The sequence below is a fragment of the Pedobacter cryotolerans genome (assembly GCF_005116475.1).
Lineage (GTDB): Bacteria > Bacteroidota > Bacteroidia > Sphingobacteriales > Sphingobacteriaceae > Pedobacter > Pedobacter cryotolerans.
This window is the reverse complement of the sequence record NZ_SWBO01000001.1, coordinates 346028-461370: the sequence shown is the minus strand read 5'-3', so window position 1 is coordinate 461370 and position 115343 is coordinate 346028. Positions and strand designations below refer to the sequence as shown.

Below are 115343 nucleotides of genomic sequence, written 5' to 3'. Positions count from 1 at the left end.
CCTTATAGTACAGGCCCGTCAATCATTTATAACGTCTTCGGAATTAATATTTCTGTATCTGGGCCATGCGGTCAAGTTGGGGGAACAATATCTACTTACGCTAAAGTTGTAACAAAACCTGAAAACAGATTTACAGGACCGCCATTAGGATGTGTTGGCCAACCAGTAACTTTCATAAATACGTCGATTGCAGGCCAAGATCCTAGCGCAAATACACCCGAATGTGCAGATAATGATGTTACTTATAATTGGTATGTAGATGGGGTTATTCAATTATCAGGAGTAAGAAAGTCAGTGAATTTTGTATTCTCTTTCCCTACAAAAGGCAATCATATTATAAAATTAGAATCAGTGACCAATGGTGTTTGTGAGGGAGCACCCGTAACTCAACAAATCTGCATCCAAGAACCTCCAAAACCAGCTTTTGATATTACCACAGCTACTACTGGTTGTGCTCCATTCTTAGTTAAAATTGCAGATAAATCAATTTTAGACAACAGTTGCACTCAAGCTCCGCCTCCAACTTACAATTGGATTGTAACTAATGCGAACAATGTTAGATTTACAAATTTCATTAATAATGTCCCAAATCCAGAAATTCAATTTACAGATCCTGGGGTATATAGCATCGTATTAGAAATATCTTCGGGAGCTTGCGGAGTGGTAAGAAGTGCTGCCGGCACTCCTATCATCATCATAAATGGGCAACCGACCATTTCTTTAGCCCCAGACACAAAACTTTGTAGATTAGGGAGTTACCTTTTCGACAATATTCCAGGTACACCAACTCAAACTATTTTCACAGGCACACAAGTAGATTTAGCCGATACCTACACTTGGACTGTTACTGACATCAATGGCAATGCCTTAACAAGTGCCGATTATACATTTGACCCTGGAAGCGATCAAAACAGCAAACATCCATCTATTAATTTTAAAAGAAATATTCCTTATCAAATAACAGTTACACATAAAAATACCTGTGCTTCGGTAACTAAATCACAAATAATAGAGTTTGTTCAAGCACCAATCATCAACTTGGGAGCAGATCAAAATATTTGTTTTACACAAGCATCAGTTAATTTGCAAGCTACTGTAACAGGAAATGTATTAAGCGGAAGATGGGAAGGCGGTTCAGGTACTTATAGCACTCCAAATAATACTACTACAACTTACACACCTACTGCAGCCGAAAGAGCGAGCGGGCTGGTAACGCTAAAATATACAGTTACAACTGATTTACAACAGCCTTGTACAACTGTTAGTGCAGAAATTAAAATCTTTATCAAACCAGAAATTAAAATCACTAGTAGTGCTACTAAAACAATTTGTACAGGAATTGCGCTTAACTATGCGCCAACAGCCAACATAGCTAGTACAAGTTTTACATGGACTGCAACCGGAACAGCTAATGCAAGTGGTTTCAATAACCAGGCTACTCCGTCAATTTTCATTACAGATATTTTAACCAATTCAGACCCTATAAACAATGCAACCGTTACCTACATCATCACTCCTATTAACGATGGTTGCAACGGCGTGCCTTTCACTTTAGTTGTTACCGTTGCGCCAAAACCAATATTAACAGCTACTTTGGCAAACTCAGTAATATGTAGCGGACAATTATCAGGTATTACTTTAACCCCTAACCTAGCTGGCACTACCTATACTTGGATAAGTACAGCAACAGGCGGAGTTACGGGCAACTCTCAAAATGGCACCGCAAGAAATGTTAATGCCATAAATGATCCGCTCATTAATAATGGAACTGGGCAAGGAATTGTAACTTACACCATTACTCCAACGTCAATTAATGGCTGCGAAGGAGCGCCAGTAACAGTAACAATTACGGTAGAACCAGCACTTACCATACCGAATGCTGGTCTTGACGATGAAATTTGTATTGTTAGCTCCTATACGCTTAAGGGAAATCCTATTTTAACGGGTTCAGGCTTATGGACTGAAGTTACCACCTTTGGGGCAACTTTTGTTGATGCAACTTCACCCACTACCCAAGTAGATAATTTAATAGCTGGCAACACATACATTTTCCGTTGGACTGTAACTGGAGCTTCTGCTTGTGACCCCATTTCAGATGAAGTATCAATTACCAGAAACCAACCTTCGGTAGGCGGTACAACCTCATCCAACATTCCCGTAGTTTGTGGCGGCACTAATAGCGGAATCATCACTTTAGTTGACTATATTGGCACTATAATTAGATGGGAAAGTTCTACCGATGGAACCAACTGGACTCCAATTAATAATACAACCACAACACTTACATTTACAAATATTAATACAGCTACGAGTTATAGAGCGGTTGTACAAAGTGGTGCTTGTGCAATCGCTAACTCGGCTGTAACAATAATTAATGTAAATTCAGCAACTGTAGTAGCAACTGCTGGCACTGATCAAACTTTATGTAATCAAACTAGCACACAATTAGAAGGCAAGAATCCTGGAACAAATTCTGGTCTGTGGACGGTAGAATCTGGACAAACTGTTAATTTTGCTGATGCCACTTTATACAACACTCAGGTTAATGGCTTAGTTGGTGGCGAAATTTATACTTTCCGCTGGACAATTACTGGATTAGCGCCTTGCCCACCAACCTCCGATGATGTTATCATATTTAATTCGGCCGAGCTACAAAATAACTCCATATCTACCCCTATAACAACAGCTTGTACTAACCAAATCATTGCCTTAACTGGCAGCACACCAACTGGTGGAAATGGTGTTTTTGCCTACGTTTGGGAAAGCAGTAGCGATGGCACAAACTGGACAGTAATTAATGGTCAAATTAACAAAGATTTAAATGTTACCGTTGCTGGAAGTTTATCTTATCGCCGTACTGTAAATTCTGGTTCTTGTACATCTGTTAGTGATATCATCGTCATCACCGCTCTTCCGCCTGTTGGCAATAACACAATAGCCGACAATCAAGTAATTTGTGCGAATGTAAATCCGGTATTAATTGTGGGTAGCCAACCTAATGGAGGTGACGGAAATAATTACAGTTACGCTTGGGAGCAAAGTACCGATGGCACAACTTGGGTTTTTGTACCAGGTGCTGATGGAAAAGATTTTCAACCACCATTACTTACGCAAACCACAAATTATAGAAGATTAGTGAGTAGTGCGGCTTGTTCGGGCAGTTTACAAAGCATCAGTAATTCAGTAAAAATTACCGTAAACCAAAATGCCAGAGCAGAATACACCTATCTGAATAACGTAGGCTGTGCGCCATTTTTAATAGATGATACCAATGTGAAAGCGGTACCGTACCCTGCTCAAAATACAACCTATACCTGGTACGCTAACGGTGTTGAAATTGGCAATACTATCACATTCCCAGGTTACACCATTGCAACAGACAACCAAACCGTTGAAATAAAATTAGTGACTACGAGTGTTTTAGGGTGTTCGAATGCTGAAGTAGCTTATATTTTTAGCACCCGCCAAAGCATTACAGCGGCCTTTACACAAGACAAAACTGAAGGTTGCGGACCGTTAGAAGTAATTTTTACCAACACCTCAACCCAATTAACAGGCGCAAGTTTTAAATGGGATTTTGGTAATGGAACAACTTCTAACCTTACACAGCCTGGTGCAATCCAATTTTTAGCAGACCCTGCCGGCGAAGATAAAATTTACACCGTAACATTAGAAGTTACTACGCCATGTGGTACAAATGCATTTCCGAGCACAGTTACTGTAAAACCAAATCCAATATCTATATTCTCTCCTAACAGAACATCAGGTTGCTCGCCTTTTGTAGTGCAGTTCAGCAACACCTCACCAGGTAACAACAATACATTTACTTACGATTTTGGAGATGGTACTCCTACAGTTACAACCAACAATAAAAATTCGGTTACACATACTTTTACCACCACAACTGTTCAAGATTTTGTTGTAAAAATGACTGCAAGCAATGCTTGCGGCACTAGCGAATCTCAATATACGATACGAGTTGCTCCAAATACAATTACTCCAGAGTTGGTTGTAAATGCAAATCAGCTTAGAGGGTGTGCGCCTTTAAGTGTCGATTTTTTTAACAACACAATCGGTGCATCCTTTTATCGATATACTTTTGGCGATGGAAGCGTAATTACTTCGAATAATAGTCAATCTGAAAAACAAACCCATATTTTTACCCGACCAGGCGTTTATACCGTTGAGCTTTTTGCCACCAACGGATGCTCTGAAGCTACAACTACCGAAACAATAACCGTATTGGCCCAACCTTTAGTGTCATTTATTGCCGAAACAACTACTGGATGTATCGGGTTAGCCGTAAAATTTAAGAATTTAAGTCAAGATGGGGTGAGCTACCTTTGGGATTTTGGCGATGGAACAACTTCTACAGCTTTTGAACCAACTCACACCTATCAAGGCCCAGCAAACACGTATACCGTGAGTTTAACAGCTGTAAATGCATTAGGTTGCCCTAAAACATTTGCAATTCCAAATTATATCAGAATTGTGCCACCTCCAAGGGCAGACTTTAACATAGACCCTGCATCAATTATAAGTATACCATTATACACCTTTAAATTTACCGATGCCAGTACAAATGGTGCGCAAACCTATAAATGGACTTTTGGTGATGGTGCTGAATCAACATTAAAAGACCCAACACACCTATACGCCGATACTGGGAAATACTTGGTAACCATGCGAACGTTTAATGAATTTGGCTGTGTAGATAGTTTGCAAAAAACAGTTCAAATCGTAGGTGTACCAGGTTATGTTTATTTGCCTAACTCTTTCATCCCGGGAGGTACAAGTTCGCCTTTACAAAAATTTACGGCTGTAGGTTCGGGTATAAAATCGTGGAGAATGCAAATTTTTAATAAATGGGCACAAGTAGTTTGGGAAACTACCCAATTAGATGATGGAAAACCAGTTGAAGGCTGGGATGGAACATATAAAGGCGTACCACAACCACAAGGCATTTATTTTTGGAAGCTAGAGGTAGAACTCATTAATGGCACCGAGTGGAAAGGAATGACTTATGATAATAAAGCACCCAAACGAACGGGAGAGATATATTTAATAAGATGATGAAAAAGATTTTAGTATTGGTGTTAGGTTTACTGTGGGGATGTTTGGATACCAAAGCTCAAGATCAGCTATTCTCACAATTTTTTAACGCCCCTATTTATTTAAACCCCTCTTTAACTGGCCAATTTGATGGCGATTTAAGAGTAGGAATGATTTACCGCAACCAATGGAGCGCTTTGGGTGGCGATTTGTCCTATGTTAATGCATCAGCAGATATTTATGTACCCAAACTTTCGGGTGGTATTGGTTTATCATTTAACCGCAGTAGCGAAGGCGTAGCCTATTTGGTAAAAAATAACATTGCCGCAACTTATTCTTATAGTGTTGGCGACGACGATTTTACAGCTAATTTTGGTTTACAAGCAGGTTTTACCAATAGAACAATCGATTGGACAAAACTTGTTTTCGGCGATCAGTTAGACCGTAGATTAGGTTATATTCCAGGTAGTATTTCATCTGCCCAATTACCAGAAATGTCTAGCAAATACTTTTTTGACCCCGCAGCGGGCGTAAATTTCATTTATCGCAATGCGATGGTTGGCGCATCACTTTACCATATCAACAGACCCGATGAATCTTTTAGCGGTGCACAAGCACGATTGCCAATGCGTATGGCAATTAATGCCAGCATGAAAATTCCACTAAGCTTTAGCTACGATTATTTAGAAGACGATGGTGCTTTTGTAATCCCATCGGTAGTTTATTACAAACAAGGCAATGTAAGCTCTATAAGTGCAGGTGCTCAATTTAAATACCGCGGCTTTAATACTGGCATTTGGTACCGCACCAATCAAAATTCAGATTCAGATGCTTTTGTAGTGTCTATTATTTTAGATGTATTTTTAAAACGCCGTGATACCGAAAAAATTCGCGTTGGTTTTAGTCACGATGCTACAACCTCTAAACTAAATTACACCAATACTGCAGGCACTAGTGAAGTAAGTGTAGGTTACGAAAAATATTGGCCAAATAGCACCCGAACCAAAACTTACAATGGTTTAAGGTGCTCTAGTTTTTATTAGCAACAGCTATTAAACAATTCTTATTTATCTAAAAAAAACGTTAATTTCATGTCTAACTAATTAGTATCATACATGATGTAAGTGTTTTATGAAAAAAAATCTTTATAAACTTTGCGTTTTATTTTTTTTAATTCCGGTAGCGGGCTCAGCTCAGTATGTTGGTGGCCAAAATCAAGCGCTAAAAGAAAAAAGAGATGCACAAAAAGAAGCAGATAAACAAGCAGATAGAAATAGGCAAGCAAACACTCCTGCAAATAGAAATACTTCTTTATCTGCTGCTGATTTAAAAGATTTCGAAACTTGGTGGAATAATAGAAATGTTAAAACAGAACCCAAGGTAATTGTAGGTGCTAGAGACACTTACGCAGAAAATGCCATTTATTATAGTGACATTGAACAAAAAAGAATAGAAGATATTGTAATTAAATACAAAAATGATTTAGATGTTTTAGTATCTAAAATTGTAAGTTTTAATATGCCATGTACAAGTGGTAATTGTAAAAATGGGCTAGGTTTTTCTGAAAATAGCACCTTTAAACTTAGTGCAAATTATATAGATGGCGTAAAAAGTGGAATAGCTACCTATTATCCTAAAACAGGAGAAATTAATAACATTAATGTAACTTATGAAAATGATTTCTTGTCGGGCATTGCTACCATAGTGTATAAAGACAAGATACAATTTGCTTTAAATTTTACAAAGAACTTGGTAACAAATGTAGCCACTATTTATTTGCCAAACCAAGAAAAACTGAATATGCATTTTAATAAGGGTGTAATATCTGGCAGAGTAACACATATAGTTAATAAAAATTATTTTTCGCAATATGTATATCGCAATAACAAAGCATTTTCTACGGTAAGATCTATATCCATAAGAGGAACTTATTTTCCAACCTCTGGAATGTACAGCAATGGCACTAGATATTTTACACATAACATAGGATACAAAATATACGATAAAAAAGGTGATGGGTCATTTTATTTTGGCGAACTAAAAGATGATGTTCGTTCTGGTATGGGTAGCTACGTTTGGGAAAACTCTAGCAGTTACCATGGCAATTGGAAAAAAGGAGAAATGACTGGTCAGGGTACTTTTTATTATGCTGATGGCGGAATTTACATAGGAAATTTTAAAGATGGAAAATTTTCTGGCATTGGTGTTTTAGAACAAGCAAATGGAAATACTTATACAGGGAATTTTGAAGAAGGTAAACAAGCAGGAAAAGGAAAATTTGTTTATGCCAATGGCGATATTTATGAAGGAGAATTTAGAAACAATAAAATTACTGGCACTGGAACAATGTTATTTATAGATGGCTCTAAATATGAAGGAGATTGGCTTAATGGACAGTATCATGAAAAAGGTACACTAACAAGAAAAGATGGATTTTACATAAAAGGTGCTTTTCTAAACGGCAATGAAAGTATAGTTAAATATTATAATCCTAATCATCAAGAGGTAACTAAACTTGTTTATTATGATTTGCCAGAAAGTGGTTTTGCAAAACGAAAATTAGAAAATGGAGATATTTACGAAGGGAATTGGCTTAATGGAAAATACCACGGTGAAGGTAAAATTAACTATACAAACGGAAACAAATTTGAAGGACAATTTTTTGAAGGAAATAGAAAATATGGCCTATTTATATGGTTAAGTGGAAGTAGCTACTTTGGCGAATTTGTGAATAACCAAGCAACCGGAAAAACCAGATTTACCTGGGCAAATGGCGACTATTACATTGGAGAATATTTAAACTGGAAATTGACAGGCTTTGGCACACTTTACTTCAAAACCTCTCAAAGTATTTATGAGGGGAATTGGCTAGACTCAAAACTAAATGGAAAAGGAAAAATCACAAAAAAAAATGGGTATTACAAAGAAGGTTTATTTAACAATTCTGTAGAGGTTAGTGTAAAATATTATGACCCAAATGGTAAAGAAGTTACACGTGCAGCGTATGATAAGTAAAAATTTTTGCACAACCATATTTGTGATTTCTATGCTAATTACTCTTTCAGGTTTGTAAGCTGGAAGCCCATAACTGTTAGAGATTTGCAATTTGGAAGCACTATCTTAGTGTTTATAATCCAAAACTGTTATTTTTAAGCATGATGCCAACATTTTTTGTAACACAAGAAGAATTTAGAGATTGGTTAGCAGAAAATCACGCTAAAGAAACCGAATTATTAGTAGGTTTTTATAAAGTGAGTAGCAAAAAACAATCTATGAGTTGGTCGCAATCTGTAGACCAAGCTTTGTGTTTCGGTTGGATAGATGGCATCAGAAAATCTATTGACGAAGAAAGTTATACTATCCGTTTTACCCCACGTAAAAGCACAAGTATTTGGAGCACAATTAACATCAACAAAGTTGAAGCACTAACAAAAGCAAATTTAATGCAACCTGCAGGTTTAGCAGCTTTTAAATTGCGTAAAGATGAAAAATCTAACATCTACTCGCACGAAAAAGAAGAAAGTGCACTCAGTTTACCTTTCGAAAACCTATTTAAAAGTAAGCCAATTGCTTGGGATTTTTTTAACGCTCAAGCACCATCTTACAAAAAGGTAATGAAACATTGGATCATGAGCGCCAAACAAGAACAAACCAGATTATCACGCTTACAAAAAACAATTGAAATAAGCGAACAATTGAAAAGGATGGCTTAAACCTAGCTGATGATGTTTGTAAAAATGATTGTTTAAGCAAGCGTACTTTAACTATTTAAGTTGGCTCTGCAATGGCGCTTTGTTTAACCGATGAAAAACTAAATGCGCATTTTTAAACCAGACAGCAGCGAAAATACTTTTACCAAAGCCGCTTTTTAGTGGCTTTATCGGTAAAAGATTGTAGCGAATGGCGGGGCTACAAAACCGATGAAAAGCATCCATTCATTTTCAAAATAAATTCACTGCATTTCTTAACACAAAATCACATTTATAAATAAACCCACAACCTATTTTTGTTTATAAAAACTAATGGGCAATCCCGTTTGTCTATAAAGAATTATCAACCCTAAAAACCTAAAAAAATGAGTGCATTAAAATTAAAAGACGGAACAGAAATTTATTATAAAGATTGGGGAACCGGACAACCTATCGTTTTTCATCATGGCTGGCCACTTTCTGGCGATGATTGGGATGCGCAAATGATTTTCTTTTTAAATGAAGGCTATAGAGTTATTGCTCATGACAGGAGGGGGCATGGTAGATCTAGCCAAACTGCAAACGGACATGATATGGATACCTATGCGGCAGATGTTGCTGAACTTACCGAAGCTTTAGATTTAAAAGACGCTATACACGTTGGCCATTCTACTGGTGGCGGTGAAGTAATAAGATATATTGCTAAATATGGCAAAGAGCGTGTTGCGAAAGCAATATTAGTAAGTTCGGTTACGCCAATTATGTTAAAAACAGAAGAAAATCCTGATGGTGTTCCTATGTCTGTTTTTGATGAAATTAGAGTAGGTGTTGCCACAAAACGACCTCAGTTTTACCATGAATTTACTGATGCATTTTATGGTTTTAACCGAGATGGCGTAAAAACATTACAAGGCGTAAAAGACAATTGGTGGCGCCAAGGCATGATGGGCGGTATTAATGCACATTACGAATGTGTTAAAGCATTTTCTGAAACTGATTTTACAGACGATTTAAAGAATGTAGCAATACCAGTTTTAGTATTGCATGGCGAAGATGATCAGATTGTTCCTTTTGAAACTACTGGTGCTTTAGCTGTAAAACTATTGCCTAACGGAAAATTGATTTCTTATCCTGGGTTTCCGCATGGTATGCCAACTACAGAAGCCGATACGATAAACAAAGATATTTTGGCTTTTATTAAAGGTTAAACTAAATAGTAGTCATCCTAAAAAAGATAAGTATTAACATATTTTTAGGATGACTTATCTACAAATAATTAAAAATTCTGCTTCAAATACATATTATTTCAATATAAATTTCGAACTTGTTAACTCGATTTTTTACCATGAACGATATTTTAGACAGCAATTATTTTTTAACGCAAAGCGAAGTAAACAAATTTTTATTTGCCACTATGTTATGTGGCTTAATTGGTTTAGAGCGTGAGTTTAGAAGCAAACAAGCAGGTTTAAAAACCATGATTATGATTGGTTTAGGCTCTACCCTATTTACCATTTTATCTGTTAAAATTGGCTTAGGCAGTGCCGATAGAATTGCATCTAACATTGTAACAGGAATTGGTTTTTTGGGTGCTGGCGTAATTTTTAAAGAAGATAATCAGGTTAAAGGTTTAACTACCGCTTGCGTAATTTGGATAGTTGCCGCTATTGGCATGGCTGTTGGCGCAGGTTATTTTGAGCAAGCTTTGGGCGTTACTTTAGTGGTATTGCTGGCATTGCTAATTTTCCCTTTTGTAGAAAATTATATAGAACGCAGATTTACTAAAAGAACTTATCGCATTGTAAAAAAGTATGAAAACGAAAGTTTAGATATTTATGAAGAATCTATCAGAACTTCTAAATTAACACTTCACCGAGGTAAACAAGAGTTGGCAAATGGCATAATCAGCGGTACTTGGGTTGCCATTGGCAGCCCCCGTAACCACAAAAAATTTGTAGATAAAATGCTTAGGGATACAAAAATTATTGCTTTTGATTTTTAAGATCATCAAAAAAAGTTTCTTTTCTATTCATCAAATCTAACTTCTTCTCGTCAACAACTAAGGTATTTGAAACACTATCATGCCATGGGTTAGGCGGATTACCCAATGCACTTAACGCATTAAACGGTACAGCTCGCATAAAATTTCTAATCAGTAAATTCTGAATGCTAATATCTTCGCCGTTTTTACTTACCGCTCTTGTTTTGGTAATAAATTTACCTAATGATTTGCCTTGAAAAGCGGTTTCAATCAAAAACATCACAACGCCATATAGAAATAGTGTCAGCAATCTGTCTTCAATTGGCCCTAAGTTCAGCTCAGATACACTCCCTGGAAATAGAATTTCGGTTACAAATCCTATAAAAAATAGAATGATGTAAAATGCAACAAAATCAATTAAGTAATTGGCAAATCTTTTCATAGAATTTGCTCTACAATATTCTAGGTTTTCGTGTGGTTCTGGTTGATATTCCATTAGCATTTAGTTTTTTAAATTCCTTAATTATCTAAGATTAAACTTAATTGGGATATTATATTTAACCCTAACCGGTAAGCCACGTTGTGTTCCTGGCGTCCATTTTGGGGAAGCCGTCATCACTCTTAAAGCTTCCTCGTCAATTGAAGGATAAACTGGCTTGTCAATCTTTACATCAGCAACTTTCCCATCTTTTTCTACTACAAAACTAACAAAAACGCTACCTCCTATTCTACTTTTATAAGCATCAGTAGGGTATTTAATTGATCTGCTTAAGTACTTATAAAACTCATTTATACCGCCTTTAAACTGAGGTGGCGATCCAAAATCTGTATACTCATAAGTTTGATCACCAACGGTATTAACACCAGATACCAATTTGCGTAAATTATACGTTTCTGTATAACTAGATTGTCCAGAGCGGTATTTCCCGATCCAAACACCATCCTTGTAACCATCTTTATAGTCGCCCTCTTCTATTAGTACATCTTTACCGAATTTTGTTTCTTCAATTAATCGTCCGTTGCCATCTTGCACAAAAACTTTCCCTAATGAATCTACTTGGTAAATGAGCCTAAATTTCGCGTCTAAACTTTTAATTCCAGCTTTCTTTTCAATCGGGTCTTCCTCAATGTATTCTAATCTCTTCTTTACTTTTCCATCTGCAAAAAAATAATCAGCTGTACCTACAATCACATTTTTTTTATAGGTTATAGCACTTTTCTTTTCTCCATTAGGATAATAACTCACAAAAAGTCCTTCGTAAATTAACCTAGGATCAAAGGAAGAAACCTTACCAATTAACTTTGGGCTTCCATCCTTGTAATATTCTTTCAAATTAAAATTCAATTCGCCAGAATCTGGTTCTTCAATTATCCTAACAAAATCTGCACTATCCCTAATTTTAACTTCCTTCCCATTATTTTTTATTAAATAAACATTTTGTTTTTTCTGTGCATTTCCTACAAAAAACAGCAGCATTACGAAGCTAAGGAGAACGATTTTTTTCATTTTATGTTTTAATAATTACTAATATAAAGCTATAAAATTAATAACAAAACTATTGTAAATTTGCACTTATGCCAAATGAACAAATTTCAGTTTTTGATATCTTTAAAATAGGGATTGGCCCTTCAAGTTCTCATACTTTGGGGCCTTGGAGAGCAGCTCAACAATTTACGAATGCTTTAAAAAAAGAAGGTTTATTAGACCATGTTGAGCAAGTAAAAATTTTATTATACGGCTCATTGGCAAAAACTGGCAAAGGCCATGGTACTGATATTGCCATTTTACTAGGTTTAGCTGGCGGCGATCCAGTTACTTTTGAAGTTAATGCAATTGATAGCACGGTTGCTGAAATTAAAGAAACCCAAAAGCTAAATCTTGGCGCAAGTAATATCATCAACTTCTCTTACAATGATGATTTGATTTTCCTTTTTATGGAAAGTTTACCTTTCCATCCAAATGCTGTTACGTTTCAAGCCTTTTTAAATACTGGTAAAGCATTTTCTGAAACTTACTATTCTATTGGTGGTGGCTTTGTGGTTAAAGAAGGAGAAAATGGCAGCGAAAAAGAACAAGTAGATTTGCCATTTCCGGTAGAAAAAGCGAGTGAGTTATTACATTGGTGCTTATCTACAGGGCTAAAAGTTAGCGAAGTGGTAATGGAAAATGAGGCCGCTTGGCGACCAGAAGCGGAAACCAAAAAAGGCATTTTACAACATTTTCAGGTAATTAAAGAATGTATTTACCGAGGTAGCCATACAGGTGGTTTTTTACCTGGCGGATTGGATGTTGCCCGAAGAGCTCAAAAATTAAATCAGCGTTTAATTAACGGACAAGATTATACCGATTATGACAGTTGGTTAATAGCCATAAGAAATGGCGGTAACGGCTTTAACTATATTTTAGATTGGGTTAGTTGTTTTGCATTAGCCGTTAATGAAGAAAACGCAGCTTTTGGAAGAGTAGTTACCGCACCAACAAATGGCGCAGCGGGCGTAATTCCGGCAGTTTTACAATATTTTATTACTTTTTGCGATGGTTATGATGAAGATAAAATCATCCAATTTATTGCTTGCGCTTCTGAGGTTGGTAGTATTTTTAAAAAAGGAGCAACTATTTCTGCTGCGATGGGTGGCTGTCAGGCAGAAATTGGCGTATCATCTGCAATGGCTGCCGCAGCTTTAACTGAAGTTTTAGGCGGCTCACAGCGACAAGTTTTAATGGCAGCAGAAATTGCAATGGAACATCATTTAGGTTTAACCTGCGACCCGATTGGGGGTTTAGTTCAAATTCCATGCATCGAACGCAATACCATGGGTGCAATAAAGGCAATTACTGCTAGTCAACTAGCACTACAAAGTAATCCTGATAAGGCAAAGGTAAGCTTAGATGCGGTAGTAAATACCATGTGGGAAACCGCTTTAGACATGAATTCTAAATACAAAGAAACTTCTGATGGAGGATTAGCTACCAACATACCTTTGAGTTTGCCAGAATGCTAACTTGATATATTGGTTTAAATGTTCATTCGGTTAAGAGGTCAAATTTCATTATTTACTTATCGGCTTTTAGGCACTAGCCGATAAGATCAATCAACAAAAAACAGTAATTTCTAATTAAAATTTTGCACCTAAAATTTGTCTCATTTTACATAAACCGCCCAAACCTTTTGCCATTGTATAAATTGCATTGGCTTTTAATTTACTATCATCCTTCTTGATAGTATATAAATCTTTACACCAATCACTAAAATTTTCTGCATTCAACTGATCAAAAATTAGAGAGATGTTTTGTCCCATTCCTACGGTGGTATGCCAAATTCCATTAGGAATAAAAATGGTTTCTCCAGGGTCTAGCACAACTTCTATAGGAGTTGCCTTTTTATATGCAGGGTATTTTTCATAATCAGGTTGGAGAATATTTATTGGAGACATAAAGCTACTATACCCAGTTTGTCCTGCATATAAATAATCTTCTTGACCATCAGGAAAAACTACAAGTTTTTTCTGCCCATATAATTGGGTTATCCAAGCATTAGTATGATAAAAATCCTTGTGTAACGTATATTGATTACCTCTTCCTCCAAAAAAAAGCTGAACGTTTTTACCGTATTTTCCATAAGGTAAAATATCAGAACTAAACCAGTTAGGCCTCGAATAATTAAGATGAACTGGGTCCAGATATTCAAGCAGTTTCGGCATATGCGTTGGTATCTCAAACAAAATAGGATATGGAGCAGGATTCTCTGGTGAACCGTTTTTTGTAACATCTAAAATCTTATCCATGGTATATTCTACTCCTTCTGGATAAGCTTTATGTTCATTAAAGTTTTTTCTAAAAAAATCAGGGGTAAATATTTTATTAGACTTCCATGCCGCTGTGGCACTTTTAAAAACTACAGGAACTCTCTTTTTTAAGTGATCTTCTATAAATTCCTGGTAAGAGATATTCTCCTTTTTTTCAACTTTAGTAAACTGAGGCATGATTTTTATTTAGGGCATGCTAAGATAAACTTTAGTACAACAAAATCAGAAATAAGATTAAGAAAATGTCTAATTGTTATATTCAAACCAACCCACTATAGCTTAAAAACAACCACCAAAAACCAGTGGTAATGAGTGATAAAACTATCCCAATTCCGATAACCAAATTGGCAACTTTTGGGTTTAGGCGCCCTGCAAACCTCAATAGGATTACAAAACTGAGTTCAATAAACGGGATAGAACGAAAATCCTTTTTGTGTCATAAACCGTCATACCGAAATGAGGAACGATTGAGGTATCTGTTAGCTAAGAGCTACTATCCTGCAGATTTCTCTCTGCGTTCGAAATGCGCTAAAACAAAAAGATTGGAGTGATAGCCCGACTAACAATCATAAAAGCTACTGTAGTTGATTTTCAAAAAATAAAATATCGCATTTTTGTCATTCTGAGTGAAGCGAAGAATCTCGTTAACCTTACTCTTGAGATTCCTCCAAAGTCGAAATGACAAAATCATCTTAGAAAAATCCTGAATAAGTTTAAAAACAACCACCAAAAACCAGTCGTAATGAATGATAAAACTATCCCAATTCCGATAACCAAATTGGCAACTTTTGGGTTTAACCCGACAAGCTAGAATATAATTACAACCTAATTGCCACAAATCCAATAACTAGTGATTAAGCGGTTTGCGATACGGCCTCAGCGAATTAGCGTTAAGAAAATCAATTTGTAGGATTGCAAGAAATGAAAGCTGTTTGAGCGCAGCGAGTTCTTTCATTTCCAATCCGAAGATTTGATTTTTAGCTAATTTCGGTGCAGCCTTGATTTTTTGTTTCTTTTTTATCAAGAAAAAAGAAAGAGCCACTCGGTGGCGGCGAACCGAGGCAAGCTTTAGTGAGGGCTAAAAACTACTGAGCAACTTAAAACAATCCCGAATAAGTTAAAAACAACCACCAAAAACCAGTGGTGATGAATGATAAAACTATCCCAATTCCGATAACCAAATTGGCAACTTTAGGGTTTAAATTATACTGATCGGCCACAATACCTGAGGTTAGTAACGTTGGCATAGCCATCTCAAATATGGTGATTTTAGCAACTGTACCCGTAATGCCCAATACAATAACAATTAACGAAATTGCCAAAGGTGCTAAAACCAATTTATAAATTAAAGCAACGCTGATGTGTTTAATTTCTGAATACCAGCCACCAAATTTTAATTGCAGCCCGATAGAAAATAAAGCCAATGGCCCAACCGTACTCGCCAATTTATCAACCAATGGATTTAAGGTAGATAAATCTAGAAACCTTGGTAAAATCAATGCCAAAACACAAGCAATAAATGGCGGGAAAGTAAACACTTTTTTAACTACCATTTTAACATCCAATTTTTGAGCTTGAGAAGATCTAATCGCTGTAATTACACCAAGCGTTGATAAAATGGTAAAAGTAATCTGATCACAAATGATGGCTATTGCTAACTCCTTTTCAGAAAAATAAGCCATAATTAACGGAAACCCGATAAAAGATGTATTGCTTAAAGAGCTGGTCAATTTTAAACCTCCGGCAGTTGCCGTACTTATTTTAGGATTTAGTTTTTTGTAAACTGTAATATAGAGCCAACCCAACAGCCAAACACAAATAGACGCTAGCGCTGGTAAAAGCAATTCTTTAGTGAATGTTATGTGCGGTAAATATTTAAAAGAAACCGCTGGCAAAGCGATGTAAATGATCCAAGCATTTATCCCTTTGTGCGCATCTTTTGGTAAGGTTTTAGTCTTTCTAAAAACAATACCCGCTAAAATACATAAAGCAATGATGAGGAAATTTGCCATGAGTGCAAACAATAGTTGTGAGAAAATTTTGATAAAAAACAAAAACCCGAGGCTTGCTCGGGTTTTAAAATAATCTTTTTTTATAGTGCAGGACTAATGCATTGTATAGCCGGGCACTTACAACAAATGTAGTACAATGTTGATAAATTGTCAAACATATTAACATTTTATTTAAAAAAATTACAATTTATAGCCAATCTCCAATTCAATAATTTTCTTAAGTGCCAGATTATTTTGATGTTTAAGAAATAGATTATTTAAACTAACACATAAATCAATTTCCCTATTTTTTGAAATCTGAAATAATAAATATCTTATAACTTTTATAGATGCATCTAATGAATGGCGATTGGTAAATTGATAGGTGCTGCCAGCACTATTTGGTATTTTGTGTACGCCTAAAGGCTGTGATAAGTCGAATAAAACTCCACCATGAGAACACATATTTCGTACGTAAACGACAGATTGAATAAAATTCTCAAAAACTTTCAGAGATCTTAACTTATAAGATTGAGCTACTTTTTCTTTTAACTTTTCATCCTTTAAGCATCTAAATAATTTTAGGCTTGCCCCAAATGTAAAAAACTCAATAGTTTTCCAAGCTGGTGCATATTTATCATTAATATATTTCTTATGATGTTTATCAATTGGCTTGTTATTCTTTTTAAAGTCTTCGGTATAAAATTTAAAAAAATTTGCTACATAATTAGCAGACATAACCTTGCTGTCTACAAACCAAGTTGGTGACGTTTTATATTCATTTGAAACTATATAAACTATTTGAGTCCTAAAATGTACTTCGATGCGATAAATATATTTCAACAATAATTCTCTCAAGTCAACATCTAAATAATATAAAGAAACGACATCCGAAAATTTTGTTTCAGGCAACAAGTTATGTATATCATCACATTCGAAACATTTCCAGTAGAATCCTAACCTATAATATCCAATATCGAGCAAAATTTCCTTTGCTTTTTCAATAGGCATATCTATAACCATACCCCTACTTTTTAGTAGAGCGATTTGTTCTTCAACACTTGTTGCTTGAGCACCCATTTATATAACAAATTAGAAAAATAATTTTTTGTTTACCTTCGATTTTAAATCTGCTGCTTGGCCTTTATGGCCAAATACCTATTTACCACATTTACCGTTAAATTTTGTGGCGTAGTTAACAAACTTAATATCCCGTGTTTGGTCAATTCCTTAATCATCAGTTTCTTTTCGAAAGCAAACTTTTCGGCAATGGTTTTAATGTAAATTCCTTCTACATCTTTTGCAGGTTCTTCACTTAAGGTTTTTAAAGTGGTGTTTTCAAAAAATACAACCAATAACAAATGAAATTTGGCAATTCGTTTTAAAAATGGCAGTTGTCTTTCTAATGCACTCATGCTTTCGAAATTGGTGAAAAACACTACTAAACTGCGTTGTTTTAATGTAGCTCTAACGCTAATGTACAAAGCTTCCATATCTGTTTCTAGATAGCGGGTTTTTTCTTTGTAGAGCACTTCCATTATTTTATTGAGTTGTGTCGGGCGTCTATCAGCTGGCACAATACTTCCTGTTTTTTGAGCAATGGTAATTAGCCCTGCTTTATCTTGCTTTACCAAAGCCACACTGCTTAAAATTAAACTGGCGTTAATGGCATAATCGAGTAAACTCAAGCCTTCAAAAGGCATTTTCATGGCCCTAGATTTATCTATAATGCAATAAATATGCTGGGCTTTTTCATCGGTATATGAGTTCACCATTAAATCGCCTTTCCGAGCGGTAGCTTTCCAGTTTACGGTTCTGTAATCATCTCCAGCAACGTAGTTTTTAACTTGGTCAAACTCCATGCTATGCCCAATTCTTCTCATTTTTTTAATCCCGATATCGGTTAAACGATTAGAAATAGCCATTAATTCATATTGCCTTAGCTTTAAGAAAGATGGATATACCGGCACCATTTTTTCGGCACCAATGTTAAATCTCCTACTTATCAGACCTAACGGAGATTGCACATACAACCTTGAAATTCCAAATTCGTACTCGCCACGTTTTGTTGGGCGTAAATTGTAAGTTATTGTTTTTTGTTCGCGGGGCGATAATTTAGTGTCAAACCAGATATCTCGTTTTTGAAATTGAAATGGAATTTCATCAATAATCCCGATGTTGATTTCAAACGGATAAAAATTTTCGAGGTAGATTTTAATTTCGTTTTCATCGCCATTGCTTAAACGATCAGGCACTTCTCTTCTTAAAAAAACAGTTTTTTGAGAGCGGTAAAGGAGCGCTAAATCAATGATAATTAAAACAAGTAAAGCACCAAAAAAGAAGTAAGGTAAATCGCCCAAAAACGAAAGAAAGAAAGAAAATAGAAACAAAGCTACGCTTAAGCCAAGGGCGATGAATAGCCTTTTGCCTAAAAATAAATCGGTGTAGAATTTTTTGAATAGTTGTTTCATCCTTTTAGTTTTCGTCATATCGATGGAGCGTAGCGACGAGATATCTGTTCTCTATTTTTTTTCATATTCTATAACGTAGCATAATATGATGGAGATTTCTCCTCGCAAAAGCTCGTTCGAAATGACGCTCTTATACTTACCTCGGTACTTCTATTTTTTTAATAATCTGTGCTACAATATCCGCAGCTGTTAATCCTTCCATTTCCTTTTCCGGACTTAGCATAATTCTGTGAGATAAAACTGGTGTTGCTACTTTTACGATGTCATCTGGAGTTACAAAATCTCTACCTGCCATTGCTGCAATTGCTTTCGCACCATTAATCATGGCTAAAGATGCTCTTGGCGAGGCCCCTAAATACAAAGATTTGTTGTTACGTGTTTCGTGTGTAATTTGCGCCACATAAGCCAACAATTTGGGCTCAACAAATAAAGATTTTATAGTTGCTCTTAATGATTTGATATCATCTACAGTTAAAACAGCGGTAATTTCTGCCAATTGATCAACCGTTTTTTGCTGATGCTGATTTTCTAAAATTGTTATCTCCTCTTCCAAGGTTGGATATTTTACTTCAATTTTAAATAGAAAACGATCCAATTGCGCTTCTGGCAAACGATATGTTCCTTCTTGCTCAATTGGATTTTGCGTTGCCAAAACCATAAATGGTTCTTCTAAAATATAAGTATTTCCATCAACGGTAATTTGGCGTTCTTCCATTGCTTCAAACAATGCAGATTGCGTTTTTGCTGGTGCACGGTTAATCTCATCAACTAAAATAATATTGCCAAAAATTGGTCCTCGTCTAAACTGAAATTCTGCAGCTTTTGGACTAAAAACCGCTGTACCCAAAACATCAGAAGGCATTAAATCTGGTGTAAATTGTATCCTCGAAAACGTAGCCGAAATACATCTAGCAACTAGCTTTGCACTTAAAGTTTTAGCTACTCCGGGTACACCTTCTAATAAAATATGTCCATCCGCCAGTAAACCAGCAATTAACAAATCAATGGTATCTTTTTGACCAACAATTACTTTACCTAGTGATTGTTTGATTTTTTCTACTGCTTCGCTTAAAGCTGTTAAATCGGTTCTTTGGTTAAACATTTCCTGTTCCATCTTCATTATTTTTTTTCACATCTATGTTTTTACCACATAGACACATAGTTTTATTAATCTGGTAATATGCTAAAATATTCATTTACAAAAGTTTTTTGACCTTCTTTAAAAATGTTAGCGCAATTAAAATTGATGAGGATGCCTTTTGGGCATCTTAGTAGTTTCATATAGGTTAAAATTTGTGCATCGAAAACCTTTGGCATTTCTTGCACCGATTTTAGTTCAAGGACCAAACTATTCTCAATAAATAGATCACATCTTAAATCTATGTCTAAAACTTTATTTCTATATACAATAGGAACTTTCATCTCTGTCAAAAAATTTATTTTTCTAAAAATTAATTCTTCAATTAAGCACCTATGATAAACACTTTCTAACAAGCCACGACCTAATACTTTATGAACTTGAATAGTAGCACCGATTACTTCATAAGTTAAATCATTTAAATACTTCTTGGTAAGCATATCTATGTGTCTATGTGGTAGATTAATTATTGGTCTTGCCTGTAAAATTCTTCTATGTTTTTATTGAGGCGAATGAGTTGATCATCTCTAACCATCTGCCCTGCTTTTATAAATTTAATCTGCTCTAAAATATCGTCAATTACATCTGCTGTTGCACCAGATTTATTGAGTAATGCCTCTCTAAATTCTTGATTAAGATCTATCGTTTTTAAGCGATATTTATTTCTAATGTACTCCAACAAATAGGTTATTTTTTTCTCGGCAATATCTCTGTTATTTCGTTGCTGGTAATAAACTCTACCTACCACATTTACAAATTCTACTGATGAATTTTTTGGTCTTTCTATAACCGGAATAATTCTTTGACGGCGCTTAATTTCATACAACACAAAAACAATTAAACTAAGCAAAGCGATATAATAAGCCCAACGCAATTGGTCATATTTAAAAAGTACTCTAAGTATAGAACTATCATTACCATTTTTTCTGGTAAAGTGTTCGTCCCACAGTAAAGTCTCTGCCTTTGGCAAATAAGAAAATACTTTGGCGGCATAATCTGCCCCATCTTCTCTAAGTAAACTGTAATTGGTTAATAGTTGCGGGTTGGGCAAAATCATTAAAGAACCCTTGCCATATTTGTATTGAATAAAGTTGGCGTTATTGTTTTGTTTCTGCCCTAAAACTATTGCCTTAACCGTATCTAATTTGCTAAAGTATTGGCCGCTTATACCCTTATCAAAATAGTAATCTAACTCTCTTTCTAAATTAGGGTTAACAAAGTTGATAGGATATTTTCTTTTGTTTTGGAAACTAAAATCTGCTGTAATTTTAAGTTTCAAAGTATCTTCTAAAATACCTCTAATTTGATACGCAGCAATTAAAATATGGTTTCCAGCTTCCATATATTTTACCATTTGCTGGTAATCTAACTTGTCTATTGTAACTACCGAGCCGATGATAAAATAATTAGATTTACCAGCTGGTCTTTCTGATAGGTTGTTATACACCGCCGCTTTTACAGTTTTTACTGTTGTGCTAGGTAAAACATCTGTTATTCGCTGTCTCAAAATGTAAGTTCCAAAAGGAATTTTATCTTCAGCTAAATAAGTTGGGGTCCAATTGGTTGGTGTTGGTTTGAAATATTGAGCAATTAGATATGCAGCAATTAAAACACTTCCGATGATGATGTATTTCTTTAATCCACTCATGCCGTTTGCTGGTTAAAATCTTTAAAAGATTGATGAATGGATTCGAAAGTAGGTTGGTCGATGTAGAATTCGCCATACCAAATGTATTCGAATTGATAAGTGAGCTCTACAAATTGCTGGTGATAAGATTGACGAGAAAGCTCCTCAACATAAGCCTGATTAGTTTTTTCTGGCTGCCAATCTATTAAACGTTTATCTGTTAATTGTTTTAAGGTTTTTAAGTATAACAAGCGCACCACCAATCTGTAATTTTTATTTTGCAGAGCGATGCCCAATTGTTCATCAAAATCAATTTCATGAATGTTTTCTAAACTCTCATCAAAAGGGATATCAACCTCTTTAGATTTACCAGTAAGCAATTTCAAATCTAAACCTATAAGTTTAATTACTAAATAAACAACCAATGCTATTGCAATTGCAATTAATACATATTTAATAATTGATCCTGATACCTTACCTCCTAATAATTCAGAAATCATGCTCCAAATCCATCGCCAAAACCTACTCCACAAAGAAGTGGTTTTCGGGGCAACATCATCGTAAATAAACTCCTTTTGTTTGCTATAATCAGCAATGGCTTCTTCGCTAAATCTGCGAGCCGATATTTTACTGCTATCTAACTTTTCTATCAATGGCTTTTTAACCACTACTTCTTTTTTGGCAGCGTTAATTTTCTGCAAAGCAGTTGCGTTGGCACAAAAAGCACCAGCAACAAGAAAAAAGAAGAGCAACAGTAAACGCATCTTAATATTCTTCTTGTATAGTTTGATCTGTTTCTGGGCTTTGGCCTAAACTATCCATCCTTTGAAAAAGGCCTAAGTTCTCTTTTCGCTCAACCAAATTAAAATAAATTAATGATGAACAAATGATAGGAATGATCATGAAGATATATGAAATTTGTTGCGAAATCGATGAAATTACCGCATAAACATTGGTAATGGTTCTTTCGCCTTGGGTAAATGCACCAACCATCATAATAATAATTGCAGGCAATTGTACCATGGTACTAAAAGCGTAGAATATGAGATTAATTACCAAAATAACCGCAGCCGTAATCCACCATTTTTCTTTTAGCAGTTTAAATGAACGATCAAACGAATGTGTAAAACTGCCATTTTCTAAAATCATTATCGGTGCGAATATCGTAAGTGCCGGGTAAACATAAATACCAGGAACAATACATAATATGAAACACAACATAAAAAAAATGACGAGTAAAACTCCACTTCCCATCATCCTAAAAAAGTAGTATTTAAAATAAGCCCAAACCTCATCAACTGTAGGTGCAATATTGCCTTTTTCTATATATAAAGCAATGAAACTTAAAATGGAAACATACATCGAAGTATAAGTTAGCAGCACAAAAACCATTGATAGAAAATAAGTGAAACCTACATTATAGATCATGTTCCGTGGGCTATCATCGTAAATTGTTCCAGCAGCTTGAGCAATACCTACCAACTGCAACTGTGCCAACATCGAACTGATAATTCCTCCAACAATAAATATTCCTGTTAGGGCAAAAAATGATTTCATTAATGGTTTAAAATTCTGTTTCATAAACAAAAATGTATCACCGATTAATTCTCCAAATTCGCGTAGCTTTCTAAATTCTACTTTGTCTTTCATGTTAAAGATTTTGAGTGCGTTTGTGTAATTGCATAGGGTAAAGTATCACATACCAAACCATAAAAATAAATGAACTGGCTAAAATGCTAATGCTTAACCAAATGGGCATGCCTGTGTGGCGTGTAATATATCCTTCGAAAAATGCGGCTAATAATAAAATGGGCACAATACCCAAAGCTATTTTGGTGGCATCTTTTGCGCTGTTTTTAAAAGCTACTAAACGGTTATAAGTTTTTGGGAATAATAATCCATGACCTAAAACCAAACCTGCTCCACCAGCAACAACGATGGTTAAAATTTCTAAAGTTCCGTGTATCCAAATTACCAAAATAGATTGAGCGCCTAAACCTTTGCTAAAAAAATAATACTCGAAGGCACCAACCATAATGCCGTTTCTTAGCAGGAAAAACACAGGGCCGATAGAAAAAAGCGCCCCACTAATAATCATTACTAACGAAACCCAAATGTTGTTAGCTGCAATTTGAAAAAACATTTGAAATTCTCCGGTTTGCTTGTAAACACCAAATGGATCGCCTTTGGCAATGTTCTCATTAGTCATATTCACATAGGCATCGCCTAAAATTAGGCGAACAAAACGATCATCGTATTTAGCAGATAATGCACCAATACTGCAAAAAATAAAGAAAAAAATGAATGAATATAAAAGCTGCCTACGGTATTTGAAGAACAATAAAGGTAACTCGAATTTCCAAAACCTCAAAAAACGACCACCTTCTTCTTTTTTATTCTTGTAAATAGCTTGATGTAAAAGTGATGCTATTCCATTTAAATATGCGGTAGTTCTAGATTTTGGATAGAAAGTTTTGGCGTAAGCCAAATCGTTGGTAATATCTATAAATCTTTTAGCTAACTCATCAGGATTGTCCGTTTGCAAAGTCTCGTAGCTTTTCCACTTATCTGAATTCTGCTTTACAAACAAGGCTTCTCTCATAAAGTTGTGTGAGGGTTTAATTTTCCGTTAAAATAAAACAAAATTTTAATTAGTCAATAAAAAATAAAAATCATATTATTGAACCAATGGAAACCGTTAAAGTAAATACAAGTCAGCATGTAGATATAGATTACCCTGTTGCAGGCTTAGGCGAGCGTGTTTCTGCTCGTTTAATAGATTTTGGCTTATTTTTAGCCGTCTTTTTTATTTTTCTAATTCTATTTTCCCTAATGGGGATTTTAAATAGCGGCGGATTGGTAATTACGGTAATGGTTTGTATTTATGCTGCTGGCTTTGTTTTTTACGATTTGCTTTGCGAGATTTTTATGAATGGACAGAGCATTGGCAAGCGATTAATGAAAATTAAAGTCATCAGCCTTGATGGCTCACAACCTACTTTAGGGCAATACTTTATACGCTGGGTTTTTAGAATAGTAGATTTTACTTTAACCCAATGGCTGGGTGCGTTAATTTGTGTGGCTGTAACCGAAAACAAACAACGTATTGGAGATATAGTTGCGGGCACAACGCTGATTAAAACGGTACCAAGAACAGAATTTCAACACATTGCTTTTCACCCTGTGGTAGAAGATTATGAACCTGTTTTTAGCAATGTTAGCATGATGACAGATAGAGATGTAGAGTTGATACATGAGGTTTTAACTACCTACCAAAAAACCTTTAACCACGATTTAATTTATAAAATGGCTGCAAGAGTTGCTAACCATTTAAGCGTTCAAGTGCCAGAAGGGATGAATGAATTAGATTTCTTGAAAACTGTAATTAAGGATTATAACCAAATTACAGCTAAAGCGGTTTAAAAAGAAGCTTTAACTGCAACCGCTACTTTTGCCGCCCATTCTGCATACATTTTACCAGAGGGATGTAAACCATCTTTGGCAACTAATGTTAAATCTGTAGCCGCATTTTTTGAAGCCAAAGTAATTTCGGTATAGCTTACTCCAGCAGCTAACGTTTCCTCTTTTTTAATAGCATTAAAAGCATCAATTTCTGAAGCAATGGTTTGTATATTTCTTCCACTATTTTTGCCAAAAGGTGTTACGCCCCAATCTGGTATTGAAACCACAAAAACACGTTTTTTATTTTTTCCAGCAAAGCTGATGGCTGTATTTAAAAGCTCCTTAAATTCTTTACAATAAGTGTCTAATGAATAACCTCTGTACTGATTATTTACACCAATTAAAAGCGTTACAATATCATAATTTTGTATGATATTTTCTGCTTTAATGGCAGTTTGTAACTCATCGGTTGTCCACCCGGTTTTGGCTATAACTTTAGGTTTAGCTACCGCAATATTATTTGTTTTTAACTGCGTAACCAATTGAAAAGGAAATGATTCTTGTTGAGGCACGGCCTCGCCAATGGTATATGAATCTCCTAAAGCTAAATAAGTTAAAGCTGTTCCGTCTTGTGGCATATCGATAATGGCTTGTTCTGTTTTTTTATTGCAGGCCAATAATAAACAAAAAGAAAATAGTACCGTTAAAAACTTCATGGTATAAGTTACGGAAAAAACCTTTTAAAAGTTTTTTTATACAATACCTCCACCCAATACTAACCTAATTAAACCAATAATGATTGCAATTGCACATAATACAACTCCAGTAATCGCAGTGCCTTTAGATTGGCCAATGGCAGTTTTATTCATGCCAACAATACCTAATATTAGTCCTAAAACTGCAAAAGGTATATTAACCCAATTTAAAGAGCCTAAACATGGAATAATACCTACAAATAGACCTATTAATGCTAAGATACCAATAACTAAACTTGCTGTTTTCATGTTGTTTTATATTTAAATTTTAGAAAAAAAACATACTTTAAAAACAACAGGGAATTGATTATTAAAAGGATGTACAATAATAAACTAATTTTATTAAATTCATAAGCATTTCTAAATTCAAAGTTAGAGATGGCTATAAAAGCTCGAGTTGAACCGCAAAGTATACACGAGCCGCCATTTATTCTAGCCGTACAAGTAGGTGTTGAATTAAGAATTAATGTTGGATTAACAATTGTGAAAATTAAAATTATTACAATACTAAAAGTCGAAATAATTATCCAACATATTTTTACTGCATTTATCAACTCTTTATTTCTATCTAGCATTACTGATTAACCTGAATAGTAGCCTTGACTAATAAATCTATATTTGCAGGCCTCATTTTTTTGCTTAAACCAATTGAAGAAGAACCTCTTTGCTTTAGCCAACCTCTAGTTCCGTTGTGTTTATAATAAGTATAGCCGAAATCTGTATCAAAATGAGCAACTATCTCTGGTCCGTAATAAGTAAAAGTTTTATTCTCCAAAGAACCATTTGGCATCTTCATTTTATAACTAGCAACTTTAGAAAATCGATCGTTTTTAATCCATTCAACAGCAATCCATAAACCATTTTCAGGCATCAAAATATGGTATTCACTAATGCTAAATGCATTCCAAGCTTTTTTCTTATTTGCTGTAAATTCAATACTTTTTTTAAGCAAATCTTTACCCGGAACACCATTATTATCATCATAAATTCTTACTCTAAACGGAGCATCAAACATATCATCGCCCATAAAAAAATGAAGCGTTTTTAAATAAGCGGAACCGTAGTTCATGTTCTTTAAATAAACAGCTTTTTGTAAACCAGGCCTTTGATCTCTTTGATTAATTAATTCCCATTTATGACCACTTTTATTCGTTACACCAATTTCCTTTTCAACATAATTCGCTTTGATAATATTTACTTCATTTAATTGAAATACAACGGGAATAAGCTCGTAAATAGCACCATTAGCTGATGATAAATTGGTAATATTCTTATCCAAATAACCTACACAAGAAACTTTGATGATGTCAGTTTCTTTTCCTTTGGGTAAATTTAATTCAAAATTTCCATCTTGATTGGTTTGCGAACCAATATTTAAGGAAAAAATTTCCAAATTGACATAGGGAATTGGCTGTTTAGATTTTACATCTAAAATTTTCCCTGTAATTTTTATTTGAGCGAATGATATTATTGGAAATATCAAAAGCAGCAAAGCGATTTTTTTCATGAAATAGAATTGATAAAATAATTATCAATAGGGAACCGCAATTAACTAAATTAATTCCATCTTAAAAAGCACTGCAATATGATTTTTAAGTTTTTCTTTCACTTCTTCCATATCTAATTGATGTCCTAATTCTCTTTGCATAGAGGTTACATCTTTATCATCTATCCCACAAGGAACAATGTTTTTGAAATAGTCTAAATTGGCATTTACATTAAAGGCAAACCCATGCATAGTTACCCAACGAGAACAACGAACGCCCATGGCGCAAATTTTTCTGGCTTTCTCGTTGTCGGCATCTAGCCACACTCCAGTAAAACCAGAATATCTTCCAGCCTCAATCCCGTAATCGCCCAAGGTTAAAATTACCGCTTCTTCTAAAGTGCGTAGGTATAAATGGATATCGGTAAAAAAATTATCTAAATCTAAAATCGGGTAGCCCACAATTTGCCCAGGCCCATGATAAGTAATATCTCCGCCTCGGTTAATTTTATAATATGTAGCCTGCTTTTCTACTAAACCCTGCTTATCTAACAATAAATTTTCTGGCTTGCCACTTTTACCTAAAGTGTAAACGTGTTGGTGTTCGTTAAAAATAAGGAAGTTTGGTGTTTCTAGCTGGGTATTTTCAGTACGATTTTTAGTTTTTAAAGCCACGGTTTGGTTAAAAATCTCCTCTTGCCTATCCCAAGCATCCTGATAATCTGTTAAACCCCAATCAATAAATTTAACAACTTTGTTCATCTTCTCTTATTAAAATTAACTATTACGTTGGCGAGGACGCCAACGATAGAATATGGAACTTTTACCTCTAAATCCCTCCGATGTAAAATCGTAGCAGACGCTGAAGCGGACTTTGAATTTTCTTCGTTCATAGCGTCTTCATGATAACATTTCAAGTTTGAACTTCGGCATTCCTCTGCCGCCGCGGATTAGGGGGAAACAACATAACCCAACATGTAACCATCTTTAGTTTTAAAATAATTAACAGTCAATTCTTTCATCCCGCTAGGCAATTCTACCAAAGCTTGCAACGAACCTTCGTCTTTTAATTTAAAAGGTTTAATATGAATGTGCTGCTTAAACTCTAATCCCTTTTTACCATGCCATTTATAAATCGCCTCTTTTGCACACCAAGCAACATATAAACCATTTGTGTTGTCGCCGATTTGTTTTTGCGCTAACTCAACATCCGATAAAAATTTATGCTTAATGCTTTTAATTTTCATCTTTATCAACTCAATATCTACCCCAACTTGTTTGCCCTTGCTAATAATCACGGCAGCATAATCATAAGAGTGACTTAACGAAATATGCATATCAGAATTTACCAAATAAGGTTTGCCATGCTCATCCATTTGGCAATCGATATAATCTGTTGTGTTGAGCATTGTTCTGAGTAAAACTCGTGTCGCCAACCAATGTAAAGCACGCTTTCCGGCACTTAACGAATGAATTACATCAAGCTCGTGTTGTTTAAGTTGCAGGCCTGCTAAAAGCTGTTCTTCAGTCTCTTCAATTTTCCATACTGATAGTACGGATTGATCATCAATTTCTTTATTAAAAACTACTGGCATCTCTTATTTCGAAAATCAGTACAAAAGTATCTTAAAATAATCATAATTTAGCCCTAAATACTTTAAAAATGATCCTCTCTGATAAACACATCCTCGAAGAAATAGAAAAAGGCACCATCATTATAGAACCATTTAATACCGAATGTTTAGGCACTAACTCTTACGATGTACATTTGGGAAAGTACTTAGCAACCTATAAAGACCGTGTTTTAGATGCAAAGGCACACAATAAAATTGAACATTTTGAAATTCCGAAAGATGGTTTTGTGCTACAACCAGGCACTTTATACCTTGGTGTTACTTTAGAATATACCGAAACCCACGCACACGTGCCATTTTTAGAAGGTAAAAGCAGTACTGGCAGATTGGGTATTGATATACATGCAACTGCCGGCAAAGGCGATGTTGGTTTTTGCAATACTTGGACATTGGAAATTTCGTGTGCACAACCTGTACGCATTTACGCTGGCATGCCTATTGGGCAATTAATTTACTTTGTGGTTGATGGCAGTATTGGTAACATGTATAATACAAAAAACGACGCAAAGTATAATAATAAAACCACAAAGCCTGTTGAGAGTATGATGTGGAAGAATAAATTCTAAAACCAACTAACTTTTTAATTGATTTATTATATTTAAGCCTTAGGTTTTTGTAACTTAAGGCTTTATTATTTTTAAGATCTATGAAAAGGTTCCTTCTTGTTTTATCTGTCGCATTATTAATCATAATTAGTTTTTCAGCCTTTATCAGTGATGATGATCCCTTTACAGCACTGTTAAAAAAGCTAGAAGAGTTTACAAAAAAATATCCTCAAGAGAAAGTATACTTACACTTAGATAAACCTTATTATGCCATAGGCGATGACATTTGGTTTAAAGCTTACATTTTAGATAGCAGAACTGCGGCTCCATCTACCATTAGCAATATTCTTTATGTTGAATTGGTAAACGAAAGAGATTCAATTAAAAAGCAGATTAAACTGCAATTGCAAAGTGGCATTACTTGGGGCGATTTTAAATTAACCGATTCATTAAGCGAAGGCAATTACAGAATAAGAGCTTACACACAGTGGATGCGTAATGCTGGCCCTGAATTTTTCTTTGATAAAACCATCAAAATTGGTAACTCATGGGCTAACAAGGTATTTATTACTACAACCAATCAGCTTAGTACCGATGATAAAGGAGAAAAAGTTACCAGCACCATTAAATTTTTAGATAAAGCGGGCAAGCCTTACATTGATAGAGAAGTGAGTTATGAAGTTCAGTTGAGCAACAGAAATGTAGCTAAAGGAAAAGCTGTGACCAATAATAATGGTGAGGTGGTAATAAATTACACCAATAACCAACCAACTATTTATAAATCTGGCAACATTACAGCAACACTTACTATGCCCGATCAGCAAAAAGTAGTTAAAATAGTTCCTATCAAAAGTACTTCTAATGCTATAGACGTTCAATTTTTCCCGGAAGGTGGAAACTTAGTTGACGGACTACCAATTAAAGTAGCCATAAAAGCGATAAACAGTAATGGGTTAGGTGAAAATGTAAGCGGTAAAGTTTTAGATAACGACAATACCGAGATCTTGAATTTTGAAACTAAATACCTGGGAATGGGTTCGATGATTTTAAACCCAATTGCTGGTAAAACCTACAGAGCAGTAGTAAAAACGAAAGATGGTACTGAACAAACCATCTCATTACCAAAGGCAGAATCAAGTGGCTATGTTTTAAGTATCAATAATACAGATACCGCTAAAATGGCCATTAAAGTTATGCTTACCGAAGATTTGATGAATAAAGGAGATTTAAACTTAGTAGCAACCCATAATGGCATGGTATACTTTTCGGCCAAAATACCCACTGTAAAACAATTAGCTTCTTTATCGTTACCCAAAAGTGATTTCCCTTCTGGCATTACGCAAATTACTTTATTCTCCCCAACCAACCAACCGGTTTGTGAACGTATAACATTTGTAAATAACACGGTTGATAAAATTAATATCGAACCCGAAAATTTAAAAACATCGTATACCAAAAAAGAAAACGTAAACTTTAACATTAAGGCTTTGGCTGGTAACAAACCCACACAAGGCAGTTTTTCTATCGCAATAACTAATGCAGATATTGTTACGCCAGATTTAGAAAATGAAAGTAATATTTTAACTAGTTTACTGCTAACTTCAGATTTAGTTGGCTATGTTGAGAAACCGAATCATTATTTCTTAAATGATGATGAAAAAACCAGAAAAGAATTAGACAACTTATTACTTACCCAAGGGTGGAGAAAAATCAATTGGAAAAATATCATTAACAATCAAAATCCTCCAATCCTGTTTCAAGCAGAAAAAAGCATGAAAATAAGTGGTCGTATTACAAAAGGCGGTAAACCTGTAGCTAAAGGTAAAGTTTCTTTATTCTCATCATCTGGTGGTTTTTTTGCAACAGATACCCTAAGCGATGCTGAGGGTCGTTTTAATTTTGATGAAATTGCTTTTGGTGATAGCACTAGATTTATTGTGCAAGCCAGAACAGATAAAGAGAATAAAAATGTGCAGATAGATTTAGATATGCCTTCAAATCAAATCATAACCACTAACAAAAACACTGGTGATATTGAGATTAATGTAAACACTACTTTAATGCCTTACCTAAATCAGAGTGATAAATATTTTGATGAGCAAATGAGAAGAGGGTTTTTGAGCAGAACGATTATGCTTAAAGAAGTTAAGATTGTTGAAAAGAAAAATCCTGCACCAAATTCGGCAAACTTAAATGGAGCTGGCAGAGCCGATCAGGTAATTACTGCGAAAGATCTAGAAATTGCCTTTTCTCTTTCTCAATTTTTATCTGGTAGAGTTGCAGGAGTTAACATTGTGAACGGCAAAGCGGTGATGATGAGGAGTATGGGTTTAGGTGGCGCAAGACCAATGGCTATAGTTTTAGACGGAATGAACATGGGTGAAGATTTTGGTTTAGATGATATTAATGTAAATGATATTGAAAGTGTAGAGGTATTAAAAAACATAGGAAACACCGCAATATATGGTAGCCAAGGCGCAAATGGAGTTATCGTTATCACTACAAAAAGGGGTGCAGGTACCGAAAATAATTATGCCAGGTATTCTCCAGGTATCGTAACTTATTCTCCAAAGGGATATCATGCTGTAAGGCAATTTTATTCGCCAAAATATAGCGCAACCCCAGATGATAGGCCAGATTTAAGAACTACGGTTTACTGGAATCCTCACCTTGTTTCAGACTCAACAGGTAAAGCCATTTTAAATTATTTTAATACCGACCAAGCTGGCAAATACAGAATAGTGATCGAAGGAATTGATGGAATGGGCAATATTGGAAGGAATGTATTTACGTATCAAGTTAACTAATATGAAAAATAAATTAACGCTCTTTCTCGGTTTACTTATAGTATTTGTTTTTTCGGCTTTTGCAAAGGATGATCCTATTACAGAATTATTAAAAAAGTTGGAGGAGTTTACTAAGAAATATCCCCAAGAAAAAATACACCTACATTTAGATAAACCCTATTATGCCATAGGCGATGACATTTGGTTTAACGCTTATGTAATTAATACGAAAACTGGAACACCAACACAGATTAGCAACATTATCTACATTGAATTGATTAATGAAAGAGATACACTTATTAAGCAATTAAAAATACCTATGAAAAGCGGAATTGCATGGGGCGATTTTAAACTTACCGACAACTTAAATGATGGCAATTATAGAATAAGAGCTTATACACAATGGATGCGCAATGCAGGTGCAGAGTTCTTTTTCGATAAGGTAATTAAAGTGGGTAGCTCGTGGGCAAATCAAGTAAATACAGAAGTTAGTGTTCAGCTCAATGACCAAAACCAAACGCATAGCATCAAATTTAGCAGTAAATCTAAAACTCCTTTAATCAACCGACCGGTAAGTTATACAATTGAGCTTACTGATCAAAAATTTATAAAAGGAAAAACTACCACAGACAATAATGGAGAAATTAAAATCACAACTCCAAATAATGCACAGGGAGGCAAAATTATAACAGAAATAGTACTAGCCGATAAAACCACAGCTGTAAAAACAATTCCAATAAAATTATTTACTTCGCAAACTGATGTACAATTTTTTGCCGAAAGTGGGAATTTGATAGAGAACTTGCCTAGCAAACTTGCAATTAAAGCTGTAAATAGAAATGGATTAGGAGAAAACATTTCTGGTACAATAACAGATAATGATGGCATAGAAATTTTAAGCTTCGAAACAACCCATTTGGGGATGGGCTCATTTGCATTAACTCCAATGGAAGGTAAAACTTACAAAGCCAATGTTAAATTTGCTGATGGTACAAGTAGAATATTTGATTTGCCAAAACCCGAAAAAAGTGGCTATGTATTAAGTGTAAATAATACAGACACTGCCAAAATCTATATCCGTGTAATGTTAAGTGTAGATAGGCTAAATCAAGGTGAATTGAGTCTAATAGCACAAAGAAATGGGAACGTTTTTTCGCTTACCAAACTACCTAGCACAAAACAAATTACAAATGTTGTATTAAACAAAAATGAAATCTCTTCTGGTTTAGTTCAAATCACATTATTTAACGCACAAAGCACACCGGTTGCAGAGCGGTTGGCATTCATCAATAACAAGTCTGATAAAATAGATGTAGGAATTCAGAACTTAAACCCAACCTACAGCAAAAAAGGTAATGTAAATTTAACCTTATCAGCAAACAATAATTCAAAAACTGTACAAGGCAGCTTTTCTGTTGCAGTAACCAATGCTGATATAGTAACACCTGATGCAGCAAGCGAAAGCAATATATTAACAGGCTTACTACTAACCTCAGATTTGATTGGCTATGTAGAAAAACCAAATCATTATTTTCTAAAAGATGACGTTCAAACTCGAATTGAGCTAGATAATCTCTTGCTTACACAGGGATGGAGAAAAATCAATTGGAAGGATATGGTTTCAGAACCTAGCTTTGAGGTAAAATATCCGGCAGAAAAAAGCTTAAAAATTAGTGGCACTGTAACTACAAATAGCAACAAACCAATTGCAAATGGCAAAATAGCTTTAATCTCATCAACCAAAGGCAATTTTGTTACTACCACAGAAACTGATGTAAATGGTCGTTTTATTTTTGATGAAATGAGCTTTGGAGATAGCCTAAAGTTTGTGGTACAAGCAAGTACTAAAGAAGACAAAAAGAATGTAAGGGTTAAGATTGACATCGTTCCAGAGCAAACTGTAACCGTAAATAAAAACACGGGAGATATTGAGGTAAATGTAAATACCAAATTAAATAAATACCTACAAGAAAGCGATAGATTTTTCGAAGAACAGTTAAAAAGTGGCTTTTTAACCCGTACCAACATTTTAAAAACAGTTACCATCACACAAAACGTAAAGAAAAAAGAAGATAGTGCCGCTGCTTATTCTGCAAATTATAATGGAAGAGGTAGAGCCGATAAAATCATTACAGCCAAAGATTTAGAAAATGCTTATTCTTTATCGCAATACATAGCGCAAGGCAGAATTATGGGTGTTGCCGACAGTGGTGGTTTTGCATGGAATACTAGAATTGGGTCTTCACCAACTCCAGATCCAGATGACCCAGGAAAACCTTCAGAAGTTCCAAAAATGGCCATTGTATTAGATGGAATGCTGCTACAAGATTTTTCATTAGAAGAAATTCAAGTAAATGAGGTTGAAAGTATTGAGGTTTTATTAAGTCCTGGTTATACAACAGCCTACGGTAGCAGTGGTAAAAATGGGCTATTGGTTATTTCTTTAAAACGAGGCTCTGGCCGTAAAATATCCGACATTAATTCTCCTGGATTAGCAATTCTTAGTCCGAAAGGATATGATGTACCTAGACAATTCTACTCTCCAAAATATGACAATACTTCAGAGAATAAAACAGATTTAAGAACAACTGTTTATTGGAATCCACAAATTGTAACAGATACCAATGGCAAAGCGAATTTTAGTTTTTACAATACAGATCAATCGGGAAATTATAGAATGGTTATTGAGGGTATTGATGCTGATGGAAATTTAGCTAGAAAAGTATTTATGTATAAAATTAATTAATTATGAAATTTAAATTACCGCTACTCTTAATAAGTATCCTATTCACATTAGGGGTTTCAGCCTTTGTAAAAAATGATGACCCGATAGCTTTACTCCTTAAAAAACTTGAAGACTTCACAAAGAAATATCCCCAAGAAAAAATACACCTACATTTAGATAAACCCTATTATGCCATAGGTGATGACATTTGGTTCAAAGTTTATGTTGTCGATACAAAAAATTCTGCGCCAACTACCATTAGTAATATAGTTTATGTTGAGCTGATAAATGGGAAGAATAAAATTGAAAGGCAACTAAAATTACCTATGCAAAGCGGTGTTACTTGGGGAGATTTCAAATTGACAGATTCTCTAAGTGAAGGCAATTATAGAATTAGAGCATATACACAATGGATGCGAAATGCTGGGCCAGAGTTTTTCTTTGACAAAACAATTAAAATTGGAAATTCTTGGGCAAATGAAGTATTTACCATAACTACAAGCAAGATAATTCTAAAAGATAATACTGAAAATGTAACCAGTACTATAAGGTTTTTAGACAAGAAGGATAATCCTTATGCTAATATTGGAGTTGTTTATGATGTGAAACTAAACGGAAAAGAGATAACTAAAGGTAAAACATCAACCCATACAGATGGCACTATAAATATTAACTACAATAATAAAGATTTGGAAGGACAAAAAACAGGTTCTATAACAGTTGCACTTACTTTACCTAATGGGAAAAAAGTGGAAAAAATCATTCCAATAAAAACTACTTCAACAGCTGTTCATGTTCAGTTCTTTCCAGAAGGGGGAAGTTTAGTGGCTGGCCTACCTAGTAAGGTAGCTGTAAAAGCCGTAAATAGTAACGGTTTAGGTGAAAATGTTAGTGGTAAAATAATTGACAATGATAACAATGAAGTGCTCAAATTCGAGACAGAATACTTGGGTATGGGTGCGTTCATTTTAAATCCTTTGTTAGGAAAAACTTACAGTGCAATTGTTAAGATGGGAGACGGAACTAAGAAAACAATATTATTACCGAAAATAGAAACTAGTGGCTATGTATTGAGTGTTAATAACATCGATAGCGCTAAGATTAATATTAAAGTTCTCTTAACAGAAGATTTAGTAAATAAAGGCGACTTAAGTTTGATAGCTCAACGCAATGGAAATGTATATTTTTCAACAAAAATACCTTCGGCTAAGCAACTAGCAACACTTACTTTACCCATAAATGAACTTCCTTCCGGCATTGTTCAATTTACGCTTTTCTCATCAGCCAACCAGCCAGTATGTGAAAGATTAGCATTTATAAATAACAGCATTGATAAAATTAAAATTACTGCAGACAACTTAAAACCATCCTTTAAGCCAAGAGAAAATGTCGATTTTAACATTCTCACCTCACTAAATAATACCGCCGTACAAGGCAGTTTTTCAATTGCAGTTACTAATGAAACTATTACAACTCCAGATTTAGAGAATGAAAGTAATATTTTCACAAGATTACTCCTTACATCAGATTTAGTTGGCTATGTAGAAAAACCTAATCATTATTTCATAAATCAGAATAGCACTACTCGAACACAGTTGGATAATCTTTTACTAACCCAAGGCTGGAGAAAAATCAATTGGTCTACTCTATTGAATCCTTTGTCGTGGTCATATAAGCCTGAGACAAAAATTCAGATAAGCGGCACCATTTCAAAAGGAGGAAAGCCTGTAGCAAACGGCAAGGTTACACTACTTTCATCAACTGCAGGTGTTTTTGCTATTGATACACCAAGTAATGAAGCTGGTCGTTTTGTATTTGATAATTTTGAGTTTGGAGATAGTACAAAATTCATCGTTCAAGCCCGTACCGATAAAAACAATCCAAATTTAAAAATAGATCTAGATACTGTAAGAAATCAGATTGTTACACTCAATAAAAACACAGGGGATATCGAAGTAAATGTAAATACAGTTTTAATGTCTTATTTAAACCAAACAGATCAATATTTTAATGAGCAAGTAAAACGTGGATTTTTAAATAAAACTATACAACTCAAAGAAGTAAAAATAATTGAAGTTAAAAAACCAATATTTACAAATTCGACTAACCTTAATGGCCCAGGTAATGCAGATAAAATTATTAGCGCAAAAGAACTGGAAACTGCCACATCCTTATCTCAGTACATTCAAGGTAGGCTTGCTGGTGTAATCGTTCGAAATGGTTTGATTTATTCGACTAGAAGCGGAAGCTTTGCTGGCACATCTGCTATGACAGTTATTTTAGATGGAATGATGATGGGCAGTGATTTTCAGACAGACAATCTTAGTGTAAGGGACATTGAAACCGTTGAAGTATTAAGAACGATTGGCTATACGTCGATATACGGTGTTAATGGAGGAAGTGGTGTACTCGTAATTACAACAAAAAGAGGCGCAGGCTTAGAAGTAGATAGTTATTATAATAGGTATTCTCCTGGCATTGTAAATTACACGCCAAAAGGTTTTTCAGCAATAAGACAATTTTATTCACCTAAATATACCGAGACACCAGATCCAAAACCAGATTTAAGAACCACGGTTTATTGGAATCCTCACCTTTCTTCAAAGCCTGATGGCACAAAAAATATCAGTTATTTTAATACCGACCAAGCTGGCAAGTACAGAATTGTTATAGAGGGAATTGATGGAATGGGAAATATTGGAAGGAATGTATTTACATACACTGTAGACTAGTATAGAAAAATTATTTAAAGAAATTAAGTATATTGACATTTATGAACACAATAGCAGTAACCATAAAAGATAAATTAGCAATAATCTCACTCAATAGACCAAAATCTAACTCCTTAAACCGCGAAATGGTTGTAGAGTTAACAGATATGTTGAGCAATATTTCTGCTGATGAAAATATCGGTGGAGCAATCATCACTGGGAAAGACCACTTTTTTTCTGCAGGCTTAGACTTAATGGAACTTTACAATTACAATGAACAAGAAGCAAAAGATTTTTGGCACTTATTTCTAAACTTTACGGCCACAATCACTGCATTCAAAAAGCCATTAATTGCAGCAATTAACGGGCACAGCCCTGCAGGTGGTTGCGTTATTGCCTTAGCTTGCGATGCTCGTGTAATGGCTGAAGGAAAATATATCATCGGTTTAAATGAGGTTCCTGTTGGTATAATTGTACCAAATAGCATTTTCGAATTATATTCATTTTGGCTAGGCAAAGCTGATGCAACACGAAGTTTATTAGAAGGAAAACTTTTTCAGCCAGAAGAAGCTTTAGCAATTGGTTTAGTAGATGAAGTGGTAAAACCAGAAAGTATATTAACCGCAGCCGAAAGAAAAGCTAGAAAATATATGGCTTACGAAAGAAATACTTGGTCGCAAAGTAAACTAAACATTCGTAAAGATTTAATTGCCATAACAAGCTCAGATCAGTCTGCCGACTTAGAAATTATGCTGAAACAATGGTGGTCGCCAAGCACAAGAGCAATTTTAAAAAACATCATAGATAGTTTACAGAAAAAAGCCTAGACGGTTTTCAGTAAACAATTTTCAGTTCTCAAAACGCAATTCGCTAATCGCAATACTCAATACCAAAAAATATGTACAATCAACCAATGTTAAAAGACGATGCTTTAAAAGGCAAAACAATAGTTGTAACTGGCGGTGGCACCGGACTAGGCAAAGCCATGGGAACTTACTTTTTAAAACTCGGGGCTAATTTGGTGATAACTAGTCGCAAGCTAGAAGTATTGCAAAAAACAGCAGATGAAATGGCCACCGAAACTGGCGGACAAGTTTTAGCGGTACAATGTGATGTTAGAGATTACGAACAAGTAGAAAATGTTTTGGCAAAAACTATCGAAAAATTTGGCAAAGTTGATGGATTATTAAACAACGCCGCTGGAAATTTTATTTCCCCAACAGAACGTTTATCGGCCAATGCTTTTTCGAGTATTATTGATATTGTATTAAAAGGAACAGTAAATTGCACACTTGCTTTTGGCAAACATTGGATTGCATCAAAACAACCTGCAACAGTTTTAAATATCGTAACAACTTATGCTTTTACCGGTTCGGCATACGTAGTTCCATCGGCATGTGCAAAAGGTGGTGTTTTGGCAATGACCAGATCTTTAGCTGTAGAATGGGGCAAATATGGTATCCGTACCAATGCAATTGCACCTGGTCCTTTCCCAACAAAAGGTGCTTGGGATAGACTTTTACCAGGAGATTTGGCAGAAAAATTCGATTTTAAAAATCGTGTGCCATTAAAGCGTGTTGGTGATAATCAAGAACTTGCCAATTTAGCTGCATTTTTAATTAGCGATTTTTCTAGCTATATCAATGGCGAAGTAATTACAATAGATGGCGGCGAATGGTTGCAAGGAGCCGGGCAAATGAACGGTTTAGAAGCAATTCCTTCAGAAATGTGGGATATGTTGGAGCAAATGACTAGATCTGCAAAAGGAAGTTAATTTTTTTTCATAAAATTTAAGATTTCGGCTGGTGTCTCACCATTAGTGTTCGGAAGATTAAAAATTAAACACATAGGCACATAGTCAATATAGGAAAAAAATACGCTAGCCTATGTTTTCAATGTCTATTCATGGTTAGAAAATTAAACGGAGGGTTAAATTATCCCAGCGGGATAATATCTGTATAGCAAATGCAAGGCATTCATTCGACCCCAGCTGGGGTCGCACACCATAATTGCACATTAGCTATAGAGATAAGACCTCTCTGAGGTCTAAAAATAACCTCTAATAAATCTTAATTGCACTCGTAGTCCGTGTTTTTATAAATTTTTCTAAATCTCTATGTGATAAATAATCATTGAAAATTTGTTCCGAACAGTTATGGTGAGACACCAGCAGATAGAATTAACCTATAATTGCTTTATGGCAACAATTACACCTTAAAAACCACTTCTGTAGCCCCAAAGCCAAATTTCTCTTTTCTTGCATCTAAAAAAGTACGCACTTGCGGATGTTTACTTATTGTTTTATGAATATGATGCCTTAAAGTGCCATTGCCAACACCATGTATAAAAACAATTGATGGCATTTGATGAACAATGGCTGCATCCAGCATTTGCTGAAAATAATTTAACTGAATGTCGATTATTTCGGATTGATTTAAAAACTGATGATCGTCTCTTAATTTTTCAATATGCAAATCAATCTCGGTTTTTGGTTGTGCAACCTTTGGCTTTTCTGATGGAGCTTTAAAAAAACTTTCCTTCAATTTCTGCGCATCAATTAATTTAACAGGCTCATCTAATTGGATCAACCATGCGTATTTATTAATTTCTGGCACTTGTTTTTTTGCACCACTAAAGTCTTTCGCTTTAAATTTTCTGGTCAAATTTAAAGGGGCAACAGGTTTGATATTTGCTGTTGTGAAATACAAAATCTGAAAGGTAAATTCAGGCCAAACCTCTAAATCGCCCAAGTTGGCACTATACAATTGCGTACTTGTTTTAGGCTGTATAGCACTTGCAAATTCGCCTTTGTAAATTCCTTTTTTATCGGTTTTTAAACTCAGCAAAAGCTGATAAGAAGTATTATTAATCAATGTAAAATGAGCAACGGCACTTGCTTTAGAATCTTCCGCAACTGCGAGAAAAATACCGATTTCCTTAAACTCTTCATCAATAACAATTGGAGCTTGTTTATCGCCTTGCGTATGTGGTGTAGATTGGTGACCGTGCACATGGGTTAGGTTGCTTATTGCCACCGGAATTTCAAATCCATCAGTATCTGTAACACCCAACGTTTGCGCATCAATTATCCGTGTAACATATCCTTCTCTCTTTTCGTCTACAAAACGAACAAAATCTCCTAGTTTAAAACCCCAACCCCTAAAGGGGCTTTCATTATTACTCATATATATCTTAAATTAATTCCATACCCCCTTCAGGGGGTTAGGGGGTTACCACCTAATCAAAGCACTTGCCCAAGTAAAACCTGAGCCAAAAGCCGCCAAACAAACCAAATCGCCTTCTTTTATTTTACCGGCTTCCCAAGCTTCGCATAAAGCTATCGGCACAGAAGCTGCCGTTGTATTGCCGTATTTTTGAATGTTGTTAAACACCTGTTCATCTTTTAAACCTAGCAATTGCTGCACATACTGGCTAATGCGTAAATTTGCTTGATGCGGCACCAACATATCAATATCTTGAGGTGTTAAATTATTAGCAGCTAAGGCTTCTTTAATTACCTCAGGAAATTTAACCACAGCTTTTTTAAATACAGCGGGTCCATCCATATAAGGTAAAACTGCACCACTTTCTAATTGTTCTGTGGTCATAAACAAACCACCTAGCTCTTGTTCAGGGTAACCGGGTTTTTCTGGCAACCACTTATTTGCTGCCGCTCCAGGATAAAACATGGCTAAAATCTCGGCATCAGCGCCATCGCTATGTAAATGCGTACTTAAAATCCCTTGTCCTTCTTTTTGTGTTGGTTGCAAAACAACCGCTCCTGCCCCATCGCCAAATATTACCGAAACATTTCTGCTTCTTGTTTCAAAATCCATCGCAAAAGAGTGTTTCTCGCTACCAACAACAAGTATATTTTTATACATACCAGTTTTAATGAATTGATCGGCAATAGACAAAGCATATAAAAAACCCGAACATTGGTTACGTACATCCAAAGCTCCAATCTCTTTCATTTTCATTTCGCGTTGCAGCAATACACCACAACCTGGAAAATAATAATCTGGACTAAGCGTTGCAAAAATGATAAAATCGACATCTTGAGCAGTTATACCAGCTCTTTCTATAGCAATTTTAGCTGCTTCAACTCCCATTGTTGTGGTGGTTTCGCCTAATCTATCCGCAAAGCGACGTTCTTTTATACCTGTGCGTTCTTGGATCCATTCATCATTGGTTTCCATAAAACGAGATAAATCATCATTGGTATACACATTTTTAGGAACGTAATAACCGATACCGGCGATTTTTGAACTTTGCATTTGGTTTTGATTTGGTTTACAAAGGTAACGAATTTGCTTAGACATGAGAGATGAGATATGTGATATGAGATAAATGAATAATAATCTCAAATCTATTGTCTCAAATCTCAAATCTATTTGCTTATTTTTGCAACATGGCGGCTACCGAAACCAAGGAAGAAACATTTACACTCGAAGAGATTTTAACTTCTTTAAAAACCGTACATCGTTTAATTTTATGGAACGATGATGTAAATACTTTTGAGCATGTAATTTGGTGTATGATGAAATACCTCGATTACAGCGAAACGCAAGCCGAAAAAATTGCTTGGGAGGTGCACAACAAAGGCAAATGTGCTGTTTTAGAAGGCTCATTTACCGAGATGGAAGTTTACCGCAAAATTTTACAACAAGAGGGTTTAACCGTTTCGGTTGATTAGAAATTTACCTACCCAATTTTCATTTAAAGTCAGTCTGAACAGCTTGCCTGCAGGTGTTGGTAAAAGAAAGCATTTTTTTGTCTACACTAATGCTTCTTTATTGTTTGCATGTAACTTTCTGCATTCATTACAGGAATTAAAGCATTTTTAAAATCCTTTTCATTTCGAGTGATGATCAAATCGCAATTTGAGGCAATTGCACTATAATATTGCATTGCATCCTCAAAATCTTTAAAATCAGAATTGATTGCCTTTTCTATAACTTCATCATCCATAACAGCAATTGAACATAGCAATTTGAACCTTCTAATTTTTTCTAATGCAATTTTTGCATTTTCGTATTTAGTGAGTAGATAATAAGTAGTAGAAATGGAAGTAGGTGAAGTGAAGATTTTAATTTTTTTTCTGTCTGCTAAAGTCAAGATTTTTGCAGCTGATTTATAGAAATGCTCTCTTTCGCCCAAAAAATCAACTACAATATTAACATCTAAAAATAACTTTTGCATTTATTGATATTTTTTATCTAAATCGTTGATGTATTCTTGTCTCAAATCTTTCAAATCAATACCTGTAGGGATACTCTTCCCAGATGAAATACTTTTTACAAAAGGCGAAATTTCAAATTCATCATCCTGTTCACGAGTTAACGAATCAAGATAATTCTCAATTAAACGTGATAAACTCAAGTTTTTATTAGAGGCATATTTTTTTGCTCGTTCAATTATACTTTCGTCCAGCTTTAATGTGAGTTTTGAATCCATAATCATTTAAAATTTGTACGTACAAATATATAAATTTTATACGTATTGTTGGTGTTTTTAGATTTAATCCAATTTCCTCAACACCTCCACTAACTCTGCTTGCGTGGCCTGCGTTTTATCTTTAGCATACCAACCATGCAATCGCTCTGCTAAAACCATCATATCGCTTGTTTCTTGTTTCCAATCGGCTAGTAAAGTTTGTAATATTGCCGGTCGCGGACCCCATTTTGGCAAAACAAGCTCATCATTTTCATCTAAAATTAAAAGTACTGGAATTGCTCTGCCTCCGTTGGTTAAATGTGCATTGATTAATGGCAAATTCTGATCTCTTAAAACCAATTTCAAACTCAATTTTTCTGGCGCAGCCAAAACTATTTGATTAATAATTGGCACAATTTGAGCCGCATCTCCGCACCATCCTTCGGTAATAACCAAAAATTTATAAGATTGTTTGATACTAGTAATAGCCGATAAAATTGCTGGCGTTAACACGGTAGTTTTCTCTACCCTGTTCATTCGCTGTTGGTTCATTTTGGTATAATGCAACATCGCTTCCGATGAGTCTTCTCCTGTAGTTTTACCTGCTAAAAGGAGAGAATGAACCAATTCGCGGTACGATGAATAATTCATTCCGCTATCAAAAATATTACTGTAGTTAAACATAAAATGGCTGTAATAAAATAGTTACGCCTCTTTTTTTAAACCTTTAAGGTCGACCTTTGTCCTTTTAACATACAAATACGAAACCCAAAGATTTTAGATGAGACACATTATTAACAAAGTTCTACTTTTTACACTAACATTCTGTATTATAACCGTAAAAATTTCTGCCCAAACAACCGGAGAAGGTAAAATTAGCGGCAGAATTCTTGATGCACAAACTAACGAAACTATACCTTTTGCCTCTGCCTTATTATTAGATAGAAAAACTAAAGCCAATATTAAAATCATTCAAACCGATGTTAATGGCGCTTTTACCATAACTAACATTCCTAATGGAGTTTACACCTTTAAAGCAAGTTACGTAGGCTTTCAAACTATGGTTAGAGACTCAGTATCTATCTCCAATACAGTTAAAACGGTAAATTTTGGCGATATTAAAATGAGACAAGCCAAAGGGAACATTTTAAATGAAGTTACCATTACGGCGCCAAAAGCAACAATGCAATTAGGCATCGATAAAAAGATTTTTTCTGTTGATCAAAGTTTAGTGAGCGAAGGCGGATCGGCAACAGATTTATTGCAAAACGTACCATCGGTACAAACTGATATTGAAGGTAATGTGAGCTTACGTGGTTCTTCTGGCGTTAGGGTTTTAATTGATGGTAAACCATCTTTAATTGCTGGAGGTAATGTTGCGCAAATTTTGCAATCTATACCAGCAAGTTCCATAGAAAGTGTAGAGCTAATTACAAATCCATCGGCAAAATATGATGCTGAAGGGCAATCAGGTATCATCAACATTGTTTTAAAGAAAAATAAAAAACTAGGTTTTAATGGCTCTTTGGCTTTAACTGGCGGAAATAGAGAGAACTATAATGCAAGTACTAACTTAAGTTTTCAAAATAGTAAGGTAAACCTTTTTGGTAATTACAGTTATCGCCATGGCTACAGAATTGGCAATGGTTTTAACAACATTACTTATCTTTCTCCAGTTGCTGGCGGATTGGCTTTTACTAACCAAAACAACGACTCGAGAGATTTAAATATTGGCCATAATGTAAAAGCTGGTTTAGATTATTACTTGGCAGAAAAAACTACAATCAGCTTTGCTGCCGGTTTTAATAATAGAACAGGCGAGGAAAGTGAACTGTTAAATATCAATCAGTTAGGGATAAATTTAAACCCGCTCTCTTTGAGCAACAGAACAAACGACGAAACGCAAAAAAACAATAGTTACGATTTGAATTTAGATTTTTATCAGAAATTTAAAAATCCAAGAGAAGAGCTAACAGCGAATTTTAGTTTTTCTGAAGGTAACAACGATAACTACCAGATTTACAACACCAACTTCTACAACAGTAATGGCAATGCAATTAATGATCTCGACATACAACGTACAGATCGCGATAGCTATAACAAAAACTATACTGCACAAGTTGATTACACCAAACCTTTAGGCGAGTTCGGAAAAATAGAAGCAGGCTATCGTAGTCAGGTTCGTATTTCAGAAAGTTTTACTTTTGCAGATCAGTTAAGCCCAGTTGATGGAAGCTTTAATTTCAACTATGCATTGAGCAACGATTTTAACAACAAAGATCAAGTTCATGCAGTATATGCAAATTATCAAAATCAGATCAAAAATTTTGGTTATCAAATTGGTTTAAGAGCCGAAGATGCTTTGTTAGAAACTCAACTAGGTGCTTATGATATTAACTCGAATATTAATTTTACACCTGGTAAAGTAGCTTACACCAGAATTTATCCGAGTGTTTTCTTAACTCAAAAGTTTGAGGGCGAACAACAAGTTCAGGTAAGTTATAGCCGAAGAGTTAACAGACCACGTGGTTGGGATACCAATCCATTTTTAGATGTTTCTGATCCGTTTAACTACCGCCAAGGTAACCCAAATTTGCAACCAGAAGATGTGCATGCATTTGAATTGAGTTACAGCAAATTTTGGGATAAAATGTCATTAATTTCTTCTGCATATTTACGTCAAACAAACGATGTAATACAAAGAATTAGAACAGAGCCAGATCAAAATGGTATTACAATTACTACCCCACAAAACTTAACCCGTAACATTGCAAGCGGTTTAGAGTTAATTGGTAAATTCGATCTGTTTAAAAACTGGAATTTTACAGCAAACGTGAATTTGTACCAAAGCAAAATACAAGGCGTACCTGCATTCGGTATTTTAGAAAATTCTGGCTTTAGTTACAACGCCAACTTAACCAATAATTTTACTTTACCTTACGGGATAACTTTACAAATACGAGGAGATTATAGAGCAAGAGAAGTAATGGCACAAGGTATTCGCAGAGCGATGTATGGGCTTGATGGTGGTGCAAAATACGACATCAACAAAAAAGCAAGTTTAAGCTTAAATGTAAGAGATATTTTTGCAAGTAGAAGATGGCAAATGGAAACAATCGGAACAACATCTATACAAGATTTTAGTAGATTATGGGGCGGTACACAAGCTAACTTAACCTTCTCGTACCGTTTTGGTAAAACTGATTTTATGCCTAAAAAAGGTAAAAAACCAGAAGAACAAAACAACAGACCTGATGAAGAAAACTTCTAATATTTTCTAATTACCAATTGAAAACGCCGCTCCAATTTCTTTTTTCGCTCCTGCTGTTTTTACTCACAGCAATAAATGTTTATGCGGCAGAAAAAGGGGTAATTAGAGGTAAAGTTGTTGAAGAAGTTGGGGGATTATCCATCCCATTTGCAGTTGTTTCTATTTTTGAGGCAACTGCAGAACAACCCTTACAAACCATACAAACAGATGAATTTGGTGCTTTTAAATTCATCAATCTAAAATCTGGTATTTACAAAGTAAAAATTAGTTATATCGGTTTTACCACATTATTTGTTGATGAAGTTACGATAACGCCAAAAGAATTCGACAAAAATTTAGGGAATTTAAAATTAGCTAACGAGCAAAGCAACCTTAATGAAGTAGTTATTACCGCCCAAAAACCTGTTGTAGAGTTTGGGGCAGATATGATTACCTACAATGTTGGCTCGTCTGTTTTAGCCGAAGGTAGCACTGCTACAGATGTGCTTAAGAACGTACCCATGGTTACGGTTGATATTGATGGTAAAGCAAGCATTGCTGGTAAAAGAAGTACCCGTGTTTTTATTGATGGTAAGCCTTCTGAATACATGACATCGAACATTGCTGATTTGCTAAACGTCCTACCTTCCGATGCGATTGATAAAATTGAAGTAATGACAAATCCGCCATCGAAATACTCTGGCGATGGCGAAGGTATTTTAAACATTGTAATGAAAAAAGGCTTCAAAGTTGGTTTTAATGGCAATGTTGGTGTAAACGTAGGTTTGCAAGGTAATACCAACGCCAACGGAAACGCTTCTTACAAAGGCAAAAACTATAATTTAAGCAGTAGCGCATCTTATCGTCACAATATTGGCAATGGCAACAGCGAAAGTTACCGAACTAACTTTTTCCCCGATACTACGTTTTATTACAACCAATTTAACAACTTTGACAACACCAATAACGGTGGTAATTTTAGGCTTGGTTTCGACTGGGACATTAACCCTAAACAAAATTTACGAATTTCTACAAACTACAACGCCAATAGTAGCGATAGGCAATCGGGGAATCAATTTTATTATTTAAATGAAGAATACATAGAAACTCGCTTACGTAACCAATCTAATTTGGGCAGCGGTAATAACAAAAACTTCGTTTTTAATTCAGATTATAGTTTACAAACTGATACCAGTGGTGGCAAATTACAAATTGGCATTACCTTAAACACCAACTCAAATAATGATGCTACTTCATTTAATAGAGCTTTTGCATTTCCGGCAAATTTAAACCCAACCTTACAGCAAAACCAAAATGAAATTGCCAATGATGGTTTAACTTTTAATTTAGATTATGATAAGCCGGTATTTAAAAAACGTGATCGAATTGAGTTTGGCTTAGCTTACAATTACCGTAAAAACGATAACGATTTATTTGTAGAAAACTTCAACTTCAACACACAGCAATTTGTAACCAATCAGAAACTGAGCAACAAATTCTTTTTTAAAGAAAACATTTTAGCCAGCTACGCATCTTATAATTACCGCAAAGAAGGTTGGAGTTTAAAAGGTGGTTTACGAGCAGAATATACCAACGTAAATTTCGATCTTTCCACTGGCCAACAATACAACGTAAACCCATATTTAAGTTTATTTCCAAACCTTTCCATCAATCGTTTCTTTAAAAGGCGTTACAATTTGGGTGCAACTTACAGTGTTCGCATTAACAGACCGCGAGAAAATGCTTTAAATCCACAAATTAACAATGCCGATTCGTTAAATATCTCTTATGGCAATCCTAACCTCGACCCAAATTACACACACCAAATGGATGTTAGTTTCGGCGCATTTGGGCAAAAATGGTCGTTTACGCCACGAATTTCTTATTCGGTTAGTAGCGGTGTAATAGAAAGATATCGCATTGTTAATCCCAACGGAATTTCTGAAAGCACCTTTGATAATGTTGGTTCAAACACAAGAATCGCCTTATGGCTAAACGGAAATTTTAGACCAACCAATAAAATAACCGCCAACGGAAGTTTTAATATTGTTCAAGGCAGCTATTCCTCAACCTTAAATTCATCGCTAAACCGAGATGGATTAAGTTATGGCGCAACTTTGGGCTTATCTATGCAATTGCCTTACAAAACCGCGTTCGAATCTAACATCAATTACAACAATAACATTACTGCTCAAGGTCGTAATAAAGGTTCAATTATTAGCAGTTTTGGCGCTCGCAAAAGCTTCTTCAAAAACACTTGGTCGGTTCGTGTAAGCACAAGCGACCCCTTTGGTCGTAGAAATAATAACTCGGTAAGCCAAGGGTTAAACTTTATTTCTCAAAATTTTTCTAACAATAATTCAAGCAATTTAAACCTTAGTTTAAACTATCGTTTTACCAAAATTAAATCTACCAAACCAACCATACCACCACCACCTAGCAAACAATAATTAGTAAAGCAATGGCTTTTGGGATACTTCCGCCCAGCTTTCCGCTAAATCTTTTTGGGCCCTACTTTAAACTTACGAAGTCTCTTTCTAAATCCGTCAGAAGACTTCGTAAGTTTTACCCCATCTATCCAAAAAGGATACCGCTTCAATCCGGTTTATGGACGAATGTTTGTGCCTGTAATCCAAAAACATCTATTTTGAGATCAATTATATCAGAAATAAATTCGCCATGCAATTTGGCATCCTGTTAAACGGCCTCAGCGAATTAGTGTAAAAAATCAATTTGTAGGATGGCAAGAAATAAAAGCTGTTTGAGCGAAGCGAGTTCTTTTATTTCCCATCCGAAGATTTGATTTTTAGCTAATTTGGTGCAGCCTTGAACTTTTGTTTCTTTTGGTTCAAGCCAAAAGAAAGAACCCTCGGTGGCGGTGAACCGGGGCAAACCCGAGCGCTAGCAATAAAACTTTAGCAATCATAGCCATCTGAATGACAAAAACTTCTAATAATTAAAAAATTCATCAAACCTCCGTATCTTGCACACATGAGCGAAAGCAACCCTTGGCAAGTTTTAAACAGTAAAGAAATTTACGATAACAATTGGATCAAATTAACAGAACATCAGGTGATTAATCCTTCTGGTGGGAGTGGTATCTATGGCGAAGTTCATTTCAAAAATATCGCCATTGGCATTTTACCTTTAGATGATGCCTACAACACTTGGTTAGTTGGGCAATACCGTTTTCCTACCAAAAATTACAGTTGGGAAATTGTAGAAGGAGGTGGTCCAGTAGGTAGCGACCCTTTAGAAAGTGCAAAAAGAGAATTAGCAGAAGAAACGGGTTTAAGTGCAAAAAGCTTCATAGAAATTCAACAAATGCATCTTTCTAATTCAGTTAGCGATGAATTGGCGATCATCTACATTGCTAAAGATTTAGAATTTGGCGAAGCAACACCCGAAGAAACTGAACAATTAATGGTTAAAAAACTACCATTTACAGCAGCCTATCAAATGGTTATAGACGGTGTAATTACAGATAGTATGAGCGTGGCAGCAATTTTAAAAACAAAAATATTAATACAAGAAGGGAAAATATAAATCTCATGAGCAAATTTTTTGGCTACATTTTTACGCCTTTATTTTATCTTTTATTTTTTGGTTTTTTATGCATTTTCCATCCCATACAATGGATATGTTTTAAATTTTTTGGCTACAAAGCACATAAATCATCAGTAGATGTATTGAACTTTTTTCTAACGTACTGTAATTGGTCTCTATTTAATTCGGTAACATTTATCAATCACCAAAATTTACCTGCTAACCAGCCCATTATTTTTGTAGCAAACCACCAAAGCATGTACGATATACCGGGCATGATTTGGTTTTTACGCAAGCACCACCCAAAATTTATTTCTAAAATTGAACTCACCAAAAATATCCCTTCTATTTCTTATAATTTAAGAGTTGGTGGCGGGGCAAACATCGACAGAAAAGATAGCAAACAAGCCGTTTCGGAATTAATTAAACTCGGCAGAAGAATGAAAGAAAATAATTGGAGCACTGTTATTTTTGCAGAAGGAACAAGAGCAAAAGATGGAAAGCTAAAACCCTTTCAGGTTGGAGGCATAGCTACACTTTTAAAGGTTGTACCAGATGCTTTGCTCGTACCAATTGCAATTGAAAATTCTTGGAAAATTGTACTTTTTGGCATGTTTCCCTTAACGGTTGGCAACCCCATTAAATGGACAGTTTTAAGCCCAATAGATAAAAATGGTAAAAATGCTGAAGAAATTGTTTGGGCTGCAGAAAACGCGATAAGGGAGAAATTAGGTCAAGCTATTAATTAAACATCGTATACCTTGTTGGCGTCATCGCCAACTTCAGAAGAAAATATATAGATATGTTACGCTAAGCGTTGTCGAAGCGCAACTATGAGTCTTCGACTACGCTCAGACTGACTGAGTTTTGAAAGATTAATATCAAATTTTTAGACAAACATTGGCGAGGACGCCAACTTGAGAACCAATAACGCATCCCTTGTTGGCGTCCTCGCCAACATTATAAATCAAAAGTCTCCGCTTCGGGGAGATTTAGTGGGAATTAAATGTTTTTCCCGTCTATCAATCTGAAAAAAGCATCTCTATATGTATCTCCTACTGGGATTATTTTACTCGCAATAGAAATCCTGCTACGTTCTATACTTTCAATTTTATCTAAGGCAATAATATAGGATTTATGCACACGGATGAAATCCCCTTTGGGTAACGTTTCTTCCATCTTTTTCATGTTTTGTAAAGTAATAATTCGCTCTGTTTTGGTAAAGATTGAAATGTAATCTTTAAGCCCTTCAATGTACAAAATATCATCAAGTTGTATTTTCTGAATTTTATGTTCTGTTTTAACGAAGATAAAATCTTGCACCTGCTGTGGAGCTGGAGCAGAAATAAAACTTTGTATTTGCGGAGGTTCTGGCGCTGCAACTGGTTCAGCTTTTTGTAATTGATTATGTACCTTTTCTACAGCTTTGTAAAAACGATCAAAAGCTATTGGTTTTAATAAATAATCAGAAACGTTTAAGTCATAACTTTCTAAAGCATATTGCGAATAGGCGGTAGTTAATATATAATTTGATTTGCCACTTGCGATTTTTAAGAACTGAATACCCGTTAAATCTGGCATTTGTATATCTAAAAACACCAAATCAATACCACCAGCTTGTACGAGTTGCAAAGCTTCAATGGCATTTTCAGTTCGTTTTACCAATTCTAAAAATGGAACTTTAGAAACATAATCTTCAATAATATCAAGCGCTAGTGGCTCATCGTCAACGGCAATACATTTTAAAATCATAAGTCTAGCATCAATTCTGTAGTATAATGGGTAGCCGAATTTACAATATTTAATTTATACCTATCGGGATAAAGTAATTGTAATCTTCGTTCTACGTTATTTAAGCCAACACCACCCATGGCATCTTTATTGGTTTTACTTTTTTTATTGGTAACGCTAAAATGCAATATTTTTTGATTGGCAATAATGTTAATCTTTATGGGGTCATTTATATCGTTAGCAACGCCATGTTTAAATGCGTTTTCTACGAAAGAAATTAAAATGAGTGGTACAATTTTTTGACCATCAATTTCGCCTGTGATATTGATATTTACCGCGGCGCCATCTTTAAACCTTAGTTTTTGCAATTCAACAAAACTGGTTACATACTCTACTTCTTTACTTAAATCTACCCAACTATCATTACTTTCATAAATCATGTAACGCATAATTTCTGAAAGCTTTAAAATTGCATCGGCAGTTTTTTCAGATTTTTGGTAAGCCAAAGAATAAATATTATTTAATGAATTGAATAAAAAATGTGGGTTCAACTGCGATTTCAAGAACTGCAGCTCCATATCTTTTTTTTCATTTTGTAATTTCCGTTGGATACGTTCATTTGAAAACCAATCTGCCGCAAATTTTAATAAAGTACTTATTACGATAAAAAACCCGCTACTAAAAAGAGATTGAAACATGAAACTGTTGTAAGAGGTATGGGTTCTCTTTTCTGGAGGACCATATTCTAACATTATTTCTGGATATAATACGGCAATACCTAGCTTTAAAACAACGGTTACAATTATTAAGCTTAATATAGATACCAAATACAACCACGATTTTTGCTTGCGTTGTATAAAATTGGGTATTAAAATAAGGTAGTTTATAAAATATAAGGAAACATTAATAAGGCCATAAAATCCAAACTCAACACATAGCTCAAACCAGTTTAATTTTGTTGAAGATACACCAACACCTGTTGCAATAATTGCAACAATCATTAGCCAAAATATTGAGTTGAGTATTATCTCGCCTTTACTTTTCATTTTATTTTAGATTTTTAAATGATGCTTAATCGTTATCCAAATTAACTATCTTAATTAATTTCGTTTATCACTTTCGACGAACAGGCATTTTTTTTCTACCAAATGGCGATTTAAAGCAACTATTCACAAAACTACCCTTTTTGACTGTTTATCTATAATAAAATGCACTTGGTCTAAAACATTTTAGCAGGTTTTAAAAAATTATTCTATTTGTTCAACAAAACAAAACAACTACAATAAACCTAAATAAAAAGATCATGAAAAAGTTATCAAACGTATCGCCTTTCTTACTTTTATTATTTCCGGTATTTATAATGATGGTATTAGCTTTTGCTACTAGCACAGCTAACAGTCAAAATGAAGAAGTTATGGTTAAAACTGCAACTCCAACAAACACAATAGCTAAAGCTACGGCAGCAATTTTAAAGTAAGCATGAGCAACTACGCAATAGAAACGGTAGGCTTAAATTATAACTTTGGCGCACAAGCAGTTGTTAAAAACTTATCGTTGCAAGTACCAAAAGGTAGTATTTATGGCTTTTTAGGTCCAAATGGAGCTGGTAAAACCACTACCATAAAAATTTTATTAAATCTATTACAATCTCCATCAGATCAAGTATTTATTTTTGGTAAAGAGATCAACAGCAATCGCATTGCAAGCCTGAAACGAATGGGCTCTTTAGTAGAACAACCTGCAATTTATGGGCACCTAACGGGAAAAGAAAATCTTTTGAACCGTTGCATCCTTTTAGGGATTAGAAAAAGCAAATGTGCCGAAATGTTAAGTTTGGTTGGTTTAACAGATGCTGCCAATAAAAAAGCCGGCAAATACTCTTTAGGAATGAAACAGCGCTTAGGCATTGCTTTAGCTTTAATATCAGATCCAGAATTGTTATTGTTAGATGAGCCTACCAATGGTTTAGATCCTAACGGGATTATAGAAATTAGAAACCTAATGATTGATTTGACCGCTAAACATGGTAAAACCATTTTAGTTTCGAGCCATTTATTAGCAGAAATAGAAAGAACAGCTACGCATGTTGGTATCATTAATAAAGGCGAATTATTGTTTCAAGGCACAATTGGTGCACTGCAAGATTTGAGTAAGCCTGCTGTTAAAATTGAAACAGATCATCAAGAAAAAGCAATCAGTATTTTAAAAAATGAAGGAATTGAAACAACTCCTATTGATGAATTAACTTTTTCAATTGCTTACATAGATAAAGCAGCTATGGGCAAAATCAACACCTTGTTAGTAAACAATGGTGTTTCGGTTTACAGCATTTCAAAGGAAAGAAAAGATTTAGAAAATCTATTCTTGGATATCACTTCTAAAAATTAAGCCTCATGCGTTCATTATACATATCATATATATCAGAATTTTACAAATCTCGTAAAACCTTGGCATTTTGGGCGGCTATAATTTTACCAGTGCTCATTTGTGGACTAATAGCAGTAGGCTACTATTTTAACGCAGAAAAGGTGCTAAAATATAATTACCCTGGCATGGTTCTTTGGGGGCAATATAGCGGTGCTTCGTTAGGTGTAATGGGAATGTTAATTCTCCCTTTTTATGTAATGTTTATGGCATTTTCTGTAAACAACATTGAACATAAAAATGATACTTGGAAAACGTTGTTTGCTCAGCCATTAAATAAACTTTCTATTTATGCGGCAAAATATTTGTACGCTGTAGTGTTGTTATTTATCTGTTTATTGCTGTTTGCTTTTTTAACCTTTACTAGCGGTTATATATTGCAAATGCTTGTTCCTAAATATACATTTAACGACTATAATCCATTTTTGGTACTCAGTAAATATTATACAAAGCTATTTTTAGCTTCATTAGGCATATTATCAGTACAGTTTGTATTTAGTTTAATTTGGTCTGATTTTTTAAAGCCAATGGGGATTGGTTTTGTAGGTATAATTGGTGGCATAATTACGGCTAATGTTGGATGGGCTTATGCATATCTCATTCCGTACAGTGCCCCAACCTTAGCCTTAAGAATTACAAGAGTGAGTAAAAACGCTAAGCCAGAAGATTTCCCAATTTTTACGCAAGAAATTTGGGTAAGCTTAGCGGTTGCTGCAGCAATGTTTATCATCGGTTACTTCATTTTATTAAAAAGAAATATCAAATAAAGATTTTAGTTTAGTTTTAGTTAATAAGGGTGGTGGATGCTGCCCTTTTTTTGTGGGGTTTTGCAAAGCTACTTTGACAAAATTTATGCATTTAACATTTATTATGTTAAGTTTTTCTTTAAAACTTTAACAAACTACTTGCAGCGAGAATATACTTTGGTAAAAGTAAGATGGTTTTTATTTTATTAAATGAGATTTGATAAACTATAGGCAAAGAGCCAAAAAGTTTATCAAAGTAACTTACCTCCCTGGTCTTGGTGTAACGACTAAACTTTCATGTCCATTATCATCAACAGATTGCACGCCGAAATAATAATTATCTTTTGAGTAAGCTATAGATGCTGATGTTTCTTTTACAAAAATTTTCTTCTCCCAAAACGGACTACTGGTTTCACGCATCAAAATATAATAACCTGCTGGAGTTTTTCCCTTTGGCGCTTCCCATTTTAAAGCAGTTTTATTGGTTAAACCCGAAGTTAATACCACTACGTTTTCTGGTTCTTGAGCCGACCAAGCTAAATTTGCCATCACCGCTAAATTCATTCTTGTTACTTTTTGTAGGTAGTTATAATCTACATATTCTGGTAAATCGCCAAATTTAAAGCCATTCTCTGTTCTGATATCTTGATGTTGTCTATTAAAATCCTCGTTCATTTCAGTTATCCGCACTGCGGCAAAACCTTGTTGAGAAAACGGAGTATGATCGCCTCCACGTAAAAAACGGTCTCTTCTATAAATCAGTTTCACATCCAATTGATCTACATATCGTTCTGCAACTTCTTTAATATACCTAGCAGCCTGACGAGCTTTACCATCATTATCTGTTCCGGCAGATTGTCTGGCACTAACCTGAGCCGGTGTTTCTAAAGGAGATACGCCTTCACTAAAAACCCGTACACTTTTATTGTCTTTAATATCGGTTTCCATACCATAAGAATTACCAACGATATCATTATTCATTAACAAATGAACATTCCAACCCTCTTCTTTTGCTCTTTTGGCTAAATTTGTTGCGCCATATAAGCCTTGCTCTTCGCCAACCATGGCTACAAAAACAATAGTACAGTTAAACTTTTGTTTGCTCATAATACGAGCCATTTCCATCACAGCAGCTACACCCGATGCGTCGTCATTCGCCCCTGGCGCAAAATCTTTGGCATTCATTACATCGGTTACTCTCGAATCGTAATGTCCAGAAAGCATCAGCATTCGTTTATCATTCGGATCAGTTCCTGGCAAAATTGCCATCACATTTTTAAGAATTACAGGAGCTGTAATTCTTCTGCCATCTGCAGCTTGCGTAAACGTATCAAAAGAAACCTGTAAACGGTTTCCGCTTTCTTTACTGTATTTCTCAAATTCAGCTTTGATCCAGTTTCTGGCAGCGCCGATACCTGTTGTTTTACTCAATGTATCACTTAATGTATGGCGAGTTTGAAAAGAAACCAGTTTATTTACGATAGCTTTTAAGTTGGTTTCTGAAACTTCAGCTACTTGACTGGATATATTGATATCTCTGCTAACGGTTTGTTGCGCATTAAGCTGACTAGTAATAAAAATTAAAAACAATAAAGAATGACCTAAATATTTCATTTGAATTAATATGTTTAACTGTAAAAATATGAATAGAAAGGTACACTTAATTATCATTAACTGTAAATTCACCAACAATAATGATACAATTGTATTATAGCTTAACCAAACTAACAAACTGATATTGTTCTGGCAAAACCAACTAATCACTGCTTTAAACAATTTCAATCTTAAAACTATTAACAAGATGATGAAAAAATTTACTTTTAGCGCATTTGCTTTAGGCTTATGCTTATCTGGCTTTGCTCAAGAGCCCGTAAACTCTGCTGCTGTAGCCAAAATTAGAGCAGAAGGTTTAGACAAATCTAAGGCTTATGATATTGCTTACCAGATTACAGATGTTGCTGGTCCGCGTTTATCTAACTCGCCTGGCTTAAAAAAAGCGCAAGATTGGGCAGTTAAATACTTTAACGAAATGGGCTTGAAAAATGTTCATTTAGAGGCTTGGGGAGAGTTTGGTAAGGGATGGCAGGTTGATAAATATTATGCAGCTACAACAGCTCCATTTTATCGCCCAATAATTGCTTCGCCAAAAGCTTGGACACCTGGCACAAAAGGAGCAATTAAATCTGATGTGATTTTAATTGTTGCTGATACAATTACCGATTTGGCTAAATACAAAGGCAAATTAAAAGGTAAAATTGTAATGATTGAATCGCCTTTGGTACAACCTTTAAAAAATTCTTATAAAGCTGATGCAGTTCGTTACACAGATGAAGATTTAGCAAAAATGGCTGCAGCTGCTCCACCAGCTGCTGGCGGACAAAACCGTCAGGGTGGCGGACCGGCAAATAACCAAAGAGCAATGATGATGCGCATGATGGGTATGAGAGCTGCAATTGACAGCGTTTTAATGGCCGAAGGAATTGGTTTAAAATTGACTTATGCACGTGGCAATCACGGTACATTTTTTACTAGCAATGGCGCTTCTTATAAATTAGATGCTAAACCTGTTAATCCAGAATTAGAAGTTAGCAGCGAAGATTATTTGCACATTTTACGTTTATTACGCGGTGGCGAAAAAGTAGAACTTGAAGCTGAAGTAAAAACTTCATTTTATGATAAAGACCCTAAAGGCTATAATGTAATTGCCGAAATACCGGGTACAGACCCTAAATTGAAAGATGAGATTGTAATGTTAGGTGGCCATTATGACTCGTGGCATGCTGGCACAGGTGCTACGGATAATGCTGCTGGTTCTGCAGTGATGATTGAAGCCATGCGTATTTTAAAAGCAATTGATTTTAAACCAAAACGTACCATTCGTATCGCTTTATGGAGTTCGGAAGAGCAAGGTTTATTTGGCTCAAGAGGTTATGTAAAAGAACACTTTGCTGATCCGGCAGACATGAAACCGAAAGCTGAGCATGAAAAACTATCTGCTTATTACAATTTAGATAACGGAACAGGAACCATTCGTGGTGTTTATTTGCAAGGTAATGCAGCAGTTAAAGACATTTTCCAAAGCTGGTTAACGCCATTTGAAGATTTGGGCGCTAAAACAATTACCATTAGCAACACAGGCGGTACAGATCACCAAGCTTATGATGGTGTTGGTTTACCTGGCTTCCAGTTTATTCAAGATCCAATGGATTACAATACACGTACACACCACTCTAACCAAGATACTTTTGATCGTTTAGACATGGATGATTTGAAAAAATCTGCAACTATTGTAGCTTCTTTCGTTTATCATACTTCTGAAAGAGCAGATAAACTGCCTCGTAAAGAAATGCCAAAACCGGCTGCACCGAGACAATAAGAATTTAAAAATGCCCCAAAATTTTGGGGCATTTTTTTTATAGTTTTTTATAGCGCTCGCCATAAATAACGGCAAAACCCAAATCATTTAAAACTGCTACATCCATTAAATCATAGCTATTAACAGGATAATTGCCGTTTTTACCATCTAAGTATTGTATAAGTAGGGTATATTGATATCTGCCATTAATCCCTTCTTTTTTTCTCCAAACCCCTTTTGCATCAGAATCTATCCAATATTTAATAGCAATTGGCGCAACCATGTGAGGCTGAAAAGATCCCGTTCCATCAGTATTTAATACCACTTTTGGTTCTCCTTTCTTTTCGTACAAATACTCTCCAATAATTTCTTTCGGAATATTTTTACTAACGGTATAAACCGTTCCTTTTAAATCAATTTTAATAACATCTGATTGAGCATTTGCCGTTAATGCGAAGGCGAATAATAGAGTTAAAAGACTAAAACATAATTTTTTCATTTTTTTTTAATTAAGGGGTTGATTAAAAGTGTTAAATATAAAATTACTCAGTTATATAAGACATAAAATCAATTTTAAGCAAAAACGCGTTCTTTAAATGCCCAAACCACTAATTGATAAGCATTTTTAAAACCCATTCGTTTTACCATATTTCGTCTGTGGGTTTCAACAGTTAAACGGCTTATAAAAAGTTTATCAGCAATTTCTTTATTGCTAAAACCTAAAGATATTAGTTGTAGCACCTCAATCTCTCTAGCGCTAATGTTACTTTGCAAATGTTCTTGATTAACTAGGATTGTCATAACTCTGGGATTTAAATCAAATGTATTTAGATCTATAAGTTTTAAAGCATGAGATATACCCTAACTTATAAGGTGTTTTTACGGTAAAACAATAAGTGATTTTACTTTTGCTAATCCGCTGATAATTAATGAATTTTATAAGAATTAAACCCCTATATTATGAATGATCTTAAACAAAACGAGAAAGAAACTAAAAATGCCGACATTGAGTGGGCACAACAAATGGTTAGTGCATTTAAAAAAGCTGAAAGAGGTAAACCTGGCTATACCCGATCGGTATGGTTTCCTATTGATCAAATGAAAAAGCTTATTAATACAATTGCCAATGAACCTGACGCAGATGGAGTAAGAATTTATTTTGGCAAATACACTAAATCAGTAATCGACAATATTAATGCAAATTTACCATCAGGTGGGCATAAAATTCCAAGCACCTATGTAGATCGTAATACTGTTCTTTTTGTATCAACAAAAAATGAAGGTGGTAAGCCCATGCAAGATTATGTTAAAAATGCTTTTATGACTGAACCTGAAAATAGAGGTGCGCTTTGCCCACCAGATTCTGGTTGTGATTGTACCAGCGAAATTATAGACCTTAATGATACAGATACTGATTGTCCATGATTTCAATAGTTAACATCATTATTGAGACAATATGCCTAATTATGGCTTTAGTTCTTTTAAAAAACAACAATGTTTTATTCTCAAAAATAACAAAAGGTTATTTGGCTATTGTTGTAATCATAGAAACAATTGGCTTTTCAATGTCTAAAGGTTATCATCTCAATAATGCATGGTTATATAATATTTTTATAATTTTCGAGGCTGCATATATCTCTTACGGGCTATATGTAGCTTTAAAATGCTTTACCAAAAAAGCACTCCTAATATGTAACGTACCTATAATTATCTTTTTCGGAACTTACCTATTCGAAGTTTACCATTATGGCTTTTTAAAATTTAATAGCCTCAGTGTAAATATATATTCCATAATTTTTGTAATCATCAGTTTGCTTTATTTTCATTTGTTGGTTAAACAAAAAAATCCAATTATTCTAAAAATTAATCCTCAGTTTTGGTGGGTAACGGCTGTTTTATTTTATTACTTTGGTAGCACCGTTTACAATCTATTTGTTCATTTATTATACCAACAGTTTCCAAAAACGTATATCATTTTAGCTTACACAATGCTTGGCTTAAATTTGTTGTTATACAGCATTTGGATTTATTCTTTTATATGCAACTCACGTCAGCAGAAATTATTGTCATCATTGCACTAACAACAATTGTCTTTTTGTTGGCTCCCCTATTTCTTCTTATCTACGTTAAAACATCTAACAATAGAAAAAGAAGAGATTTAGAAGAAAAACATACTATGCAGTTAAAATTTGATGCAGAGCTACTTAAAACGCAAATAGAAGTTCAAGAACAAACTATGCAAACAATAGCTTCTGATTTACATGACAACATAGGGCAATTGTTAAGTTTAACTGCACTAACACTAAGCTCTATTAATTTAAATGAGCCAGAGCGTCTCGAAAAAAAGGTTTCGCAATCACTGAGCTTAGTAAATAACTCTATTAAAGAATTGAGAGATCTCGCTAAATTAATACATGGTGAACGTATTTTACAAACGGGTTTAGGCAATGCCATTAAGCAAGAATTAGATCGTTTACAAAAAACAGGTTATTACAAGTTAAAAGTTAATAATGAACTAATTAACGTTAATATTTCATCTCCAAAAAAAGACCTTATCATTTTACGTTTACTTCAAGAAATCATCAACAATGTAATAAAACACTCCAAAGCCACTCAATTAGAGTTTAATATGAACATAGCAGATGAAAAAGTATATTTAACCATCAAAGACAATGGAATTGGTTTTGATATTGAAAACGTAAAAACTAAAACCGATGGAATGGGCCTAAGTTCTATTTTTAAAAGAGTAGCTTTAATAAATGGTACAATTGAGATAAATTCAACACCTATTGAGGGCACAATAATTTCTTTAGCAATACCTTATCCCTGATGATGGAAAATGAAATTTTAACTATTGCAATTGTAGATGACCACACTCTTTTCCGCTCTGGTTTGGCAAGTCTATTATCAGAGTTTGAAGAAATAAATATTGCTTTTGAAGCTAAAAATGGTATTGATCTGCAAGAAAAAATAAAAAATAAAAACAATGTTAAACTTGTTTTAATGGATATTAATATGCCATTAATGGATGGTTATGCTACCACAAAGTGGATGCGAGAAAACTATCCGCAAATTCACGTACTTGCATTAAGCATGTTTGAAGATGAAAAGGCAATTATTGGAATGCTTAAAGCCGGAGCTGGGGGATATTTATTAAAAGAATCGAAACCCTCTGAACTACTTACCGCAATTAAAACTACAATAAATAAAGGATTCTATGTTAATGAATTGGTTTCTGGAAGACTATTATTCTCATTAAAACAAGAAGATACAAAACCTATCTTTTCAGAAAAAGAGTTAATTTTTTTGCAACATTGCAGTAGCGAACTAACCTACAAAGAAATTGCTTTCTTAATGAATGTTAGTCCGCGTACGGTAGATAATTATCGCGAATCTTTATTTGCTAAGCTAAATATTAAATCGAGAACAGGTTTAGTTGTTTATGGAATAAAAAATGGTCTAATTACAATTTAATAGGCATTACAATTCAAATTCCTGATGTCTTTCTGGAATTTCTACCTGTTTAAATCCATTTTCTTTCAGCTTTGCTGCAAAAACTTGCTGTACATCATATTCGCCATGCACCAAAAACACCTTTTTTACCTTGGCAGGATCTTGGCACGACATGAACTTTAATAAATCTTCATAATCGCCATGTGCACTCATCGATTGTATGCTTTGCACCTCTGCTACAACCTGATGTTGGTCTCCATAAATATTAACAACCTGAGCTCCGTTTTTCAACTGTCCGCCTAATGAGCGTGGTTCACAATAGCCAACCATTAAAATTGTGTTTTTACTATCACCAATATTGTTTTTGATGTGATGTTTCACTCTACCTGCTTCGGCCATGCCAGATGCTGAGATGATAATACAAGGTTCTGGTTTACTATTTAACGCTTTAGACTCTTCCCCATCGGCAACATAATGTAATCCTTCAAAATGAAACGGATTATCATCAATTTTCATAATATCTAACACTTCATCATTGTAACCTTCGGCATGTTCTTCAATAATTTTTGTGGCTTTGGCCGATAATGGACTATCTACATAAACTTTAATAGCTGGAAGTTTGCCTTCTAAATCTAAGTTGTTTAAAATGTATAATAACTCTTGCGTTCTGCCAACGCTAAATGCAGGTATAATTACTTTGCCCTTTTTTTCTACACAAGTCTTTAAAATAATTTGTAGAAAGGCTTCCGTTGTGGGTTGGGCATCTCTATGTAATTTATCGCCATAGGTAGATTCTAACAAAATATAATCTGCCTGAGGAAAATCTTGTGGCGCTCTAAGTAATAAATCTCCATACTGACCAACATCTCCACTAAAACTTAAATGCGTAGTTTTTCCATCCTCTTTTATGGTTAAATGCACCGATGCGCTACCAATAATATGTCCAGCATCAATAAATTCTACAGTTACATCATCAGTTAAACGTGTCGGGTTATGGTAATCAACAGCAACAAAATACTCCATTGCCTGCTCAACATCATCTTCATCGTATAAAGCTTTTAGCAAAGGCTGATTGCGTTGTTGTCTTTTTTTGTTTTCGTATTTCAAATCTCCTGCTTGTATTTTTGCAGAATCCAACAATAAAATTCTACAAAGTTCTTTTGTAGCTAGAGTACCAAAAATTACACCCTTAAAACCTTTGGCAATTAAAAGGGTTATTAAGCCACTATGATCAATATGTGCATGAGAAAGCACCAAAATATCTACTTCTGCAGCATCAAAACCAAATTCTTCATTCAAATCATCGGTTTCCTGCCCCATTCCTTGAAACATACCGCAGTCTAATAATATTTTGATACCATTATTTAAAGTAAGTAAATGTTTGCTGCCAGTTACGTTTCTTGCAGCGCCGTGAAAGGCAATTTTCATAAGTATTTTAATTATTTTTTATAATGATAGAAAATAAATACGAAAATATTTTGTAAACTAAAATATTAGTTTTAAGTTTATGGTAGATATATCATTGAAGGTGAGGAGCAATACCTATATTTTTTAAAATGCTCTATTTGTACAAAAACAACAATAACCATGGATATTAAAGATTTAACAAAGGCAGAAGAACAAATCATGCAAATTGTGTGGCAGCTAGAAAATTCTTTTGTAAAAGAAGTAATGGATTATTTACCTGAACCTAAACCAGCGTATAATACCGTGTCAACCATCATCAGAATTTTAGAGGTAAAGGGATTTATTGGCCATAAAGCATTTGGCAAAGCACACAAATACTATCCGCTAATTAGTAAAGAAGAATACAAGCGCCATGCAACCGAAAAATTATTGGGCAACTATTTCGAAAATTCTGTAGAAAGCATGTTCTCATTCTTTGTTAAGGAAGAAAAATTGGATGTAAGCGATGTAGATGAAATTTTAAAAATGATCAACAAATTTAAAAATAAACCGAAATGAGTTGGGCGCACTACCTCTTACAAGTAAATATTTACTTGGTTATATTTTATTGCTTTTACAAGCTACTTTTAGATAAGGAAACTTATTTTGTTTTAAATAGGATTTATCTAGTTGCCTCTGGATTTTTCTCTTTGGCAATACCTTTTTTGCGTTTCGAGTTATTTAGTAAAAAAGTAGTTAGCGATGAATTATACATCAGCGTAAGTGAGTTAAACAACGTTGTAAGTAATTATGCAATTATGCCACAAACCCAAGAGCAATATGATTGGGGGCGACTAATTGTAATTATTTATTTAGTTGGTGCGTTTTTATTTTTATTACATTTTTTATTGCAATTATTTAGGGTAAACCAATTATTTAGCAAAGCTGATGACAATGATGCTTTCTCTTTTTTAAACAAAAAAACAGTTGCACATCATTTGCCAGAAAGAGCAACGGTTGATTTACATGAAGATATTCACATTAAACAATTACACACTTTAGATGTCATCTTCTTCGAAATTTTGGCAATCATCACTTGGTTTAATCCAATAATTTACTTTTACAAAAAAGCAGTAAAAAACATACACGAATATTTAGCTGATGAGGCAGCAGCTAATTTTCAGGGTGACAAAGAACAATATTCTCTTTTGCTATTAAGCCATGCTTTTGGTGTTAAGCCCAATAATTTAACCAATGGTTTTTTAACAAAATCAATGATTAAAAAGCGGATTTACATGTTGCATAAACAACGCTCTAACAAAGTCGCTATTTTAAAATACGGATTATTTGTACCCTTGTTTGCGCTAACTTTAATTTTATCATCTGCTACTATTCGTAAAAACCAACAAATTTTAGAAGTTGCAGAAAGCATCCCATTAAATAATGTAAATGAGTTTGTAAATGAAGCCATTGCATTGCCACTTAGCGTTGTAAATTTAGGCCCAACACCGCCAGATCCATTACAAAGTGTTCAGGTAATTACTAAAACGGTTAATGAAAATCCAATTACCGGAGATGCGGTTGCAGAAGCAGAAGATACTGAAAAATCAGCACAATGGAATAATTTCTACAAGCATTTGGGTCATAACATCAAATATCCAGCAAGTGCTGCAAAAGTTGGCCTACAGGGTAACACCATAGTTAATTTTACCGTAAAATCTGGTAAAATGATGAACGTGTATCCGCAAAACGAATTAGGTGAAGGCTGTGATGAAGAGGTAATTAATTCTATATCAAACTATGATGACTATTTTGGCTTAGATGGAAATTATAGCATTAAGGTTACTTTTAAATTAGTTGGTTCAGAAATAGAAATGAAAAATCAGCAAGTAAGAACTAATGAAGATTATACTGATTTAAATAATATAATTATTACAGGCTTCTTACCTAAAAAAGAAGAATTGTCTGATCAAACCATTTATAATTTCGTTTCAATGTCTATACCGCCAAATTATCCAGGCGGCATGTATAAATTTTACGAGTATTTAGGCAAAAACATCAAATATCCAACCATGGCTGCCGATAATGAGATACAAGGTAATGTATTCGTATCTTTTGTGGTAGAAAAGGATGGTTCTTTAACCGATATTAAAATTGACAGAAAATTAGGATACGGAACAGATGAAGAAGCTTTGCGAGTGCTTAAGTTAAGTAAACGCTGGAATCCAGGTATGCAAAATGGTAAACCAGTAAGAGTTAAATATAATATACCAATTAAATTCTCTTTAGAAGCCGAAAGAAGAGAAAGCAAGGCAAATGTAGTTTCAAACATTAAATTAAAAAGTCTTAACGACCCCAAAGACAATCCATTAGTCATATTAGATGGTGAAGTTAAAGAATACAGCATCATGAAAGATTTAGATTCTAAGACCATAGAATCGATTAATGTGCTAAAATCTACCAATGCGACTTCATTATATGGCAAAAAAGCTGATAAAGGTGCGATTATCATTACAACCAAAAAATCATTACAACCATCCCTCACTTTATTAAATAGAAACTAAATCTAATCCTATGAAAATCTACAGATGTATTACAGTTATTGTTTTCACAATTATTAGTCTATCTACTTTTGCTCAAACAGACAGTTCTAAAACTACTATTTTAAGATTAAACGGAACAGATAAAGGTACCGAACCCTTAGTTATTATTGATGGCAACAAACAATATATCAGAGGTTCTGCTGCATTTAATGGTCTTGATCCAGCAAATATTGAATCGATTAATATTTTTAAAGGCGATAAAGCAATCCAAAATTATGGTTCAGATGGCAGTGATGGTGTAATCTCTATCAAAACAAAATCGGGCAAGCTAACGCCACTAAGTACTAAAGACAATATTTCTTTACATTTTAAAGGCCTCAACACATCATTAAAAACACCACTCTACATCCTCGACGGAGATATTGTAGAAGAAAAAGCTGTTAGACTGATTAAACAAGATACTATCTCTAATGTTAATGTATTGAGTGGCGCAAAGGCAACATCGCTATATGGCATACGTGGCAATAATGGAGTAGTGATCATCACCACCAAAATTAAACCTTAAATTTAAAATCATGAAAAAGTTAATCTTCCCCGCAATATTTGCAGTTATTTTGTTATCATCATTTGTTACCAGTGTAGCAACAACATCATTAAATAATGATTTAGAGAAATTTTACATGCACATGGGTAGAAACATTAAATATCCTTCTACCGCTTCGGCTAAAAAACTGCAAGGAAATACCCAAATTTTATTTTCTGTTAACGATGGAAAATTAGAAGGATTAAAAATTGAAAATGAATTAGGTGGCACTTGCGATGTAGAAGTGATTAATCAAATATTGGCATTTAACGATTACAAATCACTTAAAAATGGCAAATATGCATTAAAAGTAACATTTAAGTTAGAGGGTGCAAATACAGAAGCTAAAAACTTGAACATAGAAACGCCAACAAATTATGCACCTTTAGCGTTAACAATTGTAGGTTATGCAGGCAAAAAATAACAAGTTAAACGAGTTAAATACTAACATTTAACCTGATAAAAATCTAAAATCAAAAAAAATAATTTCATGAAAAAATTAATTTATTCATCGCTATTTGCGATGTTACTGCTAGGCTTTTGCGCAAAAAATACCCTAGCTCAAGATGATCAAACCGTTTACAACTTTGTTGCTATGGAAACACCACCAAGCTATCCAGGTGGCATGGCAAACTTTTACAAGTTTTTAGGAGAGCATATCAAATATCCAAAACTAGCAAAAGACGAAAATATACAAGGTAATGTATTTGTATCTTTTACTATAGAAAAGGATGGTGCGATAAATGATGTTAAGGTTGAAAAGAAATTGGGTGGTGGAACTGATGAAGAAGCAGTTCGCGTACTAAAATTAAGTAAAAGATGGAACCCAGGTATACAACATGGAAAAACTGTAAGAGTTAAATATAACTTGCCAATTAGGTTCGCTATACCTGGTAGAAAACCAAACCCTAAAACACCAACGTTTGCTGAAATACCAGGCGTTGATAACAAAGGTGAAAATGCTGTTTACAATTTTGTTTCACTAGATCATCCTCCCGTTTATCCTGGTGGAATTCGTGAATTGTATAACTATATGATGTCTAACATAAAATATCCTGCATTGGCTAAAGAAAATAAAATTGAAGGAAATGTATTTCTCTCATTTATTGTAGAAAAAGATGGCACTGTTAGCGATGTTAAAGTAGATAAAAAGCTAGGTTACGGCACGGATGAAGAAGCAGTAAGGGTTTTACTTTCCAGTCCGAAATGGAAGCCAGGAAGTTACAATGAAAAGCCTGTAAGGGTTAAATACAATAGTCCTGTTCACTTTTCTTTAACTAAATCTAACCCAAAAAACTAAACCGGTTAATACTCCCAAACAACAGAAAAACCCCAGCCAAATGGCCGGGGTTTTAGTTTTGTAGTCTCCTTTGTCTCGATATTTAAATCTAGTAAATTAATCGTATTAAAACAAATTAATTTTTAGTTAAACGTTTGTAAGTTTGGTTATTAACTCAAAACTGCCAACTGATAACTGAATTATCCTTCTTCTTCGCTTACAAATTTAGCCGAATAATAGTCTCTATTCATACGAGCAATATTCTCTAAAGAAATTCCTTTTGGACACTCAGCTTCGCAAGCACCAGTATTTGTACAGTTACCAAAACCTTCGGCATCCATTTGCGCTACCATATTTTGCACACGCTTATATCTTTCTGGTTGCCCTTGTGGTAACAATGCCAATTGCGAAATTTTAGCAGAAACAAACAGCATAGCTGATGCATTTTTACAAGTTGCCACACAAGCACCACAGCCAATACAAGCTGCTGCCTCGAATGCTGAATCGGCTTGTGCTTTAGGTATTGGCAAAGCGTTTGCATCTTGTGCATTACCTGTATTTACCGAAATAAATCCTCCTGCTGCAATAACCCTGTCAAAAGCCGATCTATCTACAGTTAAATCTTTAATTACCGGAAAAGCCTTTGCTCTCCATGGTTCTACAACAATGGTATCACCATCTTTAAAAGAACGCATGTGCAACTGACAAGTAGTTACTGCATCTTTTGGTCCATGTGGGCGTCCGTTGATAAACATTGAACACATTCCGCAAATTCCTTCGCGACAATCATGATCAAATACAATCGGATCGTCTCCCTTAGTAATTAAATCTTCGTTTAAAACATCAAACATTTCTAAAAAAGACATATCAGGAGAAATATTGGCTACTTTATAGTCAACCATTTTACCTGTGTCTTTTGTGTTTTTCTGACGCCAAACTTTTAGCGTTAAGTTCATATTTCCTATACTCATTTCTATAGAGATTTGAGACATTAGATTTGAGATTTGAGACCATAGATCAGGAACACCCAATCTCATATCTCACATCTCCAATCTCACATCTTATTTATAACTTCTTTGTGCTATTTTAATATTTTCGAATTTCAATTCCTCTTTATGAAGCTCGAATGTTCCATCGCCTTTATTCTCCCAAGCGGCAACGTAAGCATAGTTTTCATCATCACGTAAAGCCTCGCCTTCTTCGGTTTGGTACTCTTCACGGAAGTGACCGCCGCAGCTTTCATTACGGTTTAATGCATCTAAACACATCAATTCGCCTAACTCAATAAAATCTGCAACTCTACCTGCTTTTTCTAATTCAGTGTTATATTCATCAGCTGTGCCTGGTACACGAACATCACTCCAAAACTCTTTCTTCAATTTTTGAATTTCTGCTACTGCCCATTTTAAACCTTCTTCACTTCGAGCCATTCCGCATTTATCCCACATAATTAAACCTAATCTCTTATGGAAATGATCTACAGATTTAGTTCCTTTAATGTTAATCAAAGTATCTAAAATACCTTTTGCTCTTGCTTCTGCTTCAGCAAATGCTGGATGATCTGTTGGGATAGCCTTAACCGAAATTTCGTTCGATAAATATGCTCCGATAGTGTAAGGAAGAACAAAATAACCATCTGCTAAACCTTGCATTAATGCCGATGCACCTAAACGGTTTGCACCATGATCAGAGAAATTTGCCTCACCAGTACAATACAAGCCAGGAACGGTTGTCATCAAATTATAATCTACCCACAAACCACCCATGGTATAGTGTACTGCTGGATAAATACGCATTGGCGTTTCGTACGGATTTTCACCAGTAATTTGCGCATACATATCGAAAAGGTTTCCGTATTTTTCTTTTACTACGGCAGTTCCTAAACGCATACAAGTTTCCTTATCAGGATTAGCAATACCAGCTTTAGAAGCTTCAATTCTTCCGTAACGTTCAGTATTGGCTTTAAAATCTAAGTAAACTGCTAATTTAGATGCTCCCACACCATAACCTGCATCACATCTTTCTTTTGCAGCACGAGAGGCCACATCACGTGGTACCAAGTTACCAAAAGCAGGATATCTACGTTCTAAATAATAATCTCTTTCATCCTCTGGAATATCTGTAGGCTTACGGTTATCATCTTTCATTTTAGGCACCCAAATACGTCCATCGTTACGTAACGATTCAGACATTAAGGTTAATTTAGATTGATGATCTCCAGAAACTGGAATACAAGTTGGGTGAATTTGAGTATAGCAAGGATTAGCAAAATAAGCACCTTGCTTGTTCGCTTTCCACGCTGCAGTTACGTTACTTCCCATTGCATTAGTTGAAAGGTAGAATACGTTTCCATAACCACCAGTTCCTAATACTACAGCATGGCCGAAATGACGTTCTAACTCGCCAGTTAATAAGTTACGAGCAATAATACCACGAGCTTTGCCGTCGATTTTTACAACTTCAAGCATTTCGTGGCGGGTAAACATTTCTACTTTACCCATACCAATTTGGCGTTCTAAAGCAGAGTATGCACCTAACAACAACTGCTGACCAGTTTGCCCAGCTGCATAAAACGTACGTTGAACTTGTGTACCACCAAATGAGCGGTTATCAAGCAAACCACCATATTCACGAGCCAAAGGCACACCTTGCGCCACACATTGATCGATGATGTTTGCACTAACCTCTGCTAAACGGTGAACGTTCGCTTCACGAGCACGGTAATCGCCACCTTTAATGGTATCATAAAATAAACGATAGGTACTATCGCCATCATTTTGATAATTTTTTGCGGCATTGATACCACCTTGAGCAGCAATTGAGTGAGCTCTACGAGGCGAATCTTGAAAACAGAAGCATTTTACTTTGTAGCCCATTTCTGCTAATGTTGCCGCTGCAGATGCACCCGCCAAACCAGAACCTACTACAATTACTTCTATACTTCTTTTATTAGATGGGTTTACCAAAGGCACAGACGATTTAAATTTCGTCCATTTATTGGTTAAATCTCCCTCTGGTATATTTGAATTTAATGCTGACATTATATATAGCTTTATTCGTTCAATATTTAATTTTGAATGATTGAATTTTGAATGATTGAATAATTTGCAATTCTCCTATTCTGTAATTCTACCATTTTATCATTCTATTCTAAAGGCCTAAATAGATCCAAACTGGCATGGCTGCAAACAACAATGGAATAAGGATAGAAAAACCTACACCAATGGCTTTAATAATTGGCGTATACTTTTTATGGTTCCAACCCATGGTTTGAAAAGTAGATGCAAAACCATGTAATAAATGGTAAGCCAATGAAATCATTGATAATACGTACAAGATTACCCATCCAACATTAGAGAATGTCTCTTTCATTACTGCATAAAGATCTTCATGGCCATTCGCATCATTAGATGGAATACCTGTGAAACGAGAAACTGTCCAAAATTGAGATAAGTGAACAACTAAAAAGATTAACAATAAAGTACCTAATAAACCCATAGAACGAGAATACCATTTACTGTTAGATTGCCCATCGTGGTATGCATATTTTACTGGTCTGGCTGCTTGATTTTGGAAAGTTAAGCGAGCTCCTTGTACAATGTGCAATAACAAACCTGCCATTAAAACAACCTCCATTGCTCTAATTAACCAGTTAGTAGCCATAAAATGTGCTCCAGTGTTAAACATTAAGCCACCATCTGGTATAAACACAAAACAGTTTAAAAAACAGTGTACTACTAAAAAAGAGATTAGAAAAAGGCCTGTAAGCCCCATTATTAATTTTTTTCCAATTGATGAGGAAAAAGCATTTGCAATACTACCCATTAGCTTTATTTTTTTTATTCAGTTGGTACAAAAGTATTTAAAATAAGATTTAGATAAGAAGTGCGACCAACAAAAACGAAAGAAATAATCTATTTAGAAACATTCTAAAAAAACACGATGTAATTAAAGTTAAGCCTAAATGTAAAAATACTAATTTCAGTATTTTTTTGCATAAAAAAAGGGGACCAATAATGATCCCCTTCTGGTAAAAAAACTGGCTTAATTACCGTTTATAATAGTAAACGAACCGTTTTCAGTTACACCTTCAATTTTAATATTTCCATCTGTAGAAGTAGGTAGTGCTTTTTCTACGTCGGCAGCGCTATTAACTGCTTTGCCATTAATTTTTGTAATTAAGGTTCCTTTAGCAATATCTACATTGTAAAAAAGTTTGTTAGGCAATACATTGGTTACCACAACACCATTTGCCACTCTAAATTTAGATTTAATAGCTGAGGTGGCTGGAGCAAAACTAGCGCCTAATTTATTTACATTAGCACCTGTAGATTTAGCAGGAGTAGAGGCTAATGCCACATTACTCTCTGGTTTTAAAGTAACGTTTAAATTTTTAGTAGCCCCTTCTTTGGTTAAAACTGTTAAGGCAACTTTATCTCCAGGACGCATACGACCTACTTTTTCTTGCAAATCTGGTGCATCATAGATTTCAACACCACCAATTTTTTTAATAATATCACCTTCTTTAATGCCTGCAGCCGCAGCTCCGCCATTTGGTATTACACTGTTTACATATAAACCGTTGATATCTTTTACATTTAATTTTTCAGCTACATCAGCATCTAAAGCCTGAAAACTTACACCAATGTAACCACGTTTAACTTCGCCAAATTCTTTAAAATCTTCTAAAATCTTTTTAGCTAAGTTAACTGGAATTGCGAAACCATAACCTTCATTCATTCCGCTTTGCGAAGCGATGGCTGCGTTTATACCAATTAATTCTCCATTTGCGTTTACTAAGGCGCCGCCACTGTTACCTCTGTTAATTGCTGCATCAGTTTGGATAAATGATTCGATTGAAGAACTTGCAGGGCGATCTGGCAATACACCTGTTCTTTGGTATTCTTCATACTCTTCTCTGGTAGGTTGTTGACTTTGGTTTCTATCTAAAATACCAATTTTACGAGATTTTGCACTTACAATACCTGCAGTAACTGTAGTTTGTAAATCTAAAGGGAAACCAACGGCCAAAACCCACTCGCCAATTTGAACATTATCTGAATTACCCATTTTAACGAAAGGCAAATCATTCATATCAACCTTAATTAAGGCTAAATCTGTATTGGCATCTTTACCAATTACTTTTGCAATTACTTTACGTTTATTCGATAAAACAACTTCAATTTTATCTGCATTATCTACCACATGGTTGTTGGTAACAATGTAACCATCTGGCGTTAAAATTACACCAGATCCAGATGCTGCTCTAGGTACGTTTTGTCTTCTACCACCGCCGCCTCTAAAAAACTGCTCAAACATATCTTCCATGCTATTTCCTCCAGATACTTCGTCTGATGATTTGCCGCCATAAGTTGTTTTAATATGCACTACAGCCGGAGAAACCGCCGCTGCAGCCTGAACAAAATCTACCGACCCAGCTGATGATATCTTTAATGGATTATTGGCAAACAACATATTCTGCTTCTCTTCCAAAGTATATCCATCACTATTACGCTCTAATAGTTTATAAGCGCCAATTGCAACCGCACCTCCTAAAAATGCAGCTAACACTATTAATCCTATTTTTTTCATGTTTTATTTGTTGTTTTTAAGTAAAAGTAGCTTTTTCTCAAATTTTATTTTTCTAATCTTTATTCAAATTTAATACCATATAAACGATATTTGTATACTAAATACATCTAATTGTGTGTTAAAAAATGTTAAATCTATCTTTGCAATTTATTTAAGTTTTTAAAAATTTAATTCGATTTGCCAAAATTATAAATATGATGATTATTAATTTCTCTAAATACCAAGGTGCTGGCAATGATTTTATTTTAATAGATCATCGTGATAGCGAACTGAAAAACCTTGATAATAGCATTGTAGCGCAGCTTTGCGACCGTAGATTTGGTATTGGAGCAGATGGTTTAATGCTGTTGAAGCAACATGATGATTTTGATTTTGAGATGGTTTACTACAATGCAGATGGCAATTTAGGCAGCATGTGTGGTAACGGGGGAAGATGTATTGTTGCTTTTGCCAAACATTTGGGAATTATTGACAGCGAAACTAATTTTTTGGCAGTTGATGGACCTCATTATGCCAAAATTACAGCAAAAGGAAATTGGGTAGAATTACAAATGATTGACGTTGATGCTATTAGCAAAGACGATGATGCGTTTGTATTGAATACAGGCTCACCACATTACGTTAAAGAAGTAAAAGATTTAGCAAAGCTAGATGTATTTAGTGCGGGCAAAGAAATTAGAAACAATGACACTTATAAAGCAGCAGGAATTAATGTAAATTTTGTAGAAGATAAAGGAGATCATTTATTTGTACGCACTTTTGAACGTGGTGTTGAAGATGAAACTTTTGCATGTGGCACCGGTGTAACAGCAGTGGCTATGGCACTGGCACAAAAAAAACAACCAGGTTATATCGAAACTCCTGTTGAGGTTTTGGGTGGTAAATTGCAAATCAACTTTGATTATGATGGCGATATATTTACCAATGTATTTTTATGTGGCCCAGCAGAGAAAGTTTTTGAGGGAGAAATTGTACTTTAAACCTGGGTCCGATAATTAAACATTGGTTTTGAAGGCTTAACCAGGTTTTGGGCTAGCTTGTTCGTCACCCTGAATATATTTTACTGCATAGCTTTCCGCTTCACTACAGGTCAGGGTCTTTCATATTAAATAGATGCTGAAATAAATCCGATAGCTATCGGATCAGCATGACTACCCTAAGAAAAATAGACGTATTATAGCGATTAATTCCTTGAGAAATTATCCAACTCAGGGTATAAAATTGTCATCCTCAGGTTGTCTAAGATTTCGTTTAGCAACGACAACACCTACCTTTTTTGCGCTTCGACTACGCTCAGCGTGACAGTCTATAAAACTAAAATTGGTTAGATTAAAAAAATGATTTATCACACAACCTCATCACGTTTTATTAAAGTGATTTTTTACATTAAAGATTGCTTCGCGATGCTCAGCAATGACGATTATCTGTTAATTCCCCTCAGCCAAATGAGCTGCTATACCAATTTTTATCTCACCAAAACCATAACTTTTACCTAATGCATCTCTAACCTCGTTTAGCTTTACAGATTTTAGTTTGGCAATTGTTTGCATAATTTCTTTTAAGCGATTAGCAGGTACGATGTCTGATGCTTTAATTTCTTGTTTGGCTACAAAAAATGCTAAATGCCCTTCTATAGTGCCAATGGTCATTTTTCGCTCTGCGGCAATTTGGGTTATATTTTTACCTTCTTTAAACAGGTTAAGCGTAATTTCTTTGGTATCTTCTTTGGGTACTTTAAGTGTTTTATCGTTTTTAGCTGCTCTAATTCTGCTATAGATATCTTCGCCTGGTGGCTTAAACTCCTCTTTATTAGCTAATGTATAAGCAGTTTTAATTTGCTCTTCTCGTTTAGCGCTCGTGTACAGTGCCATTACTTCTTCTTTAGTTAACTCACGCTGCTGGTTTGCAGCTTCGAGCATCGCTTTGGCTTTTTTAATCTTTTTAAACTGCTCAAAAAACATTACCTCCATATCTATTAGCTCTGCCAAAAATTCTTTGGTTTGTTTTTGAGTTTTAACCACTTCAATCAACTCAAAAATAGCATCGCTTATGGCTTGCAATTGTGGGTTAAAATAATTCTCTGCTGCTGTGGTTCTTTCTAACAATAGAGCTAAACTTTCAGCATGATCTGCTACAAATAAGCGTTCTATTTGCTTTAAAAATTTATCTGCATTTACTTTTAGTGCCATTAAATCTTGCTGCAGCTTTACTGCCCAAGGCAAATGCGTTTGTTTGGTAGATCTTTTTTCGTCTTTGGTGTAGCTAAAAACATGTTCATAAACGTAATTATCGAGCACTGTAAAATTAAAGCTTTGCAACAACGAATGTTTTAAAAAAGCATCACTCTCTTTTTTAATTTGTACCGACAAATCTTCTTGTAATTCTTTTGTACGAGCGAAAAAAGTAACATTTTGATCTTGCCTAATTCCCCTATTCGATATTAAGGAAGTTAAAATTAAACCGTTCATCGACCTTAAACGAGAAAGCGCAACGTAAATTTGTCCAGGTGCAAAAGCATCGCCAATATCAACAATTGCTTTATCAAATGTTAAACCCTGGCTTTTATGAACCGTAATTGCCCAAGCTAGCTTTAGCGGAAATTGAGTAAATGTTCCAATTACTTGTTCTTCTATTTCGTTAGTAGTTTTATTAGCAGTATACTTTATGTTTTTCCAAGTATAATTTTCTAAAGTGAGGGTATATTTTGCGCCATCGGGCAATACTTCAATGGCTTCATCACTCAATTTTTTTACTACTGCTATTTTGCCATTAAAAAAACGCTGCTCACCAGTAGGATCGTTTTTAATGAACATTACCTGTGCACCAACTTTAAGTTCTAAATTTTTTTCTGCTGGAAAAGCACTTTCTGCAAATTCTTTATCAATAACTGCTTTGTAGAAATAAGATTTTCCTTGCAATTCATCTAAACTTTTTTTATTAAGTGTATCTGCCTTATGGTTGTGAGTAGTTAATGTAATATAATTATCAGTTAAAATTGGCTTGTAATTTTCTTTATAAAATGTTTTTAGCAAAGCGATATCTTGCTCAGTAACCTGATTATTTCTTAAGTTATTTAACAGATGGATAAAGGTCTCGTCGGCTTGGCGGTAAATTTTTTCTAACTCGATATACACCGGCGGATTTTTCTCTAACGCAATCGCATCAAAGAAAAATGCACTTTTATAAATGGCACTTAGCAAATTCCATTCATCGTTTTTAACTACTGGCGGCAGCTGATGTAAATCGCCAATAAAAAGTAATTGTACACCCCCAAAATTTGTATTGCTTTTTCTAATGTAGCGCAAAACGGTATCTATTGCATCCAACAAATCAGCTCTAAGCATACTCACTTCATCAATAATCAGCAATTCTAAATCTAGCAAAATGCGTCTTTTGGTTGCATTCATGCTTAAATGTCTGATAATTGACTTTGGTGTATTGTAATGCTGATACTCTTTTACATCGCCTGTTGGCAAAACTTTTGGCAAAAAAGTACCAAACGGCAGTTGAAAAAGAGAATGAATGGTAACTCCAGCAGCATTTATAGCTGCTATGCCAGTTGGCGCCACAATTACAGCCTTTTTGTGAGTTAGCGAGATAAGGTTTCTTAAAAATGTAGTTTTGCCAGTACCTGCCTTGCCAGTTAAAAAAATATGCCGCGAAGTTAAATTGATAAACTTAGCAGCGAGTTGGGCAGGTTGAGAGGTTTCTTCAGTTTGTAACATTTTAGATTTAATCACAGGTGGTACAAGATACGTTTTTTAGCTAACTGATAAAATAAAAATACTAAGTTCTATAACTAAAAAATTAGGCGTAATCACTATAATCAATTATTTATCAGCCTATTAATTGAATATTTATTTTATCATTTAACTCTGCTTTAAAAAAATTCTTAATTGTTAAATAATGTTATTATATGTTAAATTTCATCAACTAAATTTTTAGTATTAAAGATTTAGTTATATATTGTGCTAACCAAACAAACAAAATTAAATGAAAACTATAAGCCTGGCCACTTTGCTATCCTTATGCTTTTTTAGCTCTCTTTTTGCGCAAAATCCCTATTCGGTTAAAGGGGTTGTTGCAGACACCGCTAACAACAGCAAGTTGCATTACGCAACCATTAGCATTTTAAACGCTAAAGATTCTACTTTGGTAAAATTTACAAGAGCAGCTCAAAATGGAAATTTTGAGCTTAACTCATTGCGTAAAGGAGATTTCATCCTTTTGCTTACTTACCCAGAATATGCAGATTTTGTATCGAAATTTACACTAGACTCTTCAAAAACTAGCTTTGATTTTAAGCAAATTAATATGAAATCAAAAGCACGATTGTTAAATGAAGTAATTATTAAAGGAAGAGCAGCGGCCATAAAAATTAACGGAGACACTACTGAATTTAATGCAGGTAGTTACACCATACAACCTAATGATAAGGTAGAAGATTTACTGAAAAAATTTCCAGGCTTAAAGGTAGACAACGATGGTAAAATTACTGCACAAGGCAAAACCGTATCGAAAGTTTTGGTTGATGGAGAAGAATTTTTTGGAGACGACCCCACTTTAGTTACCAAAAATTTGCGTGCTGATATGGTTGATAAGGTTCAACTCTTCGAAAAATCTAGCGATCAGGCTGCATTTACTGGTGTAGATGATGGACAAAAAACAACTACCCTAAACATAAAGCTTAAAGAAGATTCAAAAAATGGATACTTCGGAAAAGTAGATATTGGGTGCGCTACAGACGATTTTTACTCCGCACAACTGTTATTTAACAAATTTAGAGGTAAAGAAAAAATATCGGTTTACGGCACTACAAGTAATACAGGTAAAACAGGTTTAAGTTGGGAAGATAGCGATAAATATGGTGGCGGTACTGCAAATATTGAATTTATGGAGGGTGGCGGTGGCACACGCGATGAAATAGACTCATGGGGAGGAAGGTACAATGGAGAAGGTATTCCGCTAGCCTACAACGGTGGTGCTCACTATGAAACCAAGTGGAATAAAGACAAGGAATCTATCAATACAAATTATAAAATTGGCTCTTTAAAAGTTGATATCAATAAGAATATATTGAGCCAACAAAATATCCCTGATAACATTGTTAACCGCAACAACGATCAATTAACTGAGAATTATATTTTTAGACAAAAGTTAGATGCAACCTATCAAATTAAGTTAGATAGTACAAGTAATTTAAAAATAATGGCAGATGGTACTCTTAAAAACAACGAAACACAGAGCGAATTTTCTACCATTGGTACCAGAGGTGATAACAGTTTATTAAATACAGAGCTTAGGACGAACAACAATGAAGGCAACGAACAGATTTTTACCCTATCAGGATTGTACACCAAAAGATTAAAAAAACTGGGTAGAAATTATTCCATTAACATTATTGGAAACATCAATGAAAAAAATAGCGAAGGTTTTTTATACTCTCTAAACGAAGCATTTAATACAGATGGTTCAATAAGAGAAAGTATTTTAACCGATCAGTTTAAAACAAATACTATAAAAAGCTCGTTATTTGGCACAAACGCAACATTTACAGAACCTTTAAGTAAAAAACTTTCAGTAGTTTTTAACTATGGTTTTAGCTTAAACAATTCAACAGCGGACCGTAAATCTTTCAACACTTCATCGCCTAGTAATTATAACGTATTAGACAATGAGTTTAGTAATAACTTTAAAACAGATCAACTCTCAAATCAAGGTGGTGCAATTTTGAGTTTTAAAGGAACTAATACCGTGCTTAATGGTGGCTTAAAAGTAAACCACATTGGTTTTGATCAGTTTGATCAATACAATAACATAAGATATAAGAGAAGTTTTGTGAATTGGATGCCTCAAGCTAGATATCAATATAAGTTTACGCAGTATAAATCATTCTCCGTTTCTTATAATGGACGAACAACTCAACCTAATGTAACACAATTACAACCGGTTAAAGTAAATGATGATTTATTAAATATTCCTATCGGAAACCCTAACCTGAAACCATCTTATAACAACAACTTCAATATCAATTTTAATTCGTATAAAGTCATTTCAGATCAATCTATATATGCTTATGCAAGTGTTAATTTTATCAATAATCAAATTGTAAATAACACCAATTTCGATAATAATACAGGAAAATCTGAATTTCAGTTCATCAATCTCGATGGTAAAACACCTTATAATTACTACATGTTTATAGATTTTGGTAGAAAAATTAAAAAATTAGACATCAATATTGGATTTGAAATCAATACTGATGGTAATACTTCTTACAACTTCGTAAATGGTGTATTAAACAAAACTGAGAGTAGTAGTTATGGCTTTATGGCTGGATTGTATAAATACAAGGAAAAAAAGTTTAGTTTTAACCTTCGGTTTGGGCCAAGTTATAGAACGCAACAATCATCATTAAACCAGCAAATTAATAGTAATGGTTTAGCTACAAATGGCTATGGCTCTGTTAGAATTTTTCTTCCTGCTAAGTTTCAAATTAGTGCCGATGCTAATTACACTTACAATGCTGGTACCGCGTCCTTTGATGAAAGTTTTGAGCAAACCATTATTAACACCAGCATTATTAAAACCTTTTTTAAAGGAGACAATTTAAAGTTTACGCTTTCTGGTAATGATATTTTAAACCAAAATAGAGGTTTTAGTAGGTTTGCTGGAGGCAACACAATTACCCAAACAACTTTTAATAATATCAAACGCTATTTTATGTTTTCAGTTGCTTGGGATTTTAATAAAATGGGACCTTCAAAAAAATAATTCTACAAGAAATGGAGATGAAAATAAAACAAATTACAATTGCTTGCTTGTTGCTATTCACTCAATCAAGTTTTGCTCAAAATACCCGCTTCGCAACGCAGGGCGTAATAGAATTTGAAAAAAGGGTAAACATGTATGCATTGATTAAAGAGCAGGTTAAACGTAACCCAACACGCAGTTATTATGTGCAGGCTGAAGAAGATTATCAAAAGAAAAATCCACAATTTAAAATACTCAAAAGTTCTTTAACTTTTTCAAAAGAGCAAACCTTATTTAAACCAACTAGCGAAGAGTTAATTACGAATAACTTTTTTGATTTCGAAACTTCACATCAGAACAATATCATAGCTACTAATACCGCTGCAGCAACTAGTATCGCTCAAAAGAAAGTATTTGACGAAACTTATCTATTATCAGACAGTACTCGTAAAATTAACTGGAAAATAACAGACGAATTTAGAAACATTGCTGGCTACGATTGCAGAAGAGCAAATGCCTTAATTATGGACTCGATTTATGTAGTGGCATTTTATACAGATGAAATTCCCGTTTCTGGTGGACCAGAAGCTTTTACTGGATTACCTGGAATGATTTTAGGTGTTGCCTTACCTTATGAACATGTTACATGGTTTGCCACTGCAGTTACTGATACACCAGTTACAGATGAAAAACAGTTAAAGGCACCTACAAAAGGCAAACCTGTAAATAGCAAACAACTAAGCACCATGTTAAAAGCCGCTACAAAAGATTGGGGAGAATGGGGACAAGATGCACTGAAGGCTTTCTTACTTTAAAATATACAAGCTCTCTGATTAACTCGTGTCGCACAGCACGAGTTTTTTTATGCTTTTTAAACAGCCAACTGAAAATTGCAAAATGAAAACTGAACTAGTTTACCAACAACTTATAACCTTTGCCGTGTACATTTAAAATTTCAACCTTAGGGTCTTCCTTTAAGTATTTTCTAAGCTTGCTTAAAAAAACATCCATACTACGACCGTTAAAATAATTGTCATCATGCCAGATGCTTAACAAAGCTTCTTCTCTGGTTAAAACAGTATTTTTCTTTAAGCAAAGCAATTGTAACAGTTCAGCTTCTTTAGTAGAAAGCTTTTGTTGTTTACCTTCAAAATGAATTAATTGTGTTGTATAATCAAAATTATATTTACCAATTTGAAACTGAGTTTGAGCAGGTTCATTCTGAGTAGTATCGTTGCTGGTAACGCGTTTAAGCAAAGCATTTATACGCAACAACAACTCTTCAATTCTAAAAGGTTTGGTAATGTAATCATCGCCGCCCAAGTCATAGGCCGATGCCTTATCTTCCATCATTGCTTTTGCAGTTGCAAAAATAATGGGCACATTTTGGTTAATCTTTCTAATGTCTTTGCCTAAAGTAAAACCATCCTTTTTAGGCATCATTACATCTAAAATGCAAATATCGAAACTGTGCTTGCTAAAAGCTCTTAAACCTTCCTCACCATCGGTACACAAAACCACATCAAACTTACCTTTCAATTGCAGGTAATCTTGCAACAATAAACCCAAATTCGGATCGTCTTCAACTAATAAAATCTTCTTCATAAATTAATTATTGGTGTGTTTAATTGGCAAGCTAATCTCAAATGTAGTTCCTTTATCTTTTTCGCTATTTACCTTTATCGTACCATCCATTTCGGCAACAATATCGCGAACATAGTTTAAACCTAAGCCAAAACCTTTTACATCGTGTAAATTACCTGTAGGCACTCTATAAAACTGATCAAAAATTCGTTTGGTTTGTTCTTTAGTCATTCCAATTCCTTTATCAGCAACTTCAATAATTAGGTTTTTACCTCTATTGCTAGTTGCAATATCAATATGTGGCGAATCTAAACTGTATTTGTTGGCGTTATCAATTAAATTATAAATTACGTTAGATAGGTGCAATTCATCTGCCATAATCAAATCTTGAGTGGCATCTAAATTTAAAGTTACTGCTGCATTTCGCTTTTGCAGCTGTAATCCCATGCTATCAACCACAGCGGTAACTAAATCGTTCACATTTACAGCAGCAAATTCTAACTTAATTTCTTTACGTTCTAACCTGGCTACACTTAAAACTCTTTCAATGTGATTACCTAAGCGAACGTTTTCATCATAAATAATATTCGCCAAACGACTAATTCTGCTCTTATCTTCTACAACTTCTGGGTCTTTTAAAGCCTCGCTCGCAATCATAATAGTTGCTACAGGAGTTTTAAATTCATGGGTCATGTTATTGATAAAATCCGTTTTCATTTCTGAAAGTTTTTTCTGGCGGATGATGGCATATATGGTATAAGCAAAAATAGAAATCAGCACCAAAAGCAAACCTACAGACGATGCCAAGGTGACAAACATATTGCTAAAAATAGCTGCATTTTTATTCGGCAATCGCAAATAAATCATCCCAGGATCTTTAGCTGCCACATCATTGCTAAACAGCACATGGGAATAAGTATTTTCTGCAATTGGGTCAATGTTAGAATTAGAAACTCTTCTATAAATTACATTATTGGTATTTTTTACAGATGTTATTAAAAAATCATAGGCTAAAGTTATACCTCGACTTAACAATTCTGCTTTAATTAGTGTATCTAAGCTTTCTATATCAGGCACACGTTGAGCTAATGGCAAATCGCTGTTATTCATTTCCTTTGCTACATCACGTACTAAATTTATATTCTCATTGAGAACAACCACCGTATCTGCATATAAACGGCTTAGCTGCATCTCATATTTAAGTTTGGCTTTGGCGTCCTCAACTTTAAATTTCGAAATTAAATCGGGCTCAGTACTTGGCAAAGAAATAAATAAAGGCATGCCATCAACCATACTATACACCAAATATCTTATGGTATCTGGTAAATTATCCATTTGTAGCTGAGGAGTTTTTACTTTACGCGGATTAACCCTTCTGCCCAATAATTTACCCGTTAACGGATCTCTAACATCAACCACATCTAAAGTTGGCTTACTTGCATAATCAGTATTAGGATTATTGTAGAGTTTAAAGGTTTCTTCAGAAATTATTTGAGGCTGTAAATAATTGCTTCTAATGATGCTATCTTGCGAATTTAAGTAATTGATTATTTGCTGCTGCTGTCTATATTTCCTAAGATTTTCATTTTCTTTAAATTTAACCCTAAACGCAACAATAGTATCCATTTGACTACGGATACCATTTTCTTTTTGTGCTTTAAACTCATCATCTTTTTTGTTGATGTGTTTGGCAACATTCCGCTTCTGAACTTTATTTACCACAGCATTTAAAGCCTGGTTTACATTTTGTTCAAAAAGCTGAGATTTAAGTTTATAAGACTCCTTAATGTAATACAGCTGCATTACAAAAACACCCAATAAAGCGAGTGTCATTAAAGCGGTAATTAACCAGAGGCTTTTCTTTTTCATTATAAACTATTCAAAAATAAACCATTAATAAGCAATTAACTGTTGTTTTAACAATTTTTAACACAGTATAGTACAAATAGTTAAACACAAAAAAAGCCGTCCCGATATTTCGGGGCGGCTTTATTAAAATTTGTTGTCTTAAAAAAAGATCTTAGAAAGGAAGATCATCTTCCTCACCCGCTTGCTTATTTAAATCTACAGGAGCAGCATAAGCTGGTGAAGCAGGAGCAGCCGCAACATTAGTTAATTGGGTTAATCTCCAAACCACCAAACTGTTAAAATATGAAGTTACACCTTCTTTGTTTGTCCATGGTCTACCGCGTAAATTGAAAGAAACTTCAACCTCATCGCCAGGTTTTAACACATCAAACAACGCTGTTTTATCTTGTAAAGCCTCAAATCTGATATATTCAGGATAAGTAGGGTTTTCTGCGTATTCTATAATTAAATCACGTTTTTTAAACGTTTCGCTTACTTGTTGTAATGCACCTATTTCGTGTACCTTGCCTTTAATTTCCATTTCAATACTAATATTTGTTACTCATTCAAATCTCTAAAATATAATTCGTTTTTTCTGCATGTAAAAACAGCAAGTTTTCCACACAGCTAATAGTTAAGCAATTTTAATTTAACGAAACTTCTACCTTCATATTTTAAATTGATTTGAAAATGGAGGTTCAGTAAAAATGGCGGGCTCCAGTCCTGCTGTTTGCTACAATCATTTTTTTTATCAACCCTCGTAGGTTTTTGAAACCTACGAGGGTTAAAAAAATATTTCCGCGTCCATCAGGTTTAGATTTAACGGTGGGTACTACTTGGCAAAAAAGCACGAATTTAAGTTTTTAGCCCCGGGTGCAGCGGTACCCTGCAGCAAGTTGCGTAGCTACGCCGCGAAGCCTGCCTGCCGGCAGGCAGGCGTACAAGCGCAACACGGGAACAAACGCGGTTATTTATAGGAGTTTTGCGCTGCTAAAAAACAAATATTTAAGTGTAAATAATTGGTAACTTTGCCATTGATATGATGCAAGTTTTCGAAACCAAAAGCAAGGTAATTATTACCTGCAATAAAAGGCTGTCGCCTTATTTACAAGATGAAGTTACGGCTTTAGGCTATGAAATTGTTAGGGCTTTTCCAACAGGAGTTGAGTTAAATATAACCTTAACCGAGTGTATAAAATTAAACCTGAATTTGAGGTGTGCTAGTCAGATTTTATATTGCATTAACAGTTTTAAAGCCAACACACCCGATGAGTTGTACAACAACTTGGTTGCCATGGAATGGGAAGAATTGATAGATTTTGCAGGCTATTTTTCGGTTACCTCGAATGTAGATAACCCAACCATTACCACACCACTTTTTGCCAATTTAAAAGTAAAAGATGCCATTGTAGATCGATTTAGAGAAAAGAAAAACATTAGACCAAATTCTGGCTCTGATGCCAACAAAACCGTGGTGCATTTATATTGGAAAGATGACGAAGCCGATGTATTTCTAGATACTAGTGGCGAAACTTTGGCTAAACATGGTTACCGCAAAATACCAGGAAAGGCACCAATGTTGGAGGCTTTGGCTACCAGCACAATAATGGCTACACAATGGGATCAGAAATCGCCATTTGTAAACCCAATGTGTGGTTCGGGAACTTTAGCAATTGAAGCTGCTTTATTAGCAACCAATCGCCGACCAGGGTTATACCGCATGAATTATGGTTTTATGCATATTTTAGGTTATGATGAAGAGGTGTTTTTTGCAGAACGAAGAATATTGAAGGACCAAGTAATCAAAAACGTGGATTTACAAATCATTGCATCAGATATTAGTGAAGATGCGGTTGAAGTAACCCGCCGAAATGCTAAAACCGCTGGCGTTGATACTTTAATTACTTTTGAAGTTTGCGATTTTGAAGAAACCCCAGTACCAGAAGGCGGCAAAGGCGTGGTGGTTTTTAATCCAGAATATGGTGAGCGTTTAGGTGTTCACAGCAAATTAGAGCTTACCTACAAGCGTATTGGCGATTTTATGAAGAAAAACTGCAAGGGTTATTTCGGCTATATTTTTACTGGAAACCCAGATTTGGCTAAAAAAATAGGGCTAAAAGCAGACAAAAAAATTGAGTTTTATAATGGCAAGTTAGACTGTAGGCTTTTGGAGTACGAATTGTATGATGGTACAAGAAGAGCTGAAGAAGACCGACCAAAATCTAGAGATTAAATGAAAGATTTTGATGACATGAACCACATGCCAAGCTGGGATGCTTTTAAATTTTAAGAGGTGAGGAAGATGAAGGCGAAGAATGGAAGAACAATCCGAAAATAGAAAGGGCAAAAAATTTATACGAACAAGCAAGGCAAGTTTATAAATATACTGCGCTATTTTGTGAAACCTTAACAGGAGAAATGGCCGATATGAGCAAAGAGCTGATTATGCAAAATGCCATGATGCTCTGCCCTAAAATTGTTGGCGCTGAAGGTGGTGATATGTACATTTTAAGAATGGAAAACGCATCGACAATTAGAACGAATGCCAGAGAATTAGAAACACAAATTAAAGCCACCGCCCTATTTGAAAACTGTAGAGAAGTAGATGCAGCTATTGTTGTTAAAGAAATGGACCAATTTAAAGTGCTTTTTAAAATATGGTTTAGCCACTTCGAAAAAGACGATTTAGAGGATGAATGGGGACTATATTAAACCTATAGTTAAAAAATTTAACTGATTAATCTAACTAGTTAACAATGCGTTAAAACCTTTCGGTAATAAATTTCGTTTATAGAATCAGAAATCAACCTATGATTCAATGAAAGAAAAATTAAAATTGGAGATGAAGGAGGTAGCCTCCAATATCAGAAAAGTGAGGGAGTTTAGAAATTATACGCAAGATTATCTGGCTGCAAAATTAGAAATTTCCCAAAATGCCTATAGCAAAATAGAGCTTGGTTACAGCAAGATAACTTTAGATCGGTTGTTTCATATCGCACTAATTTTAGAAGTACAGGTAATGGAATTACTTTATTTTGATAAAAATAATTTCATAAGTAAGCTAGGCACAAGCGCCTAAAGTAATTAAGTTAAGCATTGGCGGAGGCACCAACTAAAGAGATTCTAACGTTGGCGTCCCCGCCAACGTATTTATAATCTTTAATTAATGAAATTGCACAAAAGCCCTAGCTTAATTTCAACAAAAGTCCTTTTTTAAATTATTTCGAGATAACTTGCAGCACTAAATTTATTTGCATGCAAAACATCATCGATCAAACCATCAACTTTGTTAAAATAACACTTGCCAATGCCGAAACAGGGCATGATTGGTTTCATATTGAGCGTGTTTATAAAACCGCACAAACCATTAATGCGGCAGAAAAAGGAGATGAATTAGTGGTTGCCTTAGCTGCACTTTTACATGATATTGCTGATAGTAAATTTAATAATGGCGATGAAGAAATCGGCCCAAAGAAAGCTGGTGATTTTTTAAAAAGTATTGGATTGGGTGACGATATCATCCATCATGTGCAAGAAATTATAAGAAATTTGTCTTATAAAGCAAGTTTAGGAACAATCACATTTAAATCTAAAGAACTTGATATTGTGCAAGATGCAGACCGATTAGATGCAATTGGCGCCATTGGCATTGCTAGAGCCTTTACTTATGGAGGTTATAAAAATAGAGTTTTGTACGACCCTGCAATTTCGGTTAATTTAAATATGAGCAAAGAAGAATACAAAAATACAACTGCTCCAACGCTAAACCATTTTTACGAAAAATTATTGTTGCTTAAAGATTTAATGAAAACCGAAGCGGGAAAAGCAATGGCTGCTCAACGCCATCAATTTATGCTCGATTATTTAGATCAGTTTTATGCAGAATGGGATGGGGAAAAATAGTTTCTATACTCTAAAAAGCTTTAAGTTTTAATTAAGAAAAACTAATATAATTAGTTTTATTTACTATTTTTGTTAGTAAATAAAAAGCTATGTCTGAGCATTTAAGAGAAAAATTAAATATCCTAGCCGATGCTGCAAAGTATGATGTTTCTTGCTCATCAAGCGGTAGCGATAGAAAAAATACAAATAAAGGCGTTGGAAATGGACACTCATCTGGTATTTGCCATACTTATACCGAAGATGGCCGTTGCGTTTCGCTCTTAAAAATTCTTTTGACTAACCATTGTATATTCGATTGTGCTTATTGCGTATCTCGAAAAAGTAACGATATAGAGCGAGCGGCCTTTACGGTGGATGAAGTGGTAGAATTAACCATGAACTTTTACCGCCGAAACTATATTGAAGGTTTATTTTTAAGCTCTGGCATTTTTAAAAATGCTGATTTTACAATGGAAAGGCTTTTAAGAGTGGTAAAAAAGCTACGATTAGAAGAAAATTATAACGGATATATTCATTTAAAAACCATACCGGGAGCTAGTGATGAGTTAATTAAAGAAGCTGGTTTGTATGCTGACAGAATGAGTATCAACTTAGAAATGCCAACTGAAAGTGGGTTAAAACTTTTAGCTCCAGAAAAAACACATGGAGAGGTGATCAGATCGTTAGATTTTGTTCAAAACCAAGTGGTGCAATTTAAAGATGAGAAAAAGCTGATTAAGAGTGTACCTAAATTTGTACCAGCGGGGCAAAGTACCCAAATGGTGATTGGCGCAACACCAGAAACTGATAAAGACATTATGTATACTGCAGATCGGTTTTATAAAAGTTTTGCGCTAAGAAGAGTTTATTATTCTGGTTACATACCGATAAGTAATGATACTCGAATGCCAGTTTTAGGTACACAACCGCCTTTATTACGTGAAAACAGATTGTACCAAACAGATTGGCTAATGCGTTTTTATGGCTTTAATGTCAGAGAATTATTAAACGATGCCAATCCACATTTGGATATAGACATAGATCCGAAATTAAGTTGGGCACTGCGAAACCTACAACACTTTCCAATTGATATTAATACGGCAGATTATCGAATGATTTTACGAGTACCAGGTATTGGCGTAGGCTCGGCTAATAAAATTGTACAAGCTCGCAAATTTGGAAAACTACATATTTATCAACTTAAAAACATTGGCATTTCTTATAATAGAGCCAAACATTTTATTAAATGTGCAGATACTCCATTTCAGTTAAAAGATTATCAGGCTACCCAAATTAAAGGTTTTATTTTAGCAGAAAGCAATAGCAAATATCTTAAAACAGATAACAACCAACTGATACTTTTTTAAATGATTTACGTTTTTGATGGAAGTTTAGAGGGCTTATTAACGGCTGTTTTCGAGTATTTTGAGCGAAAACCTAAAACAGTATTACTTCAAACAGAGAAAGTATTTCAGCCAGATGCTTTTACAGAAAGTTTAAAGATTGTAAACAACAGGGCAAAAGCAGACCGAGTTTGGAATGGCCTGCAAAAACGTTTAGATAAACAATGGCGCAGAAGATTTTATTGTGCCTACCTATCAGAACTACCAGAAATTTTTAATTCACTTTTTCAGTTTTCCAATTACATTTTCAATCATCCCGCAGGTGCGGAAAAAAATTTTGGAAACGAACATGTTTTAGCAATAGCACAAATTGCTACCAAAGTTGAAAGAGAAAAACATAGAATGGAAGCTTTTATCCGTTTTCAGCATACGGCTGATGGCATGTTTTATTGCGGCATTGATCCAGATTTTAATGTTTTACCTTTAATTGTAAAACATTTTAAAGATAGATATGCCGACCAACAATGGATTATTTATGATTTAAAGAGGCGTTATGGGTTATTTTATGATTTACTTTCGGTAACCGAAATTACGATAGAATTGAATGCAAAAAATTTAAAACAGCCAACTGTACAACAATTAAACGGCACCGAAGAAATGTATGCGAATTTATGGAAAGATTATTTTAAAAGCACAAATATAGAATCAAGAAAAAACACTAAATTACATGTACAACATGTACCAAAACGCTATTGGAAGTATTTAACTGAAAAACAGTTAAGTTAGCTTTTGGTAATTTAAATAGCTTAACAATTTCTTAACTTAGAAACTGTAAATTAGCTTCATGAAGCTTAGTGTACTCGTTTTAATTACCGCACTTGCCGTAGGACTTTCCATAGGCATAGTAAATTTCTATTTTCAACACAGTTGGTATTATCTTTTAGTATCGTTTGGTATTTCTTTTATTACCAGTTTTTTGGTGTTTTATTATCTTTTCGAAAAATACATTTATACTAAAATTAAGCTCATTTATAAACTAATCCACAATTTAAAACTTGGAAAAGATTTAAAAGAAGCTTTAGGAGAATACGTAAGTTCTGATCCAATAAATGATGTGGAACAAGAGGTTAAAGAATGGGCTGGAGCAAAGAAAAGAGAAATTGATTTGCTAAAAAAGCAGGAACAATTTAGAAGAGAATTTTTATCAAATGTATCTCATGAGTTTAAAACACCACTCTTTGCTATACAGGGTTATGTAGAAACTTTGCAAGATTGTATAGTTGACGACCCAGATATGGCGGTTAAGTTTTTAAAAAAAGCGGCCAACAATGTAGAAAGATTAAGTTATTTGATTAATGATTTGGATGCAATCTCGAAATTGGAAACTGGAGAAATGCCAATTAACTATACAAAATTTGATTTTGTTTTATTGGCAAAAGAAGTAATGGAAAATTTAGAAGATCGGGCCACTAGTCATAAAATAAAATTATCATTTAAGGATAAATATACAGCACCAACGTTCGTTTCTGCTGATAGAGAAAAAATTAGGCAAATAATGATTAACCTGATGCAGAACTCTATCAAATATGGCAATGAAAATGGCTCTACGGCAATAAAGATTTTCGAATTACATGATCAGTTTTTAATTGAAGTTACCGATGACGGTATTGGTATTGAAGAAAAGCATTTACCTCGATTATTTGAACGTTTTTATAGAATTGATTCGCACAGAAGCAGACAAGAAGGAGGAACAGGTTTAGGATTAGCGATTGTAAAACATATTTTAGAAGCACATGAGCAAACCATTTCTGTACGGAGCACGCCAAATATTGGCACAACATTCGCATTTACATTGCAAAAAAGTAGCTAAATTAATATAGGTAGTTTTTAAAATTTTTGATAAAATGTAGGCTTGAATTAAGTTAAAGAAACTCAGGTTTTTTTAAAGCGCTTGTTTGATGAAGCCAAAAACTACTAGCTTTAAAATATAAACCCGACAGTATGAAAATACTTTTTATTTTGCCAAAATGATCTTACGATAATTGCTTGCAATACTCTCCTGTTTATTGACAAACTTTAATTAACCACCAAAAAGATTGGAATTAATGGCGGGACTGCTATTGCTACGAGATAGTGACTTTGTTTTTCTACAAAAAACTAATCTATATTAACTACTGCTATTATATTTATAACTTAACATTAACTTAACATTGAGGTTGTAGCTTTGCAACATATTTAAATTAAGATGAATAGTATATTTACCTTCTTTACACCTAAAGACAAAAAATTTCAACCTTTATTTGAACAGGCTGGGAGCAATGTTTTAAAAATTGCCGAGGCTTTGTTGGTTGTTGTTACCACTACAGATTTAGAACGCAGAAAAGAAGCGATTAAAGAAGTTGAACGCCTTGAACATGTTGGTGATGACATTACCCACACCATTTTTATTGAGTTAAGCAAGAATTTTATTACTCCTTTTGATAGAGAAGACATACATACTTTAGCTTCTGCTATTGATGATATTGCAGATTATATTCATGCATCGGCGGGTAATATTGAGCTTTACCAAGTAACTAATATTGGCGATGCAATGGTGAAATTAGCAGAACTTCTAGTAGAAATGTGTAGCGATTTAGAGAAGGCAATTAAAGAATTGAGAAGCTTTAAAAACATCCGTGTAATTGCTGATGCCTGTGTGAGAATTAATAGTGCAGAAAACCAAGCAGATTACGTTTGTAATTTAGCTATTGCCCGTTTATTTGAATTTGAAACAAACGCTATAGAATTAATTAAACAAAAAGAAGTTTTACAAACGCTTGAAATTGCAACCGACAAATGTGAGGATGCAGCGAATGTTTTGGAATCTATTTTGGTTAAAAACGCTTAAGCTTAACACATGACTTTACTTCTTGTTATTATTGGTTTAGCTTTAGTATTTGATTACATAAATGGTTTTCATGATGCGGCTAATGCAATTGCTACCATTGTTGCAACTAAGGTTTTAACCCCTTTTCAGGCTGTGGTTTGGGCAGCATTTTTTAACTTTTTAGCTTATTGGGTTTTTGGTTTTGGTGTTGCAGATACAGTTGCAAAAACTGCCAATACCATGGAAATAAACTTAACTGTAATTTTAGCAGGTATTATCGCGGCAATTGCCTGGAATTTATTAACGTGGTGGTTTGGTATTCCATCAAGCTCATCGCATACTTTAATTGGTGGTTTTGCTGGCGCTGCAATTGCACATGCTGGTTTTAATGTGGTTAACTGGTACAAAGAGGGTAAAGCTGGAGATATGCCAACAGGTGTTTTGGTTATTGTTGGTTTTATTGTTTTAGCGCCTGTAATTGGGGCTATTGTATCATACGGAATATCTATTTGGCTATTACACTCGGCAAAAAAGAGCATTTGGCCAAAGGTTTTTTCTTCTTTATTAATAATTGGTACGGTATGGTTTATTACCGAACAAATGTTGTTTTATAATGAAATAAAAAATCCTCGTTTCGACTCGCAGTTTTGGAGTGTGATGCTAGAATCGCACAACATTAAATGGCTTTTAGTTGGATTTATTGTTTTATCTATTAGTTTTTTCTGTTTAATTTTTAGCAGTTTAAATTTATCTCAGTCAACACAATGGCTTAGAAAAATGCAACTATTATCTTCTGCATCATTTAGCTTAGGGCATGGTGGTAATGATTCACAAAAAGTAATGGGAATTATTGCCGCAGCAGTTGTGGTTTACATACATACAAGTGGTGTTAACATGGAATCGTTACCAAGTTGGTTACATGTGGTTTTACCATCTAAAGGGCCAAATGGCGAAGAATTTGCAGGTCAAATGCCTGGCTGGATCCCATTAGCTTGTTATAGCGCTATTGCTGCTGGTACATTAAGTGGTGGTTGGAAAATTGTAAAAACCATGGGCTCAAAAATCACCAAAGTTACACCTTTTGAGGGTGTAACTGCGGAAACTGCTGGTGCTTTAACTTTATATTTTACTGAGCATTTAAAAATTCCGGTTAGTACAACACACACCATTACAGGATCAATTATTGGTTCTGGTTTAACTAAAGGTGTTTCTGCTGTAAAATGGGGAGTAACAGTTAAATTAATTTGGGCTTGGGTGTTAACTATTCCTGTATCGGCTTTGTTAGCTGCTATAGTGTATTGGATACTTAATCCGTTGTTGGGATAAGGATATTTTTGAAAAGATAATTGAACCCTCCAAAGCGAAAGTTTTGGAGGGTTTTTAGTTTGTTATACTTTCGTCATTGCCAACTCGATTGGCCATCCTAAGCCGATACAAAATCTAATAATGCGGTGAGAAGAAAACTTTGAATTACTAAACTCACATAACTAATCTTTTAAAACCCACGCGGAAAAAAAATTTGCAGTTCTGTTATGTTTTGATTAATATTATTTAATCTAACCAACAAACTCAACTATGAAGAAACATTTTACCCCCCCCCCTCAAAAAATTTAACCTTTGCTTAATTTTAAGCATTGCTATGGCTTTACTGCTCATTAATTCTTGCAGAAAAGACAGACAAAATTTACCGCTTACAAAAACAGAATTAATTACCGAAGCCCGTAGCTTTTTTGAAAATGAAACTGTAAACCTGCCAAAATTAAATGACAACAATGTGAGGCACTCGCTTAATAAAATACCGTTGTGGGATAAAGCGACTATCAAAAAAATATCTATTGGAGAGGCTGTAATTGTGCCTATTAAGTATGACTATGAAATGTTGCTGAAACCAGAAAATGACAAGACATTTAATAGTTTAGAGAAAAGTAGTTATTTGATGATTTATAAAAATAAACTACAAGAACTACAAGTAGAATGGGTAACAGTTATACCTGACGAAAAAACGAGGGGCAATAAATTTGTTGGCACTATTGCCATTGAAGATTGGAACGGGAAATTTAAACAGGGTTTTGCTTTTGGTGCTGATGGAGATATGCTACCTATCTATTCAAATAACGCAATTACTTACAGAAAAATAGCTTTTGCCAGAAGCCTATATTGCATTACAATAAACCATTATGGATATGTGATGGATTATCCGCAAATTATTGGCTCCGAAACCTATTGTTTTGGCAATAGCGATGGCAATACTAATAATGATATAACACTGAAAAACGGTGGGGGTGGAGGTGGCACTAGCCCTACAGATTATTCTTATACCATTGATTGTAATAAGGTAGTTAATGGCACAGCTACATGGAACGAGGATTGCCAAACTTGTATTGGTGGTACTACCGGATTGACGGATTGTCCTCCTAAAAGAAGTGTTACTGACAGTACTACCACCCCTTGTATAAAAGAAGGTGTTACAATTGGTAAGCAAGCAAATACAACAATAGGAGCAATGCTTAATAAAACATTTGGCACTTCTAATGAATATGGTGGTTTAGATCTTCAATTTATTGAAGGAAATACTGGAACAGATGATGGTTGGTGTAGAAAGGATGGCAATGTTTCTTGGGTAATAACCATCAATCAAAACCTGCCAAATGTTTCTTCAAAGGAGTATATTTTATCAACAATCTACCATGAAATATTACATGCTTATTTAGAAGCAACCTATCCAAAAAACTCTACAGGAATGTTTCTAATACCACATGATGAACACCAAGATATGGCTGAAAAATACATTATTTTAATGACGGGTGCGTTAAAATTAAATTACCCAAATCTGTCCGACCCAGAAGCATGGGGTTTAGCCTGGGGTGGTCTTCAAGATACACCATTTTATAATGACGACACTAAAATAACTGATGATCAGCGTGAAGAAATTGTAGAAATCAATCGCAAACATAAAAACAAAAACAATCTATTGGATCGTTCAGGCACTTATTGTAATTAATTATGAAATATTTAATCATCCTATTGCTATTATTTTCAACTCAAAGTAAGGCGCAAAAAGTTACCGATAACATTTTATTGGATTTATCATTAGCGAATAGCAAACTTAATAAGAACGAATACTTTAGGGTTTTTGCTGTCAAATCAATGATTAATGCTATTAACTTTGATAAACTTATTGAAGCTCCCAAGGGCTATGCTCAATTAGTGTTAATTAGTATAAGCATCAATAACGATGGTGCTATAGATACAGCTATAGTTACAACAAAGCTAAATCAGTATTTTGAACTCAAAAAAGAACCTACACAAGAATTAAAAACTTTTAAACCTATCACGGAGTATGCCAATAGTATTGTGATACTACCTATTTTGTATATAAGAATGGGCGAGAAGAATATTAATTTAGATAATGGCTTTCTGGAAGGGTTTGCTGAATTATTTCCTACTAACCTCCTCAATAAAAAGAAAAATATCATACTACTAAAGCCAGAAATTAATCCATTTTCACAAATAAAGTAGTTCTTGTCAAATTATAACTTTCAACACTAATATCAGCAGAAATAATTAATGAGCGTGTCCCCTAATTTTTGGAGATATGCTCATTTCAAATCCCTTTCCCCTTCATAAACTCCTTTTCCTTATCGTTAATATATTTATCATCAATCGCGTAAGACTGAATATTGGTAATATTCATTTCATCAACTATAGCTACAAAGTTTTTATATTTAGAAGTACCCGTAGGTTTGATGACAACCAACATTTGTTTGGATATTGGAGTTGAATGTGTTTTTTCTACCATCAGCTTGTTAGCTAAAATTGCCGTCTTAATCGTTTTCAAATCCACTATTTTCATTACTGCTTTTTCAGTTTCGCCCATGTAATAAACTGCTTGGCTATTTTTGCCTAAAAGGATGGTCATGGTTCTTGAGGCGGGATAATCTGCAAAAATTGGTGGCTCAGCAGCTACAGGCTTTGCAATATCCAGGCTTTCATCTTCGAGAGAGAAGTAGTCAACATAAAAAAAGTGATGAGTAAAAATGCTAGATCAACCATTGCGGTTAAATCTACTTTTGGAAGTGGTCTCTGGGTTCTTCCCTTAACGGCCTTGCCGCTCGGAGAAATGTTTAATTCTGCCATCTTGTTTAGGTTTTTAAACATGATGCACTTTCAATTCAAATTACATAAAAAAGGGATTGACCAGCTGTAGCTGACAATCCCCTTGGTTTTCGGTTGTAAAAATCTATTTAGAAGCCTCAATAACGCCGCAGCCAACTCTTGGCCCAGAATTACCTGTTGGTTGTGTAGTATAATCATCTGTACCGCCATGCACAATAATTCCTCTACCAATAATGCTATTCACATCGCCTTCAGTTATATTCCATCTATCGGTAGTTACGCTTAAAGTTGCTTTTCCTTTATTATCTAATTGAATATTCCCAATATCTCCAGAATGATAACTTGCTCCACCCCATTTACCATGTGGTTCATTAGTTGGGTTCCAATGTCCATGCGCATTCTCGCCCATATTTCCGCAATCTCCATGCTCGTGAAAATGAACTGCTACAGTGCTATCAGCTTTTGCCGCATATTCAATTTCTAAATCCATTTTCATTTTGCCATCTGCTAAGTTGTAAAATTTAACAGAACCAATTGAAGCATTGTTTTCAGTTGCGTTTAATGAAGCCTTAGCAACTTCTTTATCAGTAGTTGAACTTGTACAAGAAGCAAATGCAAACGCTAATCCTAATCCGGTAAACATTAAGTATTTTTTCATATCATTAAATTTTTAGTTCAATAAAACAACAACATTATAAACCATTAGTTTTTAATTGTTTCAGCAATATTAAAACGAAATTAAAAACCAATTTAATTAGCAGTTGTTTTTAATACATAAACCTTTAATATTATGGAACAGCCAGTAGAAATGAATACTTTAAGTCAGATTTTAGAAAAATTAAGACTGAAAGGAAAAGATAACGAAATTAAAATGACTGATCATGGAAAAATGCAGTCGGCTACTTTAAACAAAATTTACAAACCAGAAGATTTAACTATTGTAAAAACCTACCGTTTCGAAGGGATGTCTGACCCAGCAGATAGTTCAGTGGTATATATAACAATTGATAAGGACGGAGATACGGGCTATATGATGGATGCCTACGGTATTTATTCAGACAATTTAGGATCATCATTTGATGATTTTTTAAAGAAAATTCCCGTAGCTGAAAGAAGCGAACAAGAACTTTTTTAACTTAAAATGGCGCTTTAACATGGCGCCATTTTTATTACACAAACGTTTGATTGATCTGTTGCTTATTTACTGTGCTTTTTAATTTACGATAAACAAAATAGCTTGTAAATAAAAATGGCCGATAAATCGGCTCATTTTCAAACAAAACAAATCTTAATATCCACTATCATCTAGTGCAAACATATTTTTTCTATCTTTCCATTTCCCTTTAGTAAAATCTGGGAACTCTTGAGGTTTGTTGCCCTCTTTTAATGATTTTGTAGAAAGTGGTGTAATTACACTCATGGTTACAGAATCGTAAACATCTATAGGAGTTTGCTTTTTATCTTTTACTGCCGAAACGAAGGCGTTAAAGACAAACCAATCCATACCTCCATGCCCAGCACTAACTGCTTCCTTTTCATATTTTTTCCAAAGTGGATGATCGTATTTTTCGAACCACTCTTTAGCTGGATCCCATCCATGAGCTTTTGATTTACCTTCTATATGAACCGATTTATTTACATCCATCCAAATTCCGTTTGTTCCTTGCACTCTAAACCCTAAAGAATAAGGGCGAGGCAAATGCACATCGTGAGATAACATCACTGTTTCACCATTGGCACAATTAATTAATGTAGTGGTAACATCACCATTTTTATAATTAAGCTTTGCGTTTGGATGACCAGGAGATTTACTTTCTACATAATTAGCTAAACCTTTAGCTTTAGAACTAAATGAAACTAAATTAGTAAAGCGATTGCCTCTATTGATATCTGCATATTGCATAATTGGTCCGGCACCATGTGTTGGGTACAAATCTCCATCCTGATCGATATTAAACTGTGTTCTCCATTGTGCTTCACTTAAAGCTTTTGGCCCATACTCTACCCCGCCTCCATAATATTTTTTACCATCGTTAAACAAAACCTCGCGTAAATCGTGCTGATAACCTCCCTCCAAATGAATAAGCTCTCCAAACAAACCTTGTCTTACCATGTTTAATGCAGCCATTACATCTCTACGGTAACAAACGTTTTCTAAAGTCATGTAAGGCATTCCAGTTTTTTCTGAAGTATTTACAATATCCCAATGTTCTTTTACCGTTAATCCAGCAATTACCTCGCAGCCTACATATTTACCAGCATTCATCGAATCGATGGCTTGTGCATGATGAAATTGCCAAGGTGTAGATATAATGATCGCATCAAGATCTTTTCTGGCAATCATTTCTTTATAAGCATCGGTGCTCCCAGTATATTCTTTTGCAGCTGGCTTGCCCTTTTTTGCAATAAATTCTCTACAAATCTTTAGTGAACTTTCTTGTGTATCACAAATGGCAACAATTTCTACATCTTCTCTTAAGCAACCTTCACTAATATGACTCATTCCTCTGGCGCCAACGCCAATATAGCCAAGTCTAACTTTTTTAGTGTCTTTTGCAAATAAGGTTCCAGTAGGTAAAATTGTAAAACCAGCAGCCGCTAAAGCCCCAGATTTGATAAAATTTCTTCTTTCCATTTGTGATCTAAATTAAATAATATGATGTAAGGTAGAAATAATGTCATTTACTAAACAGTATAACTTTGCGCAAACGTTTGATTAATTTAACTTGCAAAATATAAATTAAAACTATTATTAATTACTAGAGTTATCAACCCATATTAATAACAGCTACAAAGTAATTTATGCCAACAGAAAAAATTTATCACTTAAGCGGACACAAACTTCTTGTAGTTTTTAGAGATCAGTTAATTCAAATTAAACATCCTCATTACCTTAAAGAATTCCTTTCTTCAGACATTAAAAATAGATCAGAAGTATTGGTAAACTATATTAAACAAGATTATTTTTTACTTTTTGCTAAAGAATTGAACGTTAGCAATAAATCTTTAATTATAGAAATTTGGGCTCATGTGTTTGCTAGTTATTTCGCAAGAGCGATGAAAAAACTGATCAAGTTGAAGTTAATTGAGCGTGTTGCAAACTTCATCATTAAACGGAGTGATATCATCGACTGCGGAGAAAGCAACTTAGATAGCAACAGGAAATTATGGGATGTATTAGCCAACTTTAAAGGCATCATTTTGTTCTTTTTGCCTAAACGAATTAAACAGAGTTGATGATGACCAATTCATTTTAATTATCTTCGCCGAATAACTCACTTACAATGACAGCAAAACCTAAAGCCTTCCTTTTCGATTTAAACGGAACCATGATAGACGATATGGAATTTCATGCCAAAGCGTGGTTTTCAATCCTAAATGACGATTTAAACGCAGGTTTAAGTTATGCTGATGTAAAAAGAGAAATGTATGGTAAAAACCGTGAACTATTACACCGAATTTTTGGAAATGAGCGTTTTACACCCGAGTATGAAGATGAATTATCATTAGAAAAGGAACGCCGTTACCAAAAGGAATATACATCAAGCCTATGTCTAATTGATGGTTTAACTGAATTTTTAGCAAAAGCCAAAGCACAAAAAATTAAAATGGCAATTGGTTCTGCAGCTATTCCTTTTAACATCAACTTTGTTTTAGATGGTTTAAATATTAGGCACTACATGGAAGCAATTGTAAGTGCTGATGATGTTGAAATCAGTAAACCCGATCCCGAAACTTTTGTTAAAGGAGCAGAAATTTTAGGTGTAAAACCTGCAGAGTGTGTTGTTTTTGAAGATGCGCCAAAAGGTGTTGAGGCTGCCCAAAATGCAAATATGCCTTGCGTAGTTTTAACTACAATGCATCAAAAAGAAGATTTTTCAGCTTATAAAAACATCATTGCTTTTGTTAAGGATTATAATGATCCGATTCTGCAAACGCTATTTTAAATGATCCGCCTTGCGAACTTTACAACAAAATTTTACTACTTACCTCTTTATCTATTGTAATGTAGCCAGGATATTTAACTAAGCCACCGCCAACCATAATAGACGGGCGAATTTTTAAAGTTACCATACCTTTTTTCTCTGTACCAGAATTAGCTCCCTTTACAAAATCGGTAATATCTGTTAAAACATTGCCGTCAGCTAAAAACTTATAGATGTTGGCATTTAACTGAACAGGAACATTGGTTGTTTGTCCGGGCTCTATACTTACCCTTTGATCTACTGTACCGTTTGCAATTTCTTGCTTGTTAATTAATATGATATAATCGAAATTATTGATTGCCGCCAACGTTGATGATGGATTGGTAATCGCTAAATTCAAATTTGCTCTTAGCGGAATATCTTTTCTTAAATAACCTAAGGCTAAGGAAGGCAAACCAGTTAAATCGATATTGTTTCCTTTAATCAATTTCTCGATATTGGTGCCTGCAACAGTAATATTTGTAGCGTTTAGTAACTTATAATCGCATTGTTCTAATGCTTTAATCTGTTGCGCTTGTTTGTTAACACCACAAGAAGCTAAGCTTACAACTACCAATAATCCTAAAATAATTTTATTCATCACGATATAACGATTAATTAAACACAAAGGTATACTCAACTTTAGTACCAAAACAATTTTTAGTTTTTAAAATGTTACGTTATTGAAACAATACAACATCTTGGTTATATTAGAATTTAATTAATTTAGTCATTTAATTTATCGTATGAACCGTTATTACTTCCTCTTAATTACGCTACTTTTCCCAATTTTTTTAAATGCGCAAATGCAGCAAATGAACGCTGCAGATATTGCTTTGGGCATTGAAAAATTAAATGTTAAAGGAAGTGTACTTTATATAGCTGCACATCCCGATGATGAAAACACCCGTCTTTTAGCATATTTGGCAAAAGAAGCTAAAGTTAGCGCAGGTTATTTATCGTTAACCAGAGGTGATGGCGGACAAAATTTAATTGGCAATGAACAAGCAGAACTTTTAGGCTTAATTAGGACACAAGAATTATTAGCCGCCCGAAAAGTTGATGGAGCTGAACAGTTTTTTACTAGAGCCAATGATTTCGGCTTCTCTAAAACTGCCGATGAAAGTTTTAAAATTTGGGGTAAAGAACAAATTTTAGCTGATGTAGTTTGGGTGATTAGAAAATTTAGACCAGATGTAATTATTACCCGCTTTCCGGAAGATAGCAGAGCTGGACACGGACACCATGCTGGTTCTGGAATTTTAGCTCGTGAAGCTTTTACCGCAGCAGCCGATCCAAAGCGTTTTCCTGAACAGTTGGCATACGTTAAAGTTTGGCAGGCAAAAAGGTTACTTTGGAACACTTTTAACTTTGGCGGCACAAATACCACTGCACCAGATCAATTAAAGATTGACGTTGGTTTGTACAATCCCTTAGTTGGTAAAAGTTATGGCGAAATTGCCGCGATTAGTAGAACAAACCATAAAAGCCAAGGTTTTGGTTCAACTTTACAACGTGGCGAAGCATTTGAGTTTTTTAGTCACGTTGCAGGCGAACCCGCTAAAAACTCCATTTTTGATGGCATTAACACCACGCTAAACAACCCAAATATTCAAGCTATTTTAACTGAAATTCGGAAAAATTTTGATGTTAAACAGCCAGATTTAATTTTACCCCATTTTTTAAAACTTAAAAAAGCAACTCAAGGTATCGATTTCAACCATCAGCTTTTAGATGATTTGATTTTAGCATCAGCTGGTATTTGGATCGAAGCAAATACACCAGAAAATGTTTACGCCATTGGTGATATTATTCCTGTACGTTTACAGGCTATAGCAAGAACAAAATTGCTCGTTTCTATTGCTACCACAGATAAAACGATGGTTTTGTCTCCTAACAGATTAAGCTCTTCAGACCTTAAGTTAACTGCCGAGCCTACCACTCAGCCTTATTGGTTACAAGAAAATCATCCGATAGGCCAATACCTAATTGATAAGCAAGAATTGGTTGGCAACCCAGAAAACACAAATCAATTGTCCGTAAAGCTTAGCTTGTCAATCGATAATCAGCCGATAGAATTAAATACTCCTGTTGTTTTTAAATCTACTGATCCTATTGTCGGCGAACGGTATCAGCCATTAGTAATAGCTCCAGCTGTTACTGCAACTTTAAGCGAAAAAGCCTACATTTTTAATGGCAATGCGCCAAAAACAATTACCGTTAGTTTAAAAAGTTTTAAAAATAATGCAGTTGGGTTTTTAGTTCCAAAATTACCAAAGGGATGGAAGAGTAATACGGATAAAATTGATTTCAACTTGCCGAATAAAGGCGATGAACAAATCGTTTCCTTTACAATTACACCCGGAACTGAAACAAGCGGCAACTTAAATTTACAAGTTTCGGTTGACGGTAAAATCGATGATAAAGGTGTAAAAAACATCAGCTATGCTCACATTCCAAACATTACAATTTTTCCTCAGGCAACTGCTAGATTAGAAAAAATTGATCTAAAAATTGCTGGTAAAAACATAGCTTACATTGATGGGGCAGGAGACTTGGTTCCTGAAGCGCTCAAAGAAATGGGTTATGCTGTTACTAAATTAACACCAGCACAAATTTTAGCTACAGATTTGGCCAATTACGATGCTATTGTAACTGGCGTACGCTTGTATAACATTAACGCAGATGTTAAATTGATACAGCCAAAACTTTTAAAATACGTAGAAAATGGCGGAACATTGCTCATTCAATACAATGTAAATAACGGTTTAAAAACTACAAGCATTGGTCCTTATCCATTTAAATTAGCAAATAAACGAGTTACAGAAGAAGATGCAAAGGTAAATTTTTTGGTACCGAACAGTCCAGCTTTAAACTATCCAAACAAAATTACGGCTAAAGATTTTGAAGGTTGGGTACAAGAACGAGGCTTGTATTTCGCAACAGACATCGACCAGAAATATAGCAAAATTTTAAGCATGAATGATACAGGTGAAACCGCAAACGATGGTTCATTATTGATAGCAGATTACGGCAAGGGAAAGTTCGTTTACACATCGCTTGTTTTCTTTAGAGAGTTACCTGCTGGTGTACCTGGCGCCTATCGTTTATTTGCAAATTTATTGGCACCAAAACAACGTTAAACATGGAAGAAAACGAAAACAAAAGTGAGCTCCCACCATTTGTTAAAACCTGGAAACAGTTTTATATTTTACTTACCATTTGGTTAGTTTTATTGATTTTATCGTTTTACGCCTTTACCAAATATTTCGAATGAGCTACATAGATTGGGCAGTTTTAATGACAACCTTACTTGCCATTGTAGGTTATGGTGTTTACAAAAGTAGAGGCTCGCAAAGTATGGATGCCTATTTTTTAGGTAACCAAAGTTTGCCTTGGTATACCGTTTGCTTATCGGTTATGGCAACACAAGCTAGTGCAATTACTTTTCTGTCTGCCCCTGGTTTGGCTTACACATCGGGCATGAGCTTTGTACAGTTTTATTTTGGTTTGCCATTGGCGATGATTGTTTTGTGTATCGCTTTTGTACCTATTTTCCATCGCTTAAAAGTTTTTACCGCTTACGAATATTTAGAGCAACGCTTCGATTTAAATACTAGAGCTTTAACGGCATCTCTATTTTTAATTTCTAGAGGTCTATCTACCGGAATTACCATTTACGCACCATCAATTATTCTATCAACCATATTAAATATCAACACCACCATTACCACTTTATTTATTGGCAGTTTGGTTATTTTCTATACCGTTTATGGTGGTACAAAAGCAGTTTCTTATACGCAATTGCTGCAAATGAGCATTATTTTTTGTGGCATGTTTGCTGCTGGAATTATGGTTGTACATCTCTTGCCAGGAAATGTTGGTTTCGAAAAAGCCATCAGCATTGCTGGAAAAATGGGCCGTACCAACGCCATAGATTTTAATTTCGATTGGAAAAACCCCTACAATATTTGGAGTGGAATTATTGGTGGTTTCTTTTTACAACTCTCTTATTTTGGCACCGATCAAAGTCAGGTTGGGCGTTATTTAAGTGGCGCCTCTGTTGGGCAAAGCCGATTAGCTTTATTGATGAACGGCTTGGTTAAAATACCCATGCAATTCTTAATCTTACTAATTGGCGTATTGGTTTTCACTTTTTATCAATACAACAAAGCTCCTTTGTTTTTCAATTCTTATGAGCTAAATAAATTAGAAAAAAGCCAATACAAAGCAGAGCTCGATCAAATAAAAGGAAATTATAACCAAGCCTTTGAAAGTAAAAAAATTGAGGTTGAAAAATTAGATAAAGCTTTAGATGCAAACAACGAAAGTTTAATTAACACACAAAGAATTGCCGTTAAAAAAGCAGATGAAGAAACAAAAAATATCCGCAAAGATTTAACTGATTTGATGACCAAAAATGATGAAAAGGCTAATATTAACGATAACAATTACATTTTTTTAAGCTTTGTAACGCAATATCTGCCCAAGGGATTAATCGGCTTATTAATTGCCATTATCTTTTTAGCATCAATGGGTTCTACTGCAAGTGCCTTAAATTCGTTGGCATCAACAAGCGTGGTAGATATTTACAAGCGCTTAATTAACAAACAGGCAACAGATAGTCAATACGTTAAAGCCTCTCGTTGGAGTACCATAATTTGGGGTGTAGTTTGCATTGTAATGGCATTATTTGCAAGCAAAATCGGTAATTTATTAGAAGCCGTTAATATTTTAGGCTCGTTTATTTACGGCACCATCCTCGGGGTTTTTGTAGTGGCTTTCTACTTCAAATCTGTTAAAGGTAAAGCCGTTTTTTATGGAGCTGTTTTAGCCGAAATTATTGTTTGTATTTTAGGTTTTAATGAGGTGGTAGCTTATTTGTGGTTAAATGTAATTGGCTGTTTATTGGTTATTATTTTTGCAATGATTTTGCAAGGTTTAATTGGGAAGAGAGAACAGGTTTTAAAGGCTTAGTCCTTAGGTTGGACTGACTTTACAGTACATATTTATTTTTAGTAATATTTTAGTAACTTGTCTACAGCTTAATAACCAATAAGTTAGTTAATCTTAATTATTGTAACTTTTAGTTAAAAAAGTTAGGCAGGTTTAATCAGCTGCAAATTAATACCTTAATAACATGGCTAAAGAAAGAGTTCTAAAAGTTAATCAGTCATTAATATAAGTTATTAAACAAAATGAAACTGACTACATTAGTTTAACCGATATGACTTCTACTTTTAAAGAAGGTAGCTCTCTAATAGGTAAATGGATAACGAATAAAAACACACTTGAATATTTAGGCGTTTGGGAAAAAATTAATAACCAAGATTTTAATTACCCCGAATTCGAGGTAATTGTACAAGACGCAGGAACAAACAGATTTATGATGTCTGTTGGGCAGTGGATAAGTAGAACTAAAGCAATTGGAATGCTTGTTAGAGCAGGACGCTATGGCGGAACTTATAGCCATAAAGATATTGCTTTCCATTTTGCGATGTGGCTAAGTCCAGAATTTCAAATTTACTTAATTAACGAATTTCAACGTTTAAAGAACGAAGAGAACGACCGCCTAAAACTAGGTTGGGATTTACAAAGAACTTTAGCCAAAGTAAATTACCAAATCCACACTGATGCTATTAAAGAAAACCTTATCCCAAAGGAGATTACTACGCAACAAAACACTTTGGTTTATGCCAATGAAGCAGATTTACTCAATGTTGCAATTTTTGGAAGTACAGCAAAGAATTGGAGAGAGAATAATCCAAATAAAAATGGAAACTTGAGAGATTATGCAACATTGGAACAATTGGTTGTATTAAGCAACATGGAAAGTATTAATGCGCTACTTATTGGGCAAGGTTTAACGCAAAGCGATAGGCTTATTCAACTTAACAAAGTTGCCATAACTCAAATGAAATCACTACTAGAAAGTAATACAATTAAAAGATTGAAATAAAGCATAAACAAAATTGAATGACAAAAATTAAACTCTTTTTGAGAAGGACAAAAAACGAGAAATTTTGATTTGTATCCAAGTTTAAGGCTTATCCAAATAAACTTAGCTTATCAGATATGAGATCCATCTTTAGCAAAAAAATAGGTTTATTTTTAACGCCAATTTGTCGTTAAGAACCGAAAACATCTGATTAATACAAATTAAGATGGCAGAATACTGAATGGAGGTTTTTCTTTAAAAAGATTTAACAAAGACTAATTGAAAGCATTGAGTTTTATAAGATTTCTGTTATTTCCAAAATAGAAACAACTGCAACTGACGAAAGCCAAACTAATAAAACAACATTCGCTAAATGATTGTCAAGAAATTTTGATAAATAGAAATTATAACCTAAAAACCATAAATTCGTAAAAATCAATTCTATAACCATAATATAAAACATGATGAAAAATAAGATTAAATCTATCGTTGCCCTATTATTTGTGGCAACCGTGTCTTTAAATGCAGCTGCACAAGATGCTAAACCCGCACCTGCTAGTCCAGCAGCAACAGCAACTGGTAAAGTTGGTGGCGCAACACTTACTATTAATTATAGCAGTCCAGCTGTTAAAGGCCGTACAATTTGGGGCGGTTTACAAAAATATGATGCTGTTTGGCGTGCTGGTGCAAATAAAACCACTACTTTCGAAACAGATAAAGACATTACTGTTCAAGGTCAAAAATTACCTGCTGGTAAATATAATTTCTTTTTAATACCTAAAGAAAGTGGTACTTGGACTGCAATTTTTAATAAGGAAGTTGCCAATACTAATCCGTTTAATTACAAAGAAGCACAAGATCAATTAAGAGTTGATGTAAAAACTAAAGCCTTAAAAGAAACTCAAGAGCGTTTAGTTTATAAGGTAGACAATAAAGGTTTCGCTTTAGAATGGGATAAAATTGCTGTTCCGGTTTCCGTTAAATAAAATAATATATATACACAAAAACCCGTGCTGATTAAATCGACACGGGTTTTTTTATGCTAATTAATATAATATTTATTACTTCTTGGCAGTTTCTAAAAGCTGTGAGTTTAAACGAATATACTCTTCGTTATTTTCGGCTTTTGCTAAATCAATTCCGGCTAATGCCGAAGCTTGAGCACCTGCTTTATCGCCCATTTTCATTTGAATTTTTCCTTTCCAAAGTTTTACATAAGGAGCTTTTGGCATTGCTTTTTCTGCTTCATTTACCCAGGTTAAAGCTTGGTTTAAATCTTTACCGTTCTCTAAATAATAAATGGCAGCTGGAAAATAAGGCTTTTTATCACCTTTCATGGCCTCATTAATTCTAGCCATTACTTTTGCATCAATATCGGTAGTTAAGTTAACTGCAACTAAAGTATTCTCCCAACTTAACTGTAGCTGAGTTGCAGTAGGTAATACATTTGCAAACTGAATGGTAAAAGTTTCTACTTTATCTTTTAACGTAGTCGGTTTCACTTTGATACGTAAAACATCATCTTTTTCATTATAAGTATAGGCACCCCATTGTTTAGCCGCTTTACTTAAAATAACAGTCCACTCAGTTTTATTAGGTATAGTAAACAAACCATATTCACCTGCCGGGATTTCAGTTCCACCAAAGTTTACCGCATCAGTAAAAGTTAAAATAGTTGCAGAGTTAGCTCCTGTGCGCCAAACTTTATCAAACGGCTCTAAAGCACCAAATACTTTTCTGCCTTTCATGCTTGGGCGAGAGTAGTTAACGGTAATTTTTCCTAAACCAAAATCTTGAACAATGGTTTGAGTAGAACTTGGTTGTGGTGTAATTTGTGCATTTGCTGCATTATTTAAACCTAAAACTATTAGCATTAGGCAAATACATTTAATTGTTAATTTCATTTTTTTTGCATTTTGTTTTCGATAAAATTAGGCATTAGCTTTTATAGATAGTTGCTACTTATTTCAAAGCTTTGTAAAGAAAAAATAAAAGCAAAAACGATTATCAAATTTGGATTATCTTGTAGATAGAATGGATCAACAATCAGAAATAAAAACGATTAGCATATTAGGTTGCGGTTGGTACGGGTTACCGATGGCCAAATCATTAATTAAACAAGGTTATAACCTAAAAGGAAGTACAACAACTGAGGCTAAACTTAACATTTTAGTTGATGCAAATGTAAAGCCATATTTAGTTGACACAGAAAAGGAAAATTTTAATGAAGAGTTTTTCGCTTGCGATTTACTCATCATCAGCATTCCACCAAAAGTAAATTCAGGTCAGTTACCTTATCCTGATAAGATTAAAAATATTGCCGCCGTTGCAGAAAAGGCAGGTGTAAAACAAATCATTTTAATCAGTTCTACTGGCATTTACGAAGATGGAAATTTTATAGTTGATGAAATGGTAGAACCTCAACCAAACACGCCATCAGGCATTGCATTAAAACAAGCAGAGGCTATTTTATTATCTAATAATGCTTTTACCACAACTATTATCCGCTTTGCGGGATTAATTGGGCCAAATAGAAATTTAGCCAAACATTTTGCCGGCAAAGCCGATATCGCTAACGGTAATGCACCAATCAATTTAATTCATTTAGATGATTGTTTAGGATTAACGCAGTCGATTATCAATCAAAAAGCATTTGGAAAAATTTACCATGGTGTAACGCCAGATCATCCTACTAGGAAAGCATTTTACAGCCAAGCTTGCATAAGCTCAGGCTTTGAACCTGCAATTTTTAATGATGAACTTTTAAGCTGGAAACAGGTAGAAAGTAAAAACGTGCCTGAAATTTTGGCTTATAAGTTTAAGGTGAAAAATTGGTTAGATTATCTAAATAGTTAAAACCTAAAAAACTTTCATAAACTATTTTCAGGTGAGATATAAGTTTGTTAAACTAAAAGAAGAGGCCATAACTTTGACAAAATTTTAAAGTTAAAACCATAAAAAAACTTCGACAAACCAACCTAAATAATGAGATCAGTCTGTCAAAGTTATATATCGATTCAAATAATACCTTAAACGTAACTTACGCCATTGCCAACTTAGCAACGTTGCGATAAGGGAAAGCATTAAAAATATGTCTTCTGGCAAATCTACCTGGCGAATCTGCATTTACTAATTTAATGTACATTGCTCTTGGTACGTCAAAATATTCGTAAGCACTACCATCAAAAAAATCAATTCTTAAAATTGCATCTTTAAACTGAAAATCTTGAATGTTTGACAAGGTTGTGGTTTGGATATATTCATCTTTAGCATGTTCCAGAGTTTCTGGAGCTATGCTTAACAAAAAGTTATAAGCCTCAATAATTTCCTTACTTTTCTCTTCAGCTTCTGCATGTTTATCAGCATCAGCACTAAATTTATCAGGATGCCAATCTTTCATTAAGCCTCTGTAAATCGTTTTGATTTCTTTTAGCTCTGTAGCTTTTGTAACTCCTAATGTTTTTCTGTAATCTCCAACTTTCTTCATAAACGTATTGATATGTTATTGTTTATGAAACGTTTGCAAAATTTTAAAGCAGGTAACAGGGAAACAAATATTTTTTGCAAAGGTACAATTAATAAAGGAAGAATCTAAGTAGGCTTTATTTATTAATTTTTACTTAACTATTGCTTTATCCAAGCGGCAATATCTTTCACAACATTTTCGGCAACATTTACCATGGTTTGATATTGAGAACTGTTTCCTTTTTCTAATTGAGCGCTCAATAAATGATTAACCTCTGGATAAAATTTAAACGTTGCATTAGTTTTTCCAGCCAAACCTGTTTTCCACAAATTAAAATCAGTTTCTGATACCTGAAAATCGTTTCCGCCCTGAATAACTAAAACCTTTTTTAAGGAAGCCTTTGCAGTTGCAACTTGGTTATAGGCATTTAAATCTACCCAATAAGATGCTGGTAAACCGATAATTATAGAATCTGGCTTAATTGTAGTTCCTAATTTAGTAAGTCTACTTGGCTCAATAAGCTTGAGCGCTTCGTCTAAGTATTTTTGAGCCTGGCCTGTAGTATCTTTAGCCTGAGTTACAATGTATTTGTTCTGCTCTACAATAATATCGGTTAACTTCCTTGCAGGTGCTGCCGCGATAATCATCCCTTTTAAATCAGGAGCTAAAGTTGCAATGCGTGGCGCTAACATACCACCCAAACTATGCCCGAATAAATAAATATTTTTTACATCAGCACCCTTAATTGTTTTAGCTAAAGCAACTGCAGCAACTGCATCATCCATTACTTCTTCTTTAACTGTAAATGCTTTCGCAAATTCTGCCGGATAGATAACCGTACGTTTTACATAACGAACAGAACCAATACCTTGTGATGCTAAACCTGTAGCAATATCTTTTAAGGGTTTGTTCGGACCAACAGTTCCATCCATATCAGACGGGCCAGAACCATGAACCAATACTACAATCGGGAAATTAGTTACATCTTTTGGCACCGTAACTATTGCAGCTAATTGATGACCAGGAGATTGCAAGTAAACTGAACTTTCGGTGTATAAATCTGTATTTACGTAAAAGGGCTTGGTATAACCAACTGCTTTTGGTGGCATAAACAAACCCACAACTTTTTCGCTTTTGTTAAACATTAAAACAAAGGTTTGCACATCTCTATCAAACTTTCCTTCTAACGTAACTGCATAAAATTCGCCTTGAATTTTACTCTGAATAGGATCAATATACTCTACATCACCTAACTGACTTTTAACACTTATCCAAAGTTTTTGAAGATTTTCTGGGGTAATTTTAGTCCGCTCAGTTTCATCAAAATACAAATGAGCAGTGTCAAACTTACCTGCTTCTAAATAATTAAAAAATTCGCTAGCCTTGCCAAATAAACTGATTACGTTTTGAGAAAAGGCAAAAGTACTTACAAATAGCAGAGCGAATAATAAAAAGGCTTTCTTCATGATTGTTGATTACTCCATACTTATGGAAACCAAAGTTAATGATTATTAGGTAGCTTAATTGTTAAAAACTGTGAAATAAAAAATGCCATTCTAATTTATAAAATGGCATTTTAAATAAATTAATATTATTTAAAGCAACTCAGCATCAATAGTAATTGCAGCATTCAGCAATTTTGAAATAGGACAATTGGCCTTTGCATCAGCCACTAATTCATCAAATTTATCTTTTGATAAACCATCGGCCTTAACCTTTACTTCTAAATGTATTCCTACTATTTCTCCCTTTTCTGGATTTAAATCTACTATTGCTTTAGTATTGATTTCTTCTGGAGTAATATTTTCAGCAGAAATATTGAAACTTAGTTTCATACTAAAACAACCTGCATGTGCAGCAGCTACCAACTCTTCTGGGTTTGTGCCAACACCCTCTTCAAATCTGCTTTTAAAAGAATACTGAGTATCTTTTAACGTAGTGCTTTGCGTAGTTAAAGTGCCTTTACCATCTTTTCCGGTGCCGTTCCACACGGCAGTTGCATTTCTTTTCATGATTAATCGTTGTTTTTATATTAAACCTTTTATTAAATTATTTGTTCGCGTACAAAAGCTCACCATAAATTTACGAGTAAATTCCTTATAAATTATTTAGTTTTAAATATCAATACAATAAATATCTTTGTAAAAATAAAAGTTATAACACATTGGCAAAAAACGCTACCATCTATAAAAACATTCTCGTTATTGAAGACAATCACGCCATATTAGATGTGATAACTTTAATACTACAAAGTGAAGCTTATAAAGTTTCGGGCTTAAATAAAAGTGCTGACATGATGGATCACATCCAAGCGTTTAATCCAGATTTAATGATTTTGGATATCATGTTACCAGATGGCGATGGAAGAGAATTGCTTACACAAATTAGAACAAATAAAAAAACGGCCAATATTCCTGTGTTAATGATTTCTGCAAAATATACCGCTGCTACAATAAAGCACGGCGAATATAAACCTAACGGATTTTTAGCTAAGCCTTTTGATATTGATGACCTTTTAGACAAAATTGAAGGCATTCTTGCTGGTAAAACTTACTAATTTTTCTAATTATCAATTGGTATCGCTAAATTCAACTTATTATGAATACTAACGAACAATTGATCAACCATTTTTACACCTGTTTTAAAAACAAGGATTACAAAGGTATGCAAGCTTGTTATGCTGATCATGCAACTTTTAGCGATGCTGTTTTTAAAAACTTAAACTCGGCCCAAGTTAAAGCTATGTGGCAAATGCTGATTTTAAAAGGCAAGGATATGCGGATTGAATTTGGACAAATATCTGCCAACGAAAAAACTGGCAAAGCGCATTGGGATGCTTATTACACTTTTTCAGCAACAGGCAAAAACGTAATCAATAAAATTGATGCAAATTTTGAATTTGAAAATGGTAAAATCGTAAAGCACATCGATGACTTTAACTTTTATGTTTGGGCAAAACAAGCTTTGGGTACTACGGGTTTGTTGTTAGGATGGACAGGTTTTCTGAAAAATAAAATACAAACTACTGCAATGGCAAACTTGCAGAAGTTTATGGAGATTAAATAGATTTTCCAGTTAGAGCGATTTTTGTCATCCAGAACGCAGTGAAGGATCTTTAAAGTGAGATTCCTTCCCGAGAAGTCGGGACAATCTGTTCCTCGGAATGACAAAAAATTAAACTAGCTTATTCTAGCAATAATCTCTGTAATTGTCAACTTCTCTTGCTCGCCGCTTTCCATGTTTTTAAAAGTTAGCAAACCACTTTCCATTTCGTCGCCACCAATTAAAATTACATAAGGTATGTTTTTACCATCGGCATAACTCATTTGTTTTTTTAGCTTAGCTGATGAAGGATAAAGTTCTGCTGCAATACCTTGTTTACGTAACTGTTGTAAAATTGGCAAAGCATACAATTCTGCCGCTTCATCAAAATTACTGATTAAAACCTTTGTGCCTTGAGCTGCAGATTTTGGGAATAAATTCAGTTCTTCTAGTACATCATAAATTCTATCTGCACCAAACGAGATCCCAGCACCAGTTAAATCTTTCAATCCGAACATTCCTGTTAAATCGTCGTACCTACCGCCACCACCAATACTGCCCATGGCAACTTCATTGGTTTTAACTTCGAAAATACAGCCAGTATAGTAATTTAAACCACGAGCCAGGGTAATATCTAGTTGTAGATTTGAGATGTGAGAGGTAAGATGTGAGACATAGGCGAATACCGTTTCAATCTCTTCAATACCTTTTAAACCGATTGCTGATGTTGCTAGAACGTTCTTCAAACTTTCCAACTTTTCAAGATTAGAGCCTTTCAACATAATAACTGGTTCCAGTTTTTCTATATCAGCATTGCTGAAACCACGTTCTAAAAGTTCTTTTGTAACACCTTCAAACCCAATCTTATCTAATTTATCGATAGCCACTGTCATGTCTACAATCAGTTCTGGTTTACCAATAATTTCGGCTATGCCAGATAAAATTTTACGGTTATTGATTTTAATATCGAAGTCTTTTAAACCTAGATTAGTTAAAGCTTCGTGATAGATTAAAATAAACTCTGCCTCGTTTAATAAAGATGGAGAACCAACCACATCAGCATCGCATTGGTAAAACTCGCGGTATCGCCCTTTTTGTGGTCTGTCTGCACGCCAAACTGGTTGCACTTGAAACCGTTTAAAAGGAAAAGTGATTTCGCTTTGGTGCATTACCACGTATCGAGCAAAAGGAACGGTCAAGTCGTAACGGAGGGCTTTTTCGGAGATTAAACTCACCAATTTATTACTGTTGTCATCCTGAACGAAATCGAAGGATTTCTTTTTTGGTTCGTTCAAAAACTCTCCAGAATTCAAGACCTTAAAAATCAGTTTATCGCCTTCATCACCATATTTACCAGTCAAGGTTTGCAGATTTTCCATGCTTGGTGTTTGTATTTCTGCATAGCCGTATTTCCTGAAAACCGTTTTAATGGTATCGTAAATATAATTGCGTTTCACCATTTCTACTGGCGAAAAATCTCTTGTTCCTTTTGGTAAACTTGGCTTGGTAATAGACATGGCGCAAAAGTACAAAAAAAGGCGGAAGGTTAAAGGTTTGAAGGAGGAAGGTGATCCAGTTTCCCGTCATTGCTGTAAAGGTTTAGTAATTCGGTAATAGAGTTAGCTTTTTATTAGCTAAAACAAGGCTTATCTCAAGTTTTATTACCTTTCTAAAACGCTCATGTTAAAACACAATTTTTACATCTTCTTTGTAATTTTGCAATGTGCCATTCAAACTTGCTGACCAGCCGTCGATAAATACTTTGCCGTTTTTAATGGCGTTTGAATAATCATCACTGTTAATATGCTCACTGTTTGTTATGTAATAGTGATTGCCGATTTTGTAAATGCGGTTTTCTATCACCATTTCTGGAACTTGTGTTGGTTCATCTAAACCAAGGGTAAAAATCATATTGTAAATGCGACTTAAGGCATCGGCTTCATTTTCAGTTATTGAAATTTGTCCTTTTTCATCCACTTTCAATTTTGTTGCTTCAACCCTATCGAAAACCTTAAAACCAATATCGGGAACTTGTTTTTTATTTTCTTCAAACAATCCAGTTTTGCTATTTGCTTCTTCTACTTCTTTTGCGATTTTTTCTCCTGCTCGATTTAAGCGCTCAATGGTGATGCTTGAAATTACGGGTGGCAAGTTGTTGTCTATGCAAAATTTATATGAAGGCGTATCTTTTTTTAACTGCTCATCAATTTGACATAGAATAAATTTTCTATTTCCGCCATCTTTATTCATTTCCATTACAGCTTCGCCCGTAGTGCCACTACCTGCAAAAAAATCTAATATAATCATTGGGTAAGTATCTGTAACAGAACTACAAGCATTCATTAAATATTCTATTAAGGGAACAGGCTTTGGATTACTAAATATGTCACGAGATTCAAAAAGGGTATTTAAATAATCACTACCGTTTTCATTGTAGCAAGAAGGATTATCCAATAAATCACTCATTAATTTAGCCGTATCTAATTCTTCAGGCAGTAAATGCCGTCTTAAACTAAAATTACTTGTAATATAAATAGTTTTATTGATTAAATCCTGTTTTACCCTAAATGGACCTTTAATCTCGACTTTATTTATGGTCCTACCGTTTTCAATTTTTAAATCTTCTAATAATTCAAATTCTATCGTTCTTGCTTTGTAAATACCTTTTGGATAAACTCCATCTTTAACCTTAGCTTCAGTGTTAATATCTATTTCTCTGATTACTACGCTATTCCCTTCATTGAATACTGGTCGAGTTTTATCTATAACATTTCCAACACTAAGGGGTGTAAATAAATTCGTTTTGCTGTAAACAAACACTAAATCACACATATCTGAAATTTTGCTACTCAAAAAAGTATTTTTACGGGCAGCTCGTCTCTTTATAGAACCAATAAAATTCTCTTCTCCAAAAATCTCATCACAGAGTAATTTCAAATTTGCTTGTTCATTGTCGTCAATACTTATAAAAATAACTCCGTCTTTACTCAATAAATCTCTTGCCAATAAAAGCCGTGGATACATAAATGCCAACCAACCGTTGTGGCTTTTTTTAGTTTTAAAACTAAAATCCATACGTGCAAAATCGCTTTCGCTCAAGTTAGCCAAGCCTAAAACTTCTGCTTCTTCTTTATCAAATTTGTCAGGATAAACAAATTCATCGTTAGCTGTATTATAAGGTGGATCTATATAAATACACTTGATTTTACCACTATAATGACTTTTTAAAATTTTTAAACTATCTAAATTATCGCCTTTTAGCACCAAATTTTCTGTTGTATCAATATTCTTGCTCAACGTGGTGTTGAGACGGACTTCCTTTTCAGTCTTTTGGGCATATTTAGCTCTAGCAAAATTTCTGCCTATAAAATTTAAACCGTAACCGTTTACCTTTTCGTCAATTGGCAAACCTGCAA

General features: G+C 34.5%; 105 protein-coding genes (1 of these 105 cut by a window edge). 57 read left to right on the top strand and 48 right to left on the bottom strand.

Features of this window, described 5'->3' with window-relative positions:
• From FA045_RS02095 to FA045_RS02070, 6 genes are all read left to right on the top strand, one after another.
• Positions 1 to 5073: the 3' portion of a PKD domain-containing protein gene (locus FA045_RS02095; RefSeq protein WP_136873941.1), read on the top strand. It extends 879 nt beyond the left edge of the window; 5073 of the gene's 5952 nt are visible here — the last part of the coding sequence; the start codon falls outside the window, past its left edge; the stop codon is at positions 5071 to 5073.
• Complete coding sequence (locus tag FA045_RS02090; RefSeq protein ID WP_136873939.1) at positions 5070 to 6095, top strand: PorP/SprF family type IX secretion system membrane protein; 1026 nt, start codon at positions 5070 to 5072, stop codon at positions 6093 to 6095. The genes FA045_RS02095 and FA045_RS02090 overlap by 4 nt, the downstream gene beginning before the upstream one ends.
• Positions 6096 to 6183: 88 nt before the next feature.
• On the top strand, positions 6184 to 8067 hold the full coding sequence (locus FA045_RS02085; protein ID WP_136873937.1) for an MORN repeat-containing protein: 1884 nt from the start codon (positions 6184 to 6186) through the stop codon (positions 8065 to 8067).
• Positions 8068 to 8207: 140 nt separating this feature from the next.
• A complete protein-coding gene (locus tag FA045_RS02080; RefSeq protein WP_136873935.1) occupies positions 8208 to 8765 on the top strand; it encodes a YdeI/OmpD-associated family protein in 558 nt (185 codons plus the stop codon).
• A gap of 362 nt (positions 8766 to 9127) precedes the next feature.
• On the top strand, positions 9128 to 9949 hold the full coding sequence (locus FA045_RS02075) for an alpha/beta fold hydrolase (protein WP_136873933.1): 822 nt from the start codon (positions 9128 to 9130) through the stop codon (positions 9947 to 9949).
• 137 nt (positions 9950 to 10086) lie between these two features.
• The gene (locus FA045_RS02070; protein WP_136873931.1) at positions 10087 to 10743 is read left to right on the top strand and encodes an MgtC/SapB family protein; all 657 of its coding nucleotides are present in this window, start codon (positions 10087 to 10089) and stop codon (positions 10741 to 10743) included.
• Here the strand turns inward: FA045_RS02070 and FA045_RS02065 are convergent.
• A complete protein-coding gene (locus FA045_RS02065) occupies positions 10724 to 11218 on the bottom strand; it encodes an RDD family protein (protein ID WP_169305002.1) in 495 nt (164 codons plus the stop codon). The genes FA045_RS02070 and FA045_RS02065 overlap by 20 nt on opposite strands.
• 27 nt (positions 11219 to 11245) lie before the next feature.
• A complete protein-coding gene (locus tag FA045_RS02060) occupies positions 11246 to 12229 on the bottom strand; it encodes an energy transducer TonB (protein WP_136873927.1) in 984 nt (327 codons plus the stop codon).
• 68 nt (positions 12230 to 12297) lie between these two features.
• Here FA045_RS02060 and FA045_RS02055 point away from each other — a divergent pair, with 68 nt between their 5' ends.
• The gene (locus FA045_RS02055; RefSeq protein ID WP_136873925.1) at positions 12298 to 13725 is read left to right on the top strand and encodes an L-serine ammonia-lyase; all 1428 of its coding nucleotides are present in this window, start codon (positions 12298 to 12300) and stop codon (positions 13723 to 13725) included.
• 114 nt (positions 13726 to 13839) lie between these two features.
• Here the strand turns inward: FA045_RS02055 and FA045_RS02050 are convergent, their stop codons facing one another.
• From FA045_RS02050 to FA045_RS02005, 10 genes are all read right to left on the bottom strand, one after another.
• Positions 13840 to 14706: a cupin-like domain-containing protein gene (locus tag FA045_RS02050; protein ID WP_136873923.1), complete on the bottom strand. Its 867-nt coding sequence runs from the start codon at positions 14704 to 14706 to the stop codon at positions 13840 to 13842.
• A 920-nt stretch (positions 14707 to 15626) separates the two neighbouring features.
• A complete protein-coding gene (locus tag FA045_RS02045; RefSeq protein ID WP_136873921.1) occupies positions 15627 to 16541 on the bottom strand; it encodes an AEC family transporter in 915 nt (304 codons plus the stop codon).
• Positions 16542 to 16721: 180 nt separating this feature from the next.
• A complete protein-coding gene (locus FA045_RS02040; protein ID WP_136873919.1) occupies positions 16722 to 17600 on the bottom strand; it encodes an Abi family protein in 879 nt (292 codons plus the stop codon).
• Positions 17601 to 17644: 44 nt separating this feature from the next.
• Complete coding sequence (locus FA045_RS02035) at positions 17645 to 18991, bottom strand: DUF58 domain-containing protein (RefSeq protein WP_136873917.1); 1347 nt, start codon at positions 18989 to 18991, stop codon at positions 17645 to 17647.
• Between the two features lie 136 nt (positions 18992 to 19127).
• Positions 19128 to 20105, bottom strand: coding sequence for an AAA family ATPase (locus FA045_RS02030; protein ID WP_136874405.1), 978 nt, complete (start codon positions 20103 to 20105; stop codon positions 19128 to 19130).
• A 53-nt stretch (positions 20106 to 20158) separates the two neighbouring features.
• Entirely contained in the window at positions 20159 to 20569 is a 411-nt protein-coding gene (locus FA045_RS02025) for a GxxExxY protein (RefSeq protein ID WP_136873915.1), read from the bottom strand.
• Positions 20570 to 20595: 26 nt separating this feature from the next.
• The gene (locus FA045_RS02020) at positions 20596 to 21777 is read right to left on the bottom strand and encodes a DUF4350 domain-containing protein (protein ID WP_136873913.1); all 1182 of its coding nucleotides are present in this window, start codon (positions 21775 to 21777) and stop codon (positions 20596 to 20598) included.
• Positions 21774 to 22520, bottom strand: a complete 747-nt coding sequence (locus FA045_RS02015) for a DUF4129 domain-containing protein (RefSeq protein WP_136873911.1) — start codon at positions 22518 to 22520, stop codon at positions 21774 to 21776. The genes FA045_RS02020 and FA045_RS02015 overlap by 4 nt, the downstream gene beginning before the upstream one ends.
• 1 nt (position 22521) lies before the next feature.
• Entirely contained in the window at positions 22522 to 23406 is an 885-nt protein-coding gene (locus tag FA045_RS02010) for a hypothetical protein (protein ID WP_136873909.1), read from the bottom strand.
• Between the two features lies 1 nt (position 23407).
• A complete protein-coding gene (locus tag FA045_RS02005) occupies positions 23408 to 24358 on the bottom strand; it encodes a stage II sporulation protein M (RefSeq protein WP_136873907.1) in 951 nt (316 codons plus the stop codon).
• 86 nt (positions 24359 to 24444) lie between these two features.
• Between FA045_RS02005 and FA045_RS02000 the strand changes: the two genes are divergently transcribed.
• The gene (locus FA045_RS02000; protein ID WP_136873905.1) at positions 24445 to 25179 is read left to right on the top strand and encodes an RDD family protein; all 735 of its coding nucleotides are present in this window, start codon (positions 24445 to 24447) and stop codon (positions 25177 to 25179) included.
• Here FA045_RS02000 and FA045_RS01995 read toward each other — a convergent pair.
• Genes FA045_RS01995 through FA045_RS19180 form a run of 3 tightly spaced genes read right to left on the bottom strand, consistent with a single transcriptional unit; the run spans position 25176 to position 26293 of the window.
• Entirely contained in the window at positions 25176 to 25874 is a 699-nt protein-coding gene (locus tag FA045_RS01995) for an SGNH/GDSL hydrolase family protein (RefSeq protein WP_136873903.1), read from the bottom strand. The two genes, FA045_RS02000 and FA045_RS01995, sit on opposite strands and share 4 nt — an antisense overlap.
• Before the next feature lie 36 nt (positions 25875 to 25910).
• Entirely contained in the window at positions 25911 to 26162 is a 252-nt protein-coding gene (locus FA045_RS01990) for a hypothetical protein (RefSeq protein WP_136873901.1), read from the bottom strand.
• Positions 26159 to 26293 (bottom strand): hypothetical protein, encoded by a 135-nt coding sequence (locus tag FA045_RS19180; RefSeq protein WP_394347470.1) that lies wholly within the window; start codon positions 26291 to 26293, stop codon positions 26159 to 26161. Before FA045_RS19180 ends, FA045_RS01990 begins: the two co-directional genes overlap by 4 nt.
• On the opposite strand from FA045_RS19180, the gene FA045_RS19015 reads away from it, so the two are divergent.
• Complete coding sequence (locus FA045_RS19015) at positions 26292 to 26498, top strand: hypothetical protein (RefSeq protein WP_225871257.1); 207 nt, start codon at positions 26292 to 26294, stop codon at positions 26496 to 26498. The two genes, FA045_RS19180 and FA045_RS19015, sit on opposite strands and share 2 nt — an antisense overlap.
• Here the strand turns inward: FA045_RS19015 and FA045_RS01980 are convergent.
• From FA045_RS01980 to FA045_RS01970, 3 genes are all read right to left on the bottom strand, one after another.
• Positions 26488 to 27420, bottom strand: coding sequence for a carboxypeptidase-like regulatory domain-containing protein (locus FA045_RS01980; RefSeq protein WP_136873897.1), 933 nt, complete (start codon positions 27418 to 27420; stop codon positions 26488 to 26490). The genes FA045_RS19015 and FA045_RS01980 overlap by 11 nt on opposite strands.
• Positions 27421 to 27465: 45 nt before the next feature.
• Complete coding sequence (lipB, locus tag FA045_RS01975) at positions 27466 to 28161, bottom strand: lipoyl(octanoyl) transferase LipB (protein WP_136873895.1); 696 nt, start codon at positions 28159 to 28161, stop codon at positions 27466 to 27468.
• A 188-nt stretch (positions 28162 to 28349) separates the two neighbouring features.
• Positions 28350 to 28994, bottom strand: a complete 645-nt coding sequence (locus FA045_RS01970; RefSeq protein ID WP_136873893.1) for a 4'-phosphopantetheinyl transferase family protein — start codon at positions 28992 to 28994, stop codon at positions 28350 to 28352.
• A gap of 68 nt (positions 28995 to 29062) precedes the next feature.
• Between FA045_RS01970 and dcd the strand changes: the two genes are divergently transcribed.
• From dcd to FA045_RS01940, 6 genes are all read left to right on the top strand, one after another.
• Entirely contained in the window at positions 29063 to 29599 is a 537-nt protein-coding gene (dcd, locus tag FA045_RS01965) for a dCTP deaminase (RefSeq protein ID WP_136873891.1), read from the top strand.
• An 80-nt stretch (positions 29600 to 29679) separates the two neighbouring features.
• Positions 29680 to 32385, top strand: a complete 2706-nt coding sequence (locus FA045_RS01960) for a TonB-dependent receptor plug domain-containing protein (RefSeq protein WP_136873889.1) — start codon at positions 29680 to 29682, stop codon at positions 32383 to 32385.
• Position 32386: 1 nt separating this feature from the next.
• Complete coding sequence (locus tag FA045_RS01955; RefSeq protein ID WP_169305001.1) at positions 32387 to 35110, top strand: carboxypeptidase-like regulatory domain-containing protein; 2724 nt, start codon at positions 32387 to 32389, stop codon at positions 35108 to 35110.
• 2 nt (positions 35111 to 35112) lie between these two features.
• Positions 35113 to 37821 carry a TonB-dependent receptor plug domain-containing protein gene (locus FA045_RS01950; RefSeq protein WP_136873880.1) on the top strand — a complete coding sequence of 903 codons (2709 nt, stop codon included), beginning with the start codon at positions 35113 to 35115 and terminating at the stop codon, positions 37819 to 37821.
• A 41-nt stretch (positions 37822 to 37862) separates the two neighbouring features.
• The gene (locus tag FA045_RS01945) at positions 37863 to 38627 is read left to right on the top strand and encodes an enoyl-CoA hydratase/isomerase family protein (RefSeq protein WP_136873878.1); all 765 of its coding nucleotides are present in this window, start codon (positions 37863 to 37865) and stop codon (positions 38625 to 38627) included.
• A gap of 71 nt (positions 38628 to 38698) precedes the next feature.
• Complete coding sequence (locus tag FA045_RS01940; RefSeq protein WP_136873876.1) at positions 38699 to 39574, top strand: SDR family oxidoreductase; 876 nt, start codon at positions 38699 to 38701, stop codon at positions 39572 to 39574.
• Between the two features lie 433 nt (positions 39575 to 40007).
• Here FA045_RS01940 and FA045_RS01935 read toward each other — a convergent pair whose 3' ends face one another.
• Positions 40008 to 40985 (bottom strand): Smr/MutS family protein, encoded by a 978-nt coding sequence (locus tag FA045_RS01935; RefSeq protein WP_136873874.1) that lies wholly within the window; start codon positions 40983 to 40985, stop codon positions 40008 to 40010.
• Positions 40986 to 41030: 45 nt separating this feature from the next.
• A complete protein-coding gene (locus tag FA045_RS01930; protein WP_136873872.1) occupies positions 41031 to 42077 on the bottom strand; it encodes a 3-oxoacyl-ACP synthase III family protein in 1047 nt (348 codons plus the stop codon).
• Positions 42078 to 42211: 134 nt separating this feature from the next.
• Between FA045_RS01930 and FA045_RS01925 the strand changes: the two genes are divergently transcribed.
• On the top strand, positions 42212 to 42496 hold the full coding sequence (locus FA045_RS01925) for an ATP-dependent Clp protease adaptor ClpS (protein WP_136874403.1): 285 nt from the start codon (positions 42212 to 42214) through the stop codon (positions 42494 to 42496).
• A gap of 86 nt (positions 42497 to 42582) precedes the next feature.
• Here FA045_RS01925 and FA045_RS01920 read toward each other — a convergent pair whose 3' ends face one another.
• The 3 genes from FA045_RS01920 to FA045_RS01910 all read right to left on the bottom strand — a co-directional run bounded on the left by FA045_RS01920 (position 42583) and on the right by FA045_RS01910 (position 43920).
• Positions 42583 to 43002: a type II toxin-antitoxin system VapC family toxin gene (locus tag FA045_RS01920; RefSeq protein ID WP_136873870.1), complete on the bottom strand. Its 420-nt coding sequence runs from the start codon at positions 43000 to 43002 to the stop codon at positions 42583 to 42585.
• A complete protein-coding gene (locus FA045_RS01915) occupies positions 43003 to 43257 on the bottom strand; it encodes a DUF6364 family protein (protein WP_136873868.1) in 255 nt (84 codons plus the stop codon). It lies immediately after the preceding gene.
• A 63-nt stretch (positions 43258 to 43320) separates the two neighbouring features.
• Positions 43321 to 43920 (bottom strand): thioredoxin family protein, encoded by a 600-nt coding sequence (locus tag FA045_RS01910; protein ID WP_136873866.1) that lies wholly within the window; start codon positions 43918 to 43920, stop codon positions 43321 to 43323.
• Positions 43921 to 44017: 97 nt separating this feature from the next.
• On the opposite strand from FA045_RS01910, the gene FA045_RS01905 reads away from it, so the two are divergent.
• The 4 genes from FA045_RS01905 (at position 44018) to FA045_RS01890 (ending at position 50781) form a co-directional block, all read left to right on the top strand.
• A complete protein-coding gene (locus tag FA045_RS01905; RefSeq protein ID WP_136873864.1) occupies positions 44018 to 46507 on the top strand; it encodes a TonB-dependent receptor domain-containing protein in 2490 nt (829 codons plus the stop codon).
• A gap of 17 nt (positions 46508 to 46524) precedes the next feature.
• Complete coding sequence (locus tag FA045_RS01900) at positions 46525 to 48936, top strand: outer membrane beta-barrel protein (RefSeq protein ID WP_136873862.1); 2412 nt, start codon at positions 46525 to 46527, stop codon at positions 48934 to 48936.
• Positions 48937 to 49477: 541 nt separating this feature from the next.
• Entirely contained in the window at positions 49478 to 50032 is a 555-nt protein-coding gene (locus FA045_RS01895; RefSeq protein ID WP_136873860.1) for an NUDIX domain-containing protein, read from the top strand.
• A 5-nt stretch (positions 50033 to 50037) separates the two neighbouring features.
• A complete protein-coding gene (locus FA045_RS01890) occupies positions 50038 to 50781 on the top strand; it encodes a lysophospholipid acyltransferase family protein (protein ID WP_136873858.1) in 744 nt (247 codons plus the stop codon).
• A gap of 253 nt (positions 50782 to 51034) precedes the next feature.
• Here FA045_RS01890 and FA045_RS01885 read toward each other — a convergent pair whose 3' ends face one another.
• Both FA045_RS01885 and FA045_RS01880 read right to left on the bottom strand, forming a co-directional pair.
• On the bottom strand, positions 51035 to 51784 hold the full coding sequence (locus tag FA045_RS01885; RefSeq protein ID WP_136873856.1) for a LytR/AlgR family response regulator transcription factor: 750 nt from the start codon (positions 51782 to 51784) through the stop codon (positions 51035 to 51037).
• On the bottom strand, positions 51781 to 52809 hold the full coding sequence (locus tag FA045_RS01880) for a sensor histidine kinase (protein WP_136873854.1): 1029 nt from the start codon (positions 52807 to 52809) through the stop codon (positions 51781 to 51783). Before FA045_RS01880 ends, FA045_RS01885 begins: the two co-directional genes overlap by 4 nt.
• A 257-nt stretch (positions 52810 to 53066) precedes the next feature.
• On the opposite strand from FA045_RS01880, the gene FA045_RS18795 reads away from it, so the two are divergent.
• The 3 genes from FA045_RS18795 to FA045_RS01870 are packed head-to-tail and all read left to right on the top strand — an operon-like array spanning position 53067 to position 54954.
• Positions 53067 to 53240, top strand: a complete 174-nt coding sequence (locus FA045_RS18795) for a hypothetical protein (RefSeq protein ID WP_169305000.1) — start codon at positions 53067 to 53069, stop codon at positions 53238 to 53240.
• Positions 53241 to 53242: 2 nt separating this feature from the next.
• Positions 53243 to 54151 (top strand): ABC transporter ATP-binding protein, encoded by a 909-nt coding sequence (locus FA045_RS01875; RefSeq protein WP_136873852.1) that lies wholly within the window; start codon positions 53243 to 53245, stop codon positions 54149 to 54151.
• Between the two features lie 5 nt (positions 54152 to 54156).
• Positions 54157 to 54954, top strand: coding sequence for an ABC transporter permease (locus tag FA045_RS01870; protein WP_136873850.1), 798 nt, complete (start codon positions 54157 to 54159; stop codon positions 54952 to 54954).
• A gap of 240 nt (positions 54955 to 55194) precedes the next feature.
• Here FA045_RS01870 and FA045_RS01865 read toward each other — a convergent pair whose 3' ends face one another.
• A complete protein-coding gene (locus FA045_RS01865; protein ID WP_136873848.1) occupies positions 55195 to 56547 on the bottom strand; it encodes a M20/M25/M40 family metallo-hydrolase in 1353 nt (450 codons plus the stop codon).
• A gap of 187 nt (positions 56548 to 56734) precedes the next feature.
• Between FA045_RS01865 and FA045_RS01860 the strand changes: the two genes are divergently transcribed.
• Positions 56735 to 58309: a M28 family metallopeptidase gene (locus FA045_RS01860; protein ID WP_225871240.1), complete on the top strand. Its 1575-nt coding sequence runs from the start codon at positions 56735 to 56737 to the stop codon at positions 58307 to 58309.
• A 37-nt stretch (positions 58310 to 58346) separates the two neighbouring features.
• Here the strand turns inward: FA045_RS01860 and FA045_RS01855 are convergent, their stop codons facing one another.
• Both FA045_RS01855 and FA045_RS01850 read right to left on the bottom strand, forming a co-directional pair.
• Complete coding sequence (locus tag FA045_RS01855; protein WP_136873846.1) at positions 58347 to 58787, bottom strand: hypothetical protein; 441 nt, start codon at positions 58785 to 58787, stop codon at positions 58347 to 58349.
• A 74-nt stretch (positions 58788 to 58861) separates the two neighbouring features.
• The gene (locus FA045_RS01850) at positions 58862 to 59089 is read right to left on the bottom strand and encodes a response regulator transcription factor (RefSeq protein ID WP_136873844.1); all 228 of its coding nucleotides are present in this window, start codon (positions 59087 to 59089) and stop codon (positions 58862 to 58864) included.
• Positions 59090 to 59248: 159 nt separating this feature from the next.
• Between FA045_RS01850 and FA045_RS01845 the strand changes: the two genes are divergently transcribed.
• The 4 genes from FA045_RS01845 to FA045_RS01835 are packed head-to-tail and all read left to right on the top strand — an operon-like array spanning position 59249 to position 61762.
• Positions 59249 to 59713: a hypothetical protein gene (locus FA045_RS01845; RefSeq protein ID WP_136873843.1), complete on the top strand. Its 465-nt coding sequence runs from the start codon at positions 59249 to 59251 to the stop codon at positions 59711 to 59713.
• Positions 59714 to 59754: 41 nt separating this feature from the next.
• Positions 59755 to 60369: a hypothetical protein gene (locus FA045_RS18790; protein WP_169304999.1), complete on the top strand. Its 615-nt coding sequence runs from the start codon at positions 59755 to 59757 to the stop codon at positions 60367 to 60369.
• Entirely contained in the window at positions 60327 to 61118 is a 792-nt protein-coding gene (locus FA045_RS01840) for a sensor histidine kinase (protein WP_136873841.1), read from the top strand. The genes FA045_RS18790 and FA045_RS01840 overlap by 43 nt, the downstream gene beginning before the upstream one ends.
• Positions 61118 to 61762 (top strand): response regulator transcription factor, encoded by a 645-nt coding sequence (locus FA045_RS01835; protein ID WP_225871239.1) that lies wholly within the window; start codon positions 61118 to 61120, stop codon positions 61760 to 61762. Before FA045_RS01840 ends, FA045_RS01835 begins: the two co-directional genes overlap by 1 nt.
• Positions 61763 to 61768: 6 nt before the next feature.
• Here the strand turns inward: FA045_RS01835 and FA045_RS01830 are convergent, their stop codons facing one another.
• Positions 61769 to 63169 carry an MBL fold metallo-hydrolase RNA specificity domain-containing protein gene (locus FA045_RS01830; RefSeq protein ID WP_136873839.1) on the bottom strand — a complete coding sequence of 467 codons (1401 nt, stop codon included), beginning with the start codon at positions 63167 to 63169 and terminating at the stop codon, positions 61769 to 61771.
• A 159-nt stretch (positions 63170 to 63328) separates the two neighbouring features.
• On the opposite strand from FA045_RS01830, the gene FA045_RS01825 reads away from it, so the two are divergent.
• The 5 genes from FA045_RS01825 to FA045_RS01805 all read left to right on the top strand — a co-directional run bounded on the left by FA045_RS01825 (position 63329) and on the right by FA045_RS01805 (position 67553).
• Positions 63329 to 63706, top strand: coding sequence for a BlaI/MecI/CopY family transcriptional regulator (locus tag FA045_RS01825; RefSeq protein WP_136873837.1), 378 nt, complete (start codon positions 63329 to 63331; stop codon positions 63704 to 63706).
• The gene (locus tag FA045_RS01820) at positions 63703 to 65691 is read left to right on the top strand and encodes a TonB family protein (protein WP_136873835.1); all 1989 of its coding nucleotides are present in this window, start codon (positions 63703 to 63705) and stop codon (positions 65689 to 65691) included. The genes FA045_RS01825 and FA045_RS01820 overlap by 4 nt, the downstream gene beginning before the upstream one ends.
• A 10-nt stretch (positions 65692 to 65701) precedes the next feature.
• Complete coding sequence (locus tag FA045_RS01815) at positions 65702 to 66235, top strand: TonB-dependent receptor plug domain-containing protein (protein WP_136873833.1); 534 nt, start codon at positions 65702 to 65704, stop codon at positions 66233 to 66235.
• Between the two features lie 10 nt (positions 66236 to 66245).
• A complete protein-coding gene (locus FA045_RS01810; protein WP_136873831.1) occupies positions 66246 to 66677 on the top strand; it encodes an energy transducer TonB in 432 nt (143 codons plus the stop codon).
• Positions 66678 to 66743: 66 nt separating this feature from the next.
• On the top strand, positions 66744 to 67553 hold the full coding sequence (locus FA045_RS01805; RefSeq protein ID WP_136873829.1) for an energy transducer TonB: 810 nt from the start codon (positions 66744 to 66746) through the stop codon (positions 67551 to 67553).
• Between the two features lie 179 nt (positions 67554 to 67732).
• Here the strand turns inward: FA045_RS01805 and FA045_RS01800 are convergent, their stop codons facing one another.
• The 4 genes from FA045_RS01800 to FA045_RS01785 all read right to left on the bottom strand — a co-directional run bounded on the left by FA045_RS01800 (position 67733) and on the right by FA045_RS01785 (position 73124).
• Positions 67733 to 68503, bottom strand: a complete 771-nt coding sequence (locus tag FA045_RS01800; RefSeq protein WP_136874396.1) for a succinate dehydrogenase/fumarate reductase iron-sulfur subunit — start codon at positions 68501 to 68503, stop codon at positions 67733 to 67735.
• Between the two features lie 90 nt (positions 68504 to 68593).
• On the bottom strand, positions 68594 to 70573 hold the full coding sequence (locus tag FA045_RS01795) for a fumarate reductase/succinate dehydrogenase flavoprotein subunit (RefSeq protein ID WP_136873827.1): 1980 nt from the start codon (positions 70571 to 70573) through the stop codon (positions 68594 to 68596).
• 109 nt (positions 70574 to 70682) lie between these two features.
• Positions 70683 to 71357 (bottom strand): succinate dehydrogenase cytochrome b subunit, encoded by a 675-nt coding sequence (locus FA045_RS01790; RefSeq protein ID WP_136873825.1) that lies wholly within the window; start codon positions 71355 to 71357, stop codon positions 70683 to 70685.
• Between the two features lie 219 nt (positions 71358 to 71576).
• Positions 71577 to 73124: a trypsin-like peptidase domain-containing protein gene (locus FA045_RS01785; RefSeq protein ID WP_136873823.1), complete on the bottom strand. Its 1548-nt coding sequence runs from the start codon at positions 73122 to 73124 to the stop codon at positions 71577 to 71579.
• A gap of 197 nt (positions 73125 to 73321) precedes the next feature.
• On the opposite strand from FA045_RS01785, the gene dapF reads away from it, so the two are divergent.
• A complete protein-coding gene (gene dapF, locus FA045_RS01780) occupies positions 73322 to 74104 on the top strand; it encodes a diaminopimelate epimerase (protein ID WP_136874394.1) in 783 nt (260 codons plus the stop codon).
• A gap of 447 nt (positions 74105 to 74551) precedes the next feature.
• Here the strand turns inward: dapF and FA045_RS01775 are convergent, their stop codons facing one another.
• Entirely contained in the window at positions 74552 to 76849 is a 2298-nt protein-coding gene (locus FA045_RS01775) for a helix-turn-helix domain-containing protein (RefSeq protein WP_136873821.1), read from the bottom strand.
• Between the two features lie 268 nt (positions 76850 to 77117).
• Between FA045_RS01775 and FA045_RS01770 the strand changes: the two genes are divergently transcribed.
• Together FA045_RS01770 and FA045_RS01765 are read left to right on the top strand one after the other, a co-directional pair.
• A complete protein-coding gene (locus tag FA045_RS01770; protein ID WP_136873819.1) occupies positions 77118 to 79898 on the top strand; it encodes an outer membrane beta-barrel protein in 2781 nt (926 codons plus the stop codon).
• Between the two features lie 17 nt (positions 79899 to 79915).
• Positions 79916 to 80692, top strand: coding sequence for a GLPGLI family protein (locus FA045_RS01765; protein ID WP_225871238.1), 777 nt, complete (start codon positions 79916 to 79918; stop codon positions 80690 to 80692).
• A gap of 94 nt (positions 80693 to 80786) precedes the next feature.
• Here the strand turns inward: FA045_RS01765 and FA045_RS01760 are convergent, their stop codons facing one another.
• From FA045_RS01760 to FA045_RS01750, 3 genes are all read right to left on the bottom strand, one after another.
• On the bottom strand, positions 80787 to 81482 hold the full coding sequence (locus FA045_RS01760) for a response regulator transcription factor (RefSeq protein WP_136873816.1): 696 nt from the start codon (positions 81480 to 81482) through the stop codon (positions 80787 to 80789).
• Positions 81483 to 81485: 3 nt separating this feature from the next.
• Positions 81486 to 83330 carry a sensor histidine kinase gene (locus FA045_RS01755; protein ID WP_136873814.1) on the bottom strand — a complete coding sequence of 615 codons (1845 nt, stop codon included), beginning with the start codon at positions 83328 to 83330 and terminating at the stop codon, positions 81486 to 81488.
• Positions 83331 to 83481: 151 nt separating this feature from the next.
• Positions 83482 to 83850 carry a DUF3127 domain-containing protein gene (locus tag FA045_RS01750; protein WP_136873812.1) on the bottom strand — a complete coding sequence of 123 codons (369 nt, stop codon included), beginning with the start codon at positions 83848 to 83850 and terminating at the stop codon, positions 83482 to 83484.
• Between the two features lie 501 nt (positions 83851 to 84351).
• Between FA045_RS01750 and FA045_RS01745 the strand changes: the two genes are divergently transcribed.
• From FA045_RS01745 to FA045_RS01695, 11 genes are all read left to right on the top strand, one after another.
• Positions 84352 to 85542, top strand: coding sequence for a THUMP domain-containing class I SAM-dependent RNA methyltransferase (locus FA045_RS01745; protein WP_136874392.1), 1191 nt, complete (start codon positions 84352 to 84354; stop codon positions 85540 to 85542).
• Between the two features lie 185 nt (positions 85543 to 85727).
• A complete protein-coding gene (locus FA045_RS01740; protein WP_136873810.1) occupies positions 85728 to 86021 on the top strand; it encodes a hypothetical protein in 294 nt (97 codons plus the stop codon).
• A gap of 106 nt (positions 86022 to 86127) precedes the next feature.
• Positions 86128 to 86388: a helix-turn-helix domain-containing protein gene (locus tag FA045_RS01735; protein WP_136873808.1), complete on the top strand. Its 261-nt coding sequence runs from the start codon at positions 86128 to 86130 to the stop codon at positions 86386 to 86388.
• A 176-nt stretch (positions 86389 to 86564) separates the two neighbouring features.
• Positions 86565 to 87212, top strand: coding sequence for an HD domain-containing protein (locus FA045_RS01730; RefSeq protein ID WP_136873806.1), 648 nt, complete (start codon positions 86565 to 86567; stop codon positions 87210 to 87212).
• Positions 87213 to 87301: 89 nt separating this feature from the next.
• Positions 87302 to 88558, top strand: coding sequence for a putative DNA modification/repair radical SAM protein (locus FA045_RS01725; RefSeq protein WP_136873804.1), 1257 nt, complete (start codon positions 87302 to 87304; stop codon positions 88556 to 88558).
• Positions 88559 to 89320 (top strand): TIGR03915 family putative DNA repair protein, encoded by a 762-nt coding sequence (locus tag FA045_RS01720; protein ID WP_136873802.1) that lies wholly within the window; start codon positions 88559 to 88561, stop codon positions 89318 to 89320.
• 58 nt (positions 89321 to 89378) lie between these two features.
• Positions 89379 to 90404 carry a sensor histidine kinase gene (locus tag FA045_RS01715; RefSeq protein ID WP_136873800.1) on the top strand — a complete coding sequence of 342 codons (1026 nt, stop codon included), beginning with the start codon at positions 89379 to 89381 and terminating at the stop codon, positions 90402 to 90404.
• A gap of 375 nt (positions 90405 to 90779) precedes the next feature.
• Positions 90780 to 91421: a DUF47 domain-containing protein gene (locus FA045_RS01710; protein WP_205943078.1), complete on the top strand. Its 642-nt coding sequence runs from the start codon at positions 90780 to 90782 to the stop codon at positions 91419 to 91421.
• Between the two features lie 9 nt (positions 91422 to 91430).
• Positions 91431 to 92726 carry an inorganic phosphate transporter gene (locus tag FA045_RS01705; protein ID WP_136873796.1) on the top strand — a complete coding sequence of 432 codons (1296 nt, stop codon included), beginning with the start codon at positions 91431 to 91433 and terminating at the stop codon, positions 92724 to 92726.
• A gap of 313 nt (positions 92727 to 93039) precedes the next feature.
• Complete coding sequence (locus FA045_RS01700) at positions 93040 to 94401, top strand: hypothetical protein (protein WP_136873794.1); 1362 nt, start codon at positions 93040 to 93042, stop codon at positions 94399 to 94401.
• Positions 94402 to 94403: 2 nt separating this feature from the next.
• The gene (locus FA045_RS01695; protein WP_136873792.1) at positions 94404 to 94919 is read left to right on the top strand and encodes a hypothetical protein; all 516 of its coding nucleotides are present in this window, start codon (positions 94404 to 94406) and stop codon (positions 94917 to 94919) included.
• Between the two features lie 85 nt (positions 94920 to 95004).
• Here FA045_RS01695 and FA045_RS19010 read toward each other — a convergent pair whose 3' ends face one another.
• The 3 genes from FA045_RS19010 to FA045_RS01685 form a co-directional block, all read right to left on the bottom strand.
• Complete coding sequence (locus tag FA045_RS19010) at positions 95005 to 95319, bottom strand: hypothetical protein (RefSeq protein WP_225871237.1); 315 nt, start codon at positions 95317 to 95319, stop codon at positions 95005 to 95007.
• Positions 95320 to 95363: 44 nt separating this feature from the next.
• Complete coding sequence (locus FA045_RS19005; protein WP_225871236.1) at positions 95364 to 95537, bottom strand: ExbD/TolR family protein; 174 nt, start codon at positions 95535 to 95537, stop codon at positions 95364 to 95366.
• Positions 95538 to 95640: 103 nt separating this feature from the next.
• A complete protein-coding gene (locus FA045_RS01685) occupies positions 95641 to 96174 on the bottom strand; it encodes a superoxide dismutase family protein (RefSeq protein ID WP_136873790.1) in 534 nt (177 codons plus the stop codon).
• Positions 96175 to 96306: 132 nt separating this feature from the next.
• Between FA045_RS01685 and FA045_RS01680 the strand changes: the two genes are divergently transcribed.
• Positions 96307 to 96651: a hypothetical protein gene (locus FA045_RS01680; protein ID WP_136873788.1), complete on the top strand. Its 345-nt coding sequence runs from the start codon at positions 96307 to 96309 to the stop codon at positions 96649 to 96651.
• Positions 96652 to 96804: 153 nt separating this feature from the next.
• On the opposite strand, the gene FA045_RS01675 is transcribed toward FA045_RS01680, so the two are convergent.
• Positions 96805 to 98151 (bottom strand): Gfo/Idh/MocA family protein, encoded by a 1347-nt coding sequence (locus FA045_RS01675; protein ID WP_136873786.1) that lies wholly within the window; start codon positions 98149 to 98151, stop codon positions 96805 to 96807.
• Positions 98152 to 98318: 167 nt separating this feature from the next.
• Between FA045_RS01675 and FA045_RS01670 the strand changes: the two genes are divergently transcribed.
• Both FA045_RS01670 and FA045_RS01665 read left to right on the top strand, forming a co-directional pair.
• Entirely contained in the window at positions 98319 to 98753 is a 435-nt protein-coding gene (locus FA045_RS01670; RefSeq protein WP_136873784.1) for a hypothetical protein, read from the top strand.
• A gap of 47 nt (positions 98754 to 98800) precedes the next feature.
• The gene (locus tag FA045_RS01665) at positions 98801 to 99463 is read left to right on the top strand and encodes an HAD family hydrolase (protein WP_136873782.1); all 663 of its coding nucleotides are present in this window, start codon (positions 98801 to 98803) and stop codon (positions 99461 to 99463) included.
• Positions 99464 to 99482: 19 nt separating this feature from the next.
• Here the strand turns inward: FA045_RS01665 and FA045_RS01660 are convergent, their stop codons facing one another.
• Positions 99483 to 100082: an LEA type 2 family protein gene (locus FA045_RS01660; protein WP_136873779.1), complete on the bottom strand. Its 600-nt coding sequence runs from the start codon at positions 100080 to 100082 to the stop codon at positions 99483 to 99485.
• 145 nt (positions 100083 to 100227) lie between these two features.
• Here FA045_RS01660 and FA045_RS01655 point away from each other — a divergent pair, with 145 nt between their 5' ends.
• From FA045_RS01655 to FA045_RS01640, 4 genes are all read left to right on the top strand, one after another.
• On the top strand, positions 100228 to 102624 hold the full coding sequence (locus FA045_RS01655) for a PIG-L family deacetylase (RefSeq protein WP_136873777.1): 2397 nt from the start codon (positions 100228 to 100230) through the stop codon (positions 102622 to 102624).
• A gap of 130 nt (positions 102625 to 102754) precedes the next feature.
• On the top strand, positions 102755 to 104458 hold the full coding sequence (locus FA045_RS01650; protein WP_136873775.1) for a sodium:solute symporter: 1704 nt from the start codon (positions 102755 to 102757) through the stop codon (positions 104456 to 104458).
• A 211-nt stretch (positions 104459 to 104669) separates the two neighbouring features.
• Complete coding sequence (locus tag FA045_RS01645) at positions 104670 to 105440, top strand: KilA-N domain-containing protein (protein ID WP_225871252.1); 771 nt, start codon at positions 104670 to 104672, stop codon at positions 105438 to 105440.
• 440 nt (positions 105441 to 105880) lie between these two features.
• On the top strand, positions 105881 to 106405 hold the full coding sequence (locus FA045_RS01640) for a DUF2911 domain-containing protein (RefSeq protein WP_225871235.1): 525 nt from the start codon (positions 105881 to 105883) through the stop codon (positions 106403 to 106405).
• Positions 106406 to 106480: 75 nt separating this feature from the next.
• Here FA045_RS01640 and FA045_RS01635 read toward each other — a convergent pair whose 3' ends face one another.
• Complete coding sequence (locus tag FA045_RS01635) at positions 106481 to 107293, bottom strand: DUF2911 domain-containing protein (protein ID WP_136873771.1); 813 nt, start codon at positions 107291 to 107293, stop codon at positions 106481 to 106483.
• 160 nt (positions 107294 to 107453) lie between these two features.
• Between FA045_RS01635 and FA045_RS01630 the strand changes: the two genes are divergently transcribed.
• Positions 107454 to 108275, top strand: coding sequence for an NAD(P)H-binding protein (locus tag FA045_RS01630; RefSeq protein WP_169304998.1), 822 nt, complete (start codon positions 107454 to 107456; stop codon positions 108273 to 108275).
• 184 nt (positions 108276 to 108459) lie between these two features.
• On the opposite strand, the gene FA045_RS01625 is transcribed toward FA045_RS01630, so the two are convergent.
• The 3 genes from FA045_RS01625 to FA045_RS01615 all read right to left on the bottom strand — a co-directional run bounded on the left by FA045_RS01625 (position 108460) and on the right by FA045_RS01615 (position 110897).
• Positions 108460 to 108906: a KTSC domain-containing protein gene (locus FA045_RS01625; RefSeq protein ID WP_136873767.1), complete on the bottom strand. Its 447-nt coding sequence runs from the start codon at positions 108904 to 108906 to the stop codon at positions 108460 to 108462.
• Between the two features lie 137 nt (positions 108907 to 109043).
• The gene (locus FA045_RS01620; protein ID WP_136873765.1) at positions 109044 to 110351 is read right to left on the bottom strand and encodes a DUF3887 domain-containing protein; all 1308 of its coding nucleotides are present in this window, start codon (positions 110349 to 110351) and stop codon (positions 109044 to 109046) included.
• A gap of 129 nt (positions 110352 to 110480) precedes the next feature.
• Positions 110481 to 110897 (bottom strand): OsmC family protein, encoded by a 417-nt coding sequence (locus tag FA045_RS01615; protein WP_136873763.1) that lies wholly within the window; start codon positions 110895 to 110897, stop codon positions 110481 to 110483.
• 152 nt (positions 110898 to 111049) lie between these two features.
• On the opposite strand from FA045_RS01615, the gene FA045_RS01610 reads away from it, so the two are divergent.
• Both FA045_RS01610 and FA045_RS01605 read left to right on the top strand, forming a co-directional pair.
• Positions 111050 to 111442: a response regulator transcription factor gene (locus FA045_RS01610; protein ID WP_136873761.1), complete on the top strand. Its 393-nt coding sequence runs from the start codon at positions 111050 to 111052 to the stop codon at positions 111440 to 111442.
• A gap of 41 nt (positions 111443 to 111483) precedes the next feature.
• The gene (locus FA045_RS01605) at positions 111484 to 111951 is read left to right on the top strand and encodes a nuclear transport factor 2 family protein (RefSeq protein WP_136873759.1); all 468 of its coding nucleotides are present in this window, start codon (positions 111484 to 111486) and stop codon (positions 111949 to 111951) included.
• Positions 111952 to 112064: 113 nt separating this feature from the next.
• Here the strand turns inward: FA045_RS01605 and hisS are convergent, their stop codons facing one another.
• Positions 112065 to 113444: a histidine--tRNA ligase gene (gene hisS, locus FA045_RS01600; protein ID WP_136873757.1), complete on the bottom strand. Its 1380-nt coding sequence runs from the start codon at positions 113442 to 113444 to the stop codon at positions 112065 to 112067.
• A 166-nt stretch (positions 113445 to 113610) separates the two neighbouring features.
• Complete coding sequence (locus FA045_RS01595) at positions 113611 to 115335, bottom strand: site-specific DNA-methyltransferase (protein ID WP_205943076.1); 1725 nt, start codon at positions 115333 to 115335, stop codon at positions 113611 to 113613.
• Positions 115336 to 115343: the final 8 nt, after the last annotated feature.

Excerpts from the sequence above, each read along its gene's own strand:
- FA045_RS01810 (WP_136873831.1), top strand. The coding sequence starts at position 66,246 with ATGAAAAAGTTAATCTTCCCCGCAATATTTGCAGTTATTTTGTTATCA.
- FA045_RS01795 (WP_136873827.1), bottom strand. The coding sequence starts at position 70,573 with ATGTCAGCATTAAATTCAAATATACCAGAGGGAGATTTAACCAATAAA.
- FA045_RS01765 (WP_225871238.1), top strand. The coding sequence starts at position 79,916 with ATGAAAATAAAACAAATTACAATTGCTTGCTTGTTGCTATTCACTCAA.
- FA045_RS02015 (WP_136873911.1), bottom strand. The coding sequence starts at position 22,520 with ATGCGTTTACTGTTGCTCTTCTTTTTTCTTGTTGCTGGTGCTTTTTGT.
- FA045_RS01750 (WP_136873812.1), bottom strand. The coding sequence starts at position 83,850 with ATGGAAATTAAAGGCAAGGTACACGAAATAGGTGCATTACAACAAGTA.
- FA045_RS01700 (WP_136873794.1), top strand. The coding sequence starts at position 93,040 with ATGGCTTTACTGCTCATTAATTCTTGCAGAAAAGACAGACAAAATTTA.
- FA045_RS02070 (WP_136873931.1), top strand. The coding sequence starts at position 10,087 with ATGAACGATATTTTAGACAGCAATTATTTTTTAACGCAAAGCGAAGTA.
- FA045_RS02010 (WP_136873909.1), bottom strand. The coding sequence starts at position 23,406 with ATGAAAGACAAAGTAGAATTTAGAAAGCTACGCGAATTTGGAGAATTA.
- FA045_RS01860 (WP_225871240.1), top strand. The coding sequence starts at position 56,735 with ATGATGAAAAAATTTACTTTTAGCGCATTTGCTTTAGGCTTATGCTTA.
- FA045_RS01835 (WP_225871239.1), top strand. The coding sequence starts at position 61,118 with ATGATGGAAAATGAAATTTTAACTATTGCAATTGTAGATGACCACACT.
- FA045_RS02085 (WP_136873937.1), top strand. The coding sequence starts at position 6,184 with ATGAAAAAAAATCTTTATAAACTTTGCGTTTTATTTTTTTTAATTCCG.
- FA045_RS02090 (WP_136873939.1), top strand. The coding sequence starts at position 5,070 with ATGATGAAAAAGATTTTAGTATTGGTGTTAGGTTTACTGTGGGGATGT.
- FA045_RS18795 (WP_169305000.1), top strand. The coding sequence starts at position 53,067 with ATGAAAAAGTTATCAAACGTATCGCCTTTCTTACTTTTATTATTTCCG.
- FA045_RS01725 (WP_136873804.1), top strand. The coding sequence starts at position 87,302 with ATGTCTGAGCATTTAAGAGAAAAATTAAATATCCTAGCCGATGCTGCA.
- FA045_RS02075 (WP_136873933.1), top strand. The coding sequence starts at position 9,128 with ATGAGTGCATTAAAATTAAAAGACGGAACAGAAATTTATTATAAAGAT.
- FA045_RS19005 (WP_225871236.1), bottom strand. The coding sequence starts at position 95,537 with ATGGCAGAATTAAACATTTCTCCGAGCGGCAAGGCCGTTAAGGGAAGA.
- FA045_RS01930 (WP_136873872.1), bottom strand. The coding sequence starts at position 42,077 with ATGCAAAGTTCAAAAATCGCCGGTATCGGTTATTACGTTCCTAAAAAT.
- FA045_RS01960 (WP_136873889.1), top strand. The coding sequence starts at position 29,680 with ATGAAAAGGTTCCTTCTTGTTTTATCTGTCGCATTATTAATCATAATT.
- FA045_RS01760 (WP_136873816.1), bottom strand. The coding sequence starts at position 81,482 with ATGAAGAAGATTTTATTAGTTGAAGACGATCCGAATTTGGGTTTATTG.
- FA045_RS19010 (WP_225871237.1), bottom strand. The coding sequence starts at position 95,319 with ATGACCATCCTTTTAGGCAAAAATAGCCAAGCAGTTTATTACATGGGC.
- FA045_RS02030 (WP_136874405.1), bottom strand. The coding sequence starts at position 20,105 with ATGGAACAGGAAATGTTTAACCAAAGAACCGATTTAACAGCTTTAAGC.
- FA045_RS01730 (WP_136873806.1), top strand. The coding sequence starts at position 86,565 with ATGCAAAACATCATCGATCAAACCATCAACTTTGTTAAAATAACACTT.
- FA045_RS01755 (WP_136873814.1), bottom strand. The coding sequence starts at position 83,330 with ATGAAAAAGAAAAGCCTCTGGTTAATTACCGCTTTAATGACACTCGCT.
- FA045_RS01605 (WP_136873759.1), top strand. The coding sequence starts at position 111,484 with ATGAATACTAACGAACAATTGATCAACCATTTTTACACCTGTTTTAAA.
- FA045_RS01745 (WP_136874392.1), top strand. The coding sequence starts at position 84,352 with ATGCAAGTTTTCGAAACCAAAAGCAAGGTAATTATTACCTGCAATAAA.
- FA045_RS01790 (WP_136873825.1), bottom strand. The coding sequence starts at position 71,357 with ATGGGTAGTATTGCAAATGCTTTTTCCTCATCAATTGGAAAAAAATTA.
- FA045_RS02080 (WP_136873935.1), top strand. The coding sequence starts at position 8,208 with ATGATGCCAACATTTTTTGTAACACAAGAAGAATTTAGAGATTGGTTA.
- FA045_RS01880 (WP_136873854.1), bottom strand. The coding sequence starts at position 52,809 with ATGAAAAGTAAAGGCGAGATAATACTCAACTCAATATTTTGGCTAATG.
- hisS (WP_136873757.1), bottom strand. The coding sequence starts at position 113,444 with ATGTCTATTACCAAGCCAAGTTTACCAAAAGGAACAAGAGATTTTTCG.
- FA045_RS01995 (WP_136873903.1), bottom strand. The coding sequence starts at position 25,874 with ATGAAGTTTTTAACGGTACTATTTTCTTTTTGTTTATTATTGGCCTGC.
- FA045_RS01705 (WP_136873796.1), top strand. The coding sequence starts at position 91,431 with ATGACTTTACTTCTTGTTATTATTGGTTTAGCTTTAGTATTTGATTAC.
- FA045_RS01710 (WP_205943078.1), top strand. The coding sequence starts at position 90,780 with ATGAATAGTATATTTACCTTCTTTACACCTAAAGACAAAAAATTTCAA.
- dapF (WP_136874394.1), top strand. The coding sequence starts at position 73,322 with ATGATTATTAATTTCTCTAAATACCAAGGTGCTGGCAATGATTTTATT.
- dcd (WP_136873891.1), top strand. The coding sequence starts at position 29,063 with ATGATCCTCTCTGATAAACACATCCTCGAAGAAATAGAAAAAGGCACC.
- FA045_RS01620 (WP_136873765.1), bottom strand. The coding sequence starts at position 110,351 with ATGAAGAAAGCCTTTTTATTATTCGCTCTGCTATTTGTAAGTACTTTT.
- FA045_RS01680 (WP_136873788.1), top strand. The coding sequence starts at position 96,307 with ATGGAACAGCCAGTAGAAATGAATACTTTAAGTCAGATTTTAGAAAAA.
- FA045_RS01800 (WP_136874396.1), bottom strand. The coding sequence starts at position 68,503 with ATGAGTATAGGAAATATGAACTTAACGCTAAAAGTTTGGCGTCAGAAA.
- FA045_RS01640 (WP_225871235.1), top strand. The coding sequence starts at position 105,881 with ATGATGAAAAATAAGATTAAATCTATCGTTGCCCTATTATTTGTGGCA.
- FA045_RS01945 (WP_136873878.1), top strand. The coding sequence starts at position 37,863 with ATGAACACAATAGCAGTAACCATAAAAGATAAATTAGCAATAATCTCA.
- FA045_RS01865 (WP_136873848.1), bottom strand. The coding sequence starts at position 56,547 with ATGAAATATTTAGGTCATTCTTTATTGTTTTTAATTTTTATTACTAGT.
- FA045_RS01775 (WP_136873821.1), bottom strand. The coding sequence starts at position 76,849 with ATGTTACAAACTGAAGAAACCTCTCAACCTGCCCAACTCGCTGCTAAG.
- FA045_RS01650 (WP_136873775.1), top strand. The coding sequence starts at position 102,755 with ATGAGCTACATAGATTGGGCAGTTTTAATGACAACCTTACTTGCCATT.
- FA045_RS02050 (WP_136873923.1), bottom strand. The coding sequence starts at position 14,706 with ATGCCTCAGTTTACTAAAGTTGAAAAAAAGGAGAATATCTCTTACCAG.
- FA045_RS01905 (WP_136873864.1), top strand. The coding sequence starts at position 44,018 with ATGAGACACATTATTAACAAAGTTCTACTTTTTACACTAACATTCTGT.
- FA045_RS02065 (WP_169305002.1), bottom strand. The coding sequence starts at position 11,218 with ATGGAATATCAACCAGAACCACACGAAAACCTAGAATATTGTAGAGCA.
- FA045_RS01815 (WP_136873833.1), top strand. The coding sequence starts at position 65,702 with ATGAAAATCTACAGATGTATTACAGTTATTGTTTTCACAATTATTAGT.
- FA045_RS01890 (WP_136873858.1), top strand. The coding sequence starts at position 50,038 with ATGAGCAAATTTTTTGGCTACATTTTTACGCCTTTATTTTATCTTTTA.
- FA045_RS01675 (WP_136873786.1), bottom strand. The coding sequence starts at position 98,151 with ATGGAAAGAAGAAATTTTATCAAATCTGGGGCTTTAGCGGCTGCTGGT.
- FA045_RS01885 (WP_136873856.1), bottom strand. The coding sequence starts at position 51,784 with ATGATTTTAAAATGTATTGCCGTTGACGATGAGCCACTAGCGCTTGAT.
- FA045_RS01950 (WP_136873880.1), top strand. The coding sequence starts at position 35,113 with ATGAAATTTAAATTACCGCTACTCTTAATAAGTATCCTATTCACATTA.
- lipB (WP_136873895.1), bottom strand. The coding sequence starts at position 28,161 with ATGAACAAAGTTGTTAAATTTATTGATTGGGGTTTAACAGATTATCAG.
- FA045_RS02040 (WP_136873919.1), bottom strand. The coding sequence starts at position 17,600 with ATGGGTGCTCAAGCAACAAGTGTTGAAGAACAAATCGCTCTACTAAAA.
- FA045_RS01685 (WP_136873790.1), bottom strand. The coding sequence starts at position 96,174 with ATGAAAAAATACTTAATGTTTACCGGATTAGGATTAGCGTTTGCATTT.
- FA045_RS02055 (WP_136873925.1), top strand. The coding sequence starts at position 12,298 with ATGCCAAATGAACAAATTTCAGTTTTTGATATCTTTAAAATAGGGATT.
- FA045_RS01840 (WP_136873841.1), top strand. The coding sequence starts at position 60,327 with ATGCAACTCACGTCAGCAGAAATTATTGTCATCATTGCACTAACAACA.
- FA045_RS02000 (WP_136873905.1), top strand. The coding sequence starts at position 24,445 with ATGGAAACCGTTAAAGTAAATACAAGTCAGCATGTAGATATAGATTAC.
- FA045_RS01940 (WP_136873876.1), top strand. The coding sequence starts at position 38,699 with ATGTACAATCAACCAATGTTAAAAGACGATGCTTTAAAAGGCAAAACA.
- FA045_RS01875 (WP_136873852.1), top strand. The coding sequence starts at position 53,243 with ATGAGCAACTACGCAATAGAAACGGTAGGCTTAAATTATAACTTTGGC.
- FA045_RS01630 (WP_169304998.1), top strand. The coding sequence starts at position 107,454 with ATGGATCAACAATCAGAAATAAAAACGATTAGCATATTAGGTTGCGGT.
- FA045_RS01635 (WP_136873771.1), bottom strand. The coding sequence starts at position 107,293 with ATGCTAATAGTTTTAGGTTTAAATAATGCAGCAAATGCACAAATTACA.
- FA045_RS01970 (WP_136873893.1), bottom strand. The coding sequence starts at position 28,994 with ATGCCAGTAGTTTTTAATAAAGAAATTGATGATCAATCCGTACTATCA.
- FA045_RS01910 (WP_136873866.1), bottom strand. The coding sequence starts at position 43,920 with ATGTTTAACTACAGTAATATTTTTGATAGCGGAATGAATTATTCATCG.
- FA045_RS02005 (WP_136873907.1), bottom strand. The coding sequence starts at position 24,358 with ATGAGAGAAGCCTTGTTTGTAAAGCAGAATTCAGATAAGTGGAAAAGC.
- FA045_RS01925 (WP_136874403.1), top strand. The coding sequence starts at position 42,212 with ATGGCGGCTACCGAAACCAAGGAAGAAACATTTACACTCGAAGAGATT.
- FA045_RS01655 (WP_136873777.1), top strand. The coding sequence starts at position 100,228 with ATGAACCGTTATTACTTCCTCTTAATTACGCTACTTTTCCCAATTTTT.
- FA045_RS01660 (WP_136873779.1), bottom strand. The coding sequence starts at position 100,082 with ATGAATAAAATTATTTTAGGATTATTGGTAGTTGTAAGCTTAGCTTCT.
- FA045_RS01850 (WP_136873844.1), bottom strand. The coding sequence starts at position 59,089 with ATGACAATCCTAGTTAATCAAGAACATTTGCAAAGTAACATTAGCGCT.
- FA045_RS01825 (WP_136873837.1), top strand. The coding sequence starts at position 63,329 with ATGGATATTAAAGATTTAACAAAGGCAGAAGAACAAATCATGCAAATT.
- FA045_RS01895 (WP_136873860.1), top strand. The coding sequence starts at position 49,478 with ATGAGCGAAAGCAACCCTTGGCAAGTTTTAAACAGTAAAGAAATTTAC.
- FA045_RS01920 (WP_136873870.1), bottom strand. The coding sequence starts at position 43,002 with ATGCAAAAGTTATTTTTAGATGTTAATATTGTAGTTGATTTTTTGGGC.
- FA045_RS02025 (WP_136873915.1), bottom strand. The coding sequence starts at position 20,569 with ATGCTTACCAAGAAGTATTTAAATGATTTAACTTATGAAGTAATCGGT.
- FA045_RS01625 (WP_136873767.1), bottom strand. The coding sequence starts at position 108,906 with ATGAAGAAAGTTGGAGATTACAGAAAAACATTAGGAGTTACAAAAGCT.
- FA045_RS01720 (WP_136873802.1), top strand. The coding sequence starts at position 88,559 with ATGATTTACGTTTTTGATGGAAGTTTAGAGGGCTTATTAACGGCTGTT.
- FA045_RS01990 (WP_136873901.1), bottom strand. The coding sequence starts at position 26,162 with ATGAAAACAGCAAGTTTAGTTATTGGTATCTTAGCATTAATAGGTCTA.
- FA045_RS01670 (WP_136873784.1), top strand. The coding sequence starts at position 98,319 with ATGCCAACAGAAAAAATTTATCACTTAAGCGGACACAAACTTCTTGTA.
- FA045_RS01870 (WP_136873850.1), top strand. The coding sequence starts at position 54,157 with ATGCGTTCATTATACATATCATATATATCAGAATTTTACAAATCTCGT.
- FA045_RS02045 (WP_136873921.1), bottom strand. The coding sequence starts at position 16,541 with ATGGCAAATTTCCTCATCATTGCTTTATGTATTTTAGCGGGTATTGTT.
- FA045_RS01935 (WP_136873874.1), bottom strand. The coding sequence starts at position 40,985 with ATGAGTAATAATGAAAGCCCCTTTAGGGGTTGGGGTTTTAAACTAGGA.
- FA045_RS01665 (WP_136873782.1), top strand. The coding sequence starts at position 98,801 with ATGACAGCAAAACCTAAAGCCTTCCTTTTCGATTTAAACGGAACCATG.
- FA045_RS19015 (WP_225871257.1), top strand. The coding sequence starts at position 26,292 with ATGGCTATAAAAGCTCGAGTTGAACCGCAAAGTATACACGAGCCGCCA.
- FA045_RS01980 (WP_136873897.1), bottom strand. The coding sequence starts at position 27,420 with ATGAAAAAAATCGCTTTGCTGCTTTTGATATTTCCAATAATATCATTC.
- FA045_RS01805 (WP_136873829.1), top strand. The coding sequence starts at position 66,744 with ATGAAAAAATTAATTTATTCATCGCTATTTGCGATGTTACTGCTAGGC.
- FA045_RS01740 (WP_136873810.1), top strand. The coding sequence starts at position 85,728 with ATGGCCGATATGAGCAAAGAGCTGATTATGCAAAATGCCATGATGCTC.
- FA045_RS01715 (WP_136873800.1), top strand. The coding sequence starts at position 89,379 with ATGAAGCTTAGTGTACTCGTTTTAATTACCGCACTTGCCGTAGGACTT.
- FA045_RS02020 (WP_136873913.1), bottom strand. The coding sequence starts at position 21,777 with ATGAGTGGATTAAAGAAATACATCATCATCGGAAGTGTTTTAATTGCT.
- FA045_RS01855 (WP_136873846.1), bottom strand. The coding sequence starts at position 58,787 with ATGAAAAAATTATGTTTTAGTCTTTTAACTCTATTATTCGCCTTCGCA.
- FA045_RS01695 (WP_136873792.1), top strand. The coding sequence starts at position 94,404 with ATGAAATATTTAATCATCCTATTGCTATTATTTTCAACTCAAAGTAAG.
- FA045_RS01820 (WP_136873835.1), top strand. The coding sequence starts at position 63,703 with ATGAGTTGGGCGCACTACCTCTTACAAGTAAATATTTACTTGGTTATA.
- FA045_RS01845 (WP_136873843.1), top strand. The coding sequence starts at position 59,249 with ATGAATGATCTTAAACAAAACGAGAAAGAAACTAAAAATGCCGACATT.
- FA045_RS01770 (WP_136873819.1), top strand. The coding sequence starts at position 77,118 with ATGAAAACTATAAGCCTGGCCACTTTGCTATCCTTATGCTTTTTTAGC.
- FA045_RS01955 (WP_169305001.1), top strand. The coding sequence starts at position 32,387 with ATGAAAAATAAATTAACGCTCTTTCTCGGTTTACTTATAGTATTTGTT.
- FA045_RS01915 (WP_136873868.1), bottom strand. The coding sequence starts at position 43,257 with ATGGATTCAAAACTCACATTAAAGCTGGACGAAAGTATAATTGAACGA.
- FA045_RS18790 (WP_169304999.1), top strand. The coding sequence starts at position 59,755 with ATGGCTTTAGTTCTTTTAAAAAACAACAATGTTTTATTCTCAAAAATA.
- FA045_RS02060 (WP_136873927.1), bottom strand. The coding sequence starts at position 12,229 with ATGAAAAAAATCGTTCTCCTTAGCTTCGTAATGCTGCTGTTTTTTGTA.
- FA045_RS01785 (WP_136873823.1), bottom strand. The coding sequence starts at position 73,124 with ATGAAAAAAATAGGATTAATAGTGTTAGCTGCATTTTTAGGAGGTGCG.
- FA045_RS01830 (WP_136873839.1), bottom strand. The coding sequence starts at position 63,169 with ATGAAAATTGCCTTTCACGGCGCTGCAAGAAACGTAACTGGCAGCAAA.
- FA045_RS01615 (WP_136873763.1), bottom strand. The coding sequence starts at position 110,897 with ATGAAAAGAAATGCAACTGCCGTGTGGAACGGCACCGGAAAAGATGGT.
- FA045_RS01735 (WP_136873808.1), top strand. The coding sequence starts at position 86,128 with ATGAAAGAAAAATTAAAATTGGAGATGAAGGAGGTAGCCTCCAATATC.
- FA045_RS02035 (WP_136873917.1), bottom strand. The coding sequence starts at position 18,991 with ATGAAACAACTATTCAAAAAATTCTACACCGATTTATTTTTAGGCAAA.